The sequence below is a fragment of the Streptomyces sp. NBC_01317 genome, from assembly GCF_035961655.1.
GTDB lineage: Bacteria > Actinomycetota > Actinomycetes > Streptomycetales > Streptomycetaceae > Streptomyces.
This window is the reverse complement of record NZ_CP108393.1, coordinates 2392844-2508186: the sequence shown is the minus strand read 5'-3', so window position 1 is coordinate 2508186 and position 115343 is coordinate 2392844. Positions and strand designations below refer to the sequence as shown.

The 115343-nt window shown below is 70.9% G+C and carries 97 protein-coding genes, 5 tRNA genes and 2 pseudogenes (2 of these 104 running past the window's edge); 80 read left to right on the top strand and 24 right to left on the bottom strand.

All coding sequences use genetic code 11. The annotated features are described in order from the left end of the window. Positions 1-363, top strand: the 3' end of a protein-coding gene (locus OG349_RS10410; RefSeq protein WP_327238517.1) for a helix-turn-helix transcriptional regulator. It extends 2667 nt beyond the left edge of the window; 363 of the gene's 3030 nt are visible here — the last part of the coding sequence; the start codon falls outside the window, past its left edge; it ends in the stop codon at positions 361-363. A 36-nt stretch (positions 364-399) separates the two neighbouring features. On the opposite strand, the gene OG349_RS10405 is transcribed toward OG349_RS10410, so the two are convergent. From OG349_RS10405 to OG349_RS10395, 3 genes are all read right to left on the bottom strand, one after another. Then, positions 400-654, bottom strand: a complete 255-nt coding sequence (locus OG349_RS10405; RefSeq protein ID WP_442806373.1) for a DUF6191 domain-containing protein — start codon at positions 652-654, stop codon at positions 400-402. Between the two features lie 37 nt (positions 655-691). Further along, positions 692-1894 carry a PQQ-dependent sugar dehydrogenase gene (locus tag OG349_RS10400; RefSeq protein WP_327234342.1) on the bottom strand — a complete coding sequence of 401 codons (1203 nt, stop codon included), beginning with the start codon at positions 1892-1894 and terminating at the stop codon, positions 692-694. Between the two features lie 111 nt (positions 1895-2005). Then, positions 2006-3016 (bottom strand): aldo/keto reductase, encoded by a 1011-nt coding sequence (locus tag OG349_RS10395; protein ID WP_327234341.1) that lies wholly within the window; start codon positions 3014-3016, stop codon positions 2006-2008. Between the two features lie 114 nt (positions 3017-3130). On the opposite strand from OG349_RS10395, the gene OG349_RS10390 reads away from it, so the two are divergent. The 7 genes from OG349_RS10390 (at position 3131) to OG349_RS10360 (ending at position 13918) form a co-directional block, all read left to right on the top strand. Next, positions 3131-4072 carry a 2-hydroxyacid dehydrogenase gene (locus tag OG349_RS10390; RefSeq protein WP_327234340.1) on the top strand — a complete coding sequence of 314 codons (942 nt, stop codon included), beginning with the start codon at positions 3131-3133 and terminating at the stop codon, positions 4070-4072. Between the two features lie 186 nt (positions 4073-4258). Beyond that, positions 4259-7300 (top strand): putative bifunctional diguanylate cyclase/phosphodiesterase, encoded by a 3042-nt coding sequence (locus OG349_RS10385; protein WP_442806230.1) that lies wholly within the window; start codon positions 4259-4261, stop codon positions 7298-7300. A gap of 210 nt (positions 7301-7510) precedes the next feature. Continuing rightward, positions 7511-9361 (top strand): acetolactate synthase large subunit, encoded by a 1851-nt coding sequence (locus OG349_RS10380; RefSeq protein WP_327234338.1) that lies wholly within the window; start codon positions 7511-7513, stop codon positions 9359-9361. Positions 9362-9442: 81 nt separating this feature from the next. Beyond that, the gene (gene ilvN, locus OG349_RS10375; protein WP_161311117.1) at positions 9443-9970 is read left to right on the top strand and encodes an acetolactate synthase small subunit; all 528 of its coding nucleotides are present in this window, start codon (positions 9443-9445) and stop codon (positions 9968-9970) included. A gap of 135 nt (positions 9971-10105) precedes the next feature. Beyond that, the gene (gene ilvC / locus OG349_RS10370) at positions 10106-11104 is read left to right on the top strand and encodes a ketol-acid reductoisomerase (RefSeq protein ID WP_327234337.1); all 999 of its coding nucleotides are present in this window, start codon (positions 10106-10108) and stop codon (positions 11102-11104) included. A gap of 282 nt (positions 11105-11386) precedes the next feature. Then, on the top strand, positions 11387-12979 hold the full coding sequence (gene serA / locus OG349_RS10365; protein WP_327234336.1) for a phosphoglycerate dehydrogenase: 1593 nt from the start codon (positions 11387-11389) through the stop codon (positions 12977-12979). Positions 12980-13102: 123 nt separating this feature from the next. After that, entirely contained in the window at positions 13103-13918 is an 816-nt protein-coding gene (locus OG349_RS10360; RefSeq protein WP_327234335.1) for a hypothetical protein, read from the top strand. 39 nt (positions 13919-13957) lie between these two features. Here OG349_RS10360 and OG349_RS10355 read toward each other — a convergent pair whose 3' ends face one another. Beyond that, positions 13958-14881 (bottom strand): LysR family transcriptional regulator, encoded by a 924-nt coding sequence (locus OG349_RS10355; RefSeq protein ID WP_327234334.1) that lies wholly within the window; start codon positions 14879-14881, stop codon positions 13958-13960. A gap of 123 nt (positions 14882-15004) precedes the next feature. On the opposite strand from OG349_RS10355, the gene OG349_RS10350 reads away from it, so the two are divergent. Together OG349_RS10350 and OG349_RS10345 are read left to right on the top strand one after the other, a co-directional pair. Then, the gene (locus tag OG349_RS10350; RefSeq protein ID WP_327234333.1) at positions 15005-15448 is read left to right on the top strand and encodes a nuclear transport factor 2 family protein; all 444 of its coding nucleotides are present in this window, start codon (positions 15005-15007) and stop codon (positions 15446-15448) included. Next, on the top strand, positions 15445-16038 hold the full coding sequence (locus tag OG349_RS10345; RefSeq protein ID WP_327234332.1) for a short chain dehydrogenase: 594 nt from the start codon (positions 15445-15447) through the stop codon (positions 16036-16038). Before OG349_RS10350 ends, OG349_RS10345 begins: the two co-directional genes overlap by 4 nt. 174 nt (positions 16039-16212) lie before the next feature. Here OG349_RS10345 and OG349_RS10340 read toward each other — a convergent pair whose 3' ends face one another. Continuing rightward, the gene (locus OG349_RS10340; protein ID WP_327234331.1) at positions 16213-17358 is read right to left on the bottom strand and encodes a PucR family transcriptional regulator; all 1146 of its coding nucleotides are present in this window, start codon (positions 17356-17358) and stop codon (positions 16213-16215) included. Between the two features lie 151 nt (positions 17359-17509). Between OG349_RS10340 and OG349_RS10335 the strand changes: the two genes are divergently transcribed. After that, on the top strand, positions 17510-18436 hold the full coding sequence (locus OG349_RS10335; protein WP_327234330.1) for a proline dehydrogenase family protein: 927 nt from the start codon (positions 17510-17512) through the stop codon (positions 18434-18436). Positions 18437-18503: 67 nt separating this feature from the next. Further along, positions 18504-20135, top strand: a complete 1632-nt coding sequence (gene pruA, locus OG349_RS10330) for an L-glutamate gamma-semialdehyde dehydrogenase (RefSeq protein ID WP_327234329.1) — start codon at positions 18504-18506, stop codon at positions 20133-20135. 152 nt (positions 20136-20287) lie between these two features. Here the strand turns inward: pruA and OG349_RS10325 are convergent, their stop codons facing one another. Beyond that, a complete protein-coding gene (locus tag OG349_RS10325; RefSeq protein WP_327234328.1) occupies positions 20288-21127 on the bottom strand; it encodes a DUF1206 domain-containing protein in 840 nt (279 codons plus the stop codon). Positions 21128-21517: 390 nt separating this feature from the next. Here OG349_RS10325 and OG349_RS10320 point away from each other — a divergent pair, with 390 nt between their 5' ends. The 4 genes from OG349_RS10320 (at position 21518) to cimA (ending at position 26132) form a co-directional block, all read left to right on the top strand. Continuing rightward, positions 21518-21646: a hypothetical protein gene (locus OG349_RS10320; RefSeq protein ID WP_272925745.1), complete on the top strand. Its 129-nt coding sequence runs from the start codon at positions 21518-21520 to the stop codon at positions 21644-21646. Between the two features lie 119 nt (positions 21647-21765). Next, a complete protein-coding gene (locus tag OG349_RS10315; protein ID WP_327234327.1) occupies positions 21766-22812 on the top strand; it encodes a 3-isopropylmalate dehydrogenase in 1047 nt (348 codons plus the stop codon). Positions 22813-23040: 228 nt separating this feature from the next. Next, positions 23041-24132, top strand: a complete 1092-nt coding sequence (locus tag OG349_RS10310; RefSeq protein WP_327234326.1) for a branched-chain amino acid aminotransferase — start codon at positions 23041-23043, stop codon at positions 24130-24132. 383 nt (positions 24133-24515) lie between these two features. Next, positions 24516-26132 (top strand): citramalate synthase, encoded by a 1617-nt coding sequence (cimA, locus tag OG349_RS10305; protein ID WP_327234325.1) that lies wholly within the window; start codon positions 24516-24518, stop codon positions 26130-26132. Between the two features lie 101 nt (positions 26133-26233). On the opposite strand, the gene OG349_RS10300 is transcribed toward cimA, so the two are convergent. Further along, a complete protein-coding gene (locus tag OG349_RS10300; RefSeq protein ID WP_327234324.1) occupies positions 26234-28123 on the bottom strand; it encodes a ricin-type beta-trefoil lectin domain protein in 1890 nt (629 codons plus the stop codon). 284 nt (positions 28124-28407) lie between these two features. Here OG349_RS10300 and OG349_RS10295 point away from each other — a divergent pair, with 284 nt between their 5' ends. The 10 genes from OG349_RS10295 to OG349_RS10250 all read left to right on the top strand — a co-directional run bounded on the left by OG349_RS10295 (position 28408) and on the right by OG349_RS10250 (position 43475). Then, positions 28408-29385 (top strand): LacI family DNA-binding transcriptional regulator, encoded by a 978-nt coding sequence (locus OG349_RS10295; RefSeq protein ID WP_327234323.1) that lies wholly within the window; start codon positions 28408-28410, stop codon positions 29383-29385. 110 nt (positions 29386-29495) lie between these two features. Next, entirely contained in the window at positions 29496-31169 is a 1674-nt protein-coding gene (locus tag OG349_RS10290) for an ABC transporter substrate-binding protein (protein ID WP_327234322.1), read from the top strand. Between the two features lie 14 nt (positions 31170-31183). Beyond that, the gene (locus OG349_RS10285) at positions 31184-32317 is read left to right on the top strand and encodes an ABC transporter ATP-binding protein (RefSeq protein ID WP_327234321.1); all 1134 of its coding nucleotides are present in this window, start codon (positions 31184-31186) and stop codon (positions 32315-32317) included. Next, positions 32314-33294, top strand: coding sequence for an ABC transporter permease (locus OG349_RS10280; RefSeq protein WP_327234320.1), 981 nt, complete (start codon positions 32314-32316; stop codon positions 33292-33294). Before OG349_RS10285 ends, OG349_RS10280 begins: the two co-directional genes overlap by 4 nt. Before the next feature lie 3 nt (positions 33295-33297). Then, complete coding sequence (locus tag OG349_RS10275; RefSeq protein WP_327234319.1) at positions 33298-34362, top strand: ABC transporter permease; 1065 nt, start codon at positions 33298-33300, stop codon at positions 34360-34362. Continuing rightward, entirely contained in the window at positions 34359-35384 is a 1026-nt protein-coding gene (locus tag OG349_RS10270) for an ABC transporter ATP-binding protein (RefSeq protein ID WP_327234318.1), read from the top strand. Before OG349_RS10275 ends, OG349_RS10270 begins: the two co-directional genes overlap by 4 nt. Before the next feature lie 84 nt (positions 35385-35468). Next, positions 35469-36881, top strand: coding sequence for a GH1 family beta-glucosidase (locus tag OG349_RS10265; RefSeq protein WP_327234317.1), 1413 nt, complete (start codon positions 35469-35471; stop codon positions 36879-36881). A gap of 44 nt (positions 36882-36925) precedes the next feature. Beyond that, complete coding sequence (locus OG349_RS10260) at positions 36926-38821, top strand: discoidin domain-containing protein (RefSeq protein ID WP_327234316.1); 1896 nt, start codon at positions 36926-36928, stop codon at positions 38819-38821. A 107-nt stretch (positions 38822-38928) separates the two neighbouring features. Next, complete coding sequence (locus tag OG349_RS10255; protein WP_327234315.1) at positions 38929-42015, top strand: glycoside hydrolase family 3 protein; 3087 nt, start codon at positions 38929-38931, stop codon at positions 42013-42015. Positions 42016-42122: 107 nt separating this feature from the next. Then, positions 42123-43475 (top strand): hypothetical protein, encoded by a 1353-nt coding sequence (locus tag OG349_RS10250; protein WP_327234314.1) that lies wholly within the window; start codon positions 42123-42125, stop codon positions 43473-43475. 105 nt (positions 43476-43580) lie between these two features. Here OG349_RS10250 and OG349_RS10245 read toward each other — a convergent pair whose 3' ends face one another. Continuing rightward, entirely contained in the window at positions 43581-44192 is a 612-nt protein-coding gene (locus OG349_RS10245; protein ID WP_327234313.1) for a YceI family protein, read from the bottom strand. Positions 44193-44465: 273 nt separating this feature from the next. On the opposite strand from OG349_RS10245, the gene OG349_RS10240 reads away from it, so the two are divergent. The 4 genes from OG349_RS10240 (at position 44466) to OG349_RS10225 (ending at position 49566) form a co-directional block, all read left to right on the top strand. Beyond that, a complete protein-coding gene (locus tag OG349_RS10240) occupies positions 44466-44975 on the top strand; it encodes a hypothetical protein (RefSeq protein WP_327234312.1) in 510 nt (169 codons plus the stop codon). A 192-nt stretch (positions 44976-45167) separates the two neighbouring features. Beyond that, positions 45168-47567 carry a polysaccharide lyase 8 family protein gene (locus OG349_RS10235; protein WP_327234311.1) on the top strand — a complete coding sequence of 800 codons (2400 nt, stop codon included), beginning with the start codon at positions 45168-45170 and terminating at the stop codon, positions 47565-47567. A 163-nt stretch (positions 47568-47730) separates the two neighbouring features. Next, entirely contained in the window at positions 47731-49314 is a 1584-nt protein-coding gene (locus tag OG349_RS10230) for an acyl-CoA carboxylase subunit beta (protein ID WP_161310402.1), read from the top strand. A gap of 45 nt (positions 49315-49359) precedes the next feature. Continuing rightward, positions 49360-49566 carry an acyl-CoA carboxylase subunit epsilon gene (locus tag OG349_RS10225; RefSeq protein WP_327234310.1) on the top strand — a complete coding sequence of 69 codons (207 nt, stop codon included), beginning with the start codon at positions 49360-49362 and terminating at the stop codon, positions 49564-49566. Positions 49567-49661: 95 nt separating this feature from the next. Here OG349_RS10225 and OG349_RS10220 read toward each other — a convergent pair whose 3' ends face one another. The 8 genes from OG349_RS10220 to OG349_RS10185 form a co-directional block, all read right to left on the bottom strand. After that, a complete protein-coding gene (locus OG349_RS10220; protein ID WP_167026571.1) occupies positions 49662-50246 on the bottom strand; it encodes a GTP-binding protein in 585 nt (194 codons plus the stop codon). Continuing rightward, positions 50227-50892 (bottom strand): DUF742 domain-containing protein, encoded by a 666-nt coding sequence (locus OG349_RS10215; protein ID WP_327234309.1) that lies wholly within the window; start codon positions 50890-50892, stop codon positions 50227-50229. The genes OG349_RS10220 and OG349_RS10215 overlap by 20 nt, the downstream gene beginning before the upstream one ends. A gap of 97 nt (positions 50893-50989) precedes the next feature. Next, positions 50990-51403 (bottom strand): roadblock/LC7 domain-containing protein, encoded by a 414-nt coding sequence (locus OG349_RS10210; RefSeq protein ID WP_040028900.1) that lies wholly within the window; start codon positions 51401-51403, stop codon positions 50990-50992. Positions 51404-51413: 10 nt separating this feature from the next. Continuing rightward, positions 51414-54680, bottom strand: coding sequence for a sensor histidine kinase (locus tag OG349_RS10205; protein ID WP_327234308.1), 3267 nt, complete (start codon positions 54678-54680; stop codon positions 51414-51416). Positions 54681-55019: 339 nt separating this feature from the next. Further along, positions 55020-55604, bottom strand: a complete 585-nt coding sequence (locus OG349_RS10200) for a GTP-binding protein (RefSeq protein WP_167026562.1) — start codon at positions 55602-55604, stop codon at positions 55020-55022. Then, positions 55585-55992: a DUF742 domain-containing protein gene (locus OG349_RS10195; RefSeq protein ID WP_167026559.1), complete on the bottom strand. Its 408-nt coding sequence runs from the start codon at positions 55990-55992 to the stop codon at positions 55585-55587. The genes OG349_RS10200 and OG349_RS10195 overlap by 20 nt, the downstream gene beginning before the upstream one ends. 110 nt (positions 55993-56102) lie before the next feature. After that, positions 56103-56516, bottom strand: a complete 414-nt coding sequence (locus tag OG349_RS10190) for a roadblock/LC7 domain-containing protein (RefSeq protein WP_030351794.1) — start codon at positions 56514-56516, stop codon at positions 56103-56105. Between the two features lie 9 nt (positions 56517-56525). Beyond that, a complete protein-coding gene (locus OG349_RS10185) occupies positions 56526-60398 on the bottom strand; it encodes a nitrate- and nitrite sensing domain-containing protein (RefSeq protein WP_327234307.1) in 3873 nt (1290 codons plus the stop codon). A 574-nt stretch (positions 60399-60972) separates the two neighbouring features. Here OG349_RS10185 and OG349_RS10180 point away from each other — a divergent pair. From OG349_RS10180 to OG349_RS10145, 8 genes are all read left to right on the top strand, one after another. Continuing rightward, positions 60973-61176 carry a hypothetical protein gene (locus OG349_RS10180; RefSeq protein ID WP_327234306.1) on the top strand — a complete coding sequence of 68 codons (204 nt, stop codon included), beginning with the start codon at positions 60973-60975 and terminating at the stop codon, positions 61174-61176. Positions 61177-61311: 135 nt separating this feature from the next. After that, a complete protein-coding gene (locus tag OG349_RS10175; protein ID WP_327234305.1) occupies positions 61312-62094 on the top strand; it encodes a fumarylacetoacetate hydrolase family protein in 783 nt (260 codons plus the stop codon). Continuing rightward, positions 62087-63559: a glutamate--tRNA ligase gene (gene gltX / locus OG349_RS10170; RefSeq protein ID WP_327234304.1), complete on the top strand. Its 1473-nt coding sequence runs from the start codon at positions 62087-62089 to the stop codon at positions 63557-63559. Before OG349_RS10175 ends, gltX begins: the two co-directional genes overlap by 8 nt. A gap of 198 nt (positions 63560-63757) precedes the next feature. Next, positions 63758-63829 (top strand) — tRNA-Gln (locus tag OG349_RS10165). A gap of 20 nt (positions 63830-63849) precedes the next feature. Next, positions 63850-63922: transfer RNA gene (locus tag OG349_RS10160), tRNA-Glu, on the top strand. A gap of 61 nt (positions 63923-63983) precedes the next feature. Continuing rightward, positions 63984-64056, top strand: a tRNA-Glu gene (locus OG349_RS10155). A gap of 20 nt (positions 64057-64076) precedes the next feature. Beyond that, positions 64077-64148: transfer RNA gene (locus OG349_RS10150), tRNA-Gln, on the top strand. Positions 64149-64167: 19 nt separating this feature from the next. Continuing rightward, positions 64168-64240: transfer RNA gene (locus OG349_RS10145), tRNA-Glu, on the top strand. Positions 64241-64296: 56 nt separating this feature from the next. On the opposite strand, the gene ndgR is transcribed toward OG349_RS10145, so the two are convergent. Then, entirely contained in the window at positions 64297-65013 is a 717-nt protein-coding gene (ndgR, locus tag OG349_RS10140; RefSeq protein ID WP_030361934.1) for an IclR family transcriptional regulator NdgR, read from the bottom strand. Between the two features lie 176 nt (positions 65014-65189). On the opposite strand from ndgR, the gene leuC reads away from it, so the two are divergent. The 4 genes from leuC to OG349_RS10120 all read left to right on the top strand — a co-directional run bounded on the left by leuC (position 65190) and on the right by OG349_RS10120 (position 68345). Further along, a complete protein-coding gene (gene leuC / locus OG349_RS10135; RefSeq protein ID WP_327234303.1) occupies positions 65190-66626 on the top strand; it encodes a 3-isopropylmalate dehydratase large subunit in 1437 nt (478 codons plus the stop codon). 2 nt (positions 66627-66628) lie between these two features. Then, complete coding sequence (gene leuD / locus OG349_RS10130; RefSeq protein WP_327234302.1) at positions 66629-67237, top strand: 3-isopropylmalate dehydratase small subunit; 609 nt, start codon at positions 66629-66631, stop codon at positions 67235-67237. Positions 67238-67341: 104 nt separating this feature from the next. After that, positions 67342-67569 carry a hypothetical protein gene (locus OG349_RS10125; protein WP_327234301.1) on the top strand — a complete coding sequence of 76 codons (228 nt, stop codon included), beginning with the start codon at positions 67342-67344 and terminating at the stop codon, positions 67567-67569. A 143-nt stretch (positions 67570-67712) separates the two neighbouring features. Then, a complete protein-coding gene (locus tag OG349_RS10120) occupies positions 67713-68345 on the top strand; it encodes an HU family DNA-binding protein (protein ID WP_327234300.1) in 633 nt (210 codons plus the stop codon). 330 nt (positions 68346-68675) lie between these two features. On the opposite strand, the pseudogene cofC reads toward OG349_RS10120, so the two are convergent. Continuing rightward, positions 68676-69278, bottom strand: a pseudogene (gene cofC, locus OG349_RS10115) (2-phospho-L-lactate guanylyltransferase); the annotation flags it as partial. Between the two features lie 227 nt (positions 69279-69505). Here cofC and OG349_RS10110 point away from each other — a divergent pair. The 3 genes from OG349_RS10110 to OG349_RS10100 all read left to right on the top strand — a co-directional run bounded on the left by OG349_RS10110 (position 69506) and on the right by OG349_RS10100 (position 72528). Beyond that, positions 69506-70264: a lysophospholipid acyltransferase family protein gene (locus OG349_RS10110; RefSeq protein ID WP_327234299.1), complete on the top strand. Its 759-nt coding sequence runs from the start codon at positions 69506-69508 to the stop codon at positions 70262-70264. Further along, positions 70261-71262 (top strand): NAD(P)H-dependent glycerol-3-phosphate dehydrogenase, encoded by a 1002-nt coding sequence (locus OG349_RS10105; RefSeq protein WP_327234298.1) that lies wholly within the window; start codon positions 70261-70263, stop codon positions 71260-71262. The genes OG349_RS10110 and OG349_RS10105 overlap by 4 nt, the downstream gene beginning before the upstream one ends. A gap of 93 nt (positions 71263-71355) precedes the next feature. Further along, positions 71356-72528, top strand: coding sequence for a D-alanine--D-alanine ligase family protein (locus tag OG349_RS10100; protein WP_327234297.1), 1173 nt, complete (start codon positions 71356-71358; stop codon positions 72526-72528). A 78-nt stretch (positions 72529-72606) separates the two neighbouring features. Here OG349_RS10100 and OG349_RS10095 read toward each other — a convergent pair whose 3' ends face one another. Together OG349_RS10095 and OG349_RS10090 are read right to left on the bottom strand one after the other, a co-directional pair. Beyond that, positions 72607-73107: a DUF3515 domain-containing protein gene (locus OG349_RS10095; RefSeq protein WP_442806229.1), complete on the bottom strand. Its 501-nt coding sequence runs from the start codon at positions 73105-73107 to the stop codon at positions 72607-72609. A gap of 20 nt (positions 73108-73127) precedes the next feature. Continuing rightward, positions 73128-73361: an Lrp/AsnC ligand binding domain-containing protein gene (locus OG349_RS10090; RefSeq protein WP_161309489.1), complete on the bottom strand. Its 234-nt coding sequence runs from the start codon at positions 73359-73361 to the stop codon at positions 73128-73130. 205 nt (positions 73362-73566) lie between these two features. On the opposite strand from OG349_RS10090, the gene OG349_RS10085 reads away from it, so the two are divergent. After that, positions 73567-74538, top strand: a complete 972-nt coding sequence (locus tag OG349_RS10085) for a thiamine-phosphate kinase (RefSeq protein ID WP_327234296.1) — start codon at positions 73567-73569, stop codon at positions 74536-74538. A 30-nt stretch (positions 74539-74568) separates the two neighbouring features. After that, on the top strand, positions 74569-75381 hold the full coding sequence (gene thiD, locus OG349_RS10080; RefSeq protein ID WP_327234295.1) for a bifunctional hydroxymethylpyrimidine kinase/phosphomethylpyrimidine kinase: 813 nt from the start codon (positions 74569-74571) through the stop codon (positions 75379-75381). An 86-nt stretch (positions 75382-75467) separates the two neighbouring features. Here the strand turns inward: thiD and rpmB are convergent, their stop codons facing one another. Further along, the gene (gene rpmB, locus OG349_RS10075; protein ID WP_078877327.1) at positions 75468-75653 is read right to left on the bottom strand and encodes a 50S ribosomal protein L28; all 186 of its coding nucleotides are present in this window, start codon (positions 75651-75653) and stop codon (positions 75468-75470) included. Positions 75654-75912: 259 nt separating this feature from the next. On the opposite strand from rpmB, the gene OG349_RS10070 reads away from it, so the two are divergent. The 9 genes from OG349_RS10070 (at position 75913) to mutM (ending at position 85281) form a co-directional block, all read left to right on the top strand. Further along, complete coding sequence (locus tag OG349_RS10070) at positions 75913-77604, top strand: DAK2 domain-containing protein (RefSeq protein WP_442806228.1); 1692 nt, start codon at positions 75913-75915, stop codon at positions 77602-77604. A 25-nt stretch (positions 77605-77629) separates the two neighbouring features. Then, positions 77630-79852 carry an ATP-dependent DNA helicase RecG gene (gene recG / locus OG349_RS10065; protein ID WP_327234293.1) on the top strand — a complete coding sequence of 741 codons (2223 nt, stop codon included), beginning with the start codon at positions 77630-77632 and terminating at the stop codon, positions 79850-79852. A 144-nt stretch (positions 79853-79996) separates the two neighbouring features. Beyond that, positions 79997-80581 (top strand): 16S rRNA (guanine(966)-N(2))-methyltransferase RsmD, encoded by a 585-nt coding sequence (gene rsmD / locus OG349_RS10060; protein ID WP_327234292.1) that lies wholly within the window; start codon positions 79997-79999, stop codon positions 80579-80581. Positions 80582-80607: 26 nt separating this feature from the next. Next, positions 80608-81087 (top strand): pantetheine-phosphate adenylyltransferase, encoded by a 480-nt coding sequence (gene coaD / locus OG349_RS10055; protein WP_327238515.1) that lies wholly within the window; start codon positions 80608-80610, stop codon positions 81085-81087. Positions 81088-81185: 98 nt separating this feature from the next. After that, positions 81186-82367, top strand: a complete 1182-nt coding sequence (locus tag OG349_RS10050; protein ID WP_327234291.1) for a cell division initiation protein — start codon at positions 81186-81188, stop codon at positions 82365-82367. A 142-nt stretch (positions 82368-82509) separates the two neighbouring features. Further along, positions 82510-83148, top strand: coding sequence for a YceD family protein (locus OG349_RS10045; protein ID WP_327238514.1), 639 nt, complete (start codon positions 82510-82512; stop codon positions 83146-83148). A gap of 2 nt (positions 83149-83150) precedes the next feature. Then, a complete protein-coding gene (gene rpmF / locus OG349_RS10040) occupies positions 83151-83324 on the top strand; it encodes a 50S ribosomal protein L32 (protein WP_003965982.1) in 174 nt (57 codons plus the stop codon). 19 nt (positions 83325-83343) lie between these two features. Beyond that, complete coding sequence (rnc, locus tag OG349_RS10035; RefSeq protein WP_327234290.1) at positions 83344-84297, top strand: ribonuclease III; 954 nt, start codon at positions 83344-83346, stop codon at positions 84295-84297. A 123-nt stretch (positions 84298-84420) separates the two neighbouring features. Next, positions 84421-85281 carry a bifunctional DNA-formamidopyrimidine glycosylase/DNA-(apurinic or apyrimidinic site) lyase gene (mutM, locus tag OG349_RS10030; RefSeq protein ID WP_327234289.1) on the top strand — a complete coding sequence of 287 codons (861 nt, stop codon included), beginning with the start codon at positions 84421-84423 and terminating at the stop codon, positions 85279-85281. 52 nt (positions 85282-85333) lie between these two features. Here the strand turns inward: mutM and OG349_RS10025 are convergent, their stop codons facing one another. After that, positions 85334-86239 (bottom strand): CAP domain-containing protein, encoded by a 906-nt coding sequence (locus OG349_RS10025; protein WP_327238513.1) that lies wholly within the window; start codon positions 86237-86239, stop codon positions 85334-85336. Between the two features lie 146 nt (positions 86240-86385). Between OG349_RS10025 and OG349_RS10020 the strand changes: the two genes are divergently transcribed. From OG349_RS10020 to ftsY, 5 genes are all read left to right on the top strand, one after another. Next, the gene (locus OG349_RS10020; RefSeq protein ID WP_327234288.1) at positions 86386-86667 is read left to right on the top strand and encodes an acylphosphatase; all 282 of its coding nucleotides are present in this window, start codon (positions 86386-86388) and stop codon (positions 86665-86667) included. Between the two features lie 388 nt (positions 86668-87055). Then, positions 87056-87277, top strand: coding sequence for a hypothetical protein (locus tag OG349_RS10015; RefSeq protein WP_327234287.1), 222 nt, complete (start codon positions 87056-87058; stop codon positions 87275-87277). 216 nt (positions 87278-87493) lie between these two features. After that, positions 87494-91237 (top strand): AAA family ATPase, encoded by a 3744-nt coding sequence (locus OG349_RS10010; protein ID WP_327234286.1) that lies wholly within the window; start codon positions 87494-87496, stop codon positions 91235-91237. Positions 91238-91353: 116 nt separating this feature from the next. After that, positions 91354-92772 carry a sugar porter family MFS transporter gene (locus OG349_RS10005; RefSeq protein WP_327234285.1) on the top strand — a complete coding sequence of 473 codons (1419 nt, stop codon included), beginning with the start codon at positions 91354-91356 and terminating at the stop codon, positions 92770-92772. Between the two features lie 127 nt (positions 92773-92899). Further along, entirely contained in the window at positions 92900-94138 is a 1239-nt protein-coding gene (gene ftsY / locus OG349_RS10000; RefSeq protein WP_327234284.1) for a signal recognition particle-docking protein FtsY, read from the top strand. Between the two features lie 132 nt (positions 94139-94270). On the opposite strand, the gene OG349_RS09995 is transcribed toward ftsY, so the two are convergent. Beyond that, positions 94271-94843: a bifunctional DNA primase/polymerase gene (locus OG349_RS09995; protein ID WP_327234283.1), complete on the bottom strand. Its 573-nt coding sequence runs from the start codon at positions 94841-94843 to the stop codon at positions 94271-94273. Between the two features lie 427 nt (positions 94844-95270). On the opposite strand from OG349_RS09995, the gene nsdA reads away from it, so the two are divergent. The 5 genes from nsdA to ffh all read left to right on the top strand — a co-directional run bounded on the left by nsdA (position 95271) and on the right by ffh (position 102808). Then, complete coding sequence (gene nsdA, locus OG349_RS09990) at positions 95271-96755, top strand: transcriptional repressor NsdA (RefSeq protein ID WP_327234282.1); 1485 nt, start codon at positions 95271-95273, stop codon at positions 96753-96755. A 265-nt stretch (positions 96756-97020) separates the two neighbouring features. Next, positions 97021-98298 carry an ammonium transporter gene (locus tag OG349_RS09985; protein WP_327234281.1) on the top strand — a complete coding sequence of 426 codons (1278 nt, stop codon included), beginning with the start codon at positions 97021-97023 and terminating at the stop codon, positions 98296-98298. After that, positions 98295-98633 carry a P-II family nitrogen regulator gene (locus OG349_RS09980; RefSeq protein WP_167026465.1) on the top strand — a complete coding sequence of 113 codons (339 nt, stop codon included), beginning with the start codon at positions 98295-98297 and terminating at the stop codon, positions 98631-98633. Before OG349_RS09985 ends, OG349_RS09980 begins: the two co-directional genes overlap by 4 nt. Positions 98634-98650: 17 nt before the next feature. Beyond that, positions 98651-101110 carry a [protein-PII] uridylyltransferase gene (locus OG349_RS09975; RefSeq protein ID WP_327234280.1) on the top strand — a complete coding sequence of 820 codons (2460 nt, stop codon included), beginning with the start codon at positions 98651-98653 and terminating at the stop codon, positions 101108-101110. A gap of 138 nt (positions 101111-101248) precedes the next feature. After that, positions 101249-102808: a signal recognition particle protein gene (ffh, locus tag OG349_RS09970; protein WP_327234279.1), complete on the top strand. Its 1560-nt coding sequence runs from the start codon at positions 101249-101251 to the stop codon at positions 102806-102808. A 651-nt stretch (positions 102809-103459) separates the two neighbouring features. On the opposite strand, the gene OG349_RS09965 is transcribed toward ffh, so the two are convergent. Further along, positions 103460-104308 (bottom strand): methyltransferase domain-containing protein, encoded by an 849-nt coding sequence (locus OG349_RS09965; protein ID WP_327234278.1) that lies wholly within the window; start codon positions 104306-104308, stop codon positions 103460-103462. A gap of 717 nt (positions 104309-105025) precedes the next feature. Between OG349_RS09965 and OG349_RS09960 the strand changes: the two genes are divergently transcribed. From OG349_RS09960 to OG349_RS09895, 14 genes and pseudogenes are all read left to right on the top strand, one after another. Then, positions 105026-105619 carry a hypothetical protein gene (locus OG349_RS09960; RefSeq protein WP_161308529.1) on the top strand — a complete coding sequence of 198 codons (594 nt, stop codon included), beginning with the start codon at positions 105026-105028 and terminating at the stop codon, positions 105617-105619. 224 nt (positions 105620-105843) lie between these two features. Next, positions 105844-106290 (top strand): 30S ribosomal protein S16, encoded by a 447-nt coding sequence (gene rpsP / locus OG349_RS09955; RefSeq protein ID WP_327234277.1) that lies wholly within the window; start codon positions 105844-105846, stop codon positions 106288-106290. A 2-nt stretch (positions 106291-106292) separates the two neighbouring features. Continuing rightward, complete coding sequence (locus OG349_RS09950; protein ID WP_020868149.1) at positions 106293-106532, top strand: RNA-binding protein; 240 nt, start codon at positions 106293-106295, stop codon at positions 106530-106532. 111 nt (positions 106533-106643) lie between these two features. Continuing rightward, positions 106644-107246, top strand: coding sequence for a ribosome maturation factor RimM (gene rimM, locus OG349_RS09945; protein ID WP_327234276.1), 603 nt, complete (start codon positions 106644-106646; stop codon positions 107244-107246). Beyond that, on the top strand, positions 107246-108067 hold the full coding sequence (trmD, locus tag OG349_RS09940) for a tRNA (guanosine(37)-N1)-methyltransferase TrmD (RefSeq protein WP_327234275.1): 822 nt from the start codon (positions 107246-107248) through the stop codon (positions 108065-108067). The genes rimM and trmD overlap by 1 nt, the downstream gene beginning before the upstream one ends. 129 nt (positions 108068-108196) lie before the next feature. Then, positions 108197-108547 carry a 50S ribosomal protein L19 gene (gene rplS / locus OG349_RS09935; protein ID WP_161308525.1) on the top strand — a complete coding sequence of 117 codons (351 nt, stop codon included), beginning with the start codon at positions 108197-108199 and terminating at the stop codon, positions 108545-108547. A 57-nt stretch (positions 108548-108604) separates the two neighbouring features. Next, entirely contained in the window at positions 108605-109381 is a 777-nt protein-coding gene (gene lepB / locus OG349_RS09930; protein WP_327234274.1) for a signal peptidase I, read from the top strand. Then, positions 109374-110464: pseudogene (gene lepB / locus OG349_RS09925) on the top strand (signal peptidase I). Before lepB (OG349_RS09930) ends, lepB (OG349_RS09925) begins: the two are co-directional and overlap by 8 nt. A 28-nt stretch (positions 110465-110492) precedes the next feature. Further along, positions 110493-111371, top strand: a complete 879-nt coding sequence (lepB, locus tag OG349_RS09920; protein ID WP_442806227.1) for a signal peptidase I — start codon at positions 110493-110495, stop codon at positions 111369-111371. Positions 111372-111416: 45 nt separating this feature from the next. Further along, the gene (lepB, locus tag OG349_RS09915; RefSeq protein WP_327234273.1) at positions 111417-112271 is read left to right on the top strand and encodes a signal peptidase I; all 855 of its coding nucleotides are present in this window, start codon (positions 111417-111419) and stop codon (positions 112269-112271) included. Further along, a complete protein-coding gene (locus tag OG349_RS09910; RefSeq protein ID WP_327234272.1) occupies positions 112258-112788 on the top strand; it encodes an NUDIX hydrolase in 531 nt (176 codons plus the stop codon). The genes lepB (OG349_RS09915) and OG349_RS09910 overlap by 14 nt, the downstream gene beginning before the upstream one ends. A 56-nt stretch (positions 112789-112844) precedes the next feature. Continuing rightward, positions 112845-113153, top strand: a complete 309-nt coding sequence (locus tag OG349_RS09905; RefSeq protein WP_014675276.1) for a DUF2469 domain-containing protein — start codon at positions 112845-112847, stop codon at positions 113151-113153. A 213-nt stretch (positions 113154-113366) separates the two neighbouring features. Further along, positions 113367-113744, top strand: a complete 378-nt coding sequence (locus OG349_RS09900; RefSeq protein WP_327234271.1) for a YraN family protein — start codon at positions 113367-113369, stop codon at positions 113742-113744. Beyond that, a protein-coding gene (locus OG349_RS09895) for a YifB family Mg chelatase-like AAA ATPase (RefSeq protein WP_327234270.1) crosses the window boundary here: on the top strand, positions 113744-115343 show its 5' portion. Its footprint extends 68 nt past the window's final position; only the first 1600 of its 1668 coding nucleotides appear in the window; the start codon lies at positions 113744-113746; the stop codon falls past the right edge of the window. Before OG349_RS09900 ends, OG349_RS09895 begins: the two co-directional genes overlap by 1 nt.

The following is a 115343-nucleotide window of genomic DNA, read 5'->3' as shown; positions in this document are numbered from 1 at the left end:
GGCCCGCTGACCCGGGCCCACGCGCTCGCCGTCAGCCTCGGCGCCCGCCCGCTGGCGGAGGAGACCGAGCAGCTCGCCGCGCGGGCCCGAATCGCCCTCGACGACGCGTCCGGCCGGGCCGCCCTCGCCGGCCCGGACACCGATCCCGTACGGGCGCTGGGCCTGACCCCGCGCGAACAGGACGTCCTGCGGCTGGTCGCCGCGGGCCACACCAACCGCCGGATCGCCGAGGAGCTGTACATCTCGCCGAAGACGGCGAGCGTGCACGTCTCCAACATCCTGGGAAAGCTCGGCGTCTCGGGCCGCACGGAGGCCGCCGCGACGGCCCACCGGCTGCGTCTGTTCAGCGACCCGGCGGCCTGAGGTCCGTAGGGCCGGGAAAGCCGGGCCTGCCCCGGCTCACTTCTCCGGCGACGGGGCGGGCGGGTCGGAAGGCTCTGCGGACGCGTCGGACGCGTCGGACGGCTCTGACGGCTCCGACGATTCGGTCTGCTCGGCCTGCTCGGTGGGGACCCGTATCGTCACCTTCCCCGAGGCGAGGTCTATCGGTCCCCGCCCCGGGTCGTTCGCGTCGACGTCGACCCGGCTCAGCTCCAGCCGCTTCTGCTCCTCGGTGGTGTGCTTGCGTCCGGGCGCGAAGAGCTGCTCGATCATGTTGAACACGGACGGTCCACCTTCTCGCTCCAGGTAGTCATGAGACCTCCAGCTGGAGGATCTTGTCGTCCCCCGGCCGCGGTGTCCCCCTGGTGTCCGTTTCGCTGGTCACCAACCACACCTTGTCGCCGCCCACCGCGAGCACCGTGCGCAGACGGCCGTACCGCCCTTCGAAGAACGCCTGGGGCGCCGCCGCGGATTCCCGTCCGTCCAGCGGAATACGCCACAGCCGCTCGCCGCGCAGTCCCGCCATCCAGATCGAGCCCCGCGCGTAGGCGATCCCGCTCGGGGACGCCTCGCTCGTCCGCCACTGGACCACCGGGTCCACGAACCCGGCCTTCCCGGCCTTCCCCTCGACGTCCGGCCAGCCGTAGTTCTTCCCCGGCTCGATCAGATTCAGCTCGTCCCAGGTGTTCTGCCCGAACTCCGCCGCCCACAGCCGGTTCCTGGAATCCCAGGCCAGGCCCTGCACATTGCGGTGGCCCGGCGAGTACACCAGCGAGTCCGGCACCGGATTGCCGGGCGCGGGCGCTCCGTCCGGCGTCATCCGCAGGATCTTGCCCGCCAGCGACTTCATGTCCTGCGCGAGGCCCGTCTCGCCCGTCTCACCCGTGCCCGCGTAGAGCATCTTGTCCGGGCCGAAGGCGATCCGGCCGCCGTTGTGGATGGTGCCCTTGGGGATCGACCGCAGGACCGTGTCCGGGGCGCCCAGCTGCTCCCCGGACGGCCTGGTGTCGTCGTAGCGCATCCGCGCGATACGGTTGTCGGACTCCGTCGTGAAGTACGCGTACACCAGGTGGTCCGAGGCGTACGAGGGGGAGAGCGCGATCCCCAGCAGACCCCCCTCGCCCTCGGGCGAGACGCCCGGCACCGCGCCGATCGTCGTCTGCTTCCCACTGTCCGCCGCGACGCGCGTGATCGTGCCCTCGTCCCGCGAGGACACCAGCAGGTCACCGTCGGGCAGGGCGGCCAGCCCCCACGGCGACTTGAGGCCCTCGGTGAGCGTGCGCACCACCGTCGCCGAGCCCTTCGCGGGCGCCGCCGACTCGCTCGCCTCCGCGCCGGTGGAGGGCGCCCCGGCCGAGGCGCCCCCCGTGCTCCCCGTACCCCCGGTGCCCTCCGTGCCCGACGCGGGGAGCGGGATCCGGCCGGTCCGCGATCCGTCGCCGTCGGAGGAGCACCCGGTGGCCACGAGAAGCACGGCAGCGGCCCATACGGCCGTCACTGCTGAACGTTGCACGGTTCTGATCCCTTCGGCGGGTGGCGCTGCGGTTCCTACTGTTCTTACACCGCCGCTCCGTGCCAGGTTCCCACCCTCGGCCCACGGATTCCCGAATCCCGCGACCCGCACTCAGTCCCAGGACCCCCGCGCCGCCGGAAGCGCCGCCAGCTCCGACAGATCCGCCGCCGTCAGCGCCAGCCCCGCCGCGCCCGCGTTCTCCACCGCCCACTCCGCCCGCTTGGTCCCCGGTACGGGCACCACGTGCGGCCCCCGCCCCAGCACCCACGCCAGCGCCACCTGCGCCGGAGTCGCGCCGTGCCGCTCCGCGACCCGCCGTACCCCCGCCACCAGCGGCTGGTTCGCGGCCATCATCTCCGCCGTGAACCGCGGATGCCTGGCCCGCACGTCGTCCGGCTCGAAGCCCTGCCCCGGCGTGAGCGTCCCGGTCAGGAAGCCGCTGCCCAGCGGCATCGCCGCCAGGAACCCCACCCCCCGCGCCTCGCACCACGGCAGCAGCCGCTCCAGCGCCTCCGGCGACCACAGGGACAGTTCGGCCTGGACCGCGCTCACCGGGAAGACCTGCTGCACCCGCTCCAGCTGCCGGACGGTCGCCTCGTACGGCCGCGTCCGCGCACCCCGGCGGAAGGCCCGCGACGCCGTCGGCCCCGCCTCCACCGCGCACAGCCCGAGCGCCCGTACCTTCCCCGCGCCCACCAGCTCCGCCATGGCCCCCCATGTCTCCTCGACGGGTATCTCCGGGTCCGCGCGGTGGAGTTGGTACAGATCGATCACCTCGGTCCGCAGCCGCCGCAGCGAGGCGTCACAGGCCCGCTTCACGTACCGGGGGTGGCCGTTGGCGACCAGATGCCGGTCGCCCACCAGCAGACCGCACTTGGTCGAGACGAAGATCTCGTCCCGCCGCTCCTCCACCACCCGCCCCAGCAACAGCTCGTTGGTGAACGGCCCGTACATGTCCGCCGTGTCGAGCAGGCTCGTACCGGCGTCCAGCGCCGCGTGCACGGCGCGCAGCGACCGGTCGCCGCGCTGCTCCGAGGCGGTGTACGCCCAGCTCATCGGCGCGCAGCCGAGCCCGATCGCGCCCACGTCGAGGGCCGCCGCACCGATGGTCCTGCGCTCCAACCGCCGTGTCCCTTCTCGTTCCGCCCACAAGCTAACCCCATCGCCCGCCCGGCCCGCCGAGGGGCGGACCCCGCCGACGCCGGCTCCGGACGGCCGTCGCATAGCCTCCTGGCCATGACTTCAGACATCTGGCTCCCGATACCGGCGGCCGAGATCGAAGGGCTCCCCGCCGGACCCCGCTACGTCCACTGGGACGGCGCGGAGGACTTCCCCGCGGATCCCGCCGACTGCGCCTTCTACGTGGTCCCGTACATGAAGGGCGCGGAGGTGGCGGTCCGGCCGCTCGCGCGGATGACGTCCGTACGTGTCGTACAGACGCTGTCGGCCGGCACCGACCACGTGCTGCCCGGCCTCGCGCCACTGCCCGCGGGCATACGGCTGTGCAACGCGAAGGGCGTCCACGAGGCCAGCACCGCCGAACTCGCCCTCACCCTGATCCTCGCCTCCCTGCGGGGAGTTCCCGGATTCGTAGTGGGCCAGGAACGTGAGGAGTGGCGCTCCGGTTTCTATCCCGCCCTCGCCGACAAGTCGGTACTGATCGTGGGGTACGGGTCGATCGGCGCCGCCATCGAGGACCGGCTCACACCCTTCGAGTGCGCGCGGGTGGCGCGCGTCGCGCGCTCCGCCCGTGCCACGGAGCGCGGTCGGGTGCATCCGCTCGGCGCTCTGCCCGCGCTGCTCCCCGAGGCGGATGTCGTCATCCTCTCGACTCCGCTCACCGAGGAGACGAAGGGCCTGGCAGGGGCGGACTTCCTGGCCCGGATGAAGGACGGCGCGCTCCTCGTGAACGTGGCGCGCGGCGCCGTCGTCGACACCAAGGCGCTCCTCGGGGAGCTGGAAAGCGGAAGGATCAGGGCCGCACTTGACGTCACCGAGCCTGAACCGCTCCCCCCGGGGCATCCGCTCTGGCATGCTCCGGGTGTTCTCATCAGTCCCCACGTGGGCGGGTCCACCTCCGCCTTCCTGCCCCGTGCCAAGCGGCTGCTCGCCGGACAGCTGAACCGGTTCGTGGCGGGGGAGGAACCGCACAACGTGGTGCACACGACAGGCCACTGACCCGGACCGGCCGCGTCGTGGATACACCCGGTACTCGCAACTCCCCCGCTGGTGACGGAGAGTAGAAGTGCTATGTCCCTGAGTGACGAGACTGGTGTATCGTCCCGATCTGGGGGTCGCGACGCACGCAGGTGCGACGCGGGGAGAGATCAGACAGCGAGGGGGGCGACGGGCGATGTACGGCCGATGGACCGACCATCCGACGCGGCAGGGCCGCCGACGGCGACCTCCGGACGCCCCGCTGCGTACCGAAGGCCCGATCCCCGCCCCGCACGGCCCGGGATCGGCGGCGGTGACAGCGACGCTCCCCGGGACGCTCCGGTGAGCGCCGGGAGCGTGCTCCCCGCCCACCGGCCCACCCCGGGCGGTCTCGGTACGGGGCTCGTCGCCCAGCTTCTGCTCGCCCTGATCTGCGGGGGGTACGCCGCGGGCGCCGCCCTCGGCTGGGGGTCCCCGGAACTGGCCCTGATAATGGGCGACTTCGGGCTGAGCCTCGCCGCCGGCATCGCGGCCGTCTCCTGCTTCCTCTACGCACGCGGCCGCGACCGGCGCTTCCGCCCCGCCTGGCTGCTCTTCTCGCTGTCCTCGGCCATGGCCTCCTGCGGCAACGCCGTCTGGGGCTGGTACGAAGTGGTCCTCGACCGCCCCGTGCCGGGCCTGTCCCTCGCCGATCTCTTCTTCCTCTGCTTCGCGCCGCCCGCCATCGTGGGCCTGCTCGTCCTCGCCAAGCGCCCCGTCACGAAGGCCGGCTGGGTCTGCCTGGCCCTGGACTCCTGGCTCATCGGCGGCTCGCTGCTGACCCTCTCCTGGAGCCTCGCCCTCGCGCACAACGCGCACTTCCGCGGTGAGAGCGTGGCCCAGGCCGCCCTGTCCCTCGCCTACCCGCTGCTGGACATCGTGCTCGTCAGCATGGTGCTCGCCCTGCACTTCCGCCGCTCCACGGGCAGCCGCTCGGCGGTGAACACCGCCATCGCCGCCCTCGCGCTGACCGTGCTGTGCGACGCCCTGTTCACCTCGCCGCTGCTGCGGGCCACGTACCGCTCGGGACAGCTCCTCGACGCCGGCTGGTTCGCCGGCTCCCTCCTTCTCGCGTACGCGCCCTGGGGCGTGCGCCGCGGCGCGGACCCGGCGCCGGACCCGCCGCCCCCGGTGCCCGCCCTCGCCCCGCCCGTCCGTCCGTCCAGCCGCCCCATCGCCGGCTCCCTGGCCGCGCTCACCCCGTACCTCGCCGCCGCCGTCTGCACGCTCGGGATCCTCTACAACGTCATCGAGGGCCGCCGGGTGGACCGGGTGGTGGTCCTCACCGGTTGTACGGTCGTGCTCGCCCTGGTCGTACGGCAGGGCATCATGCTCCTCGACAACATCGCGCTCACCCACGAACTGGCCCAGAAGGAGAACCACTTCCGCTCCCTGGTCCAGGGGTCCAGCGACGTCATCATGATCGCCGCGCCCTCCGGCACCCTGCGGTACGTCAGCCCCGCCGCGACCGGCGTCTACGGACGCGACGCCGAGGCCCTCGTCGGCGCCGAGCTGGCCACGATCATCCACCCGGACGACCTCGGCCGGGTGCACCACGAGGTACGGCGATTTCTTGCCGCGCCTCCTTCGGAGGAGCCCACGACCCGGATCGAGTGCCGCTTCAAGTCCGGCACCGGCGACTGGCTCAACGTGGAGTCCACCGTCAACCGCCACCAGGGCGGCCTGATCTTCAACAGCCGTGACGTCACCGAGCGGGTCCGCCTCCAGGCGCAGTTGCAGCACAACGCCGAGCACGACCCGCTCACCGACCTGCCCAACCGCGCCCTGTTCACCGAGCGCGTCCGGCTCGCCCTCTCAGGACGCCGCGCCAGCGACCCCGGCACGGCCGTGCTCTTCATCGACCTCGACGGCTTCAAGAGCGTCAACGACCGGCTGGGCCACCAGGTCGGCGACGAGCTGCTGATCCAGGCCGCCCGCCGGCTCCAGGACTCCGTCCGGGCCGAGGACACCGTCGCCCGGCTCGGCGGCGACGAGTTCGCCGCGATCGTCCTCGGCGACGGCGGCGGCGACCAGACCGCCCGCGAGTACCTGGTCCACGAGATCGCCGACCGGCTGCGCCTCCAGCTCTCGCAGCCGTACCGCATCGAGGGCAACGACGTCCGGGTCGCCGCCTCCATCGGCGTCGCCTTCGCCGAGCCCGGCATCACCCCCACCGACCTGATGCGCAACGCCGACCTCGCCATGTACCGGGCCAAGGCCGGCGGCAAGGACCGCGTCGAGCTGTACGCCCCCCAGATGCAGGCCGACGTCGTCCGCAGGACGGAGCTGGCGGCCCGGCTGCGCACCGCGCTGCACGACGGCGAGTTCGCGATCCTGCACCAGCCCGTCGTCAACCTCACCACCGGCCGGGTCTGCTCCGTGGCCGCCCAGGCGCGCTGGCGCACCGCCCAGGGCATCCTCTCCACGCCCGCCGAGATCCTGCGGGTCGCCGACGACAGCGACCGCACCGCGGAGCTGGGCCGCTGGCTCCTCGAAGAGGCCGTCGCCCAGGCCGCCGAGCGCACCGCCCTCGGCCACCCCGCGCCTGTCGTCGTACGGCTCCCGGCCCGCAGACTGCTCGACCGGTCCCTGCCCCTCGGCTCGGTGGAGACCCTCCTCGCCCGCCACGGCCTGCCCTCCGGGGCGCTGGTCATCGAGCTGGCCGACAGCGACCCCCGCAGTTCCCTGGACGAGCTGGAGCACCGCCTCCTCGCGCTGCGCCGGCTCGGTGTACGGATCGCGCTGGACGGCTTCGGCAGCGGGTACGCGGCCCTCCACGCCCTGCGCCGCCTCCCCGTGGACATCCTGAAACTGGACCGCGGGCTGGTCGACGGGGTGGTGGAGTCCGCCCGGCTGCACAAGATCACCACCGGGCTGCTCAAGATCGCCGGGGACCTCGGCCTGGAGTCCGTGGCGGAGGGCGTGGACCTCCCGGAGCAGGTGGTGGCCCTGCGGGCGATGGGCTGTACGCACGGCCAGGGCATGGCCTTCTCCGGGCCGCTCGACGAGTTCCGGCTCCGCCGCGCCCTGGTGCGCGGCTCCTACCCGCTGCCCGGCGGCGCCCAGGGCGCCCCCGGCGTCCCGCGGCCCGTCCTGAGCGGCGGCTCCCTGCCCGTCCGCTACACCCGCCCGCCGGGCACCGACCGGATCCCGTACCCCTCGATCCCCGCCAGCCGCTCAAATAATGAGACGCCCGTCCCACCCACTTGACAGCCGTGGCGGGCCGGAGGGAGGGTCAATGCCATGCGCACCCGAATTCTCGTACTTGGCAAGCGCGTCGGCTGAAGCAGAGCCCGTACCGGCTCCGCAGACCGCACCCGACGCGCTCCCCTCGCTTGCCTCCCGGCACGAGGGGTTTTTTGTTGCACCGATACACCCCAAACCCTCGCGTACACCTTCAGCTTCGAGAAGAGAATGCCGATGACCGACCAGGCCACCGGGGCCCACCATCCGCAGCCGCGGGCCCGTACCGGCGGACCGTCCCCCGCCACCGTCGAGCACGTCACGGGCGCGCAGTCCCTCATCCGCTCGCTGGAGGAAGTGGGGGCCGACACGGTGTTCGGCATCCCCGGCGGCGCCATCCTCCCCGCGTACGACCCGATGATGGACTCCACCCGGGTCCGTCACGTGCTGGTCCGCCACGAGCAGGGCGCGGGCCACGCGGCCACCGGGTACGCCCAGGCCACCGGCAAGGTCGGGGTCTGCATGGCGACCTCGGGCCCCGGCGCCACCAACCTGGTCACCCCGATCGCCGACGCGCACATGGACTCCGTGCCGCTCGTCGCGATCACCGGCCAGGTGGCCAGCGCGGCCATCGGCACGGACGCCTTCCAGGAGGCGGACATCGTCGGCATCACGATGCCGATCACCAAGCACAACTTCCTGGTGACCAAGGCCGAGGACATCCCGCGCACCATCGCGGAGGCCTTCCACATCGCGGCCACGGGCCGCCCGGGGCCCGTCCTGGTCGACATCGCCAAGGACGCCCTCCAGGCCCGTACGACCTTCAGCTGGCCGCCCGTCCTGGACCTGCCCGGCTACCGCCCGGTCACCAAGCCGCACGCCAAGCAGATCCGCGAGGCCGCCAAGCTGCTGAGCGCGGCCAAGCGCCCGGTCCTGTACGTCGGCGGCGGGGTCATGAAGGCCGGCGCCACCGCCGAGCTGCGGGTCCTCGCCGAGCTGACGGGAGCCCCCGTCACCACCACCCTGATGGCGCTGGGCTCGTTCCCCGACAGCCACCCCCTGCACGTGGGGATGCCGGGCATGCACGGTGCGGTCACCGCCGTCACCGCGTTGCAGAAGGCCGACCTGATCGTCGCCCTCGGAGCCCGTTTCGACGACCGGGTCACCGGCAGGCTCGACAGCTTCGCGCCGTACGCCAAGATCGTCCACGCGGACATCGACCCGGCCGAGATCGGCAAGAACCGCGCCGCGGACGTGCCCATCGTCGGGGACGCCCGCGAGGTCCTGGCCGACCTCGTCCAGGCCGTCCAGGCCGAGCACACCGAGGGCAACACCGGTGACTACAGCGCCTGGTGGAAGGACCTCTCCCGCTGGCGCGACACGTACCCCCTGGGCTACACCCAGCCCGACGACGGCAGCCTCTCCCCGCAGCAGGTCATCCAGCGCATCGGCCAACTGGCCCCGGACGACACCATCTACGCGGCGGGCGTCGGCCAACACCAGATGTGGGCCGCGCACTTCATCGACTACGAGCAGCCGGCCACCTGGCTGAACTCGGGCGGCGCCGGGACCATGGGGTACGCGGTGCCCGCCGCGATGGGTGCGAAGGCCGGGCAGCCGGACCGTACCGTCTGGGCGATCGACGGCGACGGCTGCTTCCAGATGACCAACCAGGAACTGGCCACCTGCGCCGTCAACAACATCCCCATCAAGGTCGCGATCATCAACAACGGCGCGCTCGGGATGGTCCGCCAGTGGCAGACCCTCTTCTACAACGAGCGCTACTCCAACACCGTCCTGCACTCCGGCAAGGACTCCGACGGCGAGGTCTGCCGCGGCACCCGCATCCCCGACTTCGTGAAGCTGGCGGAGGCCATGGGCTGCGTCGCGATGCGCTGCGAGTCCCCGGAGGAGCTGGACGCGGTGATCGCCAAGGCCAACTCGATCAACGACCGTCCCGTCGTCGTGGACTTCATCGTGCACGAGGACGCCCAGGTCTGGCCGATGGTCGCCGCCGGCACCTCCAACGACGAGGTCATGGCCGCCCTCGGCGTCCGCCCCGACTTCGGCGAGAACCTGGACGACTGACGCCGGGACAGCAGGCGTCACAGACGAAGACGACAGAGCCGAGAGCCTGAGAGCCCCAGAGAGAGCCCGAGAGAGACAGACATGTCCACCAAGCACACCCTCTCCGTCCTGGTCGAGAACACGCCCGGCATCCTCGCCCGGATCGCCGCGCTGTTCTCCCGCCGCGGCTTCAACATCGACTCGCTCGCCGTCGGTGTCACCGAGCACCCCGACATCTCCCGCATCACCATCGTGGTGAATGTCGACGGGCTGCCCCTGGAACAGGTGACCAAGCAGCTCAACAAGCTGGTGAACGTCCTCAAGATCGTCGAGCTGGAGCCGAACGCGGCGATCCAGCGCGAACTGGTCCTGGTGAAGGTCCGCGCCGACAACGAGACCCGCTCCCAGATCGTCGAGATCGTCCAGCTGTTCCGTGCCAAGACCGTGGACGTCTCACCCGACGCCGTCACGATCGAGGCCACCGGTTCGAGTGACAAGCTCGACGCGATGCTCAAGATGCTGGAGCAGTTCGGCGTCAAGGAACTGGTCCAGTCCGGAACGATCGCCATAGGGCGCGGCGCCCGGTCCATCACGGACCGCAGCCTGCGCGCTCTCGACCGCAGCGCGTAGCGCCCGGTAGCGAAGGGCCCCGGCCGTGGTTCGCATCGCGAGACCGGGACCCCGCCTCACCCCGCCCGTCGTACGGTGGGAAGGCACGACGAACCACCACGCAGAAGCAGAAGTGCACACCAAGGAGAAAAGCCAGTGGCCGAGCTGTTCTACGACGACGACGCCGACCTGTCCATCATCCAGAACCGCAAGGTCGCGGTCATCGGCTACGGCAGCCAGGGCCACGCCCACGCGCTGTCGCTCCGTGACTCGGGTGTCGACGTCAGGGTCGGTCTGCACGAGGGCTCCACGTCCAAGGCGAAGGCCGAGGAGGAGGGACTGCGCGTCGTGTCGGTGGCGGAGGCCGCCGCCGAGGCCGACGTCATCATGATCCTGGTCCCGGACCCGCTCCAGGGCAAGATCTACGAGGAGTCCATCAAGGACCAGCTCAAGGACGGCGACGCGCTGTTCTTCGGCCACGGTCTCAACATCCGCTACGGCTTCATCAAGCCGCCGGCCAACGTCGACGTGGCCATGGTCGCGCCGAAGGGCCCCGGCCACCTGGTCCGCCGGCAGTACGAGGAAGGCCGCGGCGTGCCCTGCATCGCCGCCGTCGAGCAGGACTTCTCGGGCAAGGCGTTCGCCCTCGCGCTCTCCTACGCGAAGGGGATCGGCGGCACCCGCGCCGGCGTCATCAAGACGACCTTCACCGAGGAGACCGAGACGGACCTGTTCGGTGAGCAGGCGGTGCTCTGCGGCGGTACGGCGGCGCTGGTCAAGGCGGGCTTCGAGACGCTGACCGAGGCCGGCTACCAGCCGGAGATCGCGTACTTCGAGTGCCTCCACGAGCTGAAGCTGATCGTGGACCTCATGTACGAGGGCGGCCTGGAGAAGATGCGCTGGTCGGTCTCCGAGACCGCCGAGTGGGGCGACTACGTCACCGGCCCCCGCATCATCACGGACCAGACCAAGGCCGAGATGAAGAAGATCCTCGCCGAGATCCAGGACGGTTCGTTCGCCCAGACCTGGATGGACGAGTACCACGGCGGCCTGAAGAAGTACAACGAGTACAAGCAGGCCGACAGCGACAGCCTGCTGGCGACCACCGGCGCCGAGCTGCGCAAGCTCATGAGCTGGGTGGACAACGACGCGTAACCGGGCCGTCGGCCGGGGTCGTTCCCGGGAGCCGGACGGGCCTGGAGCCCGCCCGGCGCCCGGGGCGCACAGGGGTCTTTCGCGTGTGCCCGAGGCCGCTCCCGTACGGGATTCCCGTACGGGTGACGCAGCCGCCGAAGGCGGAAGTCCACACCCGGTGACAGCACTACACTGCTCAACACAAACGCGTCAGGCCCACAGCGTCGTGCGTCTTCGCGGTCAGACCTCCACCGCATGCGGCCGTCGGGACGGCCGTCCGCAATGGGACTTGTGAGGACTCACGTGAGCTCGAAACCTGTCGTACTCATCGCCGAAGAGCTTTCGCCCGCCACGGTCGACGCGCTCGGTCCGGACTTCGAGATCCGGCACTGCAACGGCGCCGACCGCGCGGAACTGCTGCCCGCCATCGCCGATGTGGACGCGATCCTCGTCCGCTCCGCCACCAAGGTCGACGCCGAGGCCATCGCCGCGGCGCGCAAGCTGCGGGTCGTCGCCCGCGCCGGGGTGGGCCTCGACAACGTCGACGTCTCCGCCGCCACCAAGGCCGGCGTGATGGTCGTGAACGCGCCCACCTCGAACATCGTCACCGCCGCCGAGCTGGCCTGCGGTCTGCTGATCGCCACCGCGCGGCACATCCCGCAGGCCAACACCGCGCTCAAGAACGGTGAGTGGAAGCGCTCCAAGTACACGGGCGTCGAGCTGAGCGAGAAGACCCTCGGGGTTGTCGGCCTCGGCCGCATCGGGGTGCTGGTCGCGCAGCGCATGTCCGCGTTCGGCATGAACATCGTCGCGTACGACCCGTACGTGCAGCCGGCCCGCGCCGCGCAGATGGGCGTCAAGCTCCTCACGCTGGACGAACTGCTCGCGGTCGCCGACTTCATCACCGTCCACCTCCCCAAGACCCCCGAGACGCTGGGTCTGATCGGCGACGACGCGCTGCACAAGGTCAAGCCGTCGGTCCGGATCGTCAACGCCGCGCGCGGCGGGATCGTGGACGAGGTGGCCCTGGCCGCCGCCCTCAAGGAGGGCCGCGTCGCCGGCGCCGGTCTGGACGTGTACGCGAAGGAGCCCTGCACGGACTCCCCGCTCTTCGAGTTCGACCAGGTCGTCGCCACCCCGCACCTCGGCGCGTCCACCGACGAGGCGCAGGAGAAGGCGGGGGTCGCGGTCGCCCGTTCCGTACGCCTCGCGCTCGCCGGTGAACTGGTCCCCGACGCGGTCAACGTCCAGGGCGGCGTCATCGCCGAGGACGTACGGCCCGGCCTGCCGCTCGCCGAGAAGCTCGGCCGTATCTTCACCGCCCTCGCGGGCGAGGTCGCGGTCCGGCTCGACGTCGAGGTGTACGGCGAGATCACCCAGCACGACGTGAAGGTGCTCGAACTCTCCGCGCTCAAGGGCGTGTTCGAGGACGTCGTGGCCGAGACGGTGAGCTACGTGAACGCCCCGCTGTTCGCGCAGGAGCGCGGCGTGGAGGTACGGCTCACCACCTCCAGCGAGTCCCCGAACCACCGCAACGTGGTCACCGTCCGCGGCACGCTCGCGGGCGGCGAGGAGGTGTCGGTCTCCGGCACCCTGGCGGGCCCCAAGCACCTCCAGAAGATCGTCGCCATCGGGGACTACGACATCGACGTCGCGCTCGCCGACCACATGGTCGTGCTGCGCTACGAGGACCGTCCCGGCGTGGTCGGCACGGTCGGCCGCATCCTCGGCGAGGCGGGCCTGAACATCGCGGGCATGCAGGTCTCCCGCGCGGAGGAGGGCGGCGAGGCGGTGGTGGTCCTGACGGTGGACGACAACGTCCCCGTCGCGGTCCTGACGGAGATCGCCGAGGAGATCGGCGCGGCCTCGGCCCGCACGGTGAACCTCACCGACTGACGCGACCGGTACGCGAGCGCCGGACGGCCGGTTTCAACGGCTGTCCGGCGCTGTGCTGTACGGGGTCGCCACCGGATCCGCGAGCGGTTACGGGTTCCCGCGGGTTCGGCTACGGTCAGGTGGATGGATCGCCTGTCAGAGATCACGTTTCTTCTGCCCGACGCGCCCGAATCGCGCAGCTTCCTCGATGAGTTGCGCGTGCTGTTCGCCGAGGTGGCGTACGCCGGCTTCACCGGTTCCGCGGGCACGGCCGGCAGGGTGGGGGACCGACTGACCCTCACCCCACCCCGGCCCGCCGGAGCCCGCCCCGTGACGACCTTCGAACTGGCCGACGTTCCCGCGCCTGAGATCGCTTTCGACACAGGCCACTCCATCGGTGTGGGGGGTGACGCCGACGCGCACGAGGTGCGGGCGCTGCCGGCCCGGGTCGAGACGGCGGACCTGGCCCGCCGCCTTGCCGGGCACGTCCGACGCGTCGACCACACGGGCGTGAACGTGCCCGCCTGTGTCACCTCGCCCGAGCGGTGGCGCGACCTCACGACCCCGCTCGCTTCGGCGTCCACCATGTACCGCTATCCCACCGGCGAGGACTGGCCGTTCGTCCTTCCCTCGACATCGGACGAACTCCTCGGCGGCATCCGTGATTTCGTCGTCGGCCGCGAGCCCAGGTTCGAGCTGGTCCACGACCAGTGGCTGACGCGGACCGCGTGGCAGTTCGCGCTCTGGACCGACCTGACCCGCGTGGAACTGGAGCAGATGTTTCCCGAGCCCGAAGGGATGACGTTCCCGGGACTTGAGGACATCTTCCGCGTCGTACCGGTCCTCAGCCCTTGGCCGGGCCTCGATATCCGATTCGACCTCTGCTACCGGATCGAGAACGGCCCGTCCGACTGGGAAACCGGCGAATGGCTGGTCACGGACGGCGGCCGAATCCGCTGACACCGGCGCGAGCGGGAACTGATGTCGGGCAGGTCGTGGTCAGCTGTCCATGGTCAGGCCGGCCGCGAGGGTGCTGTCTCCGCATACGGCACGGCAGCTGAGGACAAAAGCGTCGACGGCGGCGTCCCGTTGGGCATGGGGCCGGGCGACGCCGATCCGGCTGTGGCTGACGCCCGTAACGGGCCGGTAGACGATGTCCGGGCGCTGGTAGAAGCGGGCGGTCGCCTCGGGGGTGAGGCTGATGCCCTGGCCGTGGGCGATCGCGTTGAGCCATTCATCGGGGTGGTGCGCGACCGCGCCGATGCGAACGGGGTGCCCCTCGCGCTCATCGGTCGCGAGCCAGTAGTCGCGCCACTCCCCCGACTCGGCGGGAGTCGCCACGAACGGTTCGTCGTACAGATCCTGGAACCGGATCCGATCGTTCCCCACGAGGCGATGCCCCGCGGGCAGGGCGATCCAGCGTGGCTCGGTCATCAGCACCTCGACGTCGAAGTCGCTCTGCGCGGGCACTGGCAGGCGCAGCAGTGCCACGTCGACGTCGCCGGTGGCGAGTCCGGCGGTGGGGTCGGTCCATTCGGTCTGCCGCAGCTGGACCCGCCAGCCGGGGCGTCGTCGGGCGAAGTCGGCGATGATCAGCTGGGTGCGCTCGTTGGCGGCGCTGGCGACGAAGCCGACCCGTAGCGTGCGTGCGGCCCGGGTCGTGGCGGCCCGGGTGACGCGCAGCGCGTTCTCCCAAGCGGTCAGCACGGCGCCGGCGTGGACGGCCAGAGCTTCACCGGCCTCGGTGGGGGTCATGCCTGCGCGGGAACGGATGAACAAGGCCACTCCCAGCTGGGCTTCCAGCTGCCTTATCTGTTTCGTCAGCGCGGGCTGAGAGACGTAGAGCCGTGCGGCGGCACGTGTGAGGTTGCCTTCCTCGACCACCGTGGCGAAGTACCGCAACAAGCGGGTGTCGACATCCATGCCGCCAGGTTATGGAAGCAGGTATTGGACGACCGGGGCGGGTCGGCGGGAGCGTTGATCACGCGACCGGGGCGGCCCGGTACCGAACCTGCGGAGAGCAGCCAGATGACGACGAGTGAAGCCATGTCCGAACCGAAGGTCGAGGCCATCAACCGATTCTTCGCCGCTTACGCCGCAAACGACGTCACAGCGATGAGCGCGGTCCTGGCTCCGGACATCGAGTGGACCATCCCGGGCCACCACCCGCTGTCGGGCACCAAGCACGGACTCGATGAAGTGGTCGGCTTCTTCGACCAGCTCGGCAAAGCGGGTTTCCAGGCCGAACCTGTATTCCTCGGCGGCAACGGCGAGTACGTCGTCGACATCCACCGAGGCTGGACGACCCAGGGCGTGGGCCAAGTCGACACGATGTGGGCGCTGGTGTGGCACTTCGACGCCGACGGCCAGGTCGATCGAGTGGACAACCTCAGCGGAGACCAACACCAGATGGACACCTACGTCTGGGCCAACTTCCCGTTGGCCCCCCTTCCGGCCCGCCTCGCCCGCGGACAGAAGGGATCAGCATGAAGATCCTCGTGATCGGGGCGACCGGCACCATCGGCCGTGCGGTCGCAGACGCGCTGGAGACCGAGCATGAGGTGATACGGGCTTCACGCAACGGCACCACGCGGGTCGACCTGGAATCACCGGCCTCCATCGACGTCCTTTTCGGCACCGTCGGCACCGTGGACGCGGTCATCTGCTGCGCGGCCAGCGGTCAGCTGACCCCCCTCACATCTCCTTCGGACGACGAATTCACTCTCGGCCTGAAAGGCAAACTGCTGGGACAGGTGGCGTTGCTCCGCCGATCGGTGAATCACGTGAGGGACGAGGGGTCCGTCATCCTCACCAGCGGTGTCTTCCAGGAGCCCACGCCGGGCGGCTCGTTCGGCGCTCTTGTCAACGCCGGACTGGAGGCGTTCGTCCAGGCTGCGGCCATCGAGATGCCCCGCGGGTTGAGAGTGAACGTCGTCAGCCCGGGATGGGTGAAGGAGACGCTCGAAAAGCTGGGTACGGACCCCAGGGGAGGCACACCGGTGAAAGACGTCGCCCACGCCTACATCGAGGTGGTCAGAGGACAGATGCAGGGACAGACCGTGACCCCTTCGCCCCGCTGACCGGCCGGAGCGCCGGGGAACGAGCCGGACATCGCTACGGAATCGGAAGCTGGTCACCGTGCGGAGTCAGTGCGCACCGCATCGCGGAACCTACAGCCGCCTAGGGCGTGTCCGCGAAGTGGCGTCTGGCTTGCGGCGTCTGGCACGCGCGCTCGCGGCGTTGTCGGACACGCCCTAGAGCCGCGCCGCCTTCAAGCCCATGTGCAGCAGCAGGCGGTCCTCGCCCGAGGTCAGGTTCAGGCCCGTCAGGTGTTCGATGCGGGACAGGCGGTAGTAGAGCGTCTGGCGGTGGATGCCCAGGGTCGCCGCCGTGCGGCCCGCCTGGCCCGCGCAGTCGAGGTAGACCTCGGCCGTGCGGGCCAGTTCGGTGTGGGCGGGGGTCAGGAGGGGGCTCACCGCGGGGTCGGGGGCCGGCGGGAGGGTGGTGAGGAGGCGGTACGGGCCCATCGTCGGCCACTGGGCGACCGGGCCCAGGCGGGGCTGGGCCACCGCCGTGCGGGCCGCCGCGACCGCTTCGTGCCAGGCCGCGGGCAGGTCGGACGGGCCGCGCCGGGGGGCCGAGGCGCCCGCCGCCGTGTCCTGGCCGGCGCTCTCGCGCAGCCGGGCCACCGCCGCCAGCGCCGGGGTGAGGGCGTCCGGCGAGCGCAGCCGTACGAGCAGGGCCAGCGCCACCTCGCCGCCGTACGGGAGCCCGTCGTGGGGGAGGGTGCAGAGGGCTGCCGTGCCCGGCACCGCCCGTACCGAAGGCTCCTCGTCGCGCCACGGCGCCACGCACACCACCACGTGCGGCCCCTCCGCCCCCGGTCCGAGCGCCGTGCGCAGCGCGGTCACCGCCGTGTCGCGCTGCCAGCCGGGCCCGGCGGTCAGCACCGCCCGCAGTTCGCGCGCCAGGTCCGTGCCCGCCTTGACCTCCTCGGCGAGCAGGTCGCCGATCCGGGCGGTCACCTCCATGGCCGTCGCCAGCCGGGCGGCGCTCGGGCCAGGGTCGGAGTCGTCCAGCAGCCATACGTAACCGAGGACCATGCCCCGGTGGCGTACGGGAAGGCAGATCCGGCCCCGGAAGACCCCCGCGTCCGGGGCCGCCGGAATCCGGACGGGGCCGGTGGCCCGCGTGATGCCGAAGCCCTCGAACCAGGCGCGGACCGCCGGGGTCGACTTCCGCGTCACGATCGACCGGGTCCTGACGGGGTCCATCGCCGTGTCGTCCTCGGTGTCGTGCGCACCGAAGGCGATCAGCCCGAAATCCCGGTTCTCCAGCGTCGCGGGGACGCCGAGCAGCGCCGAGATCTCATCCACCAGGTCCTGGTAATCGCCCTTCATCCGGACATTCTCGCACCGCTCTCAGACAGATGTATGAGATCCCGCCCACGGATGCGTGACAGCTGTCGATGGCAGAGGATCGGACCGCTCCCTAGATTTTGAGCCGACGCCCGAACTCACCGGGCGGTCGAACTCACCGTGGAGGTGCCCCGTGCTGGGTCCCGTGATCCTGGCCGCCTCGCGCAGCGGCTCCCTGCGCCGCGCCGTGTCCGCCGCCCCGGTCACCAAGCCCGTGGTGGACCGTTTCATCGCCGGTGAGTCGATCGAGGAGACGGTCCCCGTCGTCCGGTCCATGGCGGCCGGCGGCCTGGAGGTCACCCTCGACGTCCTCGGCGAGGACATCACCGACCCGGCGGAGGCGCTGCGCGCCCGGGACGCGTACCTGCGGCTGGTCGAGGCCCTGGAGCCGCTGGAACTGGGCTCCGCCGCCGAGATGTCCGTGAAGCTGTCCTCCTTCGGCCAGGCCCTGCCCGGCGGCCACGACCTCGCGCTCAAGAACGTCACCGCCGTCGTCGAGGCCGCCGCCGCGATCGGCACCACGGTCACCCTCGACATGGAGGACCACACCACCGTCGACTCGACGCTCGCCATCCACGCCGAGGTCCGCCGCGCGTTCCCGCAGACCGGCGCCGTCGTCCAGTCGTACCTCTTCCGTACGGAGGACGACTGCCGCGCGCTGTCGGCCGCCGGCGCGCGCGTACGGCTCGTCAAGGGCGCCTACAAGGAGCCCGCTTCCGTCGCGTACCAGGACAAGGCCGACGTCGACAAGGCGTACATCCGGAGCCTGCGGATCCTGATGGAGGGCGGCGGCTACCCCATGGTCGGCTCGCACGACCCCCGGATCATCGCGATCGCCCAGGACCTCGCGCACCGCGCGGGCCGCAAGCCCGACGAGTACGAATTCCAGATGCTGTACGGCATCCGCGAGGCCGAGCAGCTGCGGCTGGCCGCCGAGGGGCACCGGATGCGTGTCTACATCGCGTACGGCACCGACTGGTACGGCTACTTCATGCGCCGCCTCGCCGAGCGCCCCGCCAACCTCGCGTTCTTCCTGCGCTCGGTCGTCAGCCGTGGCTGACCCCGCTCCGACCGCACCGCCGATGAGCCGATGAGCCGATGAAGTCGATGAAGGAGATCCGCCACCCATGGACGCTGTGACCCAGGTTCCGACGCCGGTCAACGAACCGGTGCACGGCTACGCCCCAGGCTCGCCCGAGCGCGCCCTGCTGGAGGCGAAGCTCAAGGAACTGGCCGAGAACCCCGTCGACCTGCCGATGACCATCGGCGGCGTGAAGCGGATGGGCGGCGGCGCGCGGGTCGACGTCGTCCAGCCCCACCGCCACGAGGCGGTGCTCGGTACGTTCGCCGGCGCCACGGAGCAGGACGCCCAGGACGCGGTCGACGCGGCCCTCGCCGCCGCCCCGGCCTGGCGCGCGATGGCCTTCGACGACCGCGCGGCGATCATCCTGCGCGCCGCCGAGCTGCTGGCGGGCCCCTGGCGCGAGACGCTGGCCGCCGCGACCATGCTCGGCCAGTCGAAGACCGCGCAGCAGGCGGAGATCGACTGTCCCTGCGAGCTGGTCGACTTCTGGCGCTTCAACGTCTCGTACGCCCGTGACCTGCTGGCCGAGCAGCCGCCTGCCAACTCGCCCGGCGTGTGGAACCGGCTCGACCACCGCCCGCTCGAAGGCTTCGTCTACGCGATCACGCCGTTCAACTTCTCCGCCATCGCGGGCAACCTGCCGACCGCGCCCGCGCTGATGGGCAACGTCGTCGTCTGGAAGCCGTCGCCCACCCAGACCCTGGCGGCCGTGCTGCTGATGGAGCTGCTGGAGGAGGCCGGGCTGCCCAAGGGCGTCATCAACCTGGTGACCGGGGACGGGATCGCCGTGTCCGAGGTGGCGCTGCGCCACCGCGACCTGGCCGGCATCCACTTCACCGGCTCGACGAAGACCTTCCAGCACCTGTGGAAGACGGTCGGCGAGAACATCGAGACGTACCGTTCGTACCCCCGGATCGTCGGCGAGACCGGCGGCAAGGACTTTGTCGTCGCCCACCCGAGCGCCGACCCCGCGATCCTCAAGACCGCGCTGACCAGGGGCTCGTTCGAGTACCAGGGCCAGAAGTGCTCCGCGTCCTCGCGCGCGTACATCCCCGCTTCGATCTGGGACGACGGCTTCAAGGAGCGGTTCGCGGCCGAGGTCGACTCGCTCACCATGGGCGACGTCACGGACCTCGGGCACTTCATGGGCGCCGTCATCGACGAGCGCGCCTTCGCGAAGAACAAGGCCGCGATCGACCGCGCCGCCGCCGACCCCACCTGCACGATCGTCGCGGGCGGGACGTACGACGACTCCGTCGGGTACTTCGTCCGCCCGACGGTCATCGTCTGCACGGACCCGGAGAACGAGGTCTTCACGACGGAGTACTTCGGCCCGATCCTCGCCGTGCACGTCTACGACGACGCGGACTACGAGAGCGTGCTGACGCAGCTGGAGTCGGTCTCGGCCTACGCGCTGACCGGCTCGGTCATCGCCAACGACCGCGCGGCGGCGGCCCGGACGATGGAGAAGCTGCGGTACGCGGCCGGCAACTTCTACATCAACGACAAGTCCACGGGTGCCGTCGTCGGCCAGCAGCCCTTCGGCGGCGGGCGCGCGTCCGGCACCAACGACAAGGCGGGCGCCCCGCAGAACCTGATGCGCTGGACGCTGACCCGCGCCATCAAGGAGACGCTGGTCCCGCCGACGGACTACCGCTACCCGCACATGGGCTGACGGCTCCGGCCCCTGTACGGGCCCCGATACCCCCGCCCCCGCACCGGCGCCCCCCTCCGGAGCGGGGGCGGTGTTGTGCCTCCGTACGGGAGAGGGGCGCCGGTGCGGAGGCGGTACGCGTACGTGACCTCGCACCCAGGGCCGAAGGGCCGTCAGACCCGGCGCCAGCGGGCCATCGCGAACGAGAAGACACCGAACAGCACCAGCCCCGTCGCGACGAGGGCCAGCAGCCACGGGCCGGCCGGGGTCTCGGTGAACGAACGCAGCGTGTCGTCGAAGCCCTTGGCCTTGTCCGGCTCGTACGTCACCGCCGCCTGGATCACGAACCCGCCGATCGCGGCGAACAGGATCCCGCGCCCCGCACCCCCGCCGACGCCCGTCACGTCGACCAGCTGCCGGGTCCTGCGGGACATCTCACCGAGCTTCAGGTGCTTGTGGTACGAGCGCATCACCGCGCGCGTCCCGACCCACAGGCCGGCGACGACTATGCCCGCGCCGGCGATCCCCACGATCCACTGGCCGCCGGGCCAGTTCAGCGCCCTCGCGGTGATGTCCTGCGACTGCTGGTCGCCGGACCCGCTGCCGCTGCTCTTCTCCCCGGCGGCGAACGCCAGGACCGAGTAGGCGACAAAACCGTAGAAGACGAAGCGGCCCGCCGACATCAGCCGCTTGCCCGGCTTCCGGCCGTCGGGGCCCGCCGCGCCCACGATCGCCTCCGAGAGCCGCCACAGCGCCATCCCGACGAGTCCGATCCCGAGGACCCAGAGCAGGACCGACCCCATCGGCTGCTTCGCCAGCTCGGCGAGCGCGCCCCCGCGGTCGGCCTGCTCCCCGCCCCCGCCGAAGGCGATCCGCAGCGCCAGGACCCCGATGAGCAGGTAGATCACGCCCCGCGCGGCGAAGCCCCAGCGGGCCGCGCCGTCCATCACCGAGCTGTTCGCCGCCTGTCGCGCCTTGCCCTGGCCACTGCGTGAAACCGTCTGTGCGTCCATGGTGAACCTCCGCTGTCCGGGTGCCCCCGCCCGCCCGGGGGAAACGGCTCTCCAGGGGCGTCTCCCCGGCGCTCACACCCGGGGGCCGTTCCGGCACTCACCCGGCAGTCACCCCGGCACTCACCCGGCACCGCTCCGGCGGTTTCCATGATCACCGTCTCAGATAGTAGGAAGTCCGAGTAATTGGGGAGACAGGGCGGCCCCGCTCGCCTAGCTTGGAATGAGCCGAACGTCTCGCTTCATCGAGCGAACGCGGTAGACGGCACGCGCCCCCACGCAGGCAACCCCTGCCGCGTATGCCGCACCGCCCCTTCCGGCGCCTCGCAGACGCATCATGCGGCCCCCGTGCCGCATGTCTCCGCTCTCCGCTGCCTCAAGGAGTCGATCAACATGGCCGAGACCACTGTCCGCCGCGTCCGTCACACTCCCCGTACGAGCGAGTCCGAGCGCAAGAACGCCGCCGCGGCGCTCCAGCGCGCCCTCGACCGCAGGGACAACGGCGGCTCGACGGGCCACTGAGCCCCTGTCAGGACCCGCGTCAGGACCCCTGTCAGGACGCGGTACCCATGGAGATTGGCATCCGTGTCCACGGAATGGACACGGATGTCAATCCATGGGACGCGGAGTAGGGTGCCGCTATGTCTCGCAGCATCAATCTCGCAGTGATCCCCGGTGACGGCATCGGTCAGGAGGTCGTCGCCCAGGGCCTCAAGGTCCTGCGTGCCGTCCTCCCGCAGGATGTGAAGCTGGAGACCAAGGAGTACGACCTCGGCGCGGGCCGCTGGCACCGGACCGGGGAGACCCTCCCGGACGCGGACCTCGAAGCCCTCAAGGGCCACGACGCCCTCCTGCTCGGCGCGATCGGCGACCCGACCGTGCCGTCCGGCGTCCTGGAGCGCGGGCTCCTCCTCAAGCTGCGCTTCGCCTTCGACCACTACGTGAACCTGCGTCCGTCGAAGCTGTTCCCGAACACCGCGACCCCGCTGGCCGGCCGCCCCGCCATCGACTTCGTCGTCGTCCGCGAGGGCACCGAAGGCCCGTACACGGGCAACGGCGGCTCGCTGCGCACCGGCACACCCGCCGAGGTGGCCACCGAAGTGAGCCTCAACACGGCGTACGGCGTGGAGCGGGTCGTCAGGGACGCGTACGCGCGCGCCGCCGCCCGCCCCCGCAAGAAGCTGACGCTGGTCCACAAGAACAACGTCCTCGTCTACGCCGGCCACCTGTGGAAGAACATCTTCGACCGGGTGGGCCAGGAGTTCCCCGAGGTCACCACCGACTATCTGCACGTCGACGCCGCGACGATCTTCTTCGTCACCCAGCCCGAGCGCTTCGACGTGATCGTGACCGACAACCTCTTCGGTGACATCCTCACCGACCTGGCCGCCGCCATCAGCGGGGGCATCGGACTGGCCGCGTCCGCGAACATCAATCCGGACCGTACGTTCCCCTCGATGTTCGAGCCGGTGCACGGCTCAGCGCCCGACATTGCGGGCCAGGGGAAGGCCGACCCCACCGCCACCGTCCTCTCCGTCGCCCTCCTGCTGCGCCACCTCGGCCTCGACGCCGAGGCCGTCCGGATCGAGGAGGCCGTCGCGGCCGACCTCGCCGGGCGTGACGGTTCCGCGGCCGCGCGGACGACCGACGAGATCGGTGACGCGCTCGCCGTACGCGTAGCGAGCTGACCCGCCGCGACTTCCGACAGCCGCCGGGTCCTGTGACCCGGCGGCTGTGCTTTTGCGGCCTCCGGGTGACACCATCATCCCAGGACCGCATTCACTCGTTCCGGTTACACCCACGCCCCGCTCTCCACGGCGGGGCGGTCGCCCGCCCGCATACTCGGACGTCCTAGTAGGGCTGTAGCGGCGTGAACGCGGTCCGTCACACACAACCGGTGAAGGACGAGAGTATTCATGACCACGCCCACGACCACCCTGGAGCTCAAGCCCTCCGCGCACCCGCTGTCCGACGCCGAGCGGGAGCGGATCCTCGCCAACCCCGGGTTCGGCCGCTACTTCACCGACAACATGGTGACGGTGAAGTGGACCGAGGGCCGCGGCTGGCACGATGCCGAGCTGGTGCCGTACGCCCCGCTGTCGATCGACCCGGCGAACATGACCCTGCACTACGCGCAGACGATCTTCGAGGGACTCAAGGCGTACCGGCAGGTGGACGGCTCCGTCGCCACCTTCCGCCCGGAGGAGAACGCGCGCCGCTTCCAGCGCTCCGCGCGCCGGATGGCGATGCCCGAGCTGCCCGTGGAGACGTTCGTCGCCGCGGTGGACGCGCTCATCCACCAGGACCGCGCGTGGGTGCCCGGCGTCGGTGAGGAATCCCTCTACATCCGGCCGTTCATGTTCGCGACGGAGGTCGGTGTCGGCGTGCGGCCGGCCAACGAGTTCCTCTTCATGGTCATCGCGTCCCCGGCCGGGGCGTACTTCGCCGGCGGGGTGAAGCCGGTCTCCGTCTGGCTGTCCGAGGAATACGTGCGCGCGGCCCCCGGAGGCACGGGCGAGGCGAAGGCCGGCGGCAACTACGCCGCATCCCTCATCGCCCAGGCCGAGGCCACGAAGCACGGCTGCGACCAGGTGGTCTGGCTGGACGCGACGGAGCGGCGCTGGATCGAGGAGATGGGCACCAACAACCTCTTCTTCGTGTACGGCGACAAGCTCATGACGCCCGAGCTGACCGGCACCCTCCTCGCCGGCGTCACCCGCGACTCGGTCCTGAAGATCGCCGCCGACCTCGGGTACGAGGTGACGGAGGGCCGCCTGACCGTCGACGACTGGCGCACCGGCAACGCCGACGGCTCGCTCACCGAGGTGTTCGCGTGCGGCACCGCCGCCGTTATCACCCCCGTCGGTACGGTCCACTCCGCGCGCGGCGGCTGGACGGTGGCGGACGGCCGCCCCGGCGAGGTCACGATGAAGATGCGCAAGGCCCTGCTGGAGATCCAGTCGGGCGCCGCGCCGGACGCCCACGGCTGGCGGCACGAGGTCGCCTGACCTGTTGGTCTCACCTGGTTGGCCTGACCTGGTCGTCCGTACGAGGACCCGCATCCCGCACCCCCGGGATGCGGGCCCCGCCGCGCCGGAGGGCCGGAAGATGATCGACCGCATCGTGAGACAGGGCACCGTAAAGTGACGAGACGTGCGAAAATCGGCTCGTGCTCTCGTTCGTCATGATTATTGGCAGCAAGCGCGCCGGTCCGCAGTGACCGCCCCGTAGACCAGTACGGAGCGGACATCGAGCCTCGGACCCGCGCGCAGACCTCTCGCATCCGCGAGGGGTTTTTTCGTTTTCCGGCCCCACCCCGGCCGGAGGCGGACCGCGCGGGGAGACGGGGGCAGGTGGAGCCAGACCATCCACTCAACAGGAGCAGGACACCATGACCACAGAGTCCACGGGGCCCACGGGGAACGACGACAGTTTTCATGTCTTCGACACGACGCTGCGGGACGGCGCCCAGCGCGAAGGCATCAACCTGACGGTCGCCGACAAGCTGGCCATCGCACGCTACCTGGACGAATTCGGCGTGGGCTTCATCGAGGGCGGCTGGCCGGGGGCCAACCCGCGCGACACCGAGTTCTTCGCCCGGGCCCGGCAGGAGATCGACTTCCGGCACGCCCAGCTCGTCGCCTTCGGCTCCACCCGCCGCCCCGGCGCCAAGGCCTCCGAGGACCCGCAGGTCAGGGCGCTCGTGGAGTCCGGCGCCCCGGTGGTCACCCTGGTCGCCAAGTCGCACGACCGCCATGTCGAACTGGCGCTGCGCACCACCCTCGACGAGAACCTCGCGATGATCCGCGACACCGTGTCGTACCTGCGCGGGCAGGACCGCCGCGTCTTCGTCGACTGCGAGCACTTCTTCGACGGCTACCGCGCCAACCCCGAGTACGCCAAGTCCGTCGTACGGGCCGCCGCCGAGGCCGGCGCCGATGTCGTGGTCCTCTGCGACACGAACGGCGGCATGCTGCCCGCCCAGATCCAGGCCGTCGTCGCCACCGTCCTCGCCGACACCGGCGCCCGGCTCGGCATCCACGCCCAGGACGACACGGGCTGCGCCGTCGCCAACACCCTCGCCGCCGTCGACGCGGGCGCCACCCACGTCCAGTGCACGGCCAACGGCTACGGCGAGCGCGTCGGCAACGCCAACCTCTTCCCGGTCGTCGCCGCGCTGGAGCTCAAGTACGACCAGCGGGTCCTGCCCCCCGGCGCGCTCGCCGAGATGACCCGGATCTCGCACGCGATCGCCGAGGTCGTCAACCTCGTCCCCTCCACCCACCAGCCGTACGTGGGGGTCTCGGCCTTCGCCCACAAGGCCGGCCTGCACGCCTCCGCGATCAAGGTCGACCCCGACCTGTACCAGCACATCGCCCCCGAGCTGGTCGGCAACACCATGCGGATGCTGGTCTCCGACATGGCGGGCCGCGCCTCCATCGAACTCAAGGGCAAGGAGCTGGGCGTCGACCTCGGCGGCGACCGCGACCTGGTCGCGCGGGTGGTCGGCCGGGTCAAGGAGCGCGAGCTCCAGGGGTACACGTACGAGGCCGCCGACGCCTCCTTCGAGCTGCTGCTGCGCGAGGAGGCCGAGGGGAAGCCGCGCGTCTACTTCCGTACGGAGTCCTGGCGGGCGATCGTCGAGGACCGCCCCGACGGCACCCACGCCAACGAGGCCACGGTGAAGATCTGGGCGAAGGGCGAGCGGATCGTCGCCACCGCCGAGGGGAACGGCCCGGTCAACGCGCTGGACCGGGCGATGCGGGTCGGCCTGGAGCGGATCTACCCGCAGCTCGCCAAGTTCCAGCTGGTGGACTACAAGGTCCGCATCCTGGAGGGCAAGCACGGCACCGACTCCACCACGCGGGTGCTGGTCACCACGTCGGACGGCACGGCCGAGTGGGCCACGCTCGGGGTCGCGGAGAACGTCATCGCGGCGTCCTGGCAGGCGCTGGAGGACGCGTACACGTACGGTCTGCTGCGGGCCGGGGCCGAGCCGGCCGAGTGAGACCCGGCGCGGTGACCGGACACGACGCCGGACGGGCTGCTTCCAGCCCGTCCGGCGTTTCCGTGCGCGTGCGGTAAAGCCTCAGCGGTGATCCGGTCCGGCTACTGGAGGCGCCACTTCTGGTTGGACGCCCCGGTGCAGGTCCAGATCTGCGCGCGGGCCCCGTTCGCCGACGAGTTCCCCGTCACGTCCAGGCACTTGTTCGCCCCGAGGTTGACGATGTCGCCCGATCCGGAGTTGTACGTGAACTGCTGGGCCGCGGAGCCGTTGCAGTCGTACAACTGCACCTTCGCGCCGTCCGCCGTGGAGGCCGCCGTCACGTCCAGGCACTTGCCGAGCGTCCTGATGGTGTTGTCCGTGCCGACGGTCCAGTTCTGGGCCGTCGAGCCGTTGCAGTCGTAGAGCTGCACGGCGGTGCCGTTGGCGCTCGAACCGGCCGCCGCGTCCAGGCACTTGTCGGCGAGGCCCCGGAAGGTGCCCGTCGCACCGGTGCCGCCCCCGCCGCCCGCCTGGGTGCCCGACCAGGTGAACGTGGCCGAGGTCTTGCCGGGGAGCGAGTAACTGAAGTTCTGGCCGCCCCAGTTGACGCGCAGGGTCTGCGCCGCGGTGCCGTCGTTGTACGCGATCAGCGCCTTCGAGCCGTCCGTGTTGCGCCAGGCCACGTTCGGGACGGTGCCGCTCGCGGTGGAGGAGATCCGCGAGGCGCCCGGCTTCACGAACTTCGTCAGGTGGCCCATCGTGTAGTACTCGATGTTGTAGTCGACCTGGCCGTGCCGGCTGTCGCCGTTGTGGACCGTGATCAGACCGTCGCAGGTGCCGCAACCGCCGTTGTGGGGACCGCGGTTCTGGTCCACCGCGAGGGACCACTTGGTCACCGACTTCGCCCAGTTACGGGTGTAGTCGATGATGTTGTTCATGTCCTCGCGCTGCTGGTTGGCGATCCACTCGCCACCGGAGTGCTCCGTCTGGAACGCGTCCATCGTCGGGTACTGGTTGTGCACGGTGGTCTGCTTGGCGATGTCGCCGCCGTAGCCGTGCCAGGCGACCCCGCCGAAGTTCGGGTGGTTGCGGACCGCCGGGTCGTTCACGGTCTCCGCGGCGTACGCGTCGTACGTGTCCCAGTTCCAGTCGTGCGCCAGCACCTTGGTGGGCAGGCCGGCGGCCTGGAGCTTGGGCAGCAGGTTGCTCTTGGTGAAGAACGCCAGGCCGGAGCCGTTCCAGCTCATCGACGGGTAACTGGAGCAGCACGTCGGCTCGTTCTGCGCCGTGACGTAGTCGATCGGGATGCCCTGGTCGCGGTACGCCTGGAGGTACTTGACGAAGTAGTCGGCGTACGTGCCGTAGTTCTCCGCCTTCAGCCAGCCGCCGTTGAGCTGCCCGTTGTCCTTCATCCAGGCGGGGGCGGTCCAGGGCGACGCCACGTTGGTCATGGCCGGATTCAGCTGCTTCGCCTGCTTGGTCAGCGGCAGCACGGCCCGGAGGTCGTGGGCGATCGAGAACTTCGACAGCGTGGGGTCCGTCTGACCCGCCGGCACGTCGTCGTACGTGTAGCCGAAGCGGGCGAGGTCGGAGCCGCCCATCGGGTTCCGGTTGAAGGAGAGCCCGATGCCGTCGGTGGGGGAGAAGAGCTTCCTCATCGTGGCGTCGAGGGTCGCCTGCGAGAGCGCGCCGCTCTCCTTCATCAGGTACGCGGCGGTGTCGGTGAAGGACGCGCCGCCGCCCGTGAACGTCTGGTAGCGGGTGTTCTCGTCGACGGTCACGTTCGTGCCGCTGCCGCCGTTGCCCGCCTGGAAGTTGACGGGGGTCTGCTGCTGGAGACCCCGGGTGACGACCCGGCCGCGCGCGTCGCTCGTGGTCGTCAGATAGATGTTGACCTGCTCGCCGGCGGCCTGGGCCGGCCCGGCGGACAGGCCGGTGAGCCCGGCCGTGGCCAGGGCGCCCGCGAGGAGGACCCTCGTCAGACGCCGTCCTTGAGCACTCGATCTCGCCATGTGACTGCTGCCCTTCTTGGCACAGAGGTGGGGGGTTACGCGATGGTGCCTGCGGCGTGAGTGAACTGCTGTTGCGAACTCCCGTCAAGGGGCGGCGCATTCACAACCTGAACGCATAACTCCCTTGGCCCGCTACTGGCCTGCTATGCACCAAAGGTGCGGACCAATCTCGACGTGAAGTATTGACGGCAGTGTTGCCTCCCGGTTAACTCACCGCCCAACGCCCGGTACCGGTTCCGGAAGCGGTTGCGGTACCGGTTCCACACCTCGACGCGGAGGCCCCGATGCGTGTCACGATCGCCGACGTCGCCCGCCAGGCGGGCGTCAGCAAGACGACCGTGTCCCGCGTCATCAACACCAAGGGCGAGGTCGACGGCGGTACGGCGGCCCGCGTCCGCGCGGTCATCGCGCAGCTCGGGTACGTACCCAGCTCGGGCGCCGTCGGACTGGCGCGCGGGAGCAGCCGTACGGTCGGCATGCTGGTGCCCTCGCTGACCTGGCCGTGGATGGGCGAGGTGCTCCAAGGGGTGGTCGACACCGTGGAGGCGGCGGGGTACGGGCTGCTGCTGTTCACCTGCAACCGGGGTGCTGAATCGGTTCAGCGGTTCACCACCCAGGTCTCGGCCCGCGCCTTCGACGGACTGCTCGTCGTCGAACCGGAGAACACCCTCGACACCATCATCGGCCTGCACCGCCAGGGCCTGCCCGTCGTCCTGATCGACGACCGCGGCAGTCACCCCGAGGACTTCCCCTCCGTCGTGACCACCAATTTCGAGGGAGGCGCGTCGGCGGCCCGCCATCTGCTGGCCGACGGACGCAAAAAGCCGCTGGTCATCACAGGCCCGGCCCACTTCGGGTGTGTACGGGACCGGCTCGCCGGCTTCCGGCACGTCCTGCCCACCGACCGGGTCGTGGTCGGCGACTTCACCGAGCTGTCCGGACGGCTCGCGGTCGAGAAACTCCTCAACGGGCGGGTCGCGTTCGACGCGGTGTTCGCGCACAACGACATCAGCGCGGCCGGCGCCCTGCGGGCCCTGCGGGCCGCCGGGCGGACCGTCCCCGACGACATCGCCGTGGTCGGCTTCGACAACATCCCGATGGCCCGGCACACCGAGCCTCCGCTGACAACCGTCCGCCAGCCCGCCCGGCAGATGGGCGAGACGGCGGCGCGGATGCTCCTGGAACACCTCGGAGGGGCGGCCGCCCCCGACGAACCGGTCGTCCTGCCCACCGAACTCGTCGTCCGGCAGTCGGCGCCGTAACGACAGCGCACCGCACGCACGCAACGCCCTGTACCCCACGCACCGCCTTGCACCGCACGCACCGCAGCGCAGTTGTCCGCCCGAACCCGTAGTCCTTCCTGGAGACCCCCATGTCCGCACACCGCACGCTCCGGGCGCTGGCCGCCGCCACCGTCGTGGCCGCGCTCGCCGCCGGATGTTCCTCGGCCAACTCGGATGCCAACCGGAAGGCCGGCGGCGCGTCGGGTGTGCTCACCGTCAGCATGCCGAACGGTCCCCAGACCAACAACAGCAACCCGTTCCTGGGCACGTCGGCGGGCGCCTCGCTCGGCTACCGCTACATGATCTACGAGCCGCTGGCGATGACGAACCTCATCCGCCCCAGCGAGAAGGCGAAGCCCTGGCTGGCGACCGGCTGGGAGTGGGAGTCCAACTTCACGAAGGTCACCTTCACCATCGATCCCAAGGCCAAGTGGTCCGACGGCAAGCCGCTGACCGCCGAGGACGCCGCCTTCACCTTCGAACTGCTGAAGAAGTACCCGGCGCTCAACGGCAACGGCCTCCAGTTCGACGGCATCGAGGCGCAGGGCGACCAGCTCGTCCTGACCTTCAAGGAGAGCCAGTTCGTCAACCAGAACAAGATCCTCCAGACGTACGTCGTCCCGAAGCACATCTGGGAGACCGTCAAGGACCCGGCGACCTGGCCCAACCGGACGCCCGTCGGCTCGGGCCCGTACAAGCTCAAGACGTTCACCCCGCAGACCACCACCCTCACCGCCCTGCCCTCCTACTGGAAGGGCACGACCCAGGTGAAGGAGCTGCGGTACACGTCGTACAACGACAACAGCGCGCAGACCACGGCCCTGGCGAGCGGCCAGACCCAGTGGTCCTTCGTCTTCATGCCGAACTACAAGCAGCTGTACGTCGCCAAGGACCCCAAGAACAACAAGCTCTGGTTCCCCTCCGGGCTCGGCATCCACGGCCTGTGGTTCAACACCACCCGGGGCCCGCTCGCCGACAAGGCGCTGCGCAAGGCCATGGCGATGGTGGTCGACCGCCGCGCCATCCACGTCCAGGCCCAGGCCACGCTGTACCCGGAGATCACCAACCCGACCGGCATCCCGCTGCCCGCCGGTGACTCCTTCCTCGCACCCGAGTACAAGAACGCCACCGTCAAGCCCGATGTCGCCGGGGCGAAGAAGCTCCTGGCCGAGGCGGGATACAAGCTCGACGGCGGGGTGCTCAAGGACCCCAAGGGCAAGCCGGTCTCCCTGACCTTCACGGACCCGGCCGGCTGGAACGACTACATCACCGGTCTCGCGATCATCAAGGACAACATCAAGCAGCTCGGCATCGAGGCGAAGGTCAAGACCCAGACCGCCGAGTCCTGGACGTCGGACGTCACCAACGGCAAGTTCGACGCCACGCTGCACTGGACCAACAGCGGCCCGACGCCCTACGACATGTACCAGAACATCATGGACGGGGAGCTGCTCCAGCCCGTCGGCAAGGCCTCCCAGCTCGGCAACTTCGGCCGCTTCGACAGCCCCGAGGCGACGAAGGCGCTGCGGGAGTACGCCAACGCCACCGAGGACGCGGCCCGTACGGCGGCCATGAACACCCTCCAGAAGATCATGGTCGAGGAGGTGCCGATGATCCCGACGGCGGCCGGCCCGATCGGCGCGGAGTACTCCACCAAGTACTGGGTCGGCTGGCCCACCGAGGAGAACCCGTACGGCCCCCCGCAGCCCACCCAGCCCAACTCGCTGGACATCGTGCTGCACCTCAAGCCCGCGGCGAAGTGACGGCGGGACCGGCCATGACCCCCACCCCCCGGAACACGACCGCCCAGGACGGCCCCACCGCCACGGGCCAGGACGGACCCGACGGATCCAACGGCCACGGCGGGCACGGCGGCCACGATCAGGCCGTCGTGCTCGAAGCCCGCGGCGTCACCAAGCACTTCCCCGTCCGCCGCACCGGTGGCGACCTGCTCGCCGGCCGGCACCGCAGCGTCCACGCCGTGGACGACGTGTCGCTGCTGCTGCGGCGCGGCACGGTCACCGCGCTGGTGGGGGAGTCGGGCTCGGGCAAGTCCACCGTCGCCCGGCTGCTCGCCCAGCTGTACCCCCTCACCGAGGGGGAGATACGGCTCGGCGGCAAGCCCGTCAAGGCGGGGCGCGGCCGGTCCTTCCGCGCGTACGTCAAACAGGTCCAGCTGATCTTCCAGGACCCGTTCGCCTCCCTCAACCCGGTGCACACCGTGCGCTACCACCTCACCCGCTCGCTGCGGATCCACGGCAAGCGGGGCACGGAGGAGGAGTCGTCGGCGCTGCTGGAGCGCGTCCAACTCAGCCCGCCCGGGCAGTTCCTGGACAAGTTCCCGCACGAACTCTCCGGCGGGCAGCGCCAGCGCGTGGCCATCGCCCGCGCGCTCGGCGCCGACCCGCAGGTGCTGCTGGCCGACGAGCCCGTCTCGATGCTCGACGTCTCCATCCGGCTCGGCGTGCTCAACCTGCTGCGCGACCTCAAGGAGCGGCTGCGGCTCGCGATCCTCTACATCACCCACGACATCGCCTCCGCCCGGTACTTCGCCGACACGACGCTGGTGATGTACGCGGGCCGGATCGTCGAGGGCGGGGACAGCGAGACCGTCACGCAGCGCCCCGCGCACCCGTACACCCAACTGCTGATCGCCTCGGCGCCGGACCCCGACCGGATCGTGGCGGAGGAGCGGCAGGAGGAGACCGGCACCGGCGAACCCCCGTCGCTGATCGCACCCCCCGCCGGCTGCCGCTTCCACCCCCGCTGCCCGCGGGCCATGGAGCGCTGCCGTACGGAACTGCCGCCGCGCTTCGAACTGGCCGGTGGCCAGTGGGCGGCCTGCTGGCTGTACGAGGACGGCCCGGACGCGGAGAACGGCCCCGCCGCGCCGGAGGTGACCGCCCCGTGAAGTACGTCCTCCAGCGGCTCACCTTCTACGCCGTCACCGCCTGGGCCGCGATCACGATCAACTTCCTGATCCCGCGGCTGATGCCCGGCGACCCGGTCCAGGCCCTGATCGCCCGCTTCCAGGGCCAGCTCGACACCAGCGCCGTCAACTCCCTCAAGGCCCTCTTCGGCCTGGACAAGGAGCGCTCGCTCTGGCAGCAGTACACCGACTACTGGTCGCAGCTCCTCCAGGGCGATCTGGGGCTGTCGTTCACCTTCTTCCCCACCCCGGTCAGCGAGGTCATCTCCCAGTCGCTGCCCTGGACCCTGGCCCTGGTCGGCACCACCACCCTGATCAGCTTCCTGCTCGGCACCGGCATCGGCGTCTACAGCGGCTGGCGGCGCGGTTCCTGGCTGGACGGGCTGCTGCCCGTCACCACCTTCATCTCGTCCATCCCGTACTTCTGGCTCGGCCTGATCGCCATCGCGCTGTTCGCCGTGAAATGGCCGCTGTTCCCGGCCTCGGGCGGCTACGACGGCTCGCTGGTGCCCGCCTTCGACGTGCCGTTCCTCTCCAGCGCCCTCTACCACTCCGTCCTGCCGGGCGTCACGATCGTGCTCAGCGCCGTGGCGGGCTGGATCCTCGGGATGCGGAACATGATGGTGACCGTGTCCTCCGAGGACTACGTGATGGTCGCCCAGGCCAAGGGCCTGTCGGAGCGGCGCGTGATGTTCTCGTACGCCGCCCGGAACGCGATCCTCCCCAACATCTCCGGCTTCGCCCTCTCCCTCGGCTTCATCGTCGGCGGCACGCTGCTGGTGGAGATGGTCTTCTCCTATCCGGGCATCGGCTATCAGCTCTTCCAGGCCGTCGGGGCCAAGGACTATCCGCTGATGCAGGGCGTCTTCCTGATCATCACGCTCTCGGTGCTGGCGGCGAACCTGCTGGCCGACATGGTCTACCTGCTGCTCGATCCGCGTACCCGGAAGGAGGCCTGAGCCATGGCCGTCACCGCTGCCGAAGCCGCCGTCCTCGACACGGCGTTGACCCCGGCCCCCGCCCGGCGCACCCGGCTGCGCTTCCTGCGCGGCGGCAAGACCGTCACCGGCCTGGCGATCCTCGGGTTCTTCGTCCTGCTGGCGGTCATCGGCCCGTGGATCGCGCCGTACGACCCGGACCGGATGAGCGACGAGATCCTGCGGCCGCCCTCCGGGGCGCACTGGTTCGGCACCACCCAGACCGGCCAGGACGTGCTCTCGCAGATCCTCGTCGGCACCCGCGGGGTGCTGATCGTCGGATTCGTGGCGGGATTCTTCGCGACCGTCCTCGCCGTGCTGATCGGGGTCAGCTCCGGTTTCCTCGGCGGGGTCGCGGACGAGCTGCTCTCGGCGCTCTCCAACATCTTCCTGGTCATCCCCGCGCTGCCGCTGATCATCATCATCGCCAGCTTCGTCTCGGACGCGGGTGACCTGCTGATCGCCGTGGTGATCGCCTTCACGTCCTGGGCGTGGGGCGCCCGGGTCCTGCGCGCCCAGACGCTCTCCCTGCGCCGCCGCGACTACGTGGAGGCGGCGCGGGCGACCGGGGAGCCCACCTGGCGGATCATCTGCTTCGAGATCATGCCCAACCTCACCGCCGTGATCGCGTCCGGCTTCGTCGGGACGGTCATCTTCGCCGTCCTGCTGGAGATCACGCTCGCCTTCACGGGGGTCGCCGACATCTCCAACTGGAACTGGGGGACGGTCCTGTTCTGGGCCCAGTCCAACCAGGCGCTGGCGCAGGGCGCGTGGTGGTGGTTCGTCCCGGCGGGGCTCTGCATCGCCCTGCTCGGCGCGGCCCTCTCGCTGATCAACTTCGGGATCGACGAGTTCATCAACCCCCGGCTGCGTACGGAGACGGGCGCGTCCCGGAAGGTGCGGATGCGGGTCGGCTTCACGCCGGTGGCCCGCAGGACCGGCGCCCCCGCGGAAGCCGCCCGTACGGCCGACCCCGGTACGACGGGCTCCCGTACGACCGGTTCCGCCGCGCCCGACGCCCGTACGCCCGACAAGGAGCCGCGCGCATGACCGGCCGTCCCGTCCTGACCATCCGCGGCCTCGATGTCGACTACGGCACCGGCACCCACGCCGTGCACGCCCTGCGCTCCGTCGACCTCACCCTGCACCGGGGCGAGGTGCTCGGTCTCGCCGGCGAGTCCGGCTCCGGCAAGTCGACCCTCGCGTACGCGGTGACCCGGCTGCTCTCCCCGCCCGGGGTGATCACCGGGGGAGACGTCCACTACCACCCATGGGACCAGGAGCCGGTCGACCTTCTCGCGCTAGGCGCACGGGAGTTGCGGGCCTTCCGCTGGCAGGAGCTGTCGATCGTCTTCCAGGGCGCGATGAACTCCCTCAACCCCGTGCACACCGTCCACAGCCAGCTCACCGATGTCCTCCAGGCCCACCGCCCGCAGATGCGCGCGGCCGAACGCACCGCCCGCGCCGAGGAGTTGCTCACGCTCGTCGGCATCTCCAAGGACCGGCTCTCCGCCTATCCGCACCAGCTCTCCGGCGGCATGCGGCAGCGCGTGATGATCGCGATGGCCCTCGCCCTGGAGCCCGAGATCGTCATCATGGACGAACCGACCACCGCCCTCGACGTGGTGATGCAGCGTCAGATCCTGCGCAAGCTCGTCAGCCTCCGCGAGGAGCTGGGCTTCTCGGTCGTCTTCATCACCCACGACATCTCGCTGCTGATCGAGTTCTCCGACCGGATCGCGATCATGTACGGGGGACGGATCGTCGAGGAGGCCGCCTCCGCCGACATCTATCGCGACCCCCGACACCCTTACAGCGACGGCCTGTTGCACTCCTTCCCCGCCCTGCACGGCCCCCGCCGCGAGCTGACCGGGATTCCCGGCTCGCCCCCGCACCTCACCGCGATGCCCGCCGGCTGCGCCTTCCACCCCCGCTGCGGCAAGGCGTTCGCGCCCTGCCCGTCCCACGTCCCGGTCCTCGCGGGGCCGCCGGGTGAACCCGACCGCACGGTGGCCTGCTGGCTGCACCACACCCCGCCCGCCCCCGACCCCGCCCCCACCGACCCCGGCTGAGCACCCCGTACCGCCGGACCGGCCCCGACCGCCTCCGCCCACCCGCCCGCGCACTCGTGTGCTTTCCCCTGACCCAGGAGACCCATGAACGCCCTCACCCCCCAGGGCCTCACCCGCCCCGCCGTGGCGATCCCCGGCCTCCCCGCGGACTTCCGCTGGGGCGTCGCCACCTCCGCCTACCAGATCGAGGGAGCGGCTGCCGACGACGGCAGGACCCCCTCGATCTGGGACACCTTCTGCCGGGTGCCGGGGGCGGTCGCCGGAGGGGAACACGGTGACGTGGCCTGCGACCACTACCACCGGATGCCGCAGGACGTGGAGCTGATCGCGGGGCTCGGGGTCGACACGTACCGCTTCTCGCTCGCCTGGCCGCGCATCCAGCCCGGCGGCACGGGACCGGCCAACGCCAAGGGCCTGGACTTCTACAAGCGCCTGGTCGACGAGCTGCGCGACCGGGACATCACCCCGTGGATCACGCTCTACCACTGGGACCTCCCGCAGGAGCTGGAGGACGCGGGCGGCTGGCCGGCCCGCGACACCGCGTACCGCTTCGCCGACTACGCGGCCCTCGCCTACGACGCCCTCGGCGACCGGGTCGAGCACTGGACCACGCTCAACGAGCCCTGGTGCTCGGCGATGCTCGGGTACGACCTGGGCGTGCACGCCCCCGGCCGCACCGATTTCGGCGACGCCATCCACGCCGTCCACCACCTGCTCCTCGGCCACGGGCTCGCCGCCCGGCGGATCCGGGACGCCGCCGGGGACCGGCCGCTGGAGCTGGGCATCACCCTCAACCTCGGCACCGCCACCCCCGAGACGGACAGCGAGGCGGACGCCGAGGCGTGCCGCCGCGCCGACGGCCTCGGCAGCCGCCTGTACCTCGACCCGCTCGTCCACGGCCACTACCCCGAGGACATCGTCGCCGACCTGGCGGCGCGCGGCGTCGAGATCCCCGTCCAGGACGGCGACCTCAAGACCATCTCCACCCCGATCGACATCCTCGGGGTCAACTTCTACCGGGGCACCCTCTTCTCCGGAGTCACCGAGGAGGGCTCCCCGGTGGGCGCCGACGGGCTGCCCGTCACCCGTGGCGTCCCGCGTGATCTGCCCCGTACCGCCATGGACTGGGAGATCACCCCGACCGAACTGACCGATCTGCTCCTGCGCCTCCAGCGGGAGTACGCCGTACCGACGGTGATCACCGAGAACGGCGCCGCGTTCGACGACGCGGTGGCCGCCGACGGTTCCGTCCCGGACGCCGACCGCACCGCGTTCCTCGCCGACCACATCGAGGCCGTCGCCGCGGCCCGGGAGGCGGGAGCCGACGTACGGGGCTACTTCGCCTGGTCGCTGATGGACAACTTCGAGTGGGCGTACGGCTACGACAAGCGCTTCGGGATCGTCCGCGTCGACTACGACACCCAGGTCAGGACCCTCAAGGACAGCGCCAAGTGGTACCGCGACACGATCGGCCGCACCCGGGCCGCACGGCGGTAGCACGCACCGCACCCACCCGCACTCCCCCCACCCCGGAGGCAACGATGCCCTCGCGCACCACACTCCTCGCCACCACCGCCGCACTGGTGGCCCTCTCCGCACCGCTCGCGTTCGCCGCACCCCCGGCCGCCCCCGGGGCGGTCCCCGCGAAGGCCGCCGCGGTGGCCGCCGCGCCCTGGAACGCCGACCAGGCCGCCGCCTCCTACGCGATCAGCCCGGCCCGGGTCACCTCCTCGGGCAGCGAGAACCCCGACGTCGGCCCAGGCAAAGCCTTCGACGGCAATGCCGCGACCCGCTGGGGCAGCGAGTTCGCCGACAACGCCTGGATCCAGGTCGACCTGGGCAGCTCCCTGCGCGTCAACCAGGTGAAGCTCGAATGGGAAGCCGCGTACGGCAAGCAGTACGTCCTCGAAATCTCCAAGGACGGCACCAACTGGACCAACTTCTACACCGAGACCGACGGCACCGGCGGCACCGTCACCGCCCACACCTACCCCCAGGAGGTCACCGGCCGGTACGTCCGGCTGCGCGGCGTCCAGCGGGCCACCGCGTGGGGCTACTCCCTCTTCTCCTTCCAGGTGTACGGAGGTGACGTGGCGCCCGCCTCCACCACCCGTACCAACCTCGCCCTGAACCACCCCGCGTACGGCAACCTCTACCAGCACGCGGGCAATTCACCGGCCTACGTGACCGACGGCGGCTGGCCGGCCGACCTCAAGGGCGACCAGACCCGCTGGGCCAGCGACTGGAACGTGGACCGCTGGGTCGGGGTCGACCTGGGCGCCTCGTCCCGCATCGAAGCGGTCGACCTGTACTGGGAGGCGGCCTACGCCGTCGACTACGAACTCCAGGTCTCCGACGACAACCGCACCTGGCGCACGGTCTACCGGCCCTCCGCCGCCGACGTCGCGGCCCGCCGCGCCGACATCAAGGCCCCGGGGGAGGCGGCCGGCCGGCGCGACACCATCACCCTGCCCACCCCGGCGACCGGCCGTTACGTACGGATGCTGGGCAAGGAGCGCCGCTCGTTCTACAACCCGGCGCCGGCGACCGCCCAATTCGGCTACTCCCTCTACGAGTTCCAGGTCTGGGGGACCGGCGGCAGCGCCAACGCCGCCTACCCGGCCCTGCCGAAGAACTCCACCGGCGCCTACCGCACCACCTTCTTCGACGACTTCACCGGCTCCGGACTCGACCGCAACAAGTGGCGCGTGGTGCGCACCGGCCAGGAGATGGGCTCGGTCAACGGCGAGTCCCAGGCGTATGTGGACTCGGCCAACAACATCCGTACGGAGAACGGCACTCTGGTCCTGGAGTCCAAGTACTGCAAGGGCTGCACGACCGTGCCGGGCGGCGGGACCTACGACTTCACGTCGGGCCGCATCGACACCAACACCAAGTTCGACTTCACCTACGGCAAGGTGAGTGCCCGTCTGAAGCTCCCCGTCGGGGACGGCTTCTGGCCGGCGTTCTGGCTGCTCGGAAGTGACGTGGACAACCCGTCCGTCTCCTGGCCCGGTTCGGGGGAGACCGACATCATGGAGAACATCGGCTACGGCGACTGGACCAGCACCGCTCTGCACGGGCCCGGTTACTCGGCCGACGGCAACATCGGCAAGACCCAGACCTTCCCGGGAGGCGGCCGCGTCGACCAGTGGCACACGTACGCCGTCGAGTGGCTGCCGGAAGGCATGCGCTTCACCGTCGACGACCGTGTGGTGCAGGAGACCTCCCGGCAGAAGCTGGAGTCGACCCGCGGCAAGTGGGTCTTCGACCACAACCAGTACGTGATCCTCAACCTCGCTCTGGGCGGCGCCTATCCGGCCGGCTGGAACAAGGTCACCCAGCCCTACTGGGGCCTCCCGCAGTCGAGCGTCGACCGCATCGCGCAGGGCGGGATCAAGGCCGAGGTGGACTGGGTGCGGGTCGAACAGAAGTAAGACCAGCCGGTGCCGGGGAGGGGTGACACCCTCCCCGGCACCGGCCGGTCCGCTACGCCCCCGGTGACACCAGAGTCACCGGGGGCACCAGGGACACAAGGAGCACCATGCAAGGCACACGTGTCAGACCGAGACCGGGCACCAGGACGGCGGCGCTGCTCGCGGCCGCCGTCCTGGCGGGGCTGCTGCCCCTCGCGGGAACCGCGTCGTCCGCCACCGCGGCGGACGACCCGGCCCCCGTCGCCGTCGACCGCTTCGAGGGCGAGATCCCCTTCGCGAACCCGCCCGCGGAGGGCATCTTCACCTGGGGCGGGGACGCCGACGACCCGCCCACGCTGAGCATCGCGGACCGCGCCGACGCCCCCGAGGGCGCCAAGGTCCTCGAAGGCAGCTACAACGTCAGCGGGTACGGCGGGTTCAGCCACGACTTCGCCTTCGACAAGCCGTCGCACGACTGGTCGGCCCACCGGGGCATCCGCTTCTGGTGGTACGGCCAGAACACCGCGCCGCTGCCGCCCGGATCCGGCAAGAAGATCGCCTTCGAGATCAAGGACGGCGGCGCCAACGGCGAGGCCTCCGAGCTCTGGAACACGACCTTCACCGACGACTGGGAGGGGTGGCACCTGGTCGAGATCCCCTTCGCGGACTTCCAGTACCGCACCGACTACCAGCCCGTCGGCGGCATCGACCACGTCCTCGGCCTGACCGAGATGTGGGGCTACGCCTTCACCATGCCCACCGGCGCCCCCGGGCGCTTCGCCCTGGACGGCGTGGAGTTGTACGGCAAGGCCGACCCGAGCCTCAAGGCGGGCGTCGTCACCGACGCGGCGGTGTACCCGGTCAAGGAGGGCGCCACCGCGCAGGTGAAGGTCTCCGTCGCGACGACCGGCTCCGTCCCCGTCGACGAGCCCGTGACCGTCGACTACACCACCGAGGGCGGCACCGCCGAGGCGGGCAAGGACTACACCCCCGTCTCCGGTACGGTCACCTTCCCGGCCGGCAGCGCGTCGGGCACCTCGCGGACCGTCGAGATCCCGACCCTCAAGGACCGGGCCGGTGAGAGCGCGGAGACCGTACCGCTCAAGCTCACCGTCACCGGTGCCAAGCCGCCGGTCGAGAACCCGCAGGTCGTGGTGGACGCGCACGGCCTGCCGTACCTCGACACCAAGCTCTCCGTGAAGCGGCGGGTCAGCGACCTGGTCTCCCGGATGTCCCTCGCGGAGAAGGCCGGCCAGATGACCCAGGCCGAGCGCAACGCGCTCACGGCCCAGGGCGACATCGCCACGTACGACCTCGGCTCGCTGCTCTCCGGCGGCGGCTCCGTGCCGACGCCCAACACCCCCGCCGCCTGGTCGAAGATGGTCGACGCCTTCCAGCTGAGGGCGCAGGCCACCCGCTACCAGATCCCGCTGATCTACGGCGTGGACGCGGTGCACGGCCACAACAACGTCGTCGGCGCGACGATCATGCCGCACAACATCGGCCTCGGGGCGACCCGTGACCCGGCGCTGGCGGAGAAGACCGGCGCGGTCACGGCGAAGGAGGTGCGGGCCACCGGCGTCCCGTGGGACTTCGCGCCCTGCGTCTGTGTCGGCAGGGACGAGCGCTGGGGCCGTACGTACGAGACCTTCGGCGAGGACCCCGCCCTGGTGACCTCCCTGGACACGGTCGTCAACGGCATGCAGGGCCCGGCGTCCGGCAGCGACCTGGACCGCAACGACAAGGTGCTGGCCACGGCCAAGCACTTCGTCGGCGACGGCGGCACCGAGTACGGCTCCTCCACGACCGGTTCGTACACCCTGGACCAGGGCGTCACCAAGGTCACCCGCAAGGAGCTGGAGGAGGTCCACCTCGCGCCGTTCAAGGACGCCGTGAAGCGGGGCGTGGGCACGGTCATGCCCTCGTACTCCTCGCTGGACATCACCGACGACAACCTGGCGCCCGTCAAGATGCACGCCGACGGCGCGATGATCAACGGTGAGCTCAAGGACAAGATGGGCTTCAAGGGCTTCGTCATCAGCGACTGGCAGGCGATCGACCAGATCCCCGGCGACTACGCGAGCGACGTCCGCACGTCCGTCAACGCCGGGCTCGACATGATCATGGTCCCGACGCAGTACAAGACCTTCACCCAGACCCTCCAGGCGGAGGTCGCGGCCGGCCGGATCACCCAGGCCAGGATCGACGACGCCGTCTCCCGCATCCTGGAGCAGAAGTTCAGGCTGGGCCTCTTCGAGAAGCCGTACGCGGACACCACCCACCAGGCGGAGATCGGCTCGGCCGCCCACCGCGCGGTGGCCCGCCAGGCCGCCGCCGAGTCCCAGGTGCTGCTGAAGAACGACGGCGCGGTCCTGCCGCTCAAGCCGTCGCAGAAGGTGTACGTGGCCGGCTCCAACGCCGACGACCTCGGCAATCAGGCGGGCGGCTGGACCATCAGCTGGCAGGGCGCCTCGGGGAAGACCACCACGGGCACCACCATCCTGGAGGGCATGAGGAAGGCGGCCCCGGATGCCACCCTCACCTACTCCAAGACCGCCACCGAGCCCACGGCCGGCTACGACGTCGGAGTGGTCGTCGTCGGCGAGAAGCCGTACGCCGAAGGCATCGGTGACGTCGGCAACGGCCACGACCTGGCGCTGAGCGCCGAGGACAAGAAGGCCGTCGACACGGTCTGCGCCGCCATGAAGTGCGCCGTCCTCGTCGTCGCGGGCCGCCCGCAGCTCATCGGCGACCAGCTCGGCGACATCGACGCGCTCGTGGCGTCCTGGCTGCCGGGCACGGAGGGCGACGGCGTCGCCGACGTCCTCTACGGCAAGCGGGCCTTCACCGGCCAGCTTCCGCTGACCTGGCCGAAGACGGTCGAGTCGCTGCCGATCAACGTCGGTGACGCGTCGTACGACCCGCAGTACCCGTACGGCTGGGGTCTGACGACCCTCACGGCGCCCCCCAAGGGCGGCCAGGCCACGCTCGCCGCGATCGGGCTCGCGGCGAAGATCCTCCAGAAGGCCGGGCTGGGCAAGTCGGCGCAGGGCAAGGAACTGGTCGGCCAGGCCAGGCTCCTCGTCCAGCAGAAGATCGGCCAGTCCGTGACGGCCGCGTCGGCGAAGCCCTTCGCCGAGGCGGACCACCTGCTGCTCACCGGTGACCTGTCCGGTGCGGTGGCGAAGCTGACGGCGGCGTACAAGGCCGCCTGACCGGGCGCGGGACCCCCAGGTACGAGGCACCCGAGCCGGCGGGCTCGGGTGCCTCTCCCTTTGTTGCTGTAAGAACCATTTTGGTGCGATTCGGGTAGCTTCAGCTTATGAGGACCAGGCCCTTCACCGCACTGTCCGGGTTGCTGCTCGCCTCGGCCGCCGCCCTCACGGCGGCACCCGTCACGCCACCGGCCGAGGCCGCCACCGGCCCCGGGACCGTCGCGGACGCCCTCAGGAAGAACCCGGTGTACGTGGACCCCCGCGCCACCGGCCAGCTGCCGCTGCCGCAGGCCGACGCCCTGGCGAAGAAGATCCGGGACGCGGACAAGCCCCTCTTCGTGGCCGTCCTGCCGCAGAACGCGCAGTTCCCCTCCGACAGCGTGCTCCGTACGATCCGCGCCGAGACCGGCGTGACCGGCCTCTACGCCATCCGTCTCGGCGACGGCTTCAACGCGGGCGCCGACCCGTCCGTGCTGTCGGAGCGCGCGGTACGGAACCTCACCGCCGCGGTCAAGGTGGGTTCCCCGGACGCCGTGACCGAGCTGAACACCTTCGTCGACCAGGCCCTGCCCCGGACACGCGGCCACGCCCCCGATTCGTGGGGCTCCACCGGCAACGGGGACGGCAACGACGGGAAGGAGGGGCTGATCGCGCTCGCCGGGCTGGTCGTGGTGGGCGGCGGGGGAGCGTACGCCGTCATGAGCAGGAACCGCCGCAGGCGGGACGAGAAGCGGCGGGAGGCCCTGGAGAAGCTCCGGGTCGTCGTGGACGAGGACATCACGGCGTTCGGCGAGGAGCTGGACCGGCTGGACTTCCACCCGGCGGAGTCCGGCGCGGACGAGTCGATGCGTACGGACTACGAGCGGTCCCTCGACGCGTACGAGAAGGCGAAATCCCTCATGGGGTCCGCGCAAGCACCGGAGGACGTGCGCACGGTGACCGAGGCGCTGGAGGACGGCCGCTACCACCTGGCGATGCTCGACGCGCGCAGAAAGGGCGCCCCGCTGCCGGAGCGCCGTTCGCCGTGCTTCTTCGACCCGCGGCACGGGCCTTCGGTGACCGACGCGCGGTGGGCGCCGCCGGGCGGGGTGGTCAGGGACGTCCCGGTCTGCGCGGCGGACGCCGCGCGGCTGGCGGACGGGGAGGACCCGGGGGTCCGTACGGTCGGTACGGAACAGGGCCCCCGTCCCTACTACGAGGCCGGGCCCGCGTACGGGCCCTGGGCCGGGGGGTACTTCGGCGGCGGGCTGCTGCCGGGACTGCTGGCCGGCACGCTGCTCGGCGCGGCCATCGCCTCACCGGGCTACGCCGCCGATTACGGCGGCGGCGAGTACACCGGCTCCGACGGCGGGGACACCTCGGGGTCGGACTTCGACCCGGGTGACTTCGGGGGCGGCGGGTTCGGCGGGGGAGGGGACGGGGGCGGTGGCGGCGGGTTCGACGGCGGGGGCGGCTTCTAGCTCCCGGCTGCTGGATCCTGCCGGGAGCAGGGCCGTACCGAGGCTGGTGCCTCGCCCCCGCCGGTCGCGTACCGACGCTCGTCCTCGCCCCGGGGGCGCGACGGGTCAGACGGCCTCGGGGGCCTTCTTGATCGCGCTGATGTCGAAGAGCAGCTTGACCTTGTCGGAGACGACCACGCCGCCGGCCTCCAGCGCCGCGTTCCAGGTCAGGCCCCAGTCGGAGCGCAGGATGGTGGCGCCGCCCTCGAAGCCGACCCGCTCGTTCCCGTAGGCGTCGGTGGCCGCGCCGTTGAACTCCAGGTCGATGGAGAGCGGCTTCGTGACGTCCTTGATGGTGAGGTCGCCGTTGATGCGGTACGACTCGCCGCCCAGCTCTTCGGCCGAGGTGGACGTGAAGGTCATCTTGGGGAACTGCTCGGCGTCGAAGAAGTCACCCGTGAGGAGGTGGCCGTCGCGGTCGGGCGCGCCCGTGTCGACGCTGGAGATCGTGACGACGATCGACGCCGTGGAGTGGGCGGGGTCGGTGCCGTTCAGGTCCAGGGAGCCCTCGAACTCGGTGAAGGCGCCGTGGACGTTGGTGACCATCGCGTGGCGCACCGAGAAGCCGATCTTGCTGTGGCTCGGGTCGATCGTGTACGCGCCGGTCAGGGCGACCAGGGCGGGGTCGATCTCGCGGGTGGCGGTGGCGCCGTCGTTCTTGCGGCCGAAGAGGGCCATGTCGGTCTCCTATGAGTGGTAGTCGGTAGTTCAACATTCAATGAATGCCGGACGAGCGCAACCATAGACCTGTCTGGTTCGGATTTCAACTATGTCCCTCGATCGAGGGAACTCCTTTACCCACGGCCTCCACGACCCCTTCACGGGCTCGCTCCCCACGCCCTCTGGCGGACGCGCGTAGATGTCGGGCAGGATCGCCCTGCGCCACCCGCACCGCCTGCCCCGCCGACCCACCGGCCCGACATCACCGTCATCTGCAGGAGGAATCCCCCCATGAAGCTCCGCTCCGTCCTCAGCGCGTTCGCGCTCGTCCTGGGCGCGCTCCTGGCCCCCGGCTTCGGCGTCCTCACCGCCACGTCGGAGGCCCAGGCGGCCACGAAGATCTCCCACGCGACGGCGACGTCGATGTTCAGCTCGCGCGGCATCACCTGGTCGTCGTCCGGCGGCTGCTCGAACCGCAACAACGCGACGTGTACGTCGTTCGACCAGCTCAACCAGGCGACCGCGCAGGGCGCGCAGACCCTGCGGAGCGCGACGGGCTGCGCGCTGAACATCACGGGCGGCACGGAGACGGGCCACGCGAGCGGTACGTACTCGCACTGGAACGGCTACAAGCTCGACTTCGGCAAGTCGACGTGCCTGACGAACTACGTCAAGAACACGTTCACGTACATCGGGGTGCGCGGGGACGGGTACCCGCAGTGGCAGGCGGGGTCGGGGAACGTCTACGCGGACGAGGGCAACCACTGGGACGTGACGTTCTACAACTGCGGCGGCTGCTAGCCCGCCCCCAAGCCGGCGCGCAGGCCTTGTCCTCAATCGCCGGACGGGCTGGATTTGCCCGGCGTGGTCGGCTTGCTCGGGGGTGTGGGTCGGGACACCATCAAACGGACCCCGGCCCCCACCAAGCCCGTCCGGCGTTTGAGGACGGAACCGTCGCCGTCGGGCAAGCCGCGCGCGTTCGTGGAGGTGCGCATGACCTGGGCCCGACGCCACCTCCTCGCGGCCACCGCCGCCACCCTCGGCCCCGGGCGCACCGCGCACGCAAGCGCCCCCGATCCCCTGGACGCCCTCCGGCTCCGCTGGGCCGCCCTCCACCTCGGTACCGCGTACGACGCGGAACAAGACCCCTACGCCTCCCGCCTCGCCCGCACAGGCACCCGCGCCGCCCGGCACCGGAAGGACATGGCCCCCACCTCCACCTCCCTCTGGCCCGATCACCCCTTCGACCCACCCGCCGGCATCACCGCCAGTTACGGCCGGCTCCTCACCATGGCCGAGGCCTACGCCCGCCCCCGCACCGGCCTCACCGGCGACCCCGCCCTCCTCGCCGCCGTCCTGCGCGGGCTCGACCACCTCGCCGCGACCGTCTACCACCCCGGCACCACGCCGTACGGCAACTGGTGGGAGTGGCGGATCGGCAGCCCCCGCCACCTCCTCGACACCGCCGCCGTGCTCCACGACCACCTCACCGAACAGACGCGGGAAGCCGTCTTCGCCGCCGTCGACCACTTCCTCCCCGACACCCTCCTCGCCGACTACTCCGGCATCAGCACCGGCGCCAACCGCGTCGACCTCTGCCGCTCCGTCGCGCTGCGCGGCATCCTCGGCCGGGCGCCCGCGAAGATCGCCCTCGCCAGGGACGCCCTCTCGCCCGTCTTCCCGTACGTCACGAAGGGCGACGGCCTCCACGCCGACGGATCGTTCGTCCAGCACACCTGGGTCGCCTACTCCGGTACGTACGGACAGGTCCTGCTCGACGGACTCGGCCGGCTGTTCACCCTCCTCGACGGGTCCCCCTGGGCCGTCACCGACCCGAACCGGCAGATCGTCCTCGACAGCGTGGAGCGGGCCTACGCGCCGCTGATCCTGGACGGTCTGATGATGGACAGCGTCAGCGGCCGTGCCGTCAGCCGCGGCCATCTCAAGGACGACGACCTCGGCGTCCTGCGGAGCGACCACTTCCACGGCCAGGCCCTCATCGCGGCGATCCCGCTCCTCATGACCGTCGCGCGCCCCGCCGAACGCACCCGCTGGACCGCCAGGGCAAAAGGCTGGATCGAACGCGCCGCCGCCCCCGGCGGCCCGTCCCCCATCCTCACCGCCCCGCAGTTCGACGTCGCCGACCTCGCCCGGCTGCACGCCCTCGCCGACGCGGAGGTCCCCGCCGCCCCCGAACCGGTCGGCCACACCCTCTTCCCCGGGATGGACCGGGCCGTCCACCGCCGCCCCGGCTGGACCGCCAACCTCGCCATGTCCTCCGAACGCATCGCCTCCTACGAATGCGGCAACGGCGAGAACCCACGCGGCTGGCACACCGGCGCCGGAATGCTCTACTGGTGGACCCCCGGGCCAGGAGGAGACCTCCGGCCCGACGCCGCCCACCGCCTCAACGACCAGTACACCGACTGGTTCTGGCCCACCGTCGACCCCTACCGGCTCCCCGGCACCACCGTCTCCACCCGCCGCCTCCCGGACCGCGCCGGCGGGGAATGGGGCGCGCCCAAACCCGCCGTCCGCTGGGTCGGCGGCGCCACCGACGGGGAGTTCGCCTCCGTAGGACAGCACCTCAAAGGCCTGGGCTCCACGCTGGAGGCCCGTAAGTCCTGGATCTTCGCCGCCGACGCCGTCGTCTGCCTCGGCGCCGCGATCACCAGCACCGACGGCGTCCCGGTGGAGACGGTGATCGACAACCGCAACCTGGGAGAAAACCTGGGAGAGCCAGGGCCACACCTCTTCACCCTCGACCCCTCCCCCCGCCCCCGCTGGGCCCACCTCGCCGGCCACGGCGGCTGGGTCTTCCCCGGCGGCGCGGCCCCCGGCACCCTGCGGACCCTCGAAGAGGCCCGCACCGGCTCCTGGCACGACATCAACACCACCAGCACCACCGAACAGCGCACCCGCCGCTACCGCACGCTCTGGCTCGACCACGGCACCGACCCGGTCGCGGCCTCGTACCTCTATCTCCTGATGCCGGGTGCCACCCGCCGTACCCTCGCGGCCCGCGCCGCGGACCCCCACTGGCTGTCGCTCCTCGCCCACAGCGGCGACGTCCACGCCGTCGCGATCCGCTCCCTCGGCCTGACCGCCGCGAACTTCTGGCGGGCCGGTACGGCGGGCCCGCTCACCGTGACCGCCCCCGCGAGCGTGCTCGTAGTGGAGCGGGGGCGTACCGCCACGATCCACCTCGGCGAGCCGGTACGCTCCGGGCAGCCGGTGGACGTCGTCTGGGACCGGCCGGTACGGCGGGTGGTGGCGGCGGACCCGTCCGTGGAGGTGCTCGCGGCGGGGCGTACCGTACGGCTGCGGATCACCCCGGGGACACGCGGCGGCAGCCACCGCTGCGAGGTCACTCTGCGTGGACACCCGCGATGACTCTTCGCCGACATCTATGGAAACCCTACAAGTACTAGGTGTTCCGAGCTATGAGGTCGCGCCCATTCGGGTCGCGTTCTGTCCAGCTCCACCAGGAATCGGGGCAGGAGACTGTGTGGAGTCTACGGAGCTATTTACCCCTGGGTGTTCGTAGGGTTGGAACATGACCGTAGTGGACGAGAAGCCGAGCGAGCCCGCCGACGCCCGTGGCCGGGTGGCCGAACTGCACGCCCTGCGCGAGCAGGCCCGCCGGGGGCCGAGTGACCGGGCCACCGAGGCCCAGCACGCCAAGGGCAAGCTGACCGCCCGTGAGCGGATCGACCTGCTGCTCGACGAGGGATCGTTCAAAGAGGTCGAGCAGCTGCGCAGGCACCGGGCGACCGGATTCGGCCTGGAGGCGAAGAAGCCGTACACGGACGGTGTGATCACCGGCTGGGGCACGGTCGACGGCCGTACGGTCTTCGTGTACGCGCACGACTTCCGGATCTTCGGCGGCGCGCTGGGCGAGGCCCACGCCACCAAGATCCACAAGATCATGGACATGGCCATCTCGGCCGGTGCCCCGCTGGTCTCCCTGAACGACGGCGCCGGCGCCCGTATCCAGGAGGGCGTCTCCGCGCTCGCCGGCTACGGCGGCATCTTCCAGCGCAACACCCGCGCGTCCGGCGTCATCCCGCAGATCAGCGTGATGCTCGGCCCGTGCGCGGGCGGCGCCGCCTACAGCCCCGCCCTCACGGACTTCGTCTTCATGGTCCGCGAGACCTCGCAGATGTTCATCACGGGCCCGGACGTGGTGAAGGCCGTCACGGGTGAGGAGATCACCCAGAACGGCCTCGGCGGCGCCGACGTGCACGCCGAGACCTCCGGCGTCGCGCACTTCGCGTACGACGACGAGGAGACCTGCATCGCCGAGGTGCGCTACCTCCTCTCGATGCTCCCGCAGAACAACCGCGAGAACCCGCCCACGGTCGACTCCGAGGACCCGGCGGACCGCCGCTCCGACGTCCTGCTGGACCTGGTCCCCGCCGACGGCAACCGCCCGTACGACATGCACAAGGTGATCGAGGAGCTCGTCGACGACGGCGACTTCCTGGAGATCCACGAGCGCTGGGCCCGCAACATCATCTGCGCGCTCGCCCGGATCGACGGACAGGTGGTCGGCATCGTCGCCAACCAGCCGCAGTCCCTCGCCGGGGTCCTGGACATCGAGGCGTCGGAAAAGGCCGCGCGATTCGTCCAGATGTGTGACGCCTTCAACATCCCGATCGTCACCCTCCTGGACGTACCGGGCTTCCTGCCCGGCGTCGACCAGGAGCACGGCGGGATCATCCGGCACGGCGCGAAGCTGCTGTACGCGTACTGCAACGCGACCGTGCCGCGGATCTCCCTCATCCTGCGCAAGGCGTACGGCGGTGCTTACATCGTCATGGACTCCCAGTCCATCGGCGCCGACCTCACCTACGCCTGGCCGACCAACGAGATCGCGGTGATGGGCGCCGAAGGTGCCGCCAACGTCATCTTCCGCAAGCAGATCGCCGAGGCCGAGGACCCCGAGGCCATGCGCGCGCGCATGGTCAAGGAGTACAAGGCGGAGCTGATGCATCCCTACTACGCCGCGGAGCGCGGCCTGGTCGACGACGTCATCGACCCGGCAGAGACCCGCGAGGTGCTCGCGAGCGCCCTCGCGATGCTCCGCACGAAGCACGCCGACCTGCCGTCGCGCAAGCACGGCAATCCCCCGCAGTAGAAGCCCGCAGTAGAAGCCCCGCGGTAGAAGACGGAGACCGACTCCATGAGTGAGACCACCAACGATTCCCTGCTGCGTGTCGAGAAGGGTCAGGCCGACCCCGAGGAACTCGCGGCGATCACCGCGGTCCTGATGGCCCGCGCCGCCGCCCGCTCGGAGGCCCCGGCCGTCGGCCGAGGCCGCTCCACCGCGGGCTGGCGCCGCCTGGAGCGCAGCTCCGGCTTCCGCGCCCCGCACAGCTGGCAGGGCTGACCCGCCCCGCCCCACAAGTGAGGCTTGTACGTACGACAGCGGCCCCCGCACTCATCGAGTGCGGGGGCCGCCGTACGTGACCAGTGGGGTGTGGTTTAGCGCAGTCGTGCCATGAGTGCGTGTTCGACGAGGGTGATGAGGCCGCTTTTGGCGTCGGCGCGGTGGCGGGCGTCGGTGGTGATGATGGGGGTGTCGGGTCCGATCTGGAGTGCTTCGCGTACTTCGTCGGGGGTGTAGGGCTGGTGTCCGTCGAAGCCGTTGAGGGCGATGACGAAGGGGAGTCCTGAGTTTTCGAAGTAGTCGACGGCGGGGAAGCAGTCGGCGAGGCGGCGGGTGTCGACGAGGACGACGGCGCCGATGGCGCCGCGGACGAGGTCGTCCCACATGAACCAGAAGCGGTCCTGTCCGGGGGTGCCGAAGAGGTAGAGGATGAGGTCTTGGTCGAGGGTGATGCGGCCGAAGTCCATGGCCACGGTGGTGGTGGTCTTGTCTCCGGTGTGGGTGAGGTCGTCGATGCCGGCTGACGCGGACGTCATGACGGCTTCGGTACGCAGCGGGTTGATCTCCGAGACGGCGCCGACGAACGTGGTCTTGCCCACGCCGAAGCCGCCCGCCACCACGATCTTCGCGCTGGTGGTTGAGCGGGCTGCTCCTCCGCCGCTAGAGCTTCCGAAGTCCACTGAGCACCCTTTCGAGCAGTGTCACGTCTGGCTGACCGCCGGCGGTCTCGTCGCCGCCGGGCTGATGGATGGCGACAAGTCCGGCCTCCGCCAGGTCGGCTACGAGGATCCGGGCGACGCCGAGGGGAATGGAGAGAAGTGCCGAGATCTCGGCGACCGACTTGATCTCGAAACAGAGCTGGCAGATCCGCTGGTGCTCGGGCAACTGCCCTTGCAGCCGGGACGGATCGGCCGTCGTACTGACCAGTGCCTCGATGGCGAGCTGGTATCGCGGGCGGGTCCGTCCGCCGGTCATGGCGTACGGGCGCACCAACGGATTGTGGGTGTCCCTGGACGGGTCGGGCGCGGAGGAGCGCCGGGGCTGTTGCTGCACCGGCTGGATACGGGGCGTCCGGGGCTGGTTGTACTGGTGTTGCGGCGGGTAGGGCTGGTGTTGACCGCCCGGTCCGCCGTAACCGCCGCCCTGACCTTCCTGACCGCCAGGATTCCCCTGACCGCCCTGACCGCCCTGACCGCCCTGACCGCCCTGTCTGCTCTGATCGCCCTGACCGCTCGGCGCGGACGGGAAGTTGAAGCGGTTCCGGGCCTGCTCTCCCGCGGGCTGCCGGACACCGTCATAGGGATGTCCGCCTGGGGGTGTAGCCACGTTTCCTCCTCCGACTGCCGGTCGCCGGTCCTTGGTGTGCCTGTGGAGCCGCGCGCCACCGCACCCTATGGTGCGGTGGCGAGAACTGCACTGTCTGTCAGTTGAGCAGACTTCCCTGGAGTTCGGCGCGGAGGTCCGGTGTGAGGACCGTACCGGCGCGATCGACCAACAGGGCCATCTCGTAGCCCACCAGGCCGATGTCGGCCTCCGGGTGGGCGAGCACGGCCAGCGAGGAGCCGTCCGAGATGGACATCAGGAAGAGGAAGCCGCGCTCCATCTCCACGACGGTCTGGTTGACGGCGCCCCCCTCGAAGATCCGGGACGCCCCCGCGGTCAGCGAGGTCAGCCCGGACGCCACGGCCGCGAGCTGATCGGCCCGGTCGCGGGGGAAACCGTCGGACATGGCGAGCAGGAGTCCGTCGGCGGAGACCACCACCGTGTGGGACACCCCGGGGGTGTTGTCCACAAAGTTGGTGATCAACCAGTTCAGATTCTGCGCCGCCTGGCTCATCGGGCTCACACTAACGCTCCTGGTTGTAGGTACTGCCCGGGCCGTGGCCCGGTCCGTTCGTGTCCGCTCCCGCGTTGCGTCCCCGCAGGACCCCGCGCCGCAGGTTGCTCAACCTGCCGCGCACGTCCTCCGGAGCACGGGAGACCTGGGGGCCGCCCTGCGGGGTGCTCTCCGCCGTTCCCTCGACCAGATTGGCCTTGGGTACCCGGCGGGGAAGACCGGACGGGGTGACCCCGCCCGCCTTCGGCTCGCGGAGCTTCTCGGCCCGCTGCCAGCGGTCGTCGTTCTTGGAACGCCAGTCCTCGGTGTCCGCCGTCCCGGTGTCCAACTCGCCGCCGACCGGGGGAGTCCGGCCCAGCTGTCCGTCGTTCTGACCGGTGGGCTGCCACTCCTGGGCCTGCCGGCCACCGCCCCGGCGCGGCAGTCCCGCGCCGGTCAGCGCGTGACTGGTGCTCGGAGAGGGACCCGGACGGTCGAAGCCTACGCGGTCGGCGGGGATCTCGGGTGCGACCTGTGAAGATTCCGGTTCGGCGGGGGCCACCGGGGGGTACGCGCCCTGGTATCCGCCCTGATCGCCCCACTCACCCTGGTGGGGTTGGGCGTCGAAACCGTTCTGGTACGGGATCTCACCGTTCGGCAGGTCCGGGTAGCCGGCCTCCGCATAGGCGGGTGCTTGGGGCTCCTGGTATCCGTCGGGTGTGCCGTAGGGCTCGGGCGCGCGGTACTCCTCGTACCCGGCGGGACCGTACCCGTCCGTGGCCGGCGCCTCCGCCGTCGCCGGCCGCGGGGCGAAGTCCGGGCCGTACGGGGCCTCCTGAGGCGCGTAGGCGGCCTCGGAGCCCTCGCGGTACTGCCCGTCGACCTGGTCGCTGAAGAGCGGTCCCTCGGGGCTCTCAGGGCCGCCCAGCGCCGCACGCCGTTCCTCGCGCCGCAGGGTGCGGTTGACGGGGTCGAGCCGGCGGCTGTCCTGGGCGGGGCCCGGCTGCTCGGCCGCCGTCTCGTACTTCGAGTCGTCGAAGCCGAGTTCGGCCGCCGTCAGCATGGGCGCTGTCGGGAAGGCCCGCACCTCGGCGGGCGGTTCCTGGTCCGGGATGATCTGCGAGACCGTGAAGTCGTCGGCCTGGACGGTCGGTTCGCCGCCACCGCCGTGCGTGATCGCGTCGGGGAGCATCACCAGCGACGTCGTGCCCGCCTGCTCGCCCGAGGGGCGCAGCTGGACCCGGATGCCGTGCCGGTCGGCCAGCCGGCCGACCACGAACAGGCCCATGCGCTGGGAGACGGCGGCGTCCACGGTCGGCGGGTTGGCCAGCTTGTGGTTGATGTCCGCGAAGTCCTCGGCGGTCAGGCCGATGCCCTTGTCGTGGATCTCGACCATCACCCGGCCGTCGGGCAGCCGCGTGGCGGTCACCCGGACCTTGGTCTGCGGCGAGGAGAAGGTGGTGGCGTTCTCCAGCAGCTCGGCGAGCAGGTGCACGAGGTCGGTGACGGACTGGCCGTGGATGTCGGTCTCGGGGACGCCGGTGAGTTCGATACGGGCGTACGACTCGACCTCCGAGGAGGCGGCGCGCAGCACGTCCACCAGCGGCACCGGCTGGTTCCACCGGCGGCCCGGCTCCTCACCCGCGAGAACCAGCAGGTTCTCGCCGTTGCGGCGCATGCGGGTCGCCAGGTGGTCGAGCTTGAAGAGGTTCTCCAGCTGGTCCGGGTCGCCCTCGTTGTTCTCCAGGTCCGTGATGAGGGTCAGCTGGCCCTCGATCAGGGACTGGTTGCGGCGGGAGAGGTTCGTGAAGATCGCATTGACGTTTCCGCGGAGCATGGCCTGCTCGGCCGCGAGCCTGACCGCCTCGCGGTGGACCTGGTCGAAGGCGCGGGCGACCTCGCCGATCTCGTCGCGCGAGTCGATCGGGATGGGCTGGACGCGGGTGTCGACGCGGCCCGGTTCGGTACGGGACAGCTGGTCGACCAGCATCGGCAGCCGCTGCTCGGCGATGGAGAACGCCGCCGTGCGCAGCTCGCGCATCGAGCGGCTCATCTGCCGGGCCATCATCCCGGCCAGGATGAAGGCGATGAGCAGGGCGACCACGACGATGGCGCCGTTGGTGATCGCGTCGTTCCTGGCGTTGGTGGAGATCTGCGCGGCGTCCGCGACGGCCTTGTCGACGAGTTCCTTCTCGACCACGGTGTAGCCGTCGAACTTGGCGGTGGCGGCGGCCATCCACACGTCGGGGGTGACCCCCCGTGCCGCGAGCTGCTCGGGGGTGGCGCCGGTGGCGATCGCGGCGACCATGCCGTCGAAGACGGACCCCTCCTGACTGGGGGGCGGGGTGAAGTCCTGGCCCGCGGCGGCGGCCTGCTGGCCGGCGGCGGCGAGCTTCTTCGCCCCCTCGGCGGCCTTCTGCTTCATGACCTGCTGGAGCCGGACCGTGTCGGCGGCGGTGCCGCCGGAGACGTACTCGGCGACGGAGACGCTCTCCAGGTAGGCGTACGACGAGAAGGCGATGGTCTGCCCGCCCCTGACCTGGTCCTTCTGGCTGGGCCTGACCAGCAGGTGCATGCCGATCGAGCGCTGGAGCGACTCGGCGGCCTTGGCGAGCTGGAGGGCGTAGACCGTACGGCCGTAGCTGGTGATGTTGCCGGTGCCGAGGCCCAGCTCGTTGGCGAACTCCATGAGGGAGTGCTGGACCAGCACGTATCCCTCTTCGGTCGCCACGGGGCCGCCGTTGTTGCCGGTCTTGTCCGGGGTCTCCACCGCCGCGGTGTACGCGGTCTTGCGGATGGCCGCCAGCTTGGGCTCCTCCCCGCGGAAGATGCTGAGGCGGCGTTCGAGGCCCTGCTTGGCGGGCATGTCCCGGACCGCGACGTCGAACTTCTTCTTCGCGGCGTCGGTGGCCGCCCGCGTCCGTACGACGATCTGCGCGTCGCGCTTGTTCGTCAGCAGGGGCTGCGCGGTGAGGTCGCGCTCGTTGAGCAGGGCCTGGCCGTACTCGGAGGCGGCGCGCACGATGAGGGCCGTCTTCTCCGCGTCCTGGGCCTCCTGCCAGGTGTCGATCGACCCCTTGACCTGGAAGCCGCCCATCACCAGTCCGACCAGGACCGGGATCAGCAGAATGGCGTTCAGCCGGGTGGCCACACGCCAGTTGCGCGGCGAGAGCCGGCTGGAGCTGCCGGGCGCGGAGGGCGCGCCGGCCGGGTCCGCGGACGCCGCCGCCGACCGCGGTGGCGGGGTGAAGTTGCCCCGCGTCTGTTGCTCCGCGGAGCTCGCCTTGCTTCGCCTCACTCGACCAACAACCTCTCGGCGCCGGCACCTACGCTGTGCCGTTTCTCGTTCAGGGCCGTACAAACTCGGGAGTCGCCGAATTCCAGCACGGGGAGTGGTCCCACTCCAAACAGTGGGAATCAGCCGTTCCGAGTGATCCACGCCTCAAATAAAAGGGGCATAAGGGCCGAGCGGGAACAAAAAGGGGAGGTGATGTGAGCGCAGTGATACCAGTTGAGTGCGTCGGGTGTCCGTAGCCCGTGAATTCTCTGTCTAAACGTTATGAAGGCCGAGGCGGGCCGTGTCCGAAGACACAGCCCGCGCCCTGCGCGGACTACAGCAACCGCCGTAGCCGTCCGTCTACTTGAGTCGTGCCATGAGTGCGTGTTCGACGAGGGTGATGAGGCCGCTTTTGGCGTCGGCGCGGTGGCGGGCGTCGGTGGTGATGATGGGGGTGTCGGGTCCGATCTGGAGTGCTTCGCGTACTTCGTCGGGGGTGTAGGGCTGGTGTCCGTCGAAGCCGTTGAGGGCGATGACGAAGGGGAGTCCTGAGTTTTCGAAGTAGTCGACGGCGGGGAAGCAGTCGGCGAGGCGGCGGGTGTCGACGAGGACGACGGCGCCGATGGCGCCGCGGACGAGGTCGTCCCACATGAACCAGAAGCGGTCCTGTCCGGGGGTGCCGAAGAGGTAGAGGATGAGGTCTTGGTCGAGGGTGATGCGGCCGAAGTCCATGGCCACGGTGGTGGTGGTCTTGTCTCCGGTGTGGGTGAGGTCGTCGATGCCGGCTGACGCGGACGTCATGACGGCTTCGGTACGCAGCGGGTTGATCTCCGAGACGGCGCCGACGAACGTGGTCTTGCCCACGCCGAAGCCGCCCGCCACCACGATCTTCGCGCTGGTGGTTGAGCGGGCTGCTCCTCCGCCGCTAGAGCTTCCGAAGTCCACTGAGCACCCTTTCGAGCAGTGTCACATCCGGCGCGCCGCCGGCCTCTCCGTTGCCCGGCTGGTGGATGGCCACCATGCCGGCTTCCGCCAGGTCCGCCACCAGGATCCGGGCGACGCCGAGCGGCATCGTCAGCAGGGCCGACACCTCAGCCACCGACTTGACCTCACGGCAGAGGTGGCAGATCCGCTGGTGCTCGGGGAGCAGGGTGGCGAGATGAGCGGGGTCTGCTGTCGTACTGACCAGCGCCTCGATGGCGAGCTGGTACCGCGGCCGGGTCCGTCCGCCGGTCATGGCGTACGGGCGTACCAGCGGCTGATCGCCCTCAGGTCCGTACGACGCGTCGACTGAGGCGCCGTACGGATCGTGAGAGGCGGGTGGCGGGGTCATGAATCCTCCGGGCGTGACAGCAAGATGTCTGCGTGCCGTCTGACTTGGCCGGTGGGGGGCCGGTTGGGCGGCCTGACGGTGTTGGAGCTGGTGGCGGCGGTGCCGAAGCCTCAGTGCAACAGACTTCCTTGGAGCTCGGCGCGCAGGTCCGGCGTGAGGACCGTACCGGCGCGGTCGACCAGGAGGGCCATCTCGTACCCCACCAGGCCGATGTCGCACTCGGGGTGGGCGAGCACGGCCAGGGAGGAACCGTCGGAGACGGACATCAGGAAGAGGAAGCCGCGCTCCATCTCCACCACGGTCTGGTTGACCGGGCCGCCTTCGAAGATCCGGGACGCCCCCGCGGTCAGCGAGGTCAGCCCGGACGCCACGGCCGCGAGCTGATCGGCTCGGTCGCGGGGGAAGCCCTCGGACATGGCCAGCAGAAGTCCGTCCGCGGAGACCACCACCGTGTGGGACACCCCAGGGGTGTTGTCCACGAAGTTGGTGATCAACCAGTTCAGATTCTGAGCGGCCTGACTCATCGGACTCAACTAACGCTCCTGCTGGTGAGAGGGGCCGAGGTTGAAGCTGTTGTTCGCCGGACCGGCTGTGCCCGCCTGACGACCCTGCTGAATACCCCGGCGTAGATTGGTCAGTCGGCCGCGTACGTCTGCCGGCGCACGCGAAACCTGCGGACCGGCCTGGTTGTTCTGTTCCTGCGCGGTACCGGGCACCAGGTTGGCACGCGGCACCCGGCGGGGCAGACCTGAAGTGGTGATACCGCCCGCCTGGGGCTTTTTGACCCGTTCGGCCTGGCGTACCAGCTCGTCGTTGGGCGACGTGCGCCAGGAGGACGTGGCACTGGAACCGTTGGCACCCGAGCCGTTGGTCGCCGGGCTGTTCGAGCCGGCACCGTTGGTGCCGAAACCGTTGCCGCTCGGCGCGCCCGCGCCCATCAGACCGGCGCCGGGCTCACGCTGCGGCATCGGGTCACGCCGGGGTGCCGGCGGCAGCGGGGCCGGAGCCTGCTGCTGCGAAGCGGCGGACGCCGGGGGCTGCTGGGGCTGGGGCGGCTGCTGCTGTCCGCCCGGCTGCTGACCGTGGAACCAGTTGGTCTCCAGGTTGTCGAACAGCGGGGTACGGCCGTCGCCGGGACCGGCCGGCGGCAGCGCCTCGTGCTGGGGCTGCGGCGGCAGGCTGGGCTGGCGCGGGACGCCGTAACCCGGTCCGTCCTGACCGTTGCGGCCGTTGAGCGGCTGACCGTACTGGTCGAACTGCCCGGGGCCGCGGCCCTGCGCGCCCGGCGCCGCGGAGGGAGCCGGGGGGCGCGGGGGGTTGAAGTCCTGCTGCGGGGCGTAGTTCGGCGGCGCGGCGTAGTTCTGCTGCTGGCCGTTGCCGTACCCCTGCTGGTAGCCGCCCTGCTGGGCGCTGTAGTCGGGCTGGTAGCCGGTCGGCGCCGGTGCGTTGAAGTCCGGCCGGGGGAACTGGGCCGTGGCGGCGGCATCCTGCTGGCTCTGCTGGCCTTGCTGCTGCCCCCCGCCCCGCTGGCCGTTGTCCGCGCCGGGACGCGGCGCGTCGAAGTCGGGCCGGGGGAACTCCGCGGTGCCGGGACCCTGCTGCGAGGCCTGGGGCCGGGCGTACTGGCCGGTGTTCTCGTGCTCCTCGTGACCGCGCGGGGCGTCCTGCGCGGGCTGCTGCCCGGTGCCCCAGCTGGTGGTCTCGGGGCGCTGCTGGCGGTTCTGCGGCCGCGGGTTGCCACCCGGCAGCTCGGCGCGCGGACCGCCGGGGGGCGGCAGCTGCCGGCTGCGCTCCGGTACGCCGCCCTGCTGGAAGGCGTTCTGGGCGTGGCCGCTGAAGCCGTTCTGGCCCGGCTGTGCGTTCGGCGCGCCGGGACTGTCGTTACGGCCCTGGCCCTGGCCCGCGAAGGTGTTCTGACCGCCGAAGACGCTGTTCTGACCGGTCTGGCCCGTCTGGGCCGAGCCCTGGCGCTGCGGGTTCTGGGGCGTTCCGTTCCCGCCCTGCTGGCCGCCCTGTCCGCCGTCACGGCCGGGCAGTGCGGCGCGCGGGCTCGCACCGGCGCCGACCTGGCCGCGCGGGGTGCCCGCGGCGATCCGGCCGGGCGGGGGCGAACCGGGGCCCGCGGTGAGACCGGGGGCGGGCGCTCCGCCGGGACCGGCGGTGAGGCCGGGACCCGCGGGCGGCCGGCCGGCCACCGGGGCCTGGCCGTTCTGGCCGCCGATGTTCATCCCGGGCTTGCCGACCGGGCCCTTCTTGCCGCCGTGGGCGACGTCGACCGGCAGCATGACCAGCGCGGTCGTACCACCCGAGTCGGAGGGGCGCAGCTGGATCCGGATGCCGTGGCGCAGGGACAGCCGGCCGACCACGAACAGACCCATGCGGCGCGAGACCGAGACGTCCACGGTGGGCGGCGACGCGAGCCGCTCGTTGATCGCCGCGAGGTCCTCGGGGGAGAGGCCGATGCCGGTGTCGTGGATCTCGACCAGCACCCGGCCGTCGGGCAGCGCGTGACCGGTGACCCGGACCTTCGTCTGCGGCGAGGAGAACGACGTGGCGTTCTCCAGCAGCTCGGCGAGCAGGTGCACGAGGTCGTTGACGACACGTCCCGCGACCTCGGTCGCGGGGACCGAGGACAGTTCGATGCGCTCGTACTGCTCCACCTCGGAGGCGGCGGCACGGAGCACGTCGACCAGGGGGACGGGCCGGGTCCAGCGACGGCCCGGCTCCTCACCCGCGAGGACGAGGAGGTTCTCACCGTTACGGCGCATACGGGTCGCGAGGTGGTCGAGCTTGAACAGCGAGGACAGCTGGTCCGGGTCGGCCTCGCGCGACTCCAGTTCGGAGATGAGCGAGAGCTGACGCTGGATGAGGCCCTGGCTGCGGCGCGAGAGGTTGGTGAACATCGCGTTGACGTTGCCTCGCAGGAGGGCCTGCTCGGCGGCGAGGCGGACGGCCTCGCGGTGCACGTCGTCGAAGGCCGCGGCGACCTGGCCGATCTCGTCCCTGGAGTGCACACCGACCGACTCGACGGAGGTGTCGACGTCCTGCGGGTCCGACTCGGAGAGCGCCTTGACCAGCTCGGGCAGGCGGTCCTGGGCGACCCGGGTGGCCGTGTCCTGGAGCCGGCGCAGCGAGCGGATCATCGCGCGGGCCACCACGAAGGCGCCGACGAGCGAGACCCCGAGGACGAGCAGGATCAGCGCGGCGTTGATGTACGCGTCGCGCTGGGCCTGGTCGCGCAGTTCGCGGGCCTTGCCCTCCATCTCGCCCAGCAGCGTGGCCTCGATGGTCTTCATCGCGTTGATACGGGTCGAGGCCTGGTCGGTCCAGTCCAGGTACGAGCGGTGGGGCTCGTTCTTCAGACCGTCCTGCTGCCCGAGGACCCGGTCCGCGTACTTCTCCGCGGCCTGGATCTCGGGGTTTCCCTGGCCGTTGAGCGGTGCGGTCAGCTCTTCGGCGTTGCCGCCCATCGACTCGTACAGCGAGTTGAAGGACGTGAGGGAGTTCTTCTCCTTGGTGAGCGCGTTCTGACCGTAGAGACGGTCGTTCTCGCTCAGATCGCCGTCGTTCTTCGGGTCGGCGGGGAGCGCGGCGGCGATGATGGCCCGCTGGATGGAGGCGTACTCCTTGGCGGACGAGAACGCGGCCAGCGCGCGGGTCCGCTTGATCATGTCCGGGTTGCTGGTCGCCTGCGCCATGTCCTGCGAGAGGCTCAGCAGGGACTCGATCAGTCCGCTGTAGGCGTCGACGGTGAGGGAGTCGGCGCCCTTGGACTGGTAGGCGCCCTGGCGGATCTTGTTGATCTGGTTGACCTGCGTGGCGATCTGGTTGACGTTGGAGCGGATGGACTCCAGCGCCTGGTCGCCGTCGGTGTTGCCGATGTCGACGGTGGCGTCGAGGAAGGCCTTCTTCGCCCGGTCCGTCTTCGTACGGCGGTCCTGGACCTTGAAGTCCGAAGCCGTCGCACCGTTGGTGAGCGGACCCGCAGACTCGTCCCGCTCGGCCTGGAGTTGAGCCGCGAGGTTGGTCGCTTCCTTGGTCATCTTCGTCAGCAGCTGCATGTGCTCCAGCTGCTGGATCTCGTTCAAGGACTCGTTGATCCGCAGCCCGCCCAGGGTGGTCGCCGCGACCACCGGGAGGGTCAGCAGAGCGACCAGGCGGGTACTGATGCGCCAGTTGCGCAGAAGTATTCGTGAGCCGGCGTCGGTCGGCCCCACGGGTTTGGGCGCGGCCGTCTTGCCGTCGCCGCCCGGTGCCGCCCCGGGGCGTGCGGCACGGGGGCCGCTCTCGCCCGTCGGTGCCTGGCCCGGGTTCTGGGTGTGCTGGGGCGAGGCACCGCGGTCGGTTCCGCTGCGGGGCTCCTGCTCCGCCGCAGCGCTGCTATCCCTCTTGAAACGTCCCTGCACTAGCGTCGCAACCTCTGGACCAGGCGTCCCACCGCGAAACGGCAGGACGGTGTCGGCGTCGTGGGGCGCAGAACGCTCCCCATGGTGGTCTTGAGTGACCGGCGCTTTTCCCCTTCCCCACCGCCACGCGGCGCTGCGATGCGCCCCTGCGCGCCGGCTTGAAACCCGCGGCGGTGGGGGGAATTCCAGCACAGTGCAGGATCTCCAACAAGGGCCGCGTACCGGGCTGTGACCTGTATGACACCGAGTGAGCAGCATGTCACAAGCCGTAGAAAGAGTTCATGGAGGAAAGGGGGCGATTGCTGACAGGCTGCTTACGGGTAGGGGGTGTCTGAGTCCGGATGATCAGGAGCGGAATGCAACGTTCAGTAACGCAATGTCCGTTTCGGTGATCTTGAGACCCCGCCCGGAATGCCCTCAATGCCCGCCCCGTCGTGAGCAAACTCACATGGAGATCGCGGAGGGATCCCCGCTCCGCCGGGGAATCGCGTGTTTAGCCTGACGTTCTACAAGGCCGGCACATCCGACAACCGGCGCTCCGGCGCCCGATCACGCGACAGGGTCCGACACACAGATGAAGACGACGAAGCTGTTCCGCACCACCGCCAACCCCCGGCGCACCACGCTGGCGCACCTGACGGACGCGGGGGAACTGGTACCCACGGAGCGCCCGGAACATCCCGTCACTCTGCCGAACCGCACCGCCAACCCGCGCCGTACGATTTTGATGGACGCTCCGGCGCCGTACAAGGTTCCCGACGCGGAACCCGCCCAGTAAGAGGGGTACGGCCCCGGCCCCCGGCGGGACCCGGCGTCCCCGGCGGTCGCACGCGAGCGCGCCACCCCGCACCGGCTAGCCTGGAGTGTCAGTCTCCAGCAGGCCAGCAAGTGACAGTGAGGGGCGACAGCACCCGTGCGCATCGCCAGATTCTCCATCGACGGCAATGTCGCCTTCGGCGCGGTCGAGGGCGACGGCGGCGACCCCGCCGGCCTCGTCCTCGACATCATCAGGGGCATTCCGTACACCGACTTCGAGCTCTCCGGCACCAAGGTGCCGCTGAGCAAGGTGCGGCTCCTGCCGCCGGTGCTCCCCAACAAGGTCGTGGCCATCGGCCGCAACTACGCGGAGCACGCGGCGGAGCTGGGCAACGAGGTCCCCGAGGTGCCGGTGGCGTTCTTCAAGCCCACCACCTCCGTGATCGGCTCGGGCGACGCCATCGAATACCCCTCCTTCTCGAACGACGTGCACTACGAGGCCGAACTGGCCGTCGTGATCGGCCGGTTGTGCCGTGAGGTCCCGCGCGAGCGCGTCAAGGACGTCATCTTCGGCTACACCTGCGCCAACGACGTCACCGCCCGGGACACGCAGAGGACCGAGAAGCAGTGGGCCCGCGCCAAGGGCTTCGACACCTCGTGCCCGCTCGGCCCCTGGGTCGAGACCGCACTGGACCCCTCGGACCTCACCATCCAGTGCACGGTCAACGGCGAACAGCGCCAGCTCGGCCGTACGAGCGAAATGGTCCGCTCCATCGAGGACCTGATCGTCCACATCACCGAGGCCATGACACTGCTCCCCGGAGACGTCATCCTCACGGGCACCCCCGCCGGGGTCGGCCCCCTCAGCGTCGGCGACGAGGTCGCCGTCTCCATCGAAGGCATCGGCACTCTCACCAACAGGGTGATCAAGCGTGGTTAACGGCCCCGTCCGTGTTCGTTTCTGTCCCTCCCCGACCGGCAACCCGCACGTGGGCCTGGTCCGCACCGCCCTCTTCAACTGGGCCTACGCCCGCCACACTGGCGGCACCCTGGTCCTGCGCATCGAGGACACCGACGCGGCGCGCGACTCCGAGGAGTCGTACGAACAGCTGCTCGACTCGCTGCGCTGGCTCGGGCTCGACTGGGACGAGGGCCCGGAGGTCGGCGGCCCGCACGCGCCGTACCGCCAGTCCCAGCGGACGGACCTCTACCGCGACATCGCGGACAAGCTCCTGGCCGCGGGGAACGCGTACCCCTGCTACTGCACCACCGAGGAGCTGGACGAGCGCCGCGCGGCGGCCCGCGCGGCGGGCAGGCCGTCCGGGTACGACGGCCACTGCCGGGACCTGAGCGCGGAGCGGAAGGCGGCGTACGAGGCCGAGGGCCGTACGCACATCGTCCGCTTCCGGATGCCCGACGAGCCGATCACCTTCACGGACCTGGTCCGCGGCGAGCTGACCTTCACCCCGGAGAACGTCCCGGACTACGGCATCGTCCGCGCCAACGGCGCCCCCCTCTACACGCTCGTCAACCCGGTCGACGACGCGCTGATGGACATCACGCACGTCCTGCGCGGCGAGGACCTGCTGTCCTCCACCCCGCGCCAGATCGCCCTCTACCGGGCACTGATCGAGCTGGGCGTGGCGAAGGGCGTCCCGGCGTTCGGACACCTCCCGTACGTGATGGGGGAGGGCAACAAGAAGCTCTCCAAGCGCGATCCGCAGGCCTCCCTCAACCTCTACCGCGAGCGCGGCTTCCTCCCCGAGGGGCTGCTCAACTACCTCTCGCTGCTGGGCTGGTCGCTCGCCCCGGACCGCGACATCTTCTCGATGGACGAGATGGTCGCCGCGTTCGACATCGCGGACGTCAACGCCAACCCGGCGCGCTTCGACCTCAAGAAGGCCGAGGCGGTCAACGCGGACCACATCAGGCAGCTGGACGTGAAGACGTTCACCGAGGCCTGCGGTCCCTGGCTGCGCGCGCCGCACGCGCCGTGGGCCCCGGAGTCCTTCGACGCGGCGGCCTTCGAGGAGCTGGCGCCGCTGGCCCAGACCCGGCTCACGGTCCTCTCGGACATCACGGCCAACGTCGACTTCCTCTTCCTGGACGAGCCGGCGCAGGACCAGGCGTCCTGGGAGAAGGCGATGAAGCCGGGCGCGGACGCGCTGCTGGCGACGGCCCGTACGAACATCGCCGCGTCCGAGTGGAACGCCGAGGCGCTCAAGAACGCGGTCCTGGCGGCCGGCGAGGAGCACGGCCTCAAGCTGGGCAAGGCGCAGGCGCCGGTACGGGTCGCGGTCACCGGCCGTACGGTCGGCCTGCCGCTCTTCGAGTCGCTGGAGCTGCTGGGCCGCGAGCGGACGCTGGCCCGGATCGATGTCGCGCTGGCCAAGCTGGCGGCGTAGGCCGTAGGCAGACCACGTCCTCGGATCGCCGGACGGGCTTTCGGGCCCGTCCGGCTCACGGGGCCGGTGGGCCCTGATACTCGTTTTGGAGCGCTGCCCGCTGTCGGGTAATGTTCTTCCTGCGCCGCCCGGGAAGGCCGAAAGGCCCGGCCGGGAGTCGCAAGCCAAGCAAACCCCCGTAAGGGGGTTGAGTTTTGGTGGGCTATGGTGTAATTGGCAGCACGACGGTTTCTGGTTCCGTTAGTCTAGGTTCGAGTCCTGGTAGCCCAGCGCAGACACCATTCTGCAACGCCCCCGTTGTGTAGCGGCCTAGCACGCTGCCCTCTCACGGCAGTAGCGCCGGTTCGAATCCGGTCGGGGGTACAGATCCTTCTCTCCGACGCTTTCGGGTCGCACCCGGACGCGTCGACGCTGGATCGCTAAGGCCCCCGTTGTGTAGCGGCCTAGCACGCTGCCCTCTCACGGCAGTAGCGCCGGTTCGAATCCGGTCGGGGGTACGGTAATGCGTAAGTCACCATGGGCTATGGTGTAATTGGCAACACAACGGTTTCTGGTACCGTTATTCTAGGTTCGAGTCCTGGTAGCCCAGCTGGATCTCTTTGATCCTCGCCCCCGTTGTGTAGCGGCCTAGCACGCTGCCCTCTCACGGCAGTAGCGCCGGTTCGAATCCGGTCGGGGGTACGTGGACATCCGGAAGGCCCTCCCCGCGGGGAGGGCCTTTTCCGTGCCCCGCCTTCTCAGCTCGTACGCCGCAGCGCCTCGCTCAGCCGGCCCGCCGCGTCGATCACCGCCTGGGCGTGCATCCGGCCCGGGTGGCGGGTGAGCCGCTCGATGGGTCCCGACACCGAGACCGCCGCGACCACCCGGTTCGACGGACCCCGGACCGGCGCCGACACCGACGCCACCCCGGGCTCGCGCTCGCCGATCGACTGGGCCCAGCCCCTGCGCCGTACCCCGGACAGAGCCGTCGCCGTGAAGCGGGCCCCCTGGAGACCGCGGTGCAGCCGCTCCGGCTCCTCCCACGCCATCAGGATCTGCGCCGAGGAGCCCGCCTTCATCGTGAGCGTCGAGCCGACCGGCACCGTGTCCCGCAGCCCCGACAGCCGCTCGGCGGCGGCCACGCAGATCCGCATGTCCCCCTGGCGCCGGTAGAGCTGCGCGCTCTCGCCCGTCACGTCCCGCAGGTGCGTCAGCACCGGCCCCGCCGTCGCCAGCAGACGGTCCTCGCCGGCCGCCGCCGCCAGCTCCGCCAGCCGGGGGCCCAGGATGAAACGGCCCTGCATGTCCCTCGCCACCATCCGGTGGTGTTCCAGAGCCACGGCCAGCCGGTGGGCCGTGGGTCGAGCGAGCCCGGTCGCCGCGACCAGCCCGGCGAGGGTGGCCGGACCGGACTCCAGGGCGCTCAGTACGAGAGCAGCCTTGTCGAGAACGCCGACGCCGCTAGAGTTGTCCATGCAACGATACTCGCGTCTCACTCTGTGAAACGCAAGTTCCTTTTCCCAGGGTATTTGCCAACCTGTACGGACAGGCCCGCGGACCACGGGTCCCCGCCGGCGTCCGGCACGAAGGGGTACGGACGCGGGCCCACGTCTCGAAAAGTGCCGGCGCTCCGCCGGCCGGAGGGAAAGCGATGGGTAGGACACTCGCGGAGAAGGTCTGGGACGATCATGTCGTCCGGCGGGCGGAGGGCGAGCCCGACCTCCTCTACATCGATCTGCACCTGCTGCACGAGGTGACCAGCCCCCAGGCCTTCGACGGCCTCCGTCTCGGCGGCCGGCAGGTCAGGCGACTCGACCTCACCATCGCGACCGAGGACCACAACACCCCCACCCTCGACATCGACAAGCCGATCGCGGACCCGGTCTCGCGCGTCCAGTTGGAGACGCTCCGCAAGAACTGCGCGGACTTCGGCGTACGGCTGCACCCGCTCGGCGACGTCGAGCAGGGTGTCGTCCACGTCGTGGGCCCGCAGCTGGGGCTCACCCAGCCCGGCACCACCGTGGTCTGCGGCGACAGCCACACCTCCACCCACGGCGCGTTCGGCGCGCTCGCGTTCGGCATCGGCACCAGCCAGGTCGAGCACGTCCTCGCCACCCAGACCCTGCCGCTGGCCCGCCCCAAGACCATGGCCATCACCGTCGAGGGCGAACTGCCGCCCGAGGTCACCGCCAAGGACCTGATCCTCGCCATCATCGCCAGGATCGGCACCGGCGGCGGCCAGGGATACATCCTCGAATACCGGGGTTCCGCCATCGAGAAACTCTCGATGGAGGCCCGGATGACCATCTGCAACATGTCGATCGAGGCCGGTGCCAGGGCGGGCATGATCGCCCCCGACGCCACCACCTTCGCGTACCTGAAGGGCCGCGACCACGCCCCCGAGGGCGCCGACTGGGACGCCGCCGTCGCGTACTGGCGCACCCTGCGCACCGACGACGACGCGGTCTTCGACGCCGAGGTCTTCATCGAGGCCGCCGAACTGGCCCCGTTCGTCACCTGGGGCACCAACCCGGGCCAGGGTGCGCCGCTCACCTCGCACGTCCCCGACCCGGCTTCGTACGAGGACGCTTCGGAGCGCCACGCCGCCGAAAAGGCCCTGGAGTACATGGGGTTGACCGCCGGACAGGCGCTGCGCGACATCAAGGTCGACACCGTCTTCGTAGGTTCGTGCACCAACGGACGCATCGAAGACCTGCGCTCGGCGGCCTCGATCCTGGAGGGTCACAAAGTCGCGGACGGCGTACGGATGCTGGTCGTCCCCGGGTCCGTACGGGTCGCGCTCCAGGCCGTCGCCGAGGGCCTGGACAAGGTCTTCACCGGCGCGGGAGCCGAATGGCGGCACGCGGGCTGCTCGATGTGCCTGGGCATGAACCCCGACCAACTCGCGCCCGGCGAGCGCTCCGCGTCCACCTCCAACCGCAACTTCGAGGGCAGGCAGGGCAAGGGCGGCCGTACCCACCTGGTCTCCCCGCAGGTCGCCGCCGCCACGGCCGTACTGGGCCATCTGGCCTCGCCCGCCGACCTGTCCGACGCCGACGCCGCCCGTACGCCCGCTGGAGCGCGATAACCATGGAAGCCTTCACCACCCACACCGGCCGGGCCGTGCCGCTGCGCCGCAGCAACGTGGACACCGACCAGATCATCCCCGCCCACTGGCTCAAGAAGGTCACCAGGGACGGGTTCGAGGACGGGCTCTTCGAGGCCTGGCGCAAGGATCCGGAGTTCGTCCTCAACCGGTCCGAGTACGCCGGGGCCACGGTTCTGGTCGCCGGACCCGACTTCGGCACCGGATCCTCCCGCGAACACGCCGTCTGGGCCTTGCAGAACTACGGTTTCAAGGCCGTCGTCTCGTCCCGGTTCGCCGACATCTTCCGGGGCAACTCGCTCAAGAACGGTCTGCTGACCGTGGTTCTGGACCAGTCCGTCGTGGAGGCCCTCCAGGAGATCGTGGAGAAGGACCCCACGGCCGAGGTCACCGTGGACCTGGAGCAGCGCCAGGTGCGGGCAGGCTCCCCCGATGGAGCAGTGCTGACGGCTGATTTCGACCTTGACGAGAACGCCCGCTGGCGCTTGCTGAACGGGCTCGACGACATCAGCCTCACCCTTCAGAACGAAGGCGACATCGCCTCCTACGAGGCCTCCAGGCCGTCCTTCAAACCACGCACCATTACCGCCTGATCAGCGCTTTTCCCCTACTGCACCCCCTGCCTCCCGGCAGGGGGTGCAGTTGCTTGTTGAGACCCCGCCGGGCGACAACTCGCCCCAGATGGCACAATCGGTGCATGGAACCCGACAACCAACTCAAGCTTTACGGGTTGGTCGCCGAACAACTGAAAGAGGCACACGCGAAGGTGCGTGGACTGCAAGTCCCGGAGGGCGTACGCATGGCGCTCACCCGGAAGCTGCTGGTCATCACGGCTGCGGCGAAGCACGATCTCCCGGATGCGGCAAGGCGTCTGGACCGCTTGACGAAGGACCTCGACGAGGGTCGATTTCCGGAAGGCGACTGACCTCCGCGGAACTCCGCCGGGCCGACTTCGTTGCGGCACTAGGGTGATTAGCCCGTTTCGTGTTTGATTTGCGGTATATATCTGCCTAACGTGCGAAAAAGCTTGAACACTTTCGTTCTGGCAATGTCTCCGAAGGGGAAGACGTGAACAAGGCGCAGCTCGTAGAAGCGATTGCGGACAAGGTCGGCGGCCGCCAGCAGGCCGCGGACTCGGTCGACGCGGTACTCGACGCGATCGTCCGTGCGGTCGTCGCAGGCGACCGGGTCTCGGTCACCGGCTTCGGTTCGTTCGAGAAGGTCGACCGCCCGGCGCGTTACGCGCGTAACCCGCAGACGGGTGAGCGGGTCCGGGTCAAGAAGACCTCGGTGCCGCGCTTCCGCGCGGGTCAGGGCTTCAAGGACCTGGTCAGCGGCTCGAAGAAGCTCCCCAAGAACGACGTGGCGGTCAAGAAGGCCCCCAAGGGCAGCCTCTCGGGCGGTGCTTCCACCCGTACGACGGTGAAGGCCGCGGCCAAGAAGGCCACCGCCAAGAAGGCCACGACCGCCAAGACGGCGGCCAAGCGGACGGTCGCCAAGAAGACCGCCGCGAAGAAGACCAGCGCGGCCAAGAAGACGACGGCGAAGAAGACCACGTCGTCGGCGTCGAAGACCGCCGCCAAGAAGGCCACCGCGAAGAAGACCGCGCCGGCCAAGAAGGCGACCGCCAAGAAGGCGCCGGCGAGGAAGGCCGCGTCCCGCACCACCACCGCGAAGAAGACCGCCGCCAGGGGGAAGTAAGCGACAACAGGGCGACTCACGCGCCGGGCCGGGCTCCCCTCGGGGAGCCCGGCCCGCGGCGTTGCGCGGGGCCGCCCGTGCCGTGGTATGGGCCCGCCCGGAGGGCGCTCAGAAGGTCTGGAGCGTCACCAGCGTGATGCGCCGGGACGCGCCCTCGCCCTCGGTCTCGATCCGCACCCGCTGGCCCGGCCGCAGCAGCCGCAGGCCGCCCGCGTCGAAGGCCGGGGCGTCGAACTCCACCGGGGTGCCGTCGTCCAGCAGCACACTCCCGCTGCGGGTCTCTGACTCGTACGTGTAAGCGGTCGCCTGCATGCCCGCAGCGTAGCGGTCGGCGTACCGCGCGGCCGTCCGCGGGCCGAGCCCCAGCGCCGCCGCCACCAGCAGGTCCGCGCCCGTGTCCACGTCCCGCCGTACCGAATCCACCCCGGTCAGCAGAATTTCCACCGCGCCCGACGACAAATGCCGGGCCCGGGAAGGACCGCCGAAAGCCGGATTCAATTCCACGCCCGGTGCCGCCGCCAGCAAAGTGGTGCCGATTCCGGCGGCGTCCGCGAGAAATGCCCGCGGAAATGCGCGCGCGGCACCGAGCACCCGGGCCAGCTCGGCGGGCCGCAGCGCGGGCAGATCCGCGTTGAGCGTGGCCACCGGCGCACGCGGATCCCCACCCCGCGCGACCGCGGCCCCGTGCGCCAGCGCCGCGTTGAGACCGGCGGCCGGCGCGTCCGGCACGACGCGCGCCCCCAGCGCGGCCAGCTCCGCCCCCGCCGCGGGATCGTCGGTGACCACCACGACGTCCCGTACGGCCGGACAGGCCAGCGCGGCGGCCACCGTGTCCTGGGCGAACGCCAGGGCCAGCCGGGGGCGCAGAGCACCGCCCATGGCCCCGGCCAGCCTGCTCTTGGCCAGCCTGAGCGGCTTGAGCGGGACGACCAGGGACCAGCGGGCGGTCGGGTCGGTGTCCGTGGCGAACTCTCCCTCGGTGCGTGCCGGGTGCGTACCTGCGTGTACCGGCCCCCTATTGTTGCCCGGCCGTGTCCGGCTCGCAGGCCCGCTCCCCGGGCCGGGGCGTACGGTGTTCCCGACAGCGCACAACCCCGGGGCGAGACAGGGCCCCGGGCCGCCGGATCGCGATCCGGCTCCCGAGGAGGAAGGTGTCACGAGTGTCCCGCCGCAGAATCGGCTTCTGGTACCGCCTGGCGGCCGTCATCGCAAAACCGCCGCTGATCGTTCTGTTCAAGCGGGACTGGCAGGGCATGGAGCACATTCCGGCCGACGGCGGATTCATCACCGCGGTCAACCACAATTCGTATCTCGATCCTCTGTCGTACGGTCACTTCCAGTACAACACCGGCCGCGTCCCGCGATTCCTGGCGAAGGCCGCGCTCTTCAAGGGCTCCTTCGTCGGCATGATGCTCCGCGGCACCGGCCAGATCCCCGTCTACCGTGAGAGCACCACCGCCCTGGACGCGTTCCAGGCCGCCGTCGACGCGATCGAGCAGGGCGAATGTGTCGTCTTCTACCCCGAGGGCACCCTCACCCGCGACCCCGACCTGTGGCCCATGGCGGGCAAGAGCGGCGCGGCCCGCGTCGCCCTGCTCACCAAGGCCCCGGTCATCCCCGTCGCCCAGTGGGGCTCCCACCTCGCGCTCCCGCCGTACGCCAAGGACCGGCCGGTACGGCTCTTCCCGCGCAAGACGCTGAAGGTCCTCGCGGGCCCCGCCGTCGACCTCTCGCGGTTCGAGGGCCAGGAACCCACCGCCGAGGTGCTGCGCGCGGCCACCGAGGTCATCATGGCGGCGATCACGGAGCTGCTCGCGGAGGTACGCGGGGAACCGGTGCCCGCGGAGTTGTACGACCCCCGCAGGGCCAGGGCGGAACAGCGGCGCAGGGCCGCGGAAGCGGAAGAGGGATCGAAGTGACACGGGTCGCCGTTTTCTCAGCGGGTTCGTGGGGCACGGCGTTCGCCATGATCCTCGCCGACGCGGGGTGCGAGGTGACCCTCTGGGCGCGCCGCCCCGAGGTCGCCGAGGCCATCAACACCACCCGTACGAACCCCGACTACCTGCCGGCCCTCGAACTGCCCGAGGGCGTGCGGGCCACGACGGACCCGGCGGAGGCCGCGGACGGCGCCGAGTTCACCGTCCTGACCGTGCCCTCCCAGACCCTGCGCGAGAACCTGGCCCGCTGGGCTCCCGTCCTGCCCTCCGACACCGTGCTCGTGTCCCTGATGAAGGGCATCGAACTGGGCACGGCCAAGCGGATGAGCGAGGTCATCGAAGAGGTCGCCAAGGCGCCCGCCGAGCGCGTCGCGGTGATCACCGGACCCAACCTCGCCAAGGAGATCGCCGACCGGATGCCCGCCGCGGCCGTCGTCGCGTGCCGGGACGAGGCCGTCGCCCAGCGCCTCCAGACCGCCTGCCACACCCCGTACTTCCGCCCCTACACCAACACCGACGTCGTCGGCTGCGAACTGGGCGGCGCCGTCAAGAACGTGATCGGGCTCGCCGTCGGCATCGCCGACGGCATGGGCCTCGGCGACAACACCAAGGCCTCGCTGATGACCCGCGGCCTCGCCGAGACCACCCGCCTCGGGCTGACCATGGGCGCCGATCCGCAGACGTTCTCCGGCCTCGCCGGCATGGGCGACCTGATCGCCACCTGCTCCTCGCCGCTCTCCCGCAACCACACCTTCGGCACCAACCTCGGCCGGGGCATGACCCTCCAGGAGACCATCGCGGTCACCCGGCAGACCGCCGAGGGCGTCAAGTCGTGCGAGTCCGTGCTGGATCTGGCCCGGCGCCACGGCGTGGAGATGCCCCTGACCGAGACCGTCGTCGACATCGTCCACAACGGGAAGCCGCCGCTCGTCGCGCTCAAGGAACTGATGTCGCGCAGCGCCAAGGCGGAACGACACTGAGCCCGCATGCCGCCGGGCCGCACGCCACCGGGCCGGAACGCCGCCGAGTCGGCCGCTGACGAGGCGCTGCCCACCGGGTACGCTCATCGCGATATGAGCAGCGAGAACTCCTCCCAGAGCCCTGAGCGGCAGCCCCGCAAGCCGCGTGTGGCGGTCGTCTTCGGCGGCCGTAGCTCCGAGCACGGCATTTCGGTGGTCACGGCCGGCGCCGTCCTGCGCGCCATCGACCGTACGAAGTACGACGTCCTGCCCATCGGCATCACCACGGACGGCCGCTGGGCCCTCACCGCGGACGCCCCCGAGCGGATGGCCATCACCGACCGCGTCCTGCCGAGCGTCGAGACCGTCGCCGAGTCGCTGGACGGCGGGGTGGTCCTCTCCGTGGACCCGGCCAACCGCGAGGTCGTCTACAGCGAGCCGGGCTCCGTGCCCAAGGTGCTGGGCGAGGTCGACGTCGTCTTCCCGGTGCTGCACGGCCCGTACGGCGAGGACGGCACGCTCCAGGGCCTGCTGGAGCTCTCCGGCGTCCCGTACGTCGGCGCGGGTGTCCTCGCCTCGGCCGTCGGCCAGGACAAGGAGTACATGAAGCGGGTGTTCACCTCCTTCGGGCTGCCCGTCGGCCCGTACGTGGTGATCCGCCCCCGCGAGTGGGAGCAGGGCCCCGAGGGTGCCAAGGGCGCCGCCGCGCGCAAGAAGATCGTGGACTTCGCCGCCGAGCACGGCTGGCCGCTCTTCGTGAAGCCCGCGCGCGCCGGCTCCTCCATGGGCATCACCAAGGTCGACGACCTCTCCGGCCTCGACGACGCGATCGCCGAGGCCCAGCGCCACGACCCCAAGATCCTGGTGGAGTCGCTGCTGCGCGGGCGGGAGATCGAGTGCGGGGTACTGGAGTTCGAGGACGGGCCGCGCGCGAGCGTGCCCGCCGAGATCCCGCCCGTCACCGCCCACGACTTCTACGACTTCGAGGCCAAGTACATCGACTCCGCCACCGGGCTGGTGCCCGCGCCGCTCACCGAGGAGCAGACCGCCGAGGTACGGCGGCTCGCGGTCGAGGCGTTCGAGGCGGCGTCCTGCGAGGGCCTGGTCCGCGCGGACTTCTTCCTCACCGAGGACGGGGGGTTCGTCATCAACGAGATCAACACGATGCCGGGCTTCACCCCGATCTCCATGTACCCCCGCATGTGGCAGGAGACCGGCGTCAGCTACCCGGAACTGGTCGACCTGCTGATCCAGGCGGCCCTGCGCCGCCCCACCGGCCTGCGCTGAGGCATCGCCGCGGCCTCTCCGGGAGGCCGCGGCACGCGCGGTCCCGCCGGGGCCGGGGCCGTACCCCTCCCGTACCCCTCAGAGACTGCTCGGGATCGTCCTCGCCACCGGCGCGGCCAGCGCGGCCAGCGGTGTCGCGTCGTTGGCGAAGCGCGGGCCCATGGTGACCTCCACATAGGCCTCGCGGTACGTGGTTGTGAAGCGCGCCCCCGAGTCGAGCTGTTCCAGCATCCAGTTGACGCCGTCGGCCTCCACCGCGTTCGCCCGGGGGTCGTCCATCTCCCCGGGGCGGGGGACACCGCAGCGCAGTACGATCGCGTCGTCCCCCCACCCGGCGGTCAGTTCGGAACGCGGCCGGGGATCGTCCCGCTCCAGCCCCCCGAGCGTCCCCGGCAGCGCCTTGTGCAGGGCCCCGCACAGCTTCGCCGCCTCGGCGGCGGGGCTGGGAACGGAGACCGGGGAGCCCTCGTCCGTGGACGAGCAGCCCGCCGCGGCCAGGAGCAGGGCGACGGCGGGCAGGCACAGCAGCGGACGGCCGGATAGCCTGCGGCGGAAGAGCCGGCGGCGGGTAACGGTCACCGGCCAAGCGTAGACGGGGGCTACAGGTGAACGACGGGGCAGGTCAGGGTCCGGGTGATGCCGTCCACTTGCTGGACCTTGGCGACCACCATGCGGCCCAGCTCGTCGACGGTGTCCGCCTGGGCGCGGACGATGACGTCGTAGGGGCCTGTCACGTCCTCGGCCTGTATCACTCCTGTGAGCTTGGCGATGGTCTCGGCGACGGTTGTCGCCTTGCCCACCTCGGTCTGGATAAGGATGTACGCCTGTACCACGGAACCTCCAGGGCGGCCACGAGGATCATGTGGGGGGAAAGAGACGCCACGGTATCGCGTCGTCGCGGGCCACGGGGAGACCCGGGGGCCCGATGGCGCCCCCGGGTGGCGTACGGAAAACATAAGTTGACGTGTCTCTTGACGGTACCGACAGCAGTGACGGCCCGCGACCGCAGGCGCGGCCGGCGATGAGAGGGGAGTCTCGGTGAAGGGAACCGTGGGCGAGTTGGGGGAGTTCGGCCTCATCAGGGAGCTCACCTCCCGGCTGACCACCACCCCGGCGGTCCGGCTGGGGCCTGGCGACGACGCCGCGGTCGTGGCCGCGCCCGACCGCAGGGTCGTGGCGAGTACGGACCTTCTGCTGGAGGGCCGGCACTTCCGCCGCGACTGGTCCACGGCGTACGACGTCGGCCGCAAGGCCGCCGCGCAGAACCTCGCCGACATCGCGGCGATGGGTGCCGTACCCACCGCCCTGCTGCTCGGCCTGGTCGTCCCGGCCGAACTCCCGGTCACCTGGCCCACCGAGCTGATGGACGGCATCCGCGACGAGTGCCAGGTCGCGGGCGCGGCCGTGGTCGGCGGTGACGTCGTGCGCGGTGACACCATCACCCTCGCCATCACGGCCCTCGGGGACCTGCGGGGCCACGACCCGGTGGTCAGGTCGGGCGCGCGGCCCGGTGATGTGGTCGCGTACACCGGCTGGTTGGGCTGGTCGGCCGCCGGGCACGCGGTGCTCTCCCGGGGCTTCCGCTCGCCCCGCGCCTTCGTGGAGGCCCACCGCAGGCCCGAACCGCCGTACCACGCGGGCCCCGCGGCGGCCGGACTCGGCGCCACCGCCATGACCGACGTCAGCGACGGCCTGGTCGCGGACCTCGGGCACATCGCGGACGCCAGCAAGGTCAGGATCGACCTGCGGTCCGGACTGGTCGACATCCCGCAGCAGATGCACGACATCGGCCAGGCGGTCGGGATCGACCCGCTCCAGTGGGTGCTGACCGGGGGAGAGGACCACGCGATCGTGGCGGCCTTCCCGCCGGACGTGAAGCTTCCCGCCCGCTGGAAGGTGATCGGCGAGGTTCTCCACCCGTCGGCGCTGCCGCAGGTGACGGTGGACGGGGCGCCCTGGACGAGCAAGGGCGGCTGGGACCACTTCGGGGACATCGAGGACGCGCGGTAGAGACCGGGCACGCGCAGTAGATTCGGTCGCATGAGCCCCTCTCCCGCGATCGTGCCCGCCCGCGTCCTCACCGTCGCCGGTTCCGACTCCGGCGGCGGCGCGGGCATCCAGGCCGACCTCAAGACCATGCTGGCGTTCGGGGTGCACGGCATGAGCGTGCTCACGGCCGTCACCGCGCAGAACTCCCTCGGGGTCAACGGCGCCTGGGAGCTGCCGGTGGAGGCGGTACGGGCCCAGTACCGCGCCGTGGTGGACGACATCGGCGTCCAGGCCGTGAAGACCGGCATGCTCGCCTCGGCCGGACTGGTCGAGGCCGTCGCGGACCTGCTCGCGGGGACGGACGCCCCGGCGGTCGTGGACCCGGTCGGCGTCTCCAAGCACGGGGACCCGCTGCTCGCCGACTCCGCGCTGGACGGTGTACGGACCAGACTGCTGCCGGTCGCCACCGTCGCCACCCCCAATCTGGACGAGGTCGCCCAGCTCACCGGCGTACAGGTGACGGACGAAGGGTCCATGCGCCGCGCGGCGGACGCCGTCCTCGGCTTCGGGCCCCGCTGGGCGCTGGTCAAGGGCGGGCACCTGCCGGGCGACGCCGTCGACCTGCTCACCGACGGCACCGAGGAACACTGGCTGCGCGCCCCCCGTCACACCAACCGGCACACGCACGGGACGGGCTGCACGCTCGCCTCGGCGATAGCGTCGGGTCTGGCCAACGGGCAGGGGGTGGTGGAGGCCGTGGTCGCGGCCAAGGAGTACGTCACCGGCGCGATCGCCCACGGCTTCCCGCTGGGCGGCGGCATCGGGCCGGTGGACCACGCGTGGCGCTTCCGCCGGGGGCTGTGAAAACGGCTGGGCGCGGCAAAAAGCCGGCCCACCGAGGTGGACCGGCTTTTCAAGGCAACCGCAGGGGCTGCGCTACGACGCAGGCGTCAGCGCGAGACCTTGCCGGCCTTGATGCACGATGTGCAGACATTGAGCCGCTTCGGCGTCCGACCGACCACGGCACGCACGCGCTGGATGTTCGGGTTCCAGCGACGGGACGTACGGCGGTGCGAGTGGGAAATGCTGTTGCCGAAGCCCGGCCCCTTGCCGCAGACGTCGCAGTTGGCAGCCACGGGTCACTCCAAAGACTTCAGATGTACGTACAGAGAAATCCGACGTGCCCGAATCAACTAGTTGATGTGGCCTTGCCGGGGGAATGGCCCGACTCTCGTCGGGTAACCGGAGCAGCATACAACGGCTGCCTCGGTACAACGAAACTACCATGACCTGCCCGGCGCCCCTCCAGGCCCCTTCCCCCGCCCCTCTCACCCCTGGGGGGCGCGGACGGCCCCGGGGGTTACCCTGCGTCCAGCCCGCCAGCCCAGGCCGTCAATGCCGCCCAAGGAGGACCACCCGGTGCCGCAGACCCTCGACGCCGCAGCGGTGCGGAGCTGGTGCTCACTGGCTCTGGAGGCCCTCGGGCGGGAGCGCGAGGAGATCGACGCGACCAATGTCTACCCGGTCGCGGACGGCGACACCGGCACCAACCTCTACCTGACCGTGGAATCCGCGGCGCAGGCCGTCGAAGCGGTGTTCGCCGCGCACGAGACCGGTGGGTCCGTGCCCGGGGCGGGGGATGCCGTACGGGCCATGGCGCACGGCGCGCTGATCGGGGCCCGGGGCAACTCGGGGACGATCCTGGCGCAGTTGCTGCGGGGGATGGCGGACGTGCTGACGGACGGCACGCAGGACACGCATGGCCCCGATGGCGCCGGTGACGGGGCCGGTGAGGGGGATCACCTCGCGCGGGCGCTGCGCCGGGCCGCCGGGCTCGCCCGGGAGGCCGTCGCGCACCCCGTCGAGGGCACGATCCTCAGCGTGGCCTCGGCGGCGGCGGACGCCGCCGAGCGGGCACGCGGCGGTACGGCCGATACCGCGCGCGCCGCCCACGCGGGGGCCCGTACGGCTCTCGACGCCACCCCCGGCCAGCTCGCCGTCCTCGACCGGGCCGGTGTCGTGGACGCGGGGGGCCGGGGACTTCTCGCCGTCCTGGGCGCCCTTGTCCAGGCCCTCTCGGGCCGGGCGCCCGCGGCCTTCACCGCCGCACCCCGGCGGCCCGGGGAGCCCGACGTGTCCCTGACCGACGAGAGGCCAGGGGCCTTCGGTTCCTGCAAGACCGACGAAGGCCCGGCCTTCGAGGTGATCTACCTGCTGGAGGCCGGCGACGACGCCGTGACCCGGCTGCGCGCCCGGCTCGACCGGCTGGGCGACTCCCTGGTCGTCGTCGGGGGCGACGGGCTGTGGAACGTGCACATCCACGTGGACGACGCCGGCGCCGCCGTGGAGGCCGGGGTCGAGGCGGGACGCCCGTACCGCATCAGGATCACCCACTTCGGCGCGGCGGAACGGGCCCCGGAGCAGGTCCAGCGGGCCGTCGTCGCCGTCGTCCCCGGCGAAGGTCTCGCCGGGCTCTGCGCCGAGGCCGGCGCGACGACCGTGCTCGCACGCCCCGGGGAGCCGCCCGCCAGCGGCGAACTGGTCGAGGCGATCCGGCGCGCGCACGCCCGTGAGGTGGTGCTGCTGCCCAACGACGCGGCCCTGCGCCACACCGCCGCCGCGGCGGCCGAGCAGGCGCGTGCCGAAGGGGTACGGGTCGCCCTCATCCCCACCCGGGCCGCCGTCCAGGGCATCGCCGCCCTCGCCGTCCACCAGCCCGACCGCCGCTTCGACGAGGACGTCGTGGCGATGACCTCCGCGGCCGGTGCCACGCGCTACGCCGAACTGGCCGTCGCGGAGCGGCAGTCCTGGACCATGGCGGGCATCTGCCAGGCCGGGGACGTCCTGGGCCTGATCGAGGGCGACGTGGCGGTCATCGGCGCCGATCTCGCCGCCACCGCCGAGGCCGTGCTGACCCGGATGCTCCTCGCCGGCGGCGAGCTGGTGACGCTGGTCCTCGGCGAGGACGTGCCCGACGCCCTCGCCGACCGCCTTGAGGCCCACGTACGCGAAGGGCATCTCGCGGTCGACACCGTCGTCTACCGCGGCGGCCGGCAGTCCGCGCCCCTCCTCATCGGCGTGGAGTAGCTCTCTGTCAGTGCCGTGGTGTGCAATGGATCGTGTGTCAGCGCTGGACGAATCCCTCACGAAGACACTCGGCCCCGCCACCGCGAAGGTGATGGCCGAGCACCTCGACCTGCACACGGTCGGCGATCTCCTGCACCACTACCCCCGGCGGTACGAGGAGCGCGGCCAGCTGACCAAGCTCGCCGACCTGCCGCTGGAGGAGGACGTGACGGTGGTCGCCCAGGTCGCCGACTCCCGGATCGTGCGGTACGGAGGCGGCTCTGGCCAGCGCCTGGAGATCACCCTCACCGACGGCAGCGGCCGGCTCCAGCTGGTCTTCTTCGGCCGGGGCATCCACAAGCCGCACAAGGACCTGCCGCCCGGCAGCCGGGGCATGTTCGCGGGCAAGGTGTCCGTGTTCAACCGCAAGCTCCAGCTGGCCCATCCGACGTACGTGGCGCTCGGCACCGACAGCGGCGAGGACGCGGTCGACGCGTTCGCGGGCAAGCTCATCCCGATCTACCCCGCCTGCAAGGGCCTTGAGTCCTGGAAGATCACCAAGGCGGTCGACGCGGTCCTGCCCCGGGCCGCCGAGGCCCTGGACCCGCTGCCGCCGGCGCTCCGCGAAGGACGCGGTTTCGCCTCCCTGCCCGAGGCGTTGCTCAAGGTCCACCGGCCCGAGACCCGCGCGGACATCGCGGACGCGCGCGAGCGGCTCAAGTGGGACGAGGCGTTCGTCCTCCAGGTCGCGCTCGCCCGCCGCCGCCACGCCGACGCCCAACTGCCCGCCGTGGCAAGGAAACCGGTCGCGGGCGGCCTGCTGGACGCCCTGGACGCCGGTCTGCCCTTCACCCTCACCGACGGCCAGCTCAAGGTCACCGCCGAGATCTTCGCCGACCTCGCCACCGAACACCCCATGCACCGGCTGCTCCAGGGGGAAGTGGGCTCGGGGAAGACCCTCGTCGCGCTGCGGGCGATGCTCACCGTCGTGGACGCGGGCGGACAGGCCGCGATGCTCGCGCCGACCGAGGTCCTCGCCCAGCAGCACCACCGGTCCATCACGGAAATGATGGGCGAACTGGCGCAGGGCGGCATGCTCGGGGGCGCCGACAGGGCGACGAAGGTCGTGCTGCTCACCGGTTCCATGGGCACGGCGGCCCGGCGCCAGGCGCTGCTCGACCTGGTCACGGGTGAGGCCGGGATCGTGATCGGCACCCACGCGCTGATCGAGGACAAGGTGAAGTTCCACGACCTCGGCCTGGTCGTGGTGGACGAGCAGCACCGCTTCGGTGTCGAGCAGCGCGACGCCCTGCGCTCCAAGGGCAAGCAGCCCCCGCACCTGCTGGTGATGACGGCCACGCCCATTCCCCGCACGGTCGCCATGACGGTCTTCGGTGACCTGGAGACGTCGGTCCTGGACCAGCTCCCGGCGGGGCGGCTGCCGATCGCCAGCCATGTCGTCCCGGCCGAGGACAAGCCGCACTTCCTGGTCCGCGCGTGGGAGCGGGTGCGCGAGGAGGTCGGCAAGGGCCACCAGGCGTACGTCGTGTGCCCCCGGATCGGGGACGACGAGGACGAGGCGGGGAAGAAGAAGCCGTCCAAGGGGAAGCCCTCGGGGAAAGCCGCCGACAAGGCCCCCGAGGAGGACGGGAAGCGTCCGCCGCTGGCCGTGGTGGAGGTCGCCGCCCACCTGGTCCAAGGACCCCTCGCCGGTCTGCGGATCGAGATCCTGCACGGCCGGATGCAGCCCGACGACAAGGACTCCGTGATGCGCCGCTTCGCCGCCGGCGAGGTGGACGTCCTGGTCGCGACGACGGTCATCGAGGTCGGGGTGAACGTGCCGAACGCGACCGCGATGGTGATCATGGACGCGGACCGGTTCGGCGTCAGCCAGCTGCACCAGCTGCGCGGCCGGGTCGGCCGGGGCTCGGCCCCCGGGCTCTGCCTGCTGGTCACGGACATGCCCGAGGCGAGCCCGGCGCGGGCCAGGCTCGGCGCGGTCGCGGCCACCCTGGACGGCTTCGAGCTGTCCCGTATCGACCTGGAGCAGCGCCGCGAGGGCGACGTCCTCGGCCAGGCCCAGTCCGGGGTCCGCTCGTCCCTGCGGATGCTCGCCGTCATCGACGACGAGGAGATCATCGCGGCGGCCCGCGAGGAGGCCGTCGCGGTGGTCGCCGAGGACCCGGAGCTGGCGCGCTACCCGGAGCTGCGGATGACCCTGGACGCCCTGCTGGACGCCGACCGGGAGCGCTACCTGGACAAGGGCTGACGGCTCGTCGACAAGGGCTGACCGCTCCTCGGACCAGGGCTGACAAGGCCCCGCCGGGTCGTACGCCCTATCGTGAGGGCAGCACCCGCCGCACCCGCAGCCCCGCCCGCTCCCTACCCAGGAAAACCGAGGTTCGCGACACCCATGACCCGCGTGATCGCCGGTTCCGCCGGCGGACGCCGGCTCGCCGTCCCGCCCGGCACCGGCACCCGCCCCACCTCCGACCGGGCGCGCGAGGGGCTCTTCTCCAGCTGGGGATCGCTCCTCGGCACCCTCGAAGGCGTCCGGATCGCCGACCTCTACGCCGGGTCGGGCGCGATCGGCCTGGAAGCCCTGTCCCGGGGCGCCGTGCACGCCCTGCTCGTGGAGTCCGACCCGCGCGCCGCAAGGACCGTCCGGGAGAACGTCAGGACGCTCGGCCTGCCCGGCGCCGAGGTCCGTACCGGCAAGGCCGAGCAGATCGTCACCGGACCCGCCCCCGACGCTCCGTACGACCTGGTCTTCCTCGATCCGCCGTACGCCGTCACGGATGACGATCTTCGGGAGATCCTCCTCACACTCCGCACTCAGGGGTGGCTCACGGGCGACGCCGTCGCCACCGTGGAACGCAGCACCAGAGGCGGGGAGTTCGGCTGGCCCGAGGGATTCGACCCTCTGCGGTCCCGTCGCTACGGCGAGGGAACGTTTTGGTACGGTCGCGCCGCCTCTACGTGCGAAGACGCACCATGACCGGACCGGAGAGCGAGGGAATTCAGTTGCGCCGCGCCGTCTGTCCGGGGTCCTTCGACCCCATCACCAATGGACACCTCGACATCATCGCCCGCGCCTCCAAGCTGTACGACGTCGTGCACGTGGCGGTGATGATCAACAAGTCCAAAAAAGGGCTGTTCCCGATCGACGAGCGGATCGACCTGATCCGGGAGGTCACCTCCGAGTTCGGCAACGTGGAGGTCGAGGCCTTCCACGGCCTGCTCGTCGACTTCTGCAAGCAGCGCGACATCCCCGCCATCGTCAAGGGCCTGCGGGCGGTCAGCGACTTCGACTACGAACTCCAGATGGCCCAGATGAATCACGGCCTTTCGGGTGTCGAGACTCTGTTCGTCCCCACCAACCCCGTGTACAGCTTCCTCTCCTCCTCCCTGGTCAAAGAGGTCGCGACCTGGGGCGGAGACGTCTCGCACCTGATCCCCCCGGCCGTCCACCGCGCCCTCGCCGCCCGCCTCGGCACATCCTGACGACCCGGCAGCCCCTCATCCGGTGTCCGACCGGCTCCCACTGGCCGTACAGTCGTTGCGTCCGTCTCCAAACCAGCTGAGAGAGTGGCGAGCACACGGTGGACGTGCAGAAGAAGCTCGACGAGATCGTCGACACGGTGGGCAGTGCCCGCTCCATGCCCATGTCGGCGTCCTGCGTGGTGAACCGCGCCGAGCTCCTCGCGATGCTGGAAGAGGTGCGCGACGCGCTCCCCGGCTCGCTGGCCCAGGCCCAGGAACTGCTCGGCGGCCACGAACAGCTCGCCGCCCAGGCCCGCCAGGAGGCCGACCGGATCATCGGCGCCGCCCACGCGGAACGCACCACCCTCATCTCCGACACGGCGGTCGCCCGCCGCGCCCAGGAGGAGGCCGACCGGATCCTCTCCGAGGCCCGCAGGGACGCCGCCGAGGTCAAGGCCGAGGCCGACGACTACGTCGACTCCAAGCTCGCCAACTTCGAGGTGGTCCTCACCAAGACCATCGGCTCCGTCGACCGTGGCCGCGAGAAGCTGCTGGGCCGCGATCCGGGGCGCGGCGAGCAGGGGTACGGCTCCGAGGCCGACGACGCCGACGACGCACCCGAGTACAGCGCCGACCCCGAGACCCTGATCAGGCGCGCCGACGAATACGTGGACGCCAAGATCGGCGCCTTCGAGGCGGTCCTCTCCAAGACCCTCGAAGCCGTCGGCCGAGGCCGGCAGAAGCTGCTGGGCAGGACCGAGATCGACGACCTGGCCGCGCACCTCGCCGCCCAGGACGCGGCGGGCCCCCAGATGCAGACCAGCGACGCCGACCACTGGGCGGACCTCGCGGAGCTGCCGCGCGAGCAGCCCGCCGGGCAGGAGGCGGCGCAGGCCGCGCAGGTGCCCCAGGTCCCCGCCCAGCAGCCGTACGTGGACCCCGCCTACGGGCAGCCGGCCGCCGCGTACCAGGAGACCGGCTACCAGGACCCGGCTTACACCGACCAGGCGTACGCCGGATACGGGCAGCAGGACACCTACGGGGCCGGCTACCAGCAGGACCCGTACGCGTACCAGCAGCAGCCCCCGGTCACCCAGGGATACGGCCAGGAGCAGGGCCAGGCCCAGGGCTACGACCCGAACTACGGCTGGCAGCAGCCCGCCGACCAGCAGCCGCCCGTCCCGCAGCACCAGCCCGGCCGGCCCCATCCCGACCAGCAGGGCGCCCTGGACGAGACCAGCCTCTTCGACACGAGCATGATCGACCTCGACCAGCTGCGCCGGTACGAACAGGGCCGCTGAGGCACCCGGGGCCCGGATTGGGCCTACGGCGGCCGGTCCAGTACCCTGGCTCTTCGGCCGCGTGTATGTCCGCGGCCCCGCTGCCCTCTTCGTTTCCGCGACACTGTGGCGGCCCCTCCACGATCCGAAAGTTGGAACAGCCCTGAACGCGCGCCTCGACCACCGCGACCCCCTCGTGTTCGACACACACGAGCTGGGGCGGCGTCCTGGTGCGCTCAGGAAGCTGACCAGGACGGTCCCCGCACCCCAGGACTTCGGCATCGGCGGAGTCATCGGCACGCCCGAGGGCGGCCCGGTGGACCTCACTCTCCGTATCGAATCCGTCATGGAGGGCGTGCTTGTCACCGGCACCGCCCGTGCGACGGCCGAGGGGGAGTGCGTAAGGTGTCTGGAGCCGCTGGGCCAACCGGTCGAGGCGGACTTCCAGGAGCTGTTCTCGTACCACGACGCCGATGACCGGGGCCGCATCCGTGCGGAGCCCGGCGACGACGCCGAGGACGACGAGGACACGCTGTTCATCGAGGACGGACTGTTCGACCTCGAACCGGTGCTGCGTGATGCGGTGGTGCTCGCACTGCCGATGCAGCCGGTGTGCCGGGAGACCTGCGCCGGCCTGTGTTCCGAATGCGGAATCAGGCTGGAGGAGAATCCCGGTCACCACCACGACGCCGTCGACATCCGTTGGGCGGCATTGCAGGGACTCGCCGAAACCGTCAAGGACGGCGAGAAGGACAACATGGGCGGCGCCGCAGCTGGCGTCGACGAGAAGCAGGAGAAGTAGCCGTGGCTGTTCCGAAGCGGAAGATGTCGCGCAGCAACACGCGCCACCGCCGGTCGCAGTGGAAGGCTGCGGTCCCCACCCTGGTGTCGTGCGAGCGCTGCCAGGAGCCGAAGCTCCAGCACATCGCGTGCCCGAGCTGTGGCACGTACAACAAGCGCCAGGTCCTCGAGGTCTGAGCGGCTGGTGAGAGGCACGATGTCTGAACTGTCCACTGCCAAGAAGCAGGCAGACAACGTCAGTACGGCCTCGTCCCCCACGCTTCTGGAAGGGCGGCTCGGCTATCAGCTGGAGTCCGCCCTTCTGGTGCGTGCGCTGACCCATCGTTCGTTCGCGTACGAGAACGGCGGTCTGCCCACCAACGAGCGGCTCGAATTCCTCGGGGATTCGGTGCTCGGCCTGGTGGTCACGGACACGCTGTACCGCACCCATCCCGACCTGCCTGAAGGCCAGCTGGCCAAATTGCGGGCCGCGGTGGTCAACTCGCGTGCGCTGGCGGAAGTGGGCCGCGGCCTGGAACTCGGCTCCTTCATCCGGCTCGGCCGGGGCGAAGAGGGCACGGGTGGCCGGGACAAGGCTTCCATCCTCGCCGACACCCTTGAAGCGGTGATCGGCGCCGTCTATCTCGACCAGGGTCTCGACGCGGCCTCGGAGCTGGTGCACCGGCTCTTCGACCCGCTCATCGAGAAGTCCTCCAACCTCGGAGCCGGCCTGGACTGGAAGACCAGTCTCCAGGAGCTCACCGCGGCGGAGAGTCTCGGGGTTCCCGAGTATCTCGTCACGGAAACCGGCCCCGATCACGAAAAGACCTTCACTGCTGCCGCCCGCGTCGGTGGTGTCTCGTACGGCACCGGCACCGGCCGCAGCAAGAAGGAAGCGGAACAGCAGGCGGCGGAGTCCGCGTGGCGGTCGATCAGGGCCGACGCGGACGAACGGGCGGCGGCGGAGAAGAACGTCGTGCACATCGAAGGGGCCGACCCGGCCCCGGAGACCCCGGGGGTTCCCGGGGACGTGGCGCCGTCCGGCCCCGAGGCCAACGGCTCGGGGTCCGTCAACGGCTCGGGCTCCGGCTCCGGGCACTCCGGGCACGGCATCGATCCTGACGGCGTGGTCCCTGCCGACCCCGCTTCCGCGGACGCGGCTGACCGGTAGCACGGTCAGCCGTACGGTCCTTTTGGTACGCCCCTCGCACCGAACCCCGGTGTGAGGGGCGTCGCCCGTTCACGCTCTTGTCCTGTCCGGCCTGTCCTGTCCGGCTGTCCCGCGAGGAGTCCCGTGCCCGAGCTGCCCGAGGTCGAAGTGGTACGGCGTGGTCTGGAGCGCTGGGTCAGCGGCCGGACCGTCGCCGCGACCGACGTCCTGCATCCGCGCGCGGTACGGCGCCACCTCGCCGGCGGTGAGGACTTCGCGGCCCGCATCAAGGGCCACACCATCGGCACGGCCCGCCGGCGCGGCAAATACCTCTGGCTCCCGCTCGCCGACACCGACGCCTCGATCCTCGGCCACCTCGGCATGAGCGGTCAGCTCCTCGTCCAGCCGGAGACCACGCCCGACGAGAAACACCTGCGGATCCGCATCCGGTTCGCCGACTCCCTCGGCACCGAGCTGCGCTTCGTCGACCAGCGCACCTTCGGCGGGCTCTCGCTGCACGACAATTCCCCCGACGGGCTGCCCGACGTCATCGCGCACATCGCCAGGGACCCCCTGGACCCGGAGTTCGACGACGACGCGTTCTACAAGGCGCTGCGCCTGCGCCGTACGACCGTCAAACGCGCGCTCCTGGACCAGTCACTGATCAGCGGCGTCGGCAACATCTACGCGGACGAGGCGCTCTGGCGCGCCAAGCTGCACTACGAACGCCCCACCGCGACCCTGCCCCGGCCGCGCGCCGTCGAACTGCTCGGTCACGCGCGGGACGTGATGAACGGCGCGCTCGCCGTCGGCGGCACCAGCTTCGACAGCCTGTACGTCAATGTGAACGGCGAATCGGGTTACTTCGACCGGTCGCTGGACGCGTACGGCCGGGAGGGCGAGCCGTGCCGGCGCTGCGGGACCCCCATCCGGCGCAGGCCGTGGATGAACCGCTCCAGCTATTTCTGCCCCCACTGCCAGCGCCCGCCGCGTACGGCGGTGTAGGCCTTCCGTACGGGTGGTGCTGTCGTTCCGTACCGGTGGTGTCGTCAGGCCGTCAGAACCCGAAGTCCTGTGTCCACCACGGGCCGCCCGTGCCGGTGTGCACCCCTACGCCCAGCCGGGTGTAGTCGCAGTTCAATATGTTCGCCCGGTGGCCCTCGCTGTTCATCCACGAGTCCATCACCGCCTGGGCGTCGGCCTGGCCCCTGGCTATGTTCTCGCCGCCGAGCTTCTGCACCCCGGCCTGGTCCGCGCGGTCCCACGGAGTCTTCCCGTCGGGATCCGTGTGGTCGAAGAAGCCGCGCGCGGCCATGTCCTCGCTGAAGTCCTGGGCCAGCCCGGCCAGGGAGGCGTCGGCCTTGACCGGGGCGCATCCGACCTTCGCCCGCTCCTCGTTCACCAAGGAGAGGACGGCGGTCGCGGCGGACGCCGCCGCGGGGCCCTGCACCTGGCCCTCGGCCGCGCGCTGGGTCGTCTGCTCGGGCTCCGGGGCCTTCGTCGCGGGGGCCTCGGTCTTCTTCGTCTCGGGCGCCCGGGTGACCGGGACCTTCGCCTTCTTCGACGCGTCGGCCGACGGCTTCGACGGGGTGGCGGCGCGCTTCTTGGCCGGGGTGGTCGGCACCCGGCCCGGCGTCGAGGGCGAGGCGGACACGGAGGCGGACGGGTATTCCGTGGGCTCGGCCGAGGCGCTGCCCTGCTCCAGCAGCTCCGGCGCGCCGTCGGTGCGTACCTGCTCACCGGTCGGCCCACCGCCGACGTTGTACTGGTCACCGCCGGGCAGCAGCCCCGAGGCCACCGCCACCGCGCCGACGGCCATCGCCGCCGAGGCGCCGAGCAGTCCGGTCCTCACGGGGGCGGCGACCCGCCGCTTACGGCGTGCACCACCCCGGTGCCTGCCTGCCGTGGCGTCCGCGTAGTCAACAGCGGCGGGTACGGCGGCGGAGCGCGAATGGCGTCCCATCGACTGTGCCTTCCTCATGCTCTCGACCTGATCTTGATAGCAATGTGCCTCACCCGTTCGAGTGAGGCTCATTGTGACCGGACTGTAGCCCATGGCGTCCGGGGCCGACGTGTCGTACGGCCGATTGGCGGGGATAACGTGTGGCCGTGAATGACGACGTACGGCTCACCGCCTGGGTGCGCGGGCGGGTACAGGGAGTGGGCTTCCGCTGGTTCACCAGGGCGAACGCGCTGGAGATCGGCGGGCTGACCGGGTTCGCGCTCAACCTCGACGACGGCCGGGTGCAGGTGGTGGCGGAAGGGGCGCGTGAGAAGTGCCACGGCCTCCTGGAGTGGCTGCGCTCCGGCGACACACCCGGACGGGTCGACGGTGTGACAGAGATATGGGGCACAGCGCGCGGGGGGTACGAGACCTTCGCGATCCGCTGAGCCGGCCGTCCGGGAGGGGTTTCAGGACACCGGCCGGAGGGCCGGCGCGCGCCCTCGGCACCCGCGGACGTCGGCATTGACCTGGTGGTTGCCAAAAATGGCCCCGCCGTGCGAGGCTGCGCGATTAACGAAGATCTCCACGCCCGCAGGGGCCCGTGGGTGAGGCGGTGCCGCGTTCCGGCGGCCGGGCCCCCCGGGCCGACGGCCTGCACGGGCGGTGATCGTGTTGACCGTCAAACTTTTTGGTGAGACTCTGGAATCCCCGCGCACCTTAGCTGTTTGGCAGTAAGAACCGCAGTGGAGCAAGCACTGTCAGGCATCGCGGGTGCGATTTCCCCTATGACCCAACCGCATACGGTCGGTCACTCAGTGTGGAGGACCATCCATCATGGCAAAGGCGCTTCTCGGTTACGTCGGCGGTTCCGACCCGCGACTCCTCGCCGAGATGCGACGGCTTCAGAAGCGTGTCCAGGACCTCGAATCCGAGCTCGTACGGATCCAGTCCGAGAACGACGCGTTGAACGCCGCCGTCGCACAGCACCCTGGAGACTCGTTGTTCGAGAACATGGACATCGAGGTCCACCAAGGGGAGCCTGCGCTCACCTCATGACAGCCCCCGTCGGGGCCAGGTGAGTCACACTCACGCAGATTCGGCACCATTCAGCAAGATATGCAAGGGACGCTTCGGCGTCCCTTCTTTCTTTCCATCTTCCGTTGTACACAGCGAGGTTGACCGTACGACGCCCTTTCCTAAGGTCTGATGTGCCCTGCGCGTTCGGCGGCGAAACCGCCGGACGGCCACGGGAGCGGGGTAAAGTCCGGCGGCGTGCACCTCAAGGCCATGACCCTGCGCGGGTTCAAATCCTTCGCGTCCGCCACGACACTGCGCTTCGAGCCGGGCATCACCTGTGTGGTGGGCCCGAACGGCTCCGGTAAATCGAACGTCGTGGACGCGCTGTCCTGGGTCATGGGCGAACAGGGAGCGAAATCGCTGCGCGGCGGAAAGATGGAGGACGTGATCTTCGCCGGGACGACCGGGCGGCCACCGCTCGGCCGCGCCGAGGTCTCCCTCACGATCGACAACTCCGACGGCGCACTGCCGATCGACTACGCGGAAGTCACCATTACGCGGATCATGTTCCGCAACGGCGGCAGTGAATACCAGCTCAACGGGGACACCTGCCGGCTTCTCGACATCCAGGAACTCCTCTCCGACTCCGGTATCGGCCGCGAGATGCACGTGATCGTCGGACAGGGCCAGCTGGATTCCGTCCTGCACGCCGATCCGATGGGCCGCCGGGCCTTCATCGAGGAGGCGGCGGGTGTGCTCAAACACCGCAAGCGCAAGGAGAAAGCGCTGCGGAAACTGGATTCCATGCAGGCGAACCTGGCCCGCGTCCAGGACCTCACCGACGAGCTGCGCCGCCAGCTCAAGCCGCTCGGGCGGCAGGCCGCGGTGGCCCGGCGGGCCGCCGTCATCCAGGCCGACCTGCGCGACGCGCGGCTTCGGCTGCTCGCCGACGATCTCGTACGGCTGCGGGACGCGCTGCGTACGGAGATCGCGGACGAGGCCGAGCTGAAACAGCGCAAGGAGGAGGCGGAGGGGCGGCTCAAGGCGGCGCTGACGCGGGAGACCGAACTGGAGGACGAAGTACGGCGCCTCGCGCCCCGGCTCCAGCGGGCGCAGCAGACCTGGTACGAGCTGTCCCAGCTGGCGGAGCGGGTACGGGGCACGATCTCGCTGGCCGACGCGCGGGTGAAGAGCGCGACCGCGCCGCCCACGGACGACCGCCGGGGGCGGGAGCCCGAGGACATGGAGCGGGAGGCCGCCAGGATCCGCGAGCAGGAGGCGGAGCTGGAGGCCGCGCTGGAGGCGGCCGAGCACGCGCTGGAGGACACCGTCGCGCACCGCTCGGAGCTGGAGCGGGCGCTGGCGGTGGAGGAACGCCGCCTCAAGGACGTGGCGCGGGCGATCGCGGACCGGCGCGAGGGGCTGGCGCGGCTGGCGGGGCAGGTCAACGCGGCGCGGGGGCGGGCCGCGTCCGCGCAGGCCGAGATCGGGCGGCTGGCGGAGGCGAGGGACGCGGCGGGGGAGCGGGCGGCGGCGGCGCGGGAGGAGTACGAGCAGCTCAAGGCGGAGGTCGACGGGCTGGACGCCGAGGACGAGGACCTGGCGGAGCGGTACGCGGCGGCGCGGGAGGCGCTGGCGGGGGCGGAGGCGGCGCTCTCGGCGGCGCGGGAGGCGGCGACGGGCACGGACCGGGAGCGCGCGGCGGTCGCGGCGCGCCACGACGCGCTGGCCCTGGGGCTGCGCCGCAAGGACGGCTCCGGCGCGCTGCTCGCGGCCCGCGACCAGCTGACGGGCCTGCTCGGCCCGGCCGCCGAGCTGCTGACGGTGACCCCGGGCCACGAGATCGCGGTGGCGGCGGCGCTGGGGGCGGCGGCGGACGCGATCGCGGTCTCTTCGCCGGGCGCGGCGGCGACCGCGATCCGCCTCCTGCGCGCCCAGGACGCGGGCCGGGCGTCCCTGCTCCTGGCGGGCCCCTCGGGCGGGGTGCCGGCGCAGGGGGGTGCGGTGGTGTCCACGGCTGGTCAGGGCGCGGTCCCATCCCAGGCGGTCAGCACGGAGGACGCCCCCGGGGCCGAGCTTGCGGTGCCTCCGGCCCCGCTGTGTCCTCAATCGCCGGACGGGCTTGATCGGGGCGCCCATCAAGCCCGTCCGGCTATTGAGGACATCCTTTCCGCCGGAGGCGGCGGCACGCGCGCGCCCCGCGTTGTTGAGCTTGTGCGGGGGCCCCGTGAGCTCATGGACGCCGTGAGATATCTCGTCCGGGACATCGTCGTCGTCGGGACCCTCGAAGACGCCGAGGAACTGATCGCCGCCGAGCCCGGCCTCGTCGCCGTGACCGCCGACGGTGACCTCCTCGGTGCGCACTTCGCGCACGGCGGCTCCGCGGGCGCGCCCAGCCTGCTGGAGGTCCAGGCGTCCGTGGACGAGGCCGCCGCCGCCCTCCGTGAGCTGGACGTACGCAGCGAGGAGCTGGCAGAAGCGCAGGCCAGGGCCACCGCCACCCGTGCCGAACGCGCCGCGCTCGTCGAGGAGCTGGGTGACCTCCGCCGCGCCGCCGACCGCGCCAAGTCCGCCGTGTCAGGGCAGCTCGGCCGCCTCTCCGGGCAGGCCCGCGGCGCCGAAGGGGAGGCCGGGCGCACCGCCTCCGCCGCCGCCAAGGCCCAGGACGCCCTGGAGCGCGCCACCGAGGAGGCCGAGGAGCTGGCCGAGCGGCTCCTCGTCGCCCAGGAGGCCGGGGACGGCGCGGAGGACGAGCCCGACACGTCCGTACGGGACCGGCTGGCCGCCGACGGGGCCAACGCCCGCCAGACCGAGATGGAGGCGCGCCTCCAGGTCCGTACCCACGAGGAACGGGTCAAGGGCCTCGCCGGCCGCGCCGACGCCCTCGACCGGGGAGCGCGCGCCGAGCGCGAGGCGCGGGCGCGCGCCGAGCAGCGGCGCGCACGGCTGCGCCACGAGGCCCGCGTCGCCGGAGCCGTCGCGTCCGGCGCCCGCCAGCTGCTCGCCCACGTCGAGGTCTCCGTCGTCCGCGCCGAGGCGGAACGTACCGCCGCCGAGGCCGCCAAGGCCGAGCGAGAGCGGGAGCTGGTCACCGAGCGCACCCAGGGCCGCGACCTCAAGGCCGAGCTGGACAAGCTCACCGACTCCGTCCACCGCGGCGAGGTCCTCGGCGCCGAGAAGCGCATGCGCATCGAGCAGCTGGAGGCCAAGGCCCTGGAGGAGCTGGGCATAGAGCCGGCCGGGCTGGTCGCGGAGTACGGCCCCGACCAGCTCGTACCGCCGTCCCCGCCCGCCGAGGGCGAGACCCTGCCCGACGATCCCGAGGACCCCCGCAACCGGCCCCGGCCCTACGCCCGCGCCGAGCAGGAGAAGCGGCTGAAGGCGGCCGAACGGGCGTACCAGCAGCTCGGGAAGGTGAACCCGCTCGCCCTGGAGGAGTTCGCGGCGCTGGAGGAACGCCACCAGTTCCTCTCCGAGCAGCTCGAAGACCTCAAGAAGACCCGGACGGACCTGCTCCTCGTGGTGAAGGAGGTCGACGAGCGGGTCGAGCAGGTCTTCACCGAGGCGTACCGCGACACGGCACGGGAGTTCGAGGGCGTGTTCTCCCGGCTCTTCCCCGGCGGCGAGGGCCGGCTGATCCTCACCGACCCCGACCACATGCTCACCACCGGCGTCGACGTCGAGGCCAGGCCGCCCGGCAAGAAGGTCAAGCGGCTGTCCCTGCTCTCCGGCGGCGAACGGTCCCTGACCGCCGTCGCCCTGCTGGTCTCCATCTTCAAGGCCAGGCCCAGCCCGTTCTACGTCATGGACGAGGTGGAGGCGGCCCTGGACGACACCAACCTCCAGCGGCTGATCCGCATCATGCAGGAGCTCCAGGAAAGCTCCCAGCTGATCGTGATCACCCATCAGAAGCGCACGATGGAGGTCGCCGACGCACTGTACGGCGTCTCCATGCAGGGCGACGGAGTCTCCAAGGTCATCAGCCAGCGGCTCCGCTGACGGTTGAGTTTTCACCCAACCGGCGGGTGTTGCAGCGGGGCGTGATGCCCCGTTATGCGCCACTGTGGGGGCTCGCCCCCCCACACCCGGCGACGCCGGGGGCTCCAGGAGTTCATGTGACCACCACCACGAAGGTGCAGCCCTCCGACGGCAACGCGCCCCGCCCCGACCACCTGCGCCACGTCATCCACATCACCACGGCCGCGGCGATGGGCGGATTCCTCTTCGGCTACGACAGCTCCGTGATCAACGGCGCCGTCCAGGGCATCCGGGGCCGCTACCACATCGGTTCACTGCCGCTCGCCCAGGTCGTCGCCGTCGCTCTGCTGGGCTCCGCGATCGGCGCGGCCACCGCCGGCCGGATCGCCGACCGGATCGGCCGCCTCCCCTGCATGCGGATCTCCTCGGTCCTGTTCACCATCAGCGCGGTGGGTTCCGCCCTGCCCTTCGACATCTACGACCTCGCGGTCTGGCGGGTCATCGGCGGCTTCGCGATCGGGATGGCCTCGGTGATCGGCCCCGCGTACATCGCGGAGGTGTCGCCCGCCGCGTACCGGGGCCGGTTCGGCTCCTTCCAGCAGGGCGCCATCGTGCTCGGCATCGCCATCTCGCAGCTGGTGAACTACGGCATCCTCCAGCTCGCCGACGGCGACCAGCGCGGCGACCTCGCCGGCCTTGAGGCGTGGCAGTGGATGCTCGGGGTGATGGTCGTCCCGGCGATCTCGTACGGTGTGCTGTCCTTCACGATCCCCGAGTCGCCCCGCTATCTGATCGCCATGGGCCGGGAGGTGGAGGCGAAGCGGGTGCTCGCCTCCGTCGAGGACAACGACGTCGACCTGGACGCGCGAGCCGCGGAGATCGAGCTGGCGATGCGCCGGGAGCACAAGTCGACCTTCAAGGACCTGCTGAACGGCCGTAACTTCCTGCCCATCGTGTGGGTCGGCATCGGACTGTCGGCCTTCCAGCAGCTGGTCGGCATCAACGTCGCCTTCTACTACTCGGCGACGCTCTGGCAGTCCGTCGGGATCAACCCGTCCAGCTCGTTCCTCTACTCCTTCACGACCTCGATCGTGAACATCATCGGCACGATCATCGCGATCTCGCTGGTGGACCGGGTGGGCCGCAAGCCGCTGGCGATCGTCGGATCCTGCGGCATGACCGTCGCCCTGGCCTTCGAGGCCTGGGCGTTCTCCGCCCCCCTCGTGAACGGCAAGCTCCCCACCACCGAGGGCACGACCGCCCTGGTCGCGGCGCATGTCTTCGTGCTCTTCTTCGCGCTGTCCTGGGGGGTCGTGGTCTGGGTCTTCCTCGGCGAGATGTTCCCCAACAAGATCCGCGCGGCGGCGCTGGGCGTCGCGGCCTCGGCGCAGTGGATCGCCAACTACGCGATCACCGCGAGCTTCCCGAGCCTCTCCGCGGACTGGAGCCTCTCGGGGACGTACATCATCTACGCCTGTTTCGCGGCGCTGTCGCTGCCCTTCGTGCTGATCTTCGTCAAGGAGACCAAGGGCAAGACGCTGGAGGAGATGGGATAGGGCGCGAAGCAGGACGCGGCCGGTCCGTCTTGTACGTTCATCGCAAAAGGCCATATTCCGACCGTGTTCTGTATGTGACCCTCCGGAACCGGGGACCGGCGCGGTCGTGGCCGATACTGGGAGCGTTATGGAAATCGTCATCCTTGTTGTAGTCATCGCCCTGGTCGCGGTCGGCGCGATCAGCGGGCTCGTGGTCGGCAGCCGTAAGAAGAAGAAGCTGCCGCCCCGGGCGCCGTCGAGCTCGCCGACCCTCACAGCTCCGCCCGCCGAGCCACACGTCGGTGACGAGGCGGAGACGCCGCGCGACGAACCGCGCCGCACCATCGAGGAGGTCGGTCTCCCGGACGCCTCGGACGCCACGGGGACGCCGGTCGCCGTCGAGGACCCGGTGGTCGGCGCGCCGCCCGCCGTCGAGATCGAGATCCCCGAGCCGACCGCCGGCCGGCTGGTCCGGCTCCGCGCGCGGCTCTCCCGCTCGCAGAACTCCCTCGGCAAGGGGCTGCTCACGCTCCTGTCGCGCGAGCACCTGGACGACGACACCTGGGACGAGATCGAGGAGACGCTGCTCACGGCGGACGTCGGCGTCGCGCCCACCCAGGAGCTGGTCGGACGGCTCCGGGAGCGCGTGCGGGTGCTGGGCACCCGGACGCCCGGCGAGCTGCGCACGCTGCTGCGTGAGGAACTGGTGGCGCTGCTGGACGTCGGCGCGGACCGGGAGGACTTCGACCGGACGGTCAGGACCGAGAGCCTCCTGGACACCCCGGCCGTCGTGATGGTCGTCGGGGTCAACGGCACCGGCAAGACCACCACCACGGGCAAGCTGGCGCGGGTGCTGGTCGCGGACGGGAAGTCGGTCGTGCTCGGCGCGGCGGACACGTTCCGCGCGGCGGCGGCCGACCAGCTCCAGACGTGGGGGCAGCGGGTCGGGGCCCGTACGGTACGCGGACCCGAGGGCGGCGACCCCGCGTCGGTGGCCTTCGACGCGGTCAAGGAAGGCATCGCGGAGGGCGCCGACGTGGTGCTCATCGACACCGCCGGGCGGCTGCACACCAAGACCGGGCTGATGGACGAGCTGGGCAAGGTCAAGCGGGTCGTGGAGAAGCACGGGCCGCTGGACGAGGTGCTGCTGGTGCTGGACGCGACGACCGGGCAGAACGGGCTGGTCCAGGCGCGGGTGTTCGCGGAGGTCGTGGACATCACCGGGATCGTCCTGACCAAGCTGGACGGCACCGCGAAGGGCGGCATCGTGATCGCGGTCCAGCGGGAGCTGGGCGTCCCGGTGAAGCTGGTGGGGCTGGGGGAGGGCGCGGATGACCTGGCGCCGTTCGAGGCGGGCGCGTTCGTGGACGCGCTCATCGGCGAGTAGCGCCGCATGGTGCTTGGTTGCGGTTACTGATGTCCTCAAGCGCCGGACGGGCTTGATGGCATTTCAAGCCCGTCCGGCGCTTGAGGAGATACGCGCGAAGCGCGTGCGGGAACGGGGGGCCGCGCCAGTGGGCTAGGCGGCTGAGCGGTGGCAGATGTACGCCAGTGTGCCCAGGAGCAGTCTTGCCTGGGGCGGGGTCGCCCCGGTGTCCAGGGACGGGGGGCGCAGCCAGCGGACCGGGCCCTGGCCCGGGATCTCGGTGGGTGGGGCCGGTACGTGGCCCGAGCCCTGGCAGCGCAGGTCCAGGCCCGCGTCGTCCCAGCCCATGCGGTAGAGCAGCTGGGGCAGTTCGGCCGCCGCCCCGGGCGCCACGAAGAAGTACGCGCGCCCGCAGGGCGTCGCCAGGACCGGGCCCAGGGGGAGTCCCATCCGCTCCAGGCGGACCAGGGCCCGCGAGCCGGCCGTGGCCGACACGTCGAGGACGTCGAAGCTGCGGCCCACCGGCAGCAGGACCGACGCTCCAGGAGACTCGGACCACACCTTGGTGACCTCGGCCAGCGTCGCGCCCGCCGGCACCTCGTCGCCCGGCCCTTCGGGCGAGCCGGGGGCGACGTCCCAGCCCCAGATTCCCGTGTACTCCGCCACCGCCGTGCACTCCGTGGTGCCGCGGCCGCGGCGGCGCGTGCCGCCGATCGTGAAGCCCATGCCCCCTCCAACGGGTCGAGTGCGCCGGTGGTTACGACTCGCAGTCTGCCCGTGACCCTCTGTGTTCGTCGGGTCGCTTCCGGCGGCGTACGGGAGCACTGGGGGTGGTGCGGTCCGCCGTACGCGCCCCGGCGCACACCGCTTCACCCGTTTCTGATCGTCGTCTGTCAAGTGAATCGCGCCCGGCCGGAGGCGAGTTCATTCGAAGGGGTGGCGAATGGTGGCGTTTCTGGAATCACCCTCGCCGGACGGGTGATCGTAGGATTACTTTCGGTACACGGACCCCGGAGGAAAGTGCGACCACGGGTATGCCCGGGGCAACTCGGTTTCCTGTTCGAAGGGGGGCAACCTCCGGACAGGGGACCGCACCTCACGGCATTCTGATAGCGGTTCGCGTGACAGGGCTTGAGCGGATGGGGGCGTACGAGTGGGCGGCAGCGGCGCGAGCGGCACGAATTCAGGCAAGAGCCCGAACGGGCAGCTGGGCTCGTGGTTTGTGCGAAGCGGCTGGTCGAAGGGCGAACTCGCACGTCAAGTCAACCGCAGGGCCCGCGAGATGGGCGCCCACCACATCAGCACGGACACCTCGCGGGTACGGCGCTGGCTCGACGGCGAGCAGCCCCGCGAGCCCATTCCGCGGATCCTGTCCGAGCTGTTCTCGGAGCGGTTCGGCACCGTTGTGGCCGTGGAGGACCTCGGCCTGCGCTCCGCACACCAGTCACCCTCGGTGTCCGGCGTCGACCTGCCCTGGGCGGGACCGCAGACCGTGTCGCTGCTCAGCGAGTTCTCGCGCAGCGACCTGATGCTGGCCCGGCGCGGCTTCCTCGGCTCCTCGCTGGCCCTGGCGGCGGGACCGTCCCTGGTCGAGCCCATGCAGCGCTGGCTCGTACCCATCCCGGCCGTCGAGCGCGAGCACTCCGTCGGCGAGCGCCCGGAGGACCTGGGATCCCGCCCCTCCCGGCTGTCCCGGACGGAGCTGGACCTGCTGGAGTCGACCACGACCATGTTCCGGCAGTGGGACGCGCAGTGCGGCGGCGGGCTGCGGCGCAAGGCGGTCGTCGGGCAGCTCCACGAGGTGACCGACCTGCTCCAGGAGCCCCAGCCGCAGGAGACGGCCCGGCGGCTGTTCCGGTGCGCCGCCGAACTGGCCGAGCTGGCCGGCTGGATGAGCTACGACGTAGGACTCCAGCCCAACGCCCAGAAGTATTTCGTCCTCGCGCTGCACGCCGCCAAGGAGGCGGGGGACAAGCCGCTCGGCTCGTACATCCTGTCCTCGATGAGCCGTCAGATGATCCATCTGGGCCGGCCCGACGACGCGCTGGAACTGATCCACCTCGCCCAGTACGGCAGCCGCGACTGCGCCACCTCCAGGACGCAGGCGATGCTGTATGCGATGGAGGCGCGCGCGTACGCGAATATGGGCCAGCCGAGCAAGTGCAAACGGGCCGTCCGGATGGCCGAGGACACCTTCTCCGACGTGGGCCTGGACGGCGAACCCGAGCCCGACTGGATCCGCTTCTTCTCCGAGGCCGAGCTGAACGGCGAGAACGCCCATTCGTACCGCGATCTGGCCTATGTCGCCGGCCGCAGCCCGACGTACGCCTCCCTCGCCGAGCCCGTCATGAGGCGCGCCGTCGAGCTCTTCGAGCACGACCGGGAGCACCAGCGGTCGTACGCGCTCAACCTCATCGGCATGGCGACCGTGCACCTGCTCAAGCGAGAGCCCGAGGAGTCGGCCGCCCTGGCCCAGACCGCCCTGGACGCGGCGAAGAAGGTGCGGTCGGAGCGGGTCAACAACCGGCTGCGCAAAACCGTCGACACCGCCGCGCGGGACTTCGGCGACGTGGCCGAGATCGCCTATCTGACCGACCGTCTCTCCACCCAGCTGCCCGAGTCCGCCGAGGCGGTCTGAGTGGCACCCGGACTCCGGCCGCGGCCGTCACCCCGTACAGCCCGACACGGCTCCCCCGCCGCGAGGTCAGCAGGGTGACGGCCGCGGCCGGTTTACGATGTCCCGCGGTTCATCGGCACGTAACATCCAGGACGTCTTCGTCACTGTTGTGAAACATGTAGCGGCACTGACTGAAACGGCGCTGCGCCAATCTCCTCAGCACAGTCGGCCCAGACCCCCCTGAGCATCCGCACGGGCCGTTCCGACTTCCGAGGAGACGCTGGCCTTGAATGGCGCAGATACCGCATTCGTATTGATCAGTGCCGCGCTCGTCATGCTGATGACGCCCGGCCTGGCATTCTTCTACGGCGGCATGGTGCGGGTGAAGAGCGCCCTCAACATGCTCATGATGTCGATGAGCGCGCTCGCCGTCGTCAGCGTGCTGTGGGTCCTGTACGGGTACTCACTGACGTTCGGCGACGACATCGGCGGGGGGCTGCTCGGCAACTTCGACCACATCGGGCTGAAGGGCATTACGGCCGACACGCTGACCGGGGGCAAGGAAGGCATTCCCGTCTTCGCCTTCGCCCTGTTCCAGCTGATGTTCGCCGTCATCACCCCGGCACTGATGAGCGGCGCACTCGCCGACCGCGTGAAATTCAGTTCCTGGACCCTGTTCATCGCGCTGTGGGTCAGCGTGGTGTATTTCCCGATCGCCCACTGGGTGTGGCAGTCCGACGGCTGGCTCTTCAAGCTCGGCGTGATCGACTTCGCCGGTGGTACGGCGGTCCACATCAACGCCGGTGTCGGCGGACTCGCCGCGGTCCTGGTCGTCGGCAAACGCATTGGATTCAAGAAGGACCCGATGCGCCCGCACAGCCTGCCGCTCGTCGTGCTCGGCGCCGGACTGCTGTGGTTCGGCTGGTTCGGCTTCAACGCCGGCTCGGCGCTGGCCGCCAACGGCACCGCCGCGATCATGGCGTTCAACACCCAGATCGCCACCGCCGCCGCGATGATCGGCTGGCTCGCCTACGAGCGCATCCGCCACGGCGCGTTCACCACCCTGGGCGCCGCCTCCGGCGCCGTCGCCGGCCTGGTCGCCATCACCCCGTCCGGCGCGGCGGTCAACCCGTTCGGCGCGCTGCTCATCGGCGTCGTGGCCGGTGCGATCTGCTCCTGGGCCGTCAGCCTCAAGTACAAGCTCGGCTATGACGACTCCCTGGACGTCGTCGGTGTCCACCTCGTCGGTGGTCTGATCGGCACCCTGCTCGTGGGCGTCCTCGCCATCAACGGCGTCGGCGGTCTCGACCAGCTCGGCAAGCAGGCCGTCGGAGCCTTCTCGGTGATGGCCTACTCCTTCGTCGTCACCTGGATCCTCGCCAAGCTCGTCGACAAGACGATCGGCTTCCGGGCCTCCGAGGACGACGAGACGAGCGGCGTCGACATGGCCTTCCACGCGGAGTCGGCCTACGACTTCAGTGCGCTGGGCGGCTCTCCCTCGGGCCGTAGTAGCGTCCCGGCCGACATCGCCGGAGCGGCGACGAACAAGAAGGTGGACGCATGAAGCTCATCACCGCAGTCGTGAAGCCACACCGGCTCGACGAGATCAAGGAGGCCCTCCAGGCCTTCGGGATCCAGGGGCTCACGGTCACGGAGGCCAGCGGGTACGGCCGGCAGCGCGGTCACACCGAGGTCTACCGGGGTGCGGAGTACACCGTCGACCTCGTCCCGAAGATCCGTATCGAGGTACTGGTCGAGGACAGCGACGCCGAAGAGCTCATCGAGGTAGTGGTCAAGGCAGCCAGAACCGGCAAGATCGGTGACGGCAAGGTATGGAGCGTTCCGGTCGACACGGCGGTCCGGGTACGGACCGGCGAACGCGGCCCCGACGCCCTCTGAGAGACGGGAACGACTGGGTGACGAGCCTCGAAGAGACAACCGAGCAGACAGACTCGGGACCCAGCGGCTATGCGGCGGCCCGGCTGCGCCTTCTCCAGGAGAAGGCGCGGTCCGGGCCGCCGCGGCGCGCCGCCCTCGCGAAACTGACCGACGGCTGGCTGAACGCGCTGTTCACCACCGCCGCGAGGGAAGCCAGCGTCCGGGGCGCGGCCCTCGTCGCCGTGGGCGGCTACGGACGGGGCGAACTGTCCCCGCGCAGCGACCTCGACCTGCTGCTCCTGCACGACGGCAAGGCCGGCGCCCCCGCCATCGCGGCCCTCGCCGACCGCGTCTGGTACCCGGTGTGGGACCTCGGCCTCGCCCTGGACCACTCCGTCCGCACCCCCGCCGAGGCGCGCAGGACCGCCGGCGAGGACCTCAAGGTCCAGCTCGGGCTGCTCGACGCCCGGCACGTCGCCGGCGACTTGGGCCTCGTCACGGGCGTACGGACCGCGATCCTCGCCGACTGGCGCAACCAGGCACCCAAGCGGCTGCCCGAACTCGACGAACTCTGCCGCGAGCGCGCCGAACGCCAGGGCGAACTGCAATTCCTCCTTGAACCCGACCTCAAGGAGGCCAGGGGCGGCCTGCGCGACGCCACAGCCCTGCGCGCCGTCGCCGCGTCCTGGCTCGCCGACGCGCCCCGCGAAGGCCTCTCCGACGCCCGCAGACGCCTCCTGGACGCCCGCGACGCCCTGCACCTGACCACCGGACGCGCCACCGACCGGCTCGCCCTCCAGGAGCAGGACTCCGTCGCGGCCGAACTGGGCCTGCTGGACGCCGACGCCCTGCTGCGCCAGGTGTACGAAGCGGCCCGCACGGTCTCGTACGCCTCCGACGTCACCTGGCGCGAGGTCAACCGCGTGCTCCGCTCCCGGGGCGCCAGGCCCCGGCTGCGCGCCATGCTCGGCACCAAACCCGCGCCCGAGCGCACCCCCCTCGCCGAAGGAGTGGTGGAGCAGGACGGCGAGGTCGTCCTCGCCCGTACCGCACGTGTGGAACGCGACCTCGTCCTGCCCCTGCGGGCCGCGGCCGCCGCCGCCCAGGCGGGCCTGCCGATCTCCCTGCACGCCGTACGCCGCATCGCCGCCGCCGCGAAGCCCCTGCCGGTGCCCTGGCCCGCCGAGGCCCGCGAGGAACTCGTCAAACTGCTCGGCGCCGGCGAGTCCACCGTCCCCGTCTGGGAGGCCCTCGAAGCCGAAGGCCTGATCACCCAGCTCCTGCCCGACTGGGAGCGGGTCCGCTGCCGGCCCCAGCGCAACCCCGTCCACACCTGGACCGTCGACCGCCACCTCGTCGAGACCGCCGTCCAGGCCTCCTCCCTGACCCGCCGCGTCCACCGGCCCGACCTGCTCCTCGTCAGCGCCCTGCTGCACGACATCGGCAAGGGCTGGCCCGGCGACCACTCCGTCGCCGGTGAGGTCATCGCCCGCGACGTCGCCTCACGCATCGGCTTCGACCGCGACGACACGGCCGTCATCGCCGGCGTCGTACGCCACCACCTGCTGCTCATCGACACCGCCACCCGGCGCGACCTGGACGACCCCGCGACGGTCAGCTCCGTCGCCGGCCGGGTCGGCTCCCTCGGCACCCTGGAGCTGCTCCACGCCCTGACCGAGGCGGACGCCCTGGCCACCGGGCCCGCGGCCTGGTCCACCTGGCGCGCCGGACTCGTCTCCGACCTCGTGCGGCGGGTCGCCGCCGTCCTCGCGGGCGACGAGGTCCCCGAACCCGAACCCACCGCGCCCAGCGCCGAACAGGAACGCCTCGCCGTCGAGGCGCTGCGCACCGGCGAACCCGTCCTCGCCCTGCACGCCCCGCAGACCGAGCCCCCGCCCGAGGAGGAGCCCGACACCGAACCCGAACCGGTCGGCGTCGAACTCGTCATCGCGCTGCGCGACCAGCCGGGCGTCCTGCCCGCCGCGGCGGGCGTGCTCGCCCTGCACCGGCTCACCGTCCGGGCGGCCGACCTGCGCGCCATAGAGCTCCCCACGGAGCTGGGCGAGCGCTCCGACGTCCTGCTGCTGAGCTGGCGGGTGGCCGCGGAGTACGGCTCCCTCCCGCAGGCGAGCCGGCTGCGCGCCGACCTCGTACGGGCCCTGGACGGCACGCTGGACATCCCCGCCAGGCTCGCCGAACGCGAGGCCGCGTACCCCAGGCGCCGGGGCGTGAAGGCCCCGCCGCCCCGGGTGACCGTCGCCCCGACGGCCTCCCGGCACGCCACGGTCATCGAGGTACGCGCCCAGGACGCCCCGGGGCTGCTGCACCGCATCGGGCGCGCGCTGGAGGAAGCGGCGGTACGGGTCCGGAGCGCCCACGTCTCGACCCTCGGCGCGAACGCCGTGGACACCGTCTACGTCACACGCGCGGACGGGTCGCGCCTGCCGGAGGCGGACGCGGCGGCCCTGGCGAAGTCCCTGGAGGAAGCGCTGAGGTGAGCGCGGGCCCGGCCCTCAAGCGGTGAAAGGCGCCCTCGTCCGCGGATTTCCGGCGGGCGAGGGCGCTGTGCTGGTTCAGGCAGATACCCTGGAGGGCGATCTACCCGCCCGCCCCCGACCCGAGGATTCGCGACCACCGTGTTCGACACTCTCTCCGACCGCCTCGCAGCCACATTCAAGAGCCTCCGGGGCAAAGGGCGCCTCAGCCCGGAGGACATCGACGCCACGGCCCGCGAGATCCGTATCGCCCTGCTCGAAGCCGACGTGGCCCTGCCCGTCGTCCGCGCCTTCATCGCCAAGGTCAAGGAGCGCGCGAGCGGCGCCGAGGTCTCGGGCGCGCTGAACCCGAGCCAGCAGGTCATCAAGATCGTCAACGAGGAGCTCGTCGGCATCCTCGGCGGTGAGACCCGGCGGCTGCGCTTCGCCAAGCAGGCGCCCACCGTCATCATGCTCGCCGGCCTCCAGGGCGCGGGTAAGACCACCCTCGCGGGAAAGCTCGGCCTCTGGCTCAAGAACCAGGGCCACTCCCCGCTCCTGGTCGCCTGTGACCTCCAGCGCCCCAACGCCGTCACCCAGCTCTCCGTCGTCGCCGAGCGCGCGGGTGTCGCCGTGTACGCCCCGGAGCCGGGCAACGGCGTCGGCGACCCGGTCAAGGTCGCCAAGGACTCCATCGAGTACGCAAGGTCGCGCCAGTACGACATCGTCGTGGTCGACACCGCGGGCCGCCTGGGCATCGACCAGGAGCTGATGAAGCAGGCCTCCGACATCCGCGACGCGGTCAATCCCGACGAGACGCTCTTCGTCGTCGACGCGATGATCGGCCAGGACGCGGTCAACACCGCCGAGGCGTTCCGCGACGGCGTCGGCTTCGACGGTGTGGTCCTCTCCAAGCTCGACGGCGACGCCCGCGGTGGCGCGGCGCTCTCCATCGCGCACGTCACCGGCAAGCAGATCATGTTCGCCTCCAACGGCGAGAAGCTCGACGAGTTCGACGCGTTCCACCCGGACCGGATGGCGTCCCGCATCCTCGACATGGGTGACCTCCTCACCCTGATCGAGCAGGCGGAGAAGACGTTCAGCCAGGCCGAGGCCGAGAAGATGGCCGCCAAGCTCCAGAGCAGCAAGGGCGGCAAGGACTTCACCCTGGACGACTTCCTCGCCCAGATGGAACAGGTCAGGAAGATGGGCAGCATCTCGAAGCTGCTCGGCATGCTCCCCGGCATGGGCCAGATCAAGGACCAGATCAACAACATCGACGAGCGGGACGTGGACCGTACCGCCGCGATCATCAAGTCGATGACACCGGGCGAGCGTCACGAACCCACCATCATCAACGGCTCACGCCGGGCGCGGATCGCCCGCGGTTCCGGCGTGGAGGTCAGCGCGGTCAAGAACCTCGTGGAGCGGTTCTTCGAGGCGCGCAAGATGATGTCGAAGATGGCGCAGGGCGGGGGGATGCCGGGGATGCCGGGCGTTCCCGGGATGGGCGGGGGCCCCGGCCGTACGAAGAAGAAGCAGAAGGTCGCGAAGGGGAAGCAGCGGTCGGGCAACCCGATGAAGCGAAAGCTGGAGGAACAGGCGGCGGCGACGCGACGGGAGACGGCGGAGCCGTCCTCGGGCAACGCGTTTGGCCTGCCGGCCGGGGAGCCCGACAAGAACTTCGAGCTTCCGGACGAGTTCAAGAAGTTCATGGGCTGACGTGCCGGTGTCCGGTGCGGGTCACTGTTGTCCTTGCGCCGGACGGGCGTCTGCGCCCGGGTGGTGGGCGCGGGTTACTGATGTCCTCAATCGCCGGACGGGCTGGGTGTGTCGTGGTGGCGGGGGGTGGGGCCTGCGGAGGTACGTATGTCCGGACTGCATGTTTTACGGCGCGTTCAGGGACCCCGAACATTCACGGTAGCCATGCGCCACAAAACACGCTTTACGTCCGGACACACGCACCTCCTCCGACCCCACCCCCCTCACGCCGAGGGTGAGCTGAACGGCCCCCCGCTGCGGGGAGCGCCTGGCGCCGGGTGGGCGAGCGCGGCTTACTGATGTCCTCAAGCGCCGGACGGGCTGGGTGGTGCCCCCGGTGTCCTCCAAGGCCGGACGGACCCGGGGTTTGTCTTGACGCGGGCGTGGGAGGGGGACGGGCAGGGGTCGTGTCCGGAACGTAGAGCGTGTTTTGTGTCGCGTGGCTACCGTGAATGTTCGGGGTTCCCGAACGCGACGTAAAACATGCAGTGCAGGACACGACCCCTGCCCGGCCCCCGGCAACAACCCGCACCCAAACCACCGGCCCGCAGCGGGCACAATCAAGCCCGTCCGGCGATTGAGGACAACACCAACCGCAACGCGGTCGTGGAGTTAGGTTCGCGCGATCAGGTACCGGAACACATTCGGCATCCAGACCGTCCCGTCCTTACGGACATGCGGATGCAACGCCTCCGCGATCTCCTTCTCCACCTGCCGCCGATCCACCGCCCGCACCGCCCCGTCGAACACCCCCGTCGACAACAGCCCCCGCACCGCGCTCTCCGTGTCCGCGTACCCGAACGGGCACGACACGCGGCCCGAACCGTCCGGCTTGAGGCCCGCGCGGGCCGCGACCTCTTCCAGGTCGTCCCGGTACGCCGGGCGCCAGCCGCCCTTGCGGAGGGGGTCGGCCAGCCGGCCCGCGACCCGCAGGACACCCGCCGTCGCGCAGCGCTCCGGCGGGCCCCAGCCCGTCAGCACCACCGGGGCGCCCCGCCCCGCCAGCGGTATCGCCGCGTCCAGCGCGGGAGCCAGCCCCTTCGCGTCGCCCGCCACGCAGCCGATCGGCTGGAGCGCGGTGATCACGTCGTACGGCACACCGCCCGGCAGCGCGGCCTCCGCCATGCGGGAGGTGGGGAGCACGCTCCCGGAGGGGCGGGAGGCGGACCCGGGCGCGGCCAGCCGCGCCGACGCCAGCGTCAGCAGCTCCTCGTCGGAGTCGACGCCCGTGACCCGCGCCCCCCGCGCCGTCGCCATCAGGAGCGCCAGGCCCGAGCCGCAGCCGAGGCCCAGCAGCCGGGTACCGGCGCGGACCTCCAGGCGCTCGTGGACCGCTTCGTAGAGCGGTACCAGCATGCGTTCCTGGATCTCGGCCCAGTCGCGGGCGCGTGCGGAGGTGTCGGAGGCGACCGCCGGGGGCGGCCCCGCGTTCGTATGGTGCTGGACGAGCGTACGTGTCATGGATAGCGCCCCAATCCGCCGAGAGGTCGGTACTGCCCTGAATGACATCCCCCGTGTACGTGCGCGCCTACATCCCCCGTATGCCAGGGAACTCCGCATCCGTGCCCGCGTCCAGTGGGCGATTGGCAAAGCGTCGGTGAACCACTGGTACGCCCCCGCGTGTGCGGCCGGTTCCCGCCCTGGGGCGTCCCCGTGGCACACGCGCGTGCCGGGCGAAGAGGCCTGTTCGGACGCCCCGGCGGGCAATTTCCCTTGGGGCGTACGGGATCCGGGACCCGGCCGGAAGTGGCCGACAACGGTCTCCTCCCCGCCGCGTCGGCGACTGGGCCGAACGGGTGGTCGCACAGGAGCGGCCCCGTCGCACGCCCGCGTACGCCCCACCGGACCACACGCGGACGCCCCCGGCCCGCACAACGGGGCGGTGCCGGTATCCGGCGATGCGCCGGGTACTGTCGGTCTTGTGGCCCGCGCTCCGTCTAGCGCCCGCCCCGCCGAACGCCCGCGCCGCATGGGCGCCCGCGCCCCCGTACGTAGATCGTCTACGCGTCGAAGCGTACGAGTCGCTACGTACCAGCTTGGTAGGGGCTGCGAGGCTTCTCCGCAGATCTACGCACCCGCCCTCGTCAGGACGCATCAATGGCAACTGACGGGTACGTGCAAATTATTTGGGATGCCCCGGAATGGAACCCCGGAGCGCCCCAGCTCGTTATTCACGACGTGAGCACGACACCACCTGTTCTCGCCGCAGAGCTGGCACAGGCGTGGGCCGATATTCAGCGGTCCCACCCCGAGCTGCCGGATCTTGCCGCGCCAGAGTCCCTGATCGGAGAGTCCTCGTCCGCCTGCGGCGCGGAGCTCTCATTCGAACGACTGCTTCACGAAGCGGTCCACGGCATCGCCGCGGCGAGAGGTGTCCGGGACACCTCGCGAGCGGGCCGCTATCACAACCGCCGATTCCTGGCGATCGCCGAGGAGATGGGCCTGGACCACCCCGAGGAGCCGCATCCCAGCAGCGGCTTCTCGCTGGTCTCGCTCAGCCCCGAGGCGAAGCGCCGGTACCGCCCCACGATGGAGCGGTTGCAACGGGCCCTCAAGGCGCACACGGTCGCGACGGCCGCCGACACCAAGCGGAGCTTCCGCGGTCCCGCGGCCCGGCACGGGTCGTCCGGCGGGGGCGTGCGCGTCAAGGCGGTCTGCGACTGCGGGCGCAACGTGCGCGTGGTCCCGTCCGTCCTGGCCCAGGCGCCCATCGTCTGCGGCGGCTGCGGCAAGCCGTTCCGTATCCCGGAAGTGGTCGCCGCTGCGAGCTGAGCACCGGTGCCCACCGACGCGCGCCGGTGGGCGGGGCCCGGCGCCCGACCGCCGCCGCGTCATGCCGCACCGCAGGTGTGTGGCACAATAGCCAGCTGTACTCGACAGTCGCACAGGACCCCTCTCTCCTCCGGCTGACGCGTCCATCGGGCGGATCGGGTACCGCAACCCCACGCGGCGTCCCGCCTCGCCCAACCACGTCAAGACCAGGAGACACCACTCCAGTGGCAGTCAAGATCAAGCTGAAGCGTCTGGGCAAGATCCGTTCGCCTCACTACCGCATCATCGTCGCCGACTCCCGCGTCCGCCGTGACGGCCGGGCGATCGAGGAGATCGGCATCTACCACCCGGTCCAGAACCCCTCGCGCATCGAGGTCGACTCGGACCGCGCGCGGTACTGGCTGTCTGTCGGCGCCCAGCCGACCGAGCCGGTTCTCGCGATCCTCAAGCTCACCGGTGACTGGCAGGCGCACAAGGGCCTTCCGGCCCCCGCGCCCCTGCTGCTCCCCGAGCCGAAGGCCGACAAGCGGGCCCTCTTCGAGGCGCTCACCAAGGACGGCGGCGACGAGCCCAAGGGTGAGGCCATCACCCCGAAGGCGAAGAAGGCCGACAAGAAGGCGGACGAAGCCGGGACCGAGTCCTCGGCGCCCGCCGAGTCCACCGAGGCCTGAGCATGCTCGAGGAGGCTCTCGAGCACCTCGTGAAGGGCATCGTCGACAACCCGGACGAAGTGCAGGTCGCCTCGCGCAACCTGCGCCGTGGCCGCGTGCTGGAGGTCAGGGTCCACCCCGACGACCTCGGCAAGGTGATCGGCCGCAACGGTCGTACCGCTCGCGCGCTGCGCACCGTCGTGGGTGCCATCGGCGGCCGTGGCATCCGCGTCGACCTCGTCGACGTGGACCAGGTCCGCTGACAGCGTTCAACTGACAGCGTTCAACACCGGCACGGGCCGGGGCCGGGCCGTATGGTCCGCCCCGGCTCGTTGCCGTTTGTTCCATGTGTGACCGTAAAAGGGGCGTATGCAGTGCAGTTGGTGGTTGCGCGGATCGGTCGCGCCCATGGGATCAAGGGTGAGGTCACCGTCGAGGTGCGTACGGACGAGCCCGAGCTGAGGCTCGGGCCCGGCGCCGTACTGGGCACGGAACCGGCGTCGGCCGGCCCGCTGACGATCGCGACGGGCCGGGTGCACAGCGGCAGGCTGCTGCTCCGCTTCGAGGGCGTGAGCGACCGCGGTGGCGCCGAGGCGCTCCGTAACATCCTGCTGATCGCCGAGGTCGACCCCGAGGAACTCCCCGAGGACCCGGAGGAGTTCTACGACCATCAGCTGATGGACCTCGACGTCGTCCTCGCCGACGGCACGGAGATCGGGCGGATCACCGAGATCACTCACCTGCCGTCGCAGGACCTGTTCATCGTGGAACGGCCCGACGGCAGCGAGGTGATGATCCCCTTCGTGGAGGAGATCGTCACCGAGATCGACCTGGAGGAGCAGCGGGCCGTCATCGACCCGCCGCCGGGTCTCATCGACGAGCTCCCGGAGACGGAGCCCGAGACGTCGGACCAGCCGGAGACGGACCAGCCGGAGAAGGCCGACAGCGGCGACAAGGCCGACAAGGGCGACGCCTGATGCGGCTCGACGTCGTCACGATCTTCCCCGAGTACCTGGACCCCCTGAACGTCTCGCTGGTCGGCAAGGCCCGCGCGCGGGGCCGCCTCGGCGTGCACGTGCACGACCTGCGGGAGTGGACGTACGACCGGCACAACACGGTCGACGACACCCCGTACGGCGGCGGACCCGGCATGGTCATGAAGACCGAGCCGTGGGGCGACGCCCTGGACGACGTGCTGGCGAGCGGGTACGAGTCGGGCGCCCACGACCCGGTGCTGGTCGTGCCCACCCCGAGCGGCCGGCCCTTCACCCAGGAGACCGCCGTCGCGCTCTCCGAGCGCCCCTGGCTGATCTTCACACCGGCCCGGTACGAGGGCATCGACCGCCGGGTCGTGGACGAGTACCGGACCCGGATGCCCGTCCATGAGGTGTCCATCGGCGACTACGTCCTGGCCGGCGGCGAGGCGGCCGTCCTGGTCGTCACCGAGGCCGTGGCCCGGCTGCTGCCCGGCGTGCTCGGCAACGCCGAGTCGCACCGTGACGACTCCTTCGCGCCCGGCGCGATGGCCGACCTGCTGGAGGGGCCCGTCTACACCAAGCCCCCCGAGTGGCGCGGGCGCGGCATCCCGGACGTGCTGCTCAGCGGCCACCACGGGAAGATCGCGCGCTGGCGGCGCGACGAGGCGTTCGAACGTACCGCCCTCAACCGCCCCGACCTGATCGAGCGTTGCGACCCCTCGGCCTTCGACAAGAAGGACCGGGAGATCCTCTCCATCCTCGGCTGGTCCCCCGAGCCCGGTGGCCGATTTTGGCGCAGGCCCCCCGCCATGGAAGAATAGGCCGCTGCCCTACGTCCGGTGTGCGCCCCTGCCACAGGGGGAACGACGCCCGCCCGACGAGAACGGCACCCCAGACTCTCATCCCGACATCCGCTGATGACCTGTGGCATCAGTGAGGAAGCAGATCCCATGACCAGCTTGCTCGACGCCGTAGACGCGTCGTCGCTCCGCAGCGACCTCCCCAAGTTCCGCGCCGGTGACACCGTGAACGTCCACGTGCGTGTCATCGAAGGAAACCGCTCCCGCATCCAGCAGTTCAAGGGTGTCGTCATCCGGCGTCAGGGCTCCGGCGTCCGTGAGTCCTTCACGGTCCGCAAGGTCTCCTTCTCCGTCGGCGTCGAGCGGACCTTCCCCGTCCACAGCCCGATCTTCGAGAAGATCGAGCTCGTGAGCCGCGGTGACGTCCGTCGCGCCAAGCTCTACTACCTGCGCGAGCTGCGCGGCAAGAAGGCGAAGATCAAGGAGAAGCGCGACAACTGAGCCCCGGCTCACCGTCGCGACCGGGGCCGGCGGGCGGCCGGATAAGCTCCTGCCCCGATGGACACCGAAGCACAGCACACGGAGCGCGACTCCTCCTCCCAGCCCCTCACCGGGGCGGAGGAGAAGTCGCGCTCCGCGCGTTTTTCCGGCCGGTTCTGGCGCAGGGCCGGGGTGCTCGCGGGGGTGTGTGTCGCCGTGGTCCTGCTGGTCAGCCACTTCGTGATGCAGCCCTTCCTGATCCCGAGCGGCTCCATGGAGCCCACTCTCCGGGTCGGGGACCGGGTGCTGGTCGACAAGCTGGCGTACCGTTTCGGGTCCGTGCCGCGCCGCGGCGACGTCGTCGTCTTCGACGGCACGGGCTCCTTCGTACAGGAGAAGCCCCGGGAGAATCCCGTCACCGGGCTGCTGCGCGGCGCCGCGGCGGCCGTGGGACTCGCCGAGCCCGCCGGGACCGACTTCGTGAAGCGGGTGATCGGGGTGGGAGGCGACCGAGTGGTCTGCTGCGACGAAGGGGGCAGGGTCGAGGTGAACGGACGGGCGGTGGACGAACCGTACGTGTACGCCGGTGACGCCCCGTCCCGCGTTCCCTTCGACATCGTCGTCCCGGAGGGCACGCTGTGGGTCATGGGTGATCACCGCGACAACTCCCGCGACTCCCGGGACCATCTCGGCGAGCCGGGCGGGGGTGTGGTGCCGGTGGACCGGGTCGTGGGACGGGTGAGGTGGATCGGCTGGCCGCCCGGCCGCTGGTCGGCGCTGAGACCCACCGACGCGTTCGAGGACGTGGGGGGTCCGGCCAACGGTCAGAGGAGGCGGGACGATGCTCATGGGTAAGCGCGGGCGCGCCGCCAGCCACGGGCACGACACCCGCCTGCCGACCGGCAGCCGGCCCACCATGGGCCGGGCGCTGCCGGGCCGGGCCGACCGGCGCAGACTCGCGCGGCGGGTCAAGAACCGCAGGCGGCGGTCGGCCATGACCGAGATCCCGGTGCTGATCACCGTGGCGCTGCTGATCGCGCTGGTCCTCAAGACCTTCCTCGTACAGGCCTTCGTGATCCCGTCGGGCTCGATGGAGCAGACGATCAGGATCAGCGACCGGGTGCTGGTGGACAAACTGACCCCGTGGTTCGGCTCGAAGCCGGAACGCGGCGACGTCGTCGTCTTCAAGGACCCCGGGAACTGGCTGGAGGACGAGAAGCCCGTACCGGACACCTCCCCGGTCGTCATCAAGCAGATCAAGGAAGGGCTGACCTTCATCGGGCTGCTGCCGTCCGCCGACGACCAGGATCTGATCAAGCGGGTCGTCGGTGTCGGGGGTGACACCGTCAAGTGCTGTGACGCATCGGGCAAAATTACCGTCAACGGTGTGCCGCTGGAAGAGCCGTATCTCCACCCGGGGAACGCTCCCTCGACGATCACTTTCGAGGTGAAGGTGCCCGCGGGGCGTATCTTCGTCATGGGTGACCACCGGGAGAACTCGGCGGATTCCCGCTTCCATCTCGACGAGAAGGACCAGGGCACGGTCTCGGAGGACGAGGTGGTGGGGCGGGCCGTGGTCATCGCCTGGCCGATCGGCCACTGGAGCCGGCTGGGGGACTCGGAGCCGTTCGGCAAGGTCCCGGACGTGCGTCCCGCGCCGACGGCGGCCACAGGCGCGTCTAATAGTGTGTTCCCGCGGGATCGACATGGATTGGTCCGGCTCCCGAGCCCTGCGGAACTCCCGCTCGTTATGGGAGTGGTGGGCCTGCCCCTTCTCCGGGGCAGGCGACCGCACGGAGTGAATCGCACGGAGTGAGGAGTGGATGTGGGGGATGTGGCGGTCGGCGCACGTTCCGGTCACGATGATCCCGAGGAGGGACACGAGCAGCTCGCCGAGTCGCCCGCGGTCGTGACGGACAGCACGACGGAACCCGGTAACGGTCCCTTGGGCGGTGACGGCGGTCCCTTGAGCGGTGATGGCGTCGGTGACAACGACGGTGCCGGTACCGGTGACGGCGAAGGGCAGAGGAAGCAGCGTTCCTTCTGGAAGGAGCTTCCCCTCCTCATCGTCATCGCGCTGGTCCTGGCGTTGGTGATCAAGACTTTCCTGGTCCAGGCGTTCTCGATCCCCTCGGACTCGATGCAGAACACCCTCCAGCGGGGTGACCGGGTGCTGGTGGACAAGCTGACCCCGTGGTTCGGCTCGGAGCCCGAGCGCGGCGAGGTGGTCGTCTTCCACGACCCGGGCGGCTGGCTGCCCGAGACGGACGTCCCCGACCCGAACATCGCGCAGAAGTTCCTGAGCTTCATCGGGCTGATGCCGTCCGCCGAGGAGAAGGACCTGATCAAGCGGGTCATCGCGGTCGGCGGCGACACGGTGGAGTGCAAGAAGGGCGGCCCGGTCGAGGTCAACGGGCACGCGCTGGACGAGAAGGGATTCATCTTCGCCGGCAACACCCCGTGCGACGACCAGCCCTTCGGACCGTTCAAGGTGCCCAAGGACCGGCTCTGGGTGATGGGCGACCACCGGCAGAACTCGCAGGACTCGCGCTACCACATGGACAACGCCGACCGGGGATTTGTCCCGGTCAAGGATGTGGTCGGCCGGGCCATCGTGGTCGCGTGGCCGCTCGACAGGCTGGCGACGCTTCCGGTGCCCGACACCTTCGACCAGGCCGGTCCTGGCCAGGCGGCCGCCGTCGTGGGGTCGCTCGCGGCTCCCGGCGCGGCCGGCCTCGCCGGTGCGGTGCCGCTGGTGCTGTGGCGCAGGAAGAGGCTCACGTCCCGGCCGGTGAAGGAATCGGGTCCGCACAGCACCGGACCCGGTGGCGGTACCGCCGGGTAGGGTGCCGTCCCGGATCGTCGATTTCCGGAACGGTGGGGTGCTCGGGTGAGCGGAACGGGACGTACGGGCGGAACGGGACGTACGGGACCTGGGAACGGCGGCCACGGCCGCCTCGGCAGCGTGCTGTCGGGGCTGGTCGTGGCCGTCGGCTGTGTGCTCTTCCTCGGCGGGTTCGTCTGGGGAGCCGTGGAGTACCGCCCGTACACCGTCCCGACCGATTCGATGTCCCCGACCGTGAAGGCGGGGGACCGGGTGCTCGCCCAGCGGATACCGGGTGACGCGGTACGGCGCGGGGACGTGGTGGTCTTCACCGACAAGCAGTGGGGCGACATGCCGATGGTGAAGCGGGTCGTCGGGATCGGCGGCGACAAGGTCGCCTGCTGCGACACCGGGGGCCGGCTGACCGTCAACGGCGAGGCGATCGCGGAGCCGTACGTGGGCGAGCTGCCCGGCGGGCGGGCTTCCGGCACCGATTTCGACGCGACCGTACCGGCCGGACAGCTGTTCCTGCTGGGCGACCAGCGGACCTTCTCGCTGGACTCCCGGGTCCATCTGGAGGACCCGGGGCAGGGCTCGGTCCCGCGCTCCGCGGTGGACGCGCGGGTCGACGCCGTCATCTGGCCGTCGCCGGGCTTCCTGGGGCGCCCGGCGGGGTTCGCGGCGCTGCCGGGCGGGGTGTCCGCCGCCGGGCCGGTCAGGCCGCTTGCCGGGGCGGTGGTGCTCGGGGCGGTGCTGATCATGGCGGGGGCGGCGTACGGGCCGCTCGCGCAGCGCCGGGCCAAACGGCGGGCGAAGGGCCGGGGGCCGGGGGCCGGTGGGGCCGGGCGGTCGGGCCGGTCGGGGCAGTCAGGGGCGTCAGGGCCGTCAGGGGAAGGGGTGTCGGCGCGTGCCGGAGGCTGAGGACGGGTCCGGCGGGTCCGGCGGGTTCGGCGGGGGCGTGCTGCGGAAGGTCGCCCGGGTGGTGCTGCTCGACCCGGAGGACCGCATCCTGCTGCTCCACGGCTACGAACCGGACGACCCGGGCGACACGTGGTGGTTCACGCCCGGCGGGGGCCTGGAGGGCGACGAGAGCCGCGCGGAGGCCGCGCTGCGGGAGCTCGTGGAGGAGACAGGGATCACACAGGTCGAGCTGGGGCCTGTGCTGTGGCACCGGCGGTGCTCGTTCCCGTTCGACGGGCGGCGCTGGGACCAGGACGAGTGGTACTTCCTGGCGCGTACGACACAGACCGAGACGGCCCCCGGCGGGCTGACCGAGCTGGAGCGCCGCAGTGTCGCGGGGCTGAGGTGGTGGACCTCCGCCGAACTTCTGGCGGCACGTGAGACGGTGTATCCGACCAGGCTCGCCGAGCTGCTGCGTACGCTGCTCGACGAGGGTCCCCCGGATGAACCGGTGGTCCTCGCCCCCGAAATCGTCTAGGGGCGCGGGGGACCGGAGCACAATAGGGGGACGTACGGCTGAAGGGGAACATTGCCATGAGCGCCGAGGACCTCGAGAAGTACGAGACCGAGATGGAGCTGAAGCTCTACCGGGAGTACCGCGATGTCGTCGGTCTGTTCAAATATGTGATCGAGACCGAGCGTCGCTTCTATCTCACCAATGACTACGAAATGCAGGTGCATTCCGTACAGGGCGAGGTCTTTTTCGAGGTGACGATGGCGGACGCGTGGGTCTGGGACATGTACAGGCCCGCCCGTTTCGTCAAGCAGGTACGGGTGCTCACGTTCAAGGACGTGAACATCGAGGAGCTCAACAAGAGCGATCTCGAACTGCCCGGAGGCTGAAGAGCATGACAGCGCGGACGGAGATGCCCCGGGGTTGCCGCCCCGGGGCGTTTTCGTGTGCCCCCGGGGCGTGCCGGTGTCCGGCGGCACGGGGTTTCCCGGGGTGGCTTCACTCGCACGAGTGAGCGAGTTTTCCACAACGCCCTGGTTGTCCACCAAGATCCACTTGTTTTCGGCGGGCGCGGGAGAGTCGGTGCCGGAGGTGGTGCCGATATGAACGCGACGGGGGCGTTGGGACGCTACGGCGAGGACCTGGCGGTGCGGCGGCTGGCCGCGGCCGGGATGACCGTGCTGGCGAGGAACTGGCGGTGCGGCAGGACGGGCGAGATCGACATCGTGGCCCGGGACGAGGACGCCGGGGGCGGTGAGGTGCTGGTCGTCTGCGAGGTGAAGACCCGCAGGGCGGATTCCTTCGAACATCCCATGGCCGCCGTCACCCCGGTCAAGGCGGACCGGCTGAGACGGCTGGCGGCCTGCTGGCTGGAGCGGTGCGGCGGTCCGCCGCCGGGCGGGGTCCGCATCGACCTGATCGGGGTGGTCCTGCCCCGGCGGGGCGCGGCCGTGGTCGAGCACGCGCGGGGGGTGGCCTGATGGGGTTCGCGCGGGCGTGCTCGGTGGCGCTGGTGGGCGTCGAGGGCGTGGTGGTGGAGGTGCAGGCGGACCTGGAACCGGGCGTGGCGGCGTTCACCCTGGTGGGGCTGCCGGACAAGAGTCTGGTCGAGAGCCGGGACCGGGTGCGGGCCGCCGTGGTCAACTCCGGCGGCGAGTGGCCGCAGAAGAAGCTCACGGTCGGGCTGAGCCCGGCCTCCGTGCCCAAGAGTGGTTCGGGATTCGATCTGGCCGTCGCGTGTGCCGTCCTCGGGGCGGCGGAGCGCGTCGACCCCCGGGCCATCGCGGATCTGGTGCTCATCGGCGAGCTGGGGCTCGACGGGCGCGTCCGGCCGGTGCGCGGGGTGCTGCCCGCCGTGCTCGCGGCGGCCGAGGCCGGATACCGGCAGGTGGTCGTCCCGGAGCGGACCGCCGGGGAGGCCTCACTGGTTCCCGGGGTCTCGGTCCTGGGGGTGCGGACCCTGCGCCAGCTCATCGCGATCCTGACCGACGAGCCCGTGCCCGACGAACCGGCCGAGACGGGCGAAGGACGCCCCGACCCCCTCCTGGCGGGGCTGATGGTGCCCGGCGCCGGGGTGGGCACGGGACTGGCCGCCGGCCTGGGGGAGAGGGACGGACACCGGCCCGACCTGGCGGACGTGGCGGGCCAGACCGCTGCCCGTACGGCCCTGGAGGTGGCCGCGGCGGGCGGACACCACCTGCTGCTGCACGGGCCGCCCGGCGCGGGGAAGACGATGCTCGCGGAACGGCTGGCCGGCGTGCTGCCCCCGCTGACCAAGCAGGAGTCCCTGGAGGTCACGGCGGTGCACTCGGTGGCGGGCATGCTGCCACCCGGCGAACCGCTCGTCCGTACGGCTCCCTATTGCGCGCCGCACCACTCGGCGACGATGCAGTCCCTGGTGGGCGGCGGCAACGGGATGCCGCGACCCGGAGCGGTGTCGCTCGCACACCGCGGAATTCTCTTCTTGGACGAGGCTCCGGAATTTTCCGGGCGGGCGCTGGACGCGCTGCGCCAGCCCCTGGAGTCGGGGCATGTGGTGGTGGCGCGCAGCGCGGGGGTGGTACGGCTGCCCGCCCGGTTCCTGATGATCCTGGCGGCCAACCCCTGCCCCTGCGGGCGTCACACGCTCCACGGGGCCGGGTGCGACTGCCCGCCCTCGGCGATCCGGCGCTACCAGGCGCGGTTGTCGGGACCGCTGCTCGACCGGGTGGACCTGCGGGTCGAGGTCCAGCCTGTCCACCGCGCCGACCTGGTGGGACAGGGCGGGCGCGGTGAGTCCACGGCGGTGGTCGCGGCCCGGGTCCTGGAGGCCAGGGCGCGGTCGGCGGCCCGGCTGGAGGGCACGCCGTGGTCGGTCAACAGTGAAGTGCCGGGGCATGAGCTGCGGACCCGCTGGCCGGTGGCGCCGGGGGCGCTGGACACGGCGGAGCGCGACCTGGAGCGGGGTCTGCTCACGGCGCGAGGCCTGGACCGGGTGCTGCGGGTGGCCTGGACCGTCGCGGACCTCGCCGGACACCGCTGCCCGGACGCCCGGGACGTGGACCTGGCCCTGGAGCTGCGCACCGGCATCGCCCGCGGCG

What these genes read in the sequence shown, in the direction of transcription:
- OG349_RS09965 (WP_327234278.1), bottom strand. Translation starts at nt 104,308, where the DNA reads ATGACACGTACGCTCGTCCAGCACCATACGAACGCGGGGCCGCCCCCG.
- OG349_RS10265 (WP_327234317.1), top strand. Translation starts at nt 35,469, where the DNA reads ATGAACGCCCTCACCCCCCAGGGCCTCACCCGCCCCGCCGTGGCGATC.
- leuD (WP_327234302.1), top strand. Translation starts at nt 66,629, where the DNA reads ATGGAAGCCTTCACCACCCACACCGGCCGGGCCGTGCCGCTGCGCCGC.
- OG349_RS10295 (WP_327234323.1), top strand. Translation starts at nt 28,408, where the DNA reads ATGCGTGTCACGATCGCCGACGTCGCCCGCCAGGCGGGCGTCAGCAAG.
- rsmD (WP_327234292.1), top strand. Translation starts at nt 79,997, where the DNA reads ATGACCCGCGTGATCGCCGGTTCCGCCGGCGGACGCCGGCTCGCCGTC.
- OG349_RS10320 (WP_272925745.1), top strand. Translation starts at nt 21,518, where the DNA reads ATGGCCGAGACCACTGTCCGCCGCGTCCGTCACACTCCCCGTACGAGC.
- OG349_RS10270 (WP_327234318.1), top strand. Translation starts at nt 34,359, where the DNA reads ATGACCGGCCGTCCCGTCCTGACCATCCGCGGCCTCGATGTCGACTAC.
- OG349_RS10325 (WP_327234328.1), bottom strand. Translation starts at nt 21,127, where the DNA reads ATGGACGCACAGACGGTTTCACGCAGTGGCCAGGGCAAGGCGCGACAG.
- OG349_RS10360 (WP_327234335.1), top strand. Translation starts at nt 13,103, where the DNA reads ATGGATCGCCTGTCAGAGATCACGTTTCTTCTGCCCGACGCGCCCGAA.
- OG349_RS10345 (WP_327234332.1), top strand. Translation starts at nt 15,445, where the DNA reads ATGAAGATCCTCGTGATCGGGGCGACCGGCACCATCGGCCGTGCGGTC.
- OG349_RS10125 (WP_327234301.1), top strand. Translation starts at nt 67,342, where the DNA reads ATGGAACCCGACAACCAACTCAAGCTTTACGGGTTGGTCGCCGAACAA.
- recG (WP_327234293.1), top strand. Translation starts at nt 77,630, where the DNA reads ATGGATCGTGTGTCAGCGCTGGACGAATCCCTCACGAAGACACTCGGC.
- cimA (WP_327234325.1), top strand. Translation starts at nt 24,516, where the DNA reads ATGACCACAGAGTCCACGGGGCCCACGGGGAACGACGACAGTTTTCAT.
- OG349_RS10315 (WP_327234327.1), top strand. Translation starts at nt 21,766, where the DNA reads ATGTCTCGCAGCATCAATCTCGCAGTGATCCCCGGTGACGGCATCGGT.
- OG349_RS10385 (WP_442806230.1), top strand. Translation starts at nt 4,259, where the DNA reads ATGGACCGACCATCCGACGCGGCAGGGCCGCCGACGGCGACCTCCGGA.
- OG349_RS10260 (WP_327234316.1), top strand. Translation starts at nt 36,926, where the DNA reads ATGCCCTCGCGCACCACACTCCTCGCCACCACCGCCGCACTGGTGGCC.
- thiD (WP_327234295.1), top strand. Translation starts at nt 74,569, where the DNA reads ATGAGCCCCTCTCCCGCGATCGTGCCCGCCCGCGTCCTCACCGTCGCC.
- trmD (WP_327234275.1), top strand. Translation starts at nt 107,246, where the DNA reads ATGCGGCTCGACGTCGTCACGATCTTCCCCGAGTACCTGGACCCCCTG.
- OG349_RS10195 (WP_167026559.1), bottom strand. Translation starts at nt 55,992, where the DNA reads ATGACCCCGCCACCCGCCTCTCACGATCCGTACGGCGCCTCAGTCGAC.
- OG349_RS10240 (WP_327234312.1), top strand. Translation starts at nt 44,466, where the DNA reads ATGAAGCTCCGCTCCGTCCTCAGCGCGTTCGCGCTCGTCCTGGGCGCG.
- OG349_RS09995 (WP_327234283.1), bottom strand. Translation starts at nt 94,843, where the DNA reads ATGGGCTTCACGATCGGCGGCACGCGCCGCCGCGGCCGCGGCACCACG.
- OG349_RS10225 (WP_327234310.1), top strand. Translation starts at nt 49,360, where the DNA reads ATGAGTGAGACCACCAACGATTCCCTGCTGCGTGTCGAGAAGGGTCAG.
- ftsY (WP_327234284.1), top strand. Translation starts at nt 92,900, where the DNA reads ATGGAAATCGTCATCCTTGTTGTAGTCATCGCCCTGGTCGCGGTCGGC.
- OG349_RS10235 (WP_327234311.1), top strand. Translation starts at nt 45,168, where the DNA reads ATGACCTGGGCCCGACGCCACCTCCTCGCGGCCACCGCCGCCACCCTC.
- OG349_RS09900 (WP_327234271.1), top strand. Translation starts at nt 113,367, where the DNA reads ATGAACGCGACGGGGGCGTTGGGACGCTACGGCGAGGACCTGGCGGTG.
- OG349_RS10390 (WP_327234340.1), top strand. Translation starts at nt 3,131, where the DNA reads ATGACTTCAGACATCTGGCTCCCGATACCGGCGGCCGAGATCGAAGGG.
- OG349_RS10290 (WP_327234322.1), top strand. Translation starts at nt 29,496, where the DNA reads ATGTCCGCACACCGCACGCTCCGGGCGCTGGCCGCCGCCACCGTCGTG.
- OG349_RS10190 (WP_030351794.1), bottom strand. Translation starts at nt 56,516, where the DNA reads ATGAGTCAGGCCGCTCAGAATCTGAACTGGTTGATCACCAACTTCGTG.
- OG349_RS10015 (WP_327234287.1), top strand. Translation starts at nt 87,056, where the DNA reads ATGGCAAAGGCGCTTCTCGGTTACGTCGGCGGTTCCGACCCGCGACTC.
- OG349_RS10300 (WP_327234324.1), bottom strand. Translation starts at nt 28,123, where the DNA reads ATGGCGAGATCGAGTGCTCAAGGACGGCGTCTGACGAGGGTCCTCCTC.
- OG349_RS10245 (WP_327234313.1), bottom strand. Translation starts at nt 44,192, where the DNA reads ATGGCCCTCTTCGGCCGCAAGAACGACGGCGCCACCGCCACCCGCGAG.
- ndgR (WP_030361934.1), bottom strand. Translation starts at nt 65,013, where the DNA reads ATGGACAACTCTAGCGGCGTCGGCGTTCTCGACAAGGCTGCTCTCGTA.
- OG349_RS10180 (WP_327234306.1), top strand. Translation starts at nt 60,973, where the DNA reads ATGAAGACGACGAAGCTGTTCCGCACCACCGCCAACCCCCGGCGCACC.
- lepB (WP_327234274.1), top strand. Translation starts at nt 108,605, where the DNA reads ATGGACACCGAAGCACAGCACACGGAGCGCGACTCCTCCTCCCAGCCC.
- rplS (WP_161308525.1), top strand. Translation starts at nt 108,197, where the DNA reads ATGACCAGCTTGCTCGACGCCGTAGACGCGTCGTCGCTCCGCAGCGAC.
- pruA (WP_327234329.1), top strand. Translation starts at nt 18,504, where the DNA reads ATGGACGCTGTGACCCAGGTTCCGACGCCGGTCAACGAACCGGTGCAC.
- OG349_RS10100 (WP_327234297.1), top strand. Translation starts at nt 71,356, where the DNA reads ATGAGCAGCGAGAACTCCTCCCAGAGCCCTGAGCGGCAGCCCCGCAAG.
- OG349_RS09980 (WP_167026465.1), top strand. Translation starts at nt 98,295, where the DNA reads ATGAAGCTCATCACCGCAGTCGTGAAGCCACACCGGCTCGACGAGATC.
- OG349_RS10355 (WP_327234334.1), bottom strand. Translation starts at nt 14,881, where the DNA reads ATGGATGTCGACACCCGCTTGTTGCGGTACTTCGCCACGGTGGTCGAG.
- ilvN (WP_161311117.1), top strand. Translation starts at nt 9,443, where the DNA reads ATGTCCACCAAGCACACCCTCTCCGTCCTGGTCGAGAACACGCCCGGC.
- OG349_RS10380 (WP_327234338.1), top strand. Translation starts at nt 7,511, where the DNA reads ATGACCGACCAGGCCACCGGGGCCCACCATCCGCAGCCGCGGGCCCGT.
- OG349_RS10230 (WP_161310402.1), top strand. Translation starts at nt 47,731, where the DNA reads ATGACCGTAGTGGACGAGAAGCCGAGCGAGCCCGCCGACGCCCGTGGC.
- OG349_RS10070 (WP_442806228.1), top strand. Translation starts at nt 75,913, where the DNA reads ATGCCGCCCAAGGAGGACCACCCGGTGCCGCAGACCCTCGACGCCGCA.
- OG349_RS10255 (WP_327234315.1), top strand. Translation starts at nt 38,929, where the DNA reads ATGCAAGGCACACGTGTCAGACCGAGACCGGGCACCAGGACGGCGGCG.
- OG349_RS10350 (WP_327234333.1), top strand. Translation starts at nt 15,005, where the DNA reads ATGTCCGAACCGAAGGTCGAGGCCATCAACCGATTCTTCGCCGCTTAC.
- OG349_RS10310 (WP_327234326.1), top strand. Translation starts at nt 23,041, where the DNA reads ATGACCACGCCCACGACCACCCTGGAGCTCAAGCCCTCCGCGCACCCG.
- OG349_RS10405 (WP_442806373.1), bottom strand. Translation starts at nt 654, where the DNA reads ATGATCGAGCAGCTCTTCGCGCCCGGACGCAAGCACACCACCGAGGAG.
- OG349_RS09950 (WP_020868149.1), top strand. Translation starts at nt 106,293, where the DNA reads ATGCTCGAGGAGGCTCTCGAGCACCTCGTGAAGGGCATCGTCGACAAC.
- OG349_RS10210 (WP_040028900.1), bottom strand. Translation starts at nt 51,403, where the DNA reads ATGAGCCAGGCGGCGCAGAATCTGAACTGGTTGATCACCAACTTTGTG.
- OG349_RS10285 (WP_327234321.1), top strand. Translation starts at nt 31,184, where the DNA reads ATGACCCCCACCCCCCGGAACACGACCGCCCAGGACGGCCCCACCGCC.
- OG349_RS09905 (WP_014675276.1), top strand. Translation starts at nt 112,845, where the DNA reads ATGAGCGCCGAGGACCTCGAGAAGTACGAGACCGAGATGGAGCTGAAG.
- rnc (WP_327234290.1), top strand. Translation starts at nt 83,344, where the DNA reads ATGTCTGAACTGTCCACTGCCAAGAAGCAGGCAGACAACGTCAGTACG.
- OG349_RS10025 (WP_327238513.1), bottom strand. Translation starts at nt 86,239, where the DNA reads ATGGGACGCCATTCGCGCTCCGCCGCCGTACCCGCCGCTGTTGACTAC.
- OG349_RS10340 (WP_327234331.1), bottom strand. Translation starts at nt 17,358, where the DNA reads ATGAAGGGCGATTACCAGGACCTGGTGGATGAGATCTCGGCGCTGCTC.
- OG349_RS10250 (WP_327234314.1), top strand. Translation starts at nt 42,123, where the DNA reads ATGAGGACCAGGCCCTTCACCGCACTGTCCGGGTTGCTGCTCGCCTCG.
- leuC (WP_327234303.1), top strand. Translation starts at nt 65,190, where the DNA reads ATGGGTAGGACACTCGCGGAGAAGGTCTGGGACGATCATGTCGTCCGG.
- OG349_RS10275 (WP_327234319.1), top strand. Translation starts at nt 33,298, where the DNA reads ATGGCCGTCACCGCTGCCGAAGCCGCCGTCCTCGACACGGCGTTGACC.